This window comes from Lacipirellula sp. (assembly GCF_965279485.1).
Taxonomy (GTDB): domain Bacteria; phylum Planctomycetota; class Planctomycetia; order Pirellulales; family Lacipirellulaceae; genus Lacipirellula.
The window spans coordinates 57672-171876 of the sequence record NZ_CBDIIC010000001.1 but is presented as its reverse complement, the minus strand read 5'-3'; the positions used below and the strand labels follow the sequence as shown (position 1 = coordinate 171876).

Genomic DNA, 114205 nt, shown 5'->3' with positions numbered 1-114205 from the left:
CCGTCGCCAATTCCCCCTTAGGACTGGCGACGGTCTCCTGCGACGCGATTAAATATGCAGCTAGTGCAATGCTTCAATCGCATCAGCGATGGCGTCGAAGCCGTATTTCCGAGCAATCTTGCTAAGATGCTCAGGCGTTAGTTCCTCAAGCAGGTCGAGCTTTCCTGCCGTGGCGGCGTGTTCCGCGATCTTCAGGGCGATGGCGTCGGCAAGCGTTTCGCATTTAATCTTTCGGCCGTCGACCTTCGCGGTGTGAGCCTGGGGATTCCGCTCACCGGCTACTGACGAATCCATTCAACCTGCCCTGCAATTCTTGGTGGCAGAGTTCCGTTCTAATAAGCATCGCGCGAGCCGCAACCCGCGCGATGCCCTGAGCGCTCGCAGGAACCGCAGGCCGCGCAAGGCGGCTTCGGCAAGGACCACTGCGAGTGTGACCAGATTACCGCCGTTCAACTTTCGCGGAATGCGAAGAAGCGCTCGTGTAACACAATTTCTGTAAAACCTGACAACGGAAGAATAACACCTTTTAGGTCATCAAGCCGCGTCGGCGTACTGGCTACTTGGTCGCGCTCTTAGTGCTGCAATTCCCCGGTCGGCCTCGCCCATATCGAAGGCGGACTGCTACCTCTCGGAGCGAAACCGCTTTGAGGCTTATGACGCGATCTATTTCTGCATGCAATGCGATTTCCGCGTCATCGAATCGATCAAACTTTCGACGCGGCCGGTCGACTTTCCACTTGCACCCCACGAGACGTAGAACGCTGAATCGAAACGCGCCGTTTAGCGCTAAAAACACGCGGCCGGCGACTTGCCGATCTACCGTCGCATACCAAGCGCATCCTATCTCAAGCTCCCCACGGACGGCTTCAGCGGTAATTTCAGTAAAACGATCGTGGGTAATCGCCTATTTCCATGGCAAACACTCCGTTGGCCGTGAAGTACGAGAAGGCTCGACGCCATCGTCCGTACGGGTGCCACGCCGCTCCGGAATTAGCAGAAGCGGAGCGGCGCGGCTTCCAAAGCGGTCGCCCTGGGGCTATCTGGGCTCCGCCAGGCTGCCAACCTACCCAGATCGGATTCGGGTGCAACCGAGGCCTTCAGACTTAGTGCGCGGAACTCTGATAAACCTGACAGGAGTGATTGAGAACCCCTACATGCGGCCGAACGAAGCTAGCCGTATGTTGAGTGTGCCAAGCAATTGCGCCACTTCACGACTAATGTCATTTGAAACTAATTGGGACGTTATCAGGGAAATTGCTTAGCCCGGCATCACCCCGCGAACGATGGGTCACCAATTATCGCGCTGCTCAAGGATACGGATGCTCAACCACAGCTTTCTTGCATCTCCCCATTCGCACATCTCTCGACGTAAGTTCGCGGAGCTTCCGTTCTCGCAAACTTGGCTAGAAATGTTTAGTCGAATTGAGCAACTCGACGGCGCTCGCGTCACCAGATTCACCGGTGAGAAATGCGATACGTGGCTGATTTTCGACTACCGGGAGTTTGAATTCGGCATGCACGATCGGGGGGCCAGCATCCAATTCACGGTGAACGCGGACGACTGTCCCGAGGTGTTGCTAAATGACGTGCTGCACCATTTCTCAGAGTTCTTGTCGCCGGACATGAGCGACTGAGCGACAACGCCGGAAAAACACTCCAACCCATCCGCTACGTAAATCGGCGTATGCTGAACTCGTCCTCGTTGACACCGCTCGGCCCTTACAAGCCGTTTCTCACAGCACTGGCCGATTTGAGGCTTCATCGCCTACCAAGCTCAGCATACTCCTCACCGAAGGCACTTCTGATGGATTCTAAGCCTTGTGAAAGCTGCGCTGGTAGTGGACGCTGCTCCCGCTGTGCCGGGATCGGTTCCTTTCCTACTGAAGATTCCCAACAACCAGCAAACCGTCGCGTTTGTAAAGCGTGCTACGCCACCGGGCGATGTCAGAAATGCCAGGGAGCGACGGTGCCGAATAGCACGAGGTTGACTGGGGTAAAGCATGACCGCTGATGAAGAAACAAAAGTCCTTTGGAAGCTGACTGCGCAGACTGAAGACGCCGCTGATGCAATGCGTGCTGCCATGGGACGCGCCAAGGAATTGGCAGAGCAGAGCCGCGAGCAGATGTCGCCGGAAGTAGTCGCCGCTTTTCAACAAGCGGCGGACGAGTGGGACGCGGCTCAGCGAAGCTACCAGGAAGCTCAGGCCGAATTTTCGCGCATTCGTAAGATACGGACGTCCTGACCAACGGTGAGGCTCAGTGTGACCCCATACGACACGAAGTCAACTTTCCCTAAGTCTCGGATGTGAATGGAATCCGACGCATTATTAGTCTCCGTGACGAGAAATCTAACCTTGTGGAACTAATTGCCAAATATCGACTATGACGCGTCAATTGCCGATCCCACCCTCCAGCAGCACAGCCGCATAGGCTTGGTGCTGATCACCAGTGGCAAGCGAGTGTTGATCACCGAAGCCGGCATCGACTGGCTGGACGATAACGGGTGGTCGGATCGCTAGTCGGGCAGGGCGGCTCTGCGGTGTGGAGTCCGAATGAGTGGTTCTCAACACTCCATAAACACTCCATAACACCGCGATGGCCGCCTACACCGGCCTACAAAACGCAGAACGCCCGCACTACAAAAACCGTGGTTTTTGTAGGCGGGCGTCGTCTGATGTAGGGCCGGCAGGAAATTAGAAATCTGCTGCTCTATCCAGCTGAGCTACGGGCGCTTACTGTTGTGATGATAACCGCTTATGGCGGGCTTTTCTATCGCTCTGCAGCCCGTTTGAGACCGCCTGCTGCCTAAGCGCCACGCGCTGATTGGGCGCTGATCTTACTGGTTGGCTGCTGGCTCATGCGTCTCCGAGGATCGGCATGTGCCTGGCGACCATCTATGTGCCGCGTGGATCGACATCCTCGGCCTGCATGCCAACGCGCCCCGGACGAAGTCCTTGCCGTGTACCGCTTGTTGGGGATCGAAGCTTCCCCCGTTAGTTGCGGAACCATCGTGCAGTTCACGCAACTGCACGAGAACTTTGAATTAGCGATAGCGCACGCCGAGGGCCGGCTTACGCTCTCGGGCACCACGGCGCGATATGAGCGTGCTGGCTAAATCGCTTCAGGCCCGCGTTCGCCGGTGCGGATGCGGATACAGTCGTCGAGCGGCAAGATGAAAATCTTGCCGTCGCCGATTTGGCCGCTGTCGCCGGTGCGGCCTCCCTTGATGATGGCATTGATCGTCGGCTCGACGAAGACGTCGTTGACGGCAATCTGTAGCTGAACCTTGCGCAGCAAGTTGACGGAGATCTCGCGGCCGCGGTAAACCTCGGTTTGCCCCTTCTGTCGACCGAAGCCTTGGACGTCCATGATCGTCAGGCGGACGACTTCGACTTCCGAGAGCGCGGCTTTCACGTCTTCCAGCTTGCTGGGCTGGATTACTGCGATGATCAACTTCATGAGGGCGGGGAGCTATTCGTCAGGCGATGGATGATGAGCGTCGGCCCCAAGGCCGGTCCGTCTACTCTCTATGGTAAAGCACAGGCCCAGCGTCGAACATCCCAAGCTCAACTCAAGGCGTAAGCTGACGGAGACTGCATCGGACTGGTCGCTTAAGCGACCAGTCTAGAACTTTCGAGCGAAGTTGCCCCGTCACGGAGTCACTGAGGCGAGGCAAGCGGAAGCTTACTAGGATACCCCGGCTCGGGCGCACTTAGGCGGAAAAGCGCACCGCGAGCCATTGGGGTACCCTAATGGTCGAACATAGACGGGAAGCCGGGTTCCGACGGCTGTCGAGAATGGGTCGATTGCGACACGTGACAAGCGTCTCATCAGAAGTGGGACTCCAGGGAGTCCCGACCCCGGCTTGGGCGAGCGGAGGCGGCATTGCTCGCCCAAGCCATTGGGGTTGGACTATTTTGACTAACCATTGCGGGTCGAAGCCCCGCAGATCCGTGGTCTCAGCCCTCGTAATTGACGTCCCGGCTTGGCGGCGTGTAGGCGGCAAAACGCCGCCAAGCCTTGTGGGACATCAGTCCGACCCAGGCAAGAGTCGAATCCTTCAAAACTTGGGGGGCGATCGTAGTTAACGATCACCCGAGTGTATGGCCGAGCGACGTTTCGCGGTCCGTGCAAAACATGCTCAGTAGCGGCTTGCACCATTTCTTGGCACATCAGCACTGCATTCCTTGCAGGCTGACAGGCCAAACTTAGCTAGCCGGATGAAGGAAAAGCAACTAGCGTGCCATGTCGCGCGAATGGCTTGCAGGTTCTCGTAAGTCACTTGTATCAGGCACTTTACAGTAATTTCTGGCAGACCGATCGCTTTGGGATGCCTCGAAACGCGGCCTTCGTTTGCCTGGCTTCTGCACAAATCGTGATGCGCGGCTAGGCAGAGCGGCGCCTCGCCCCGAGGCATGGCATGCACGAGTCAGTAGCCGCGGGTCAACAACCCGCCGGAGCGGGGCACAAATGGGGAATAGGGGCGAAGTCGGTAGCGGGATAACTGCTACCCCCATTCCTCATTCAGCATTCCCCATTTGAACCCGCTCCGGCGGCTCGTTGAGCTGCGGCTACCGCTCCCACACAGCGCAAAAAACCGACGGCCGAACTTCGCGAGGAAGCTCGGCCGCCGGTCGAGGGGGTTTCAGGTTGTCGCTTGAGCTTGGCGAGGCGACGCTTGATCGGCGCCGCTCCGGCGGGTCGTTGCCCCGCGGCTACTAGCGAGGCTAGTAGGTCAGGATGGCGTCGATCGCGACCGCGGTTTGGTCGAGGTCGGTGCCGGGCGACCAGTCGTGACGAACTTCCGGACGGAAGACCAGGTTCGACAGAGCCTGGATGTTCACGCCGCCGGTGATTTCGTTGAACGACGTGCCGTCCTTCTTCCACCATTCAGCACGTCCACCGACCTTCAAGGTATCGGTGAGCGTGTAGAACATGTACTGGTTGAGGCCGATCGTGTCGATTTGGCTCACGCCGGGGTTGTCGGTGCGGAGCAAGTCGCTCTGGCCGACGTACTGGAGGTTGTCGGTCAGATCAGCAACGAGCACCATGCTGTGCGAGTAGCTGTTCTTCGAACCGCCGTCGATCCAGCCGAAGTTGCCGTACGTGTTGAGGTACGTGAAGGTCACGTTCTCGTTGAGCTCGGTGGCGAAACCGCCGATCCAGTTGCTGCCCGAGTTGTTGTTGGTGAAGCCGGTGTCCCAGCCCGCCGTCCAACCGCCGTACAGCGTCAGGCCTTCGAAGCCTGAGTAAGTCGACAGGGCGCCGGTGTGGGTAAACGGCTCGCTGTTGAACATCGTGTACGAGTGCGTATGGAAGAAGTTGCCGGTGGCCGGAATCACTTCGAACCCGAGCGGGGTGAAGAAGTGACCAACCTTGGTCGACAGGTCGCCGTTGGCCACTTCCATGTAGGCTTGGGGGATAGCCCAGCCGTAGTAGCCGTGGTCGAGCGAGGCGTCGTAGAAGCCGTTGTTGCGGATGCCGGCGCCGGGGTTACCGAACGCTTGCGACTTCTGCGCGTCCGTACCGTAGAGGACGTCGATGCGACCGCCGAAGTCGCGACCGGCCGAGCCGTCGGCGACCTTGCCGATGTAGAACCATTGCTGGGCAAGGTTCGCATGGTCGGGGATGTCGTCGAACGACAGCAAGTCGTCGAAGTTCTGCGACAGCGGGATGTTCTTGTTGTAGTAGGCGATGTTCGTCCAGCCGCCGATCTCGATCGACGAGCATTCGGGATCGATGCCCACTAGGTCCGCCAGCGAAAGCCCTTCAATCGGGCCGGCTAGCGCACAGCCGCTGAACAGACCGCCGGCTTCGCAGCCCGAGCCGCAGGCGACGTCGTCGCTGCAGCTGGGATCAGCACAAGGGTCGCTGCAAGCCGGATCGCCGCACGCGAGCGATGACGTTGAACTGGCCGTTTGCACCGGCGTCGACGTTAGGTACTGATCGCCTTGTTGGTAGTACGCGTCACTCTTAAACGCCACGGGCTCGACGTACCGCGCCGTTTCCGCGAGCGCAAAGGGGCTGTACGTGATCGACGCAACCGTGAACAACGCAAAGGTGCGTTTCCGCATGGCGGGACTCCAAGCTGGGAGTATCAGTCGGGCGGGGGGCGGCGAAGGTGGGGCGTGAGATGCCGCTGACTAAAACTATCGACCGTAAAAGTTGGCGTGGAGAAGCCGAAACGGTCGCGCCGTTCGAAAGTCCTTAAGCGTCCCGCGAAACCTTGCGGGATGTATCGAGCGTAGGTTGGCTGGCGGCGCCAGCATGATCACGCTGCCGGGGGGGAGACGTCGGCGAACAGGGCGTCGACGAATTCGTCCGGCTGAAAAAGAGCCAAATCCTCGGCCTTTTCGCCGACGCCGATGTACTTCACCGGCAGCCCCACTTGCTGACGGATCGCCACAACGACGCCGCCCTTGGCCGTGCCATCGAGCTTTGCGAGCACGATGCCGGTGCAGTCTACCGATTGGGTAAAGTTGGCGGCCTGACTGACGCCGTTCTGGCCGGTCGTTGCGTCGAGCACCAGCAGCACCTCGTGCGGCGCCGTGGGAACGAGCTTGCGGATCGACGCTTGGATCTTCGTCAGCTCCGCCATCAGGTTCTTCTGCGTCTGCAAACGGCCTGCTGTGTCGATGATGCAAACGTCGATGCCTTGCGCCACGCTTTGCTCAACCGCTCGATAAGCAACCGCCGCGGGATGCGAGCCCGGCTCCCCCTTCACGATCTCGGCGCCCAACCGCTGCGACCAAATCGTCAGTTGCTCGACCGCCGCCGCGCGGAACGTATCGCCGGCGCCGAGCATGACGCTCTTGCCTTGCGACTTGAACATCGCCGCGAGCTTCGCAATGGAAGTCGTCTTGCCGGCGCCATTCACGCCGCACACCATAATGATCGTCGGCCCGCTCTCAGCGAAGCGAATCGGCGAGGCATCCTGAGCGAGCAATTCCCGCAGCTTAACCTTCCAGGTCGCAACGATATCGACCAAATGGACGACGCGGCCGCGGAAGTTCTTCGCCACCTCGGCGACAATCTCCTCGGCCGACGCATAGCCCATGTCGGTGCGAATGAGGATCGCCCGCATCTCGTCGAGAAACTCCTCGTCGATCAGCCGGCCTTCGCTCTTGAACAGGTCGCGAACGTCGGTGAGGAGGATGCTCTTGGTCTTCGAGAGACCGCTTTTGAATTTATCGAACAGACCCATAGGGCGGCGAAGCGATTGTTGGCTGGTGATTGGTAGCCGCCGGTCAACGACCGGCCGGAGCGAGCTAACCGCCCGTTTGAGGCTGCGGGCCCTCCATTCTAGGGGGTGAACGATGGGTGCGGAATGCGGTCGGTTGTAAAGGCTTGTTTTCGGCGGGAAATGCGTGGAGTTGCCCGCGAATCGCGCGAATTGTCGCTGATGGCGAGAACTGGCGCGGTTAGGCTCTGATACTGCCCGCTGCCGACTGCTCCCTGCCCACCGCATTTTTGTTTTTCATTGATGCGGAGCTGGTTTGTTCGCCATGTCGCCTCGCTGTCGCTTCGTATCGCTTTTCGCATTTTCGGCGACACAAAGCGGAATGTGTTGTCAAGGTTGAAGTTGCGTTGTCGCCTCCAAGTGCCACTGATGTCGCGATCGAATTGTGTCGCATTTCGTGTTTTTGGCGACATTAATCGGAATTTGCTTTCGGGATTGGAGTTATGTTGTCGCATCGGGTATCGCTGGCGTGTCGCCAGTGAGGAGTGTGATAGGTTGTCATTGAGACCTGGGCCGCAAGTAGCGTTATTCTGCTGGATGCTTGCGAGCCGGTCTGATGGCATGCCGCAGCGGAGGTTCGCACTGGCGACACGCCACTGGCACCCAGTAAACGGCATTCGAGATCTGGCGGTGGCGCAGTTCGTAGGCATACGCACCACCCTAGCGGACCATGCGGCCGAATCCCAGCTGGCAGTTTCGGCCACCCCGCGTTCGTGAGAGAGGCTATGCGGCCGTGATGGCATCTGCGGCTGCTGGCGGCTGCGACAGATTCGGCATGCATATCTCTGTTGGGGTAAGCGCGTCTTATCCACCGCCTTATGGCCAATTAAGACTGGCTCGATATATTGATCTTCGATACACCAGCCCATTCCATGCAATTCGAGGTCGATATGGGATTCTCGACGATTTACTTGCAACCATTCCACTTCGATCGCCCCCTTTCGCAGGAGCAGGCTGAGGAGTTGGTCGAGTTCAGTGAAACGGAGCATGAGGACGACGACGGGCAACCGGGCGGAGACGGGAAGCCGCCGACCTACTATTGCCAGTGGATTCCCACGAAAGACCGAATGGGCTTAGAGTGGGACAAGAACGAGAAGTTCTATTTCGGCCACGAGTGGCTGGTGTACCTCATCGAGCGATTTTTCATTCCGTGGGGATACACGCTAAACGGCGAGAGCCCATGGTACATCGACGACTTTGAAGAAGCCGGCGTCCTGCGGGTAGCGGATAACCTTGTTACGGAAGAACGCCGTGACATCGCCGCCATCAAGTCAGAGTATGGCGAGTTTGACCTTTACGGGCTCTAAATGCGCTGATCTGTCAGCCTAGACGCCAGTCAGGCCATGCTTGCAGGCGTGAGCGTGCTGAACTCGTCGAGGCGCTCCCTCGTGGTTCCGCATGTCGGCGCTCCGCGACAACATGCCACACGCCGAGTATGCGGGCAGACGGCGCGAGAAATATGGAATGTTACTTCTCACTCGGGAGGCCATGGATTCGGCTTCTCCGATCGACACTCGGAGAAATGTTTAACTCTCCGAACAAGAGTCGTTTGCATAGCGACTAGTTGCTCGAGAAGTAAGGAGTAATTCGTAATGCAGGTTCCCTACAACTCGGAGGAAAGACCGCTCCCTGAGCGATTATGGAAGTATCGGCCATGGAACGCGTTTACTCGCTCGCTAGTAGTCGATGGTTCGCTCTACCACGCGACGGTCGAGGAACTGAATGACCCATTCGAATTCCGCTGGCGTGAGAGAATGCCGACTACTATCGAAGGTCAGCGAAAGTACGTCGACGCTGTGTGTGACGAAGTTATGCCGCGTCAAGACAGAAAGACGCGCAAGCGGCAGCGGGAGTTTTGGATGCGTCAACTTCGCGAACGCGTTAAACACTATGACTGCGGCATTGGGCTAGCGCCTTTGCAGTTTGCACTAGGAGTGCTGTGCCTTTCTAAAGTGCCTGACAACATCTCGATGTGGTCGCACTATGCTGCTCGACACAGCGGCGTTTGCGTTGGAATCTCCACCTCGAAAGTATCTAGACGACGCTTCTACCCAGTTCACTACACGGACGAACTTCCCACGCTTGAGGCGGATCAGTACTTAAATCGTGACGCGAAGACGTTCGTTCAACTCTCGCTCACGAAAGCACGCCTCTGGCAATACGAAAAGGAATGGCGTTCCATCAACCATCCCGGACCGCACGATTTTCCTGGTTGTGTCGAACAAGTGATCGTCGGATGCTGGGCTTCGACCGAAGTAGAACACGAGGTGCGAATGGCAGCGCGAGCTGCGGAACAGAGCATCGCACTCTTCAAAGCAGTTCTAGATGAGACTCAATTTGCTCTGAACATTGTCACCCTGTAGGGAAATGTCTCCGCCCCTCGGCTCGCATGTGATTTGTTGTCGCAACGCCAATGTCGACACTTCTCGCATGATTAGCTGCCGGTGGAGCAATACTCCGACATGCTGGAATGGATTCGACGCGAACTCGGAGGTCAGCATGCTCACGCCTGGGGGACAAGAGCTTGGTGCGCTGCCTTATGGTGCAAGCCTCTTACGGCTGCGCCGCCTGGGTAGGCTCACGCCAACCCGGACTAGCCATTTCATGGGGAGCTTCTACGACATCCGAACGATTCTATGAGTTTGGATGCGGACGCTCCTCCGTGATGACCACTCACGGGCCGTCTACCGACTCCAGCGCCTGGGCGAGGCGGTCTTCGCTCACCTCGGTGAGTTCGATCTCTTGCTGCTTCGCTAACGCCTGATATCGCAGGACAACCAGCTGATATTCTGCGCGGCGCTCGACGTTGCGTTGCATCTCCCCCACTTCGTAATCGCCTCTTTGCTGCAAAGCCTTCGTAGACTTCACGGCCTGATCGGCGGCCAATTGGGCCAGCTGAGCGCTTTCGTACGACTGCTGAAAATCTCCGTCGAGCCATGCCAGTCGCGATTCGGCTGAAAAGTACGGGCCGGCGCACTCCAGCACAGTCAGCTGCGTGACCCTGCCTTGCTGCTTGAGCGACAACGTTTTTTCTAGAATTGCCTTCTGTTCATCGCGGAGTTCAGTCAGCACGCGTATCGACGACGCAGCATCGACTTCGATCGATGCATCGACCCAAGGGTCTGTCGCTCTCGCGGCGACGCTAGTGGAGAGAACGCACAGCACGCAAATCGCTCGCAGCAACATATCACTGCTCCTTTGCCGCACACTCGCGGGCAGAGTCGACGTAACTCTGCGTCGGATTGCCTGACAAGCCGCATTCTATTCTTGGCGAGTCGAAACGCCAGCAGCGGCATTCACGTGCGACTCAAAAAGTTCTATCCTGTCGGAATTGACATCAACGGCGCATGGCCGGCGGCCGCAGAGCGTCAACTGGCTGGGATGGTAGTCGACGTTCATCGACGGCTCGCATGCCCATGCCCGGCGGCAAGTGCACACGGCCCGCGGCTACTGATTGAAGCCCGGCCTACAGGTCTTCCGCTGTGAGGGTGCCGGCAATATCGTCGTAGATGATCCGGTAGCGAGTTGGCCCTGGCTGTTTGAAGTCGATGGGAGCGGTGCGGATTTTGTCTCGCGCGCCAAGTGTGAAGCTGAATGTCTTTAGCGGCACGTCGCCGAACTCGGCGACGCCGTCGTTGTCGGTTTGCTTGGACTCAAGGACATTGCTTGCCGGATAAAGTTCTTCGCCCGTGATGGCGAGCTTGTAGTCCGCCAGCGGCTTGCCGGCGGCGTCGACGAGTTTGGCGCTCACTTGGGCCGCCGGCAGCATCACGAAGTCGAGTTGGTAGGGGTGACCGGGGTACACGATCGCTTTGAAGTTCGATTCGCTCTCCGCCGCGTCGCGCGAACGGTAATTGGCCATACCGAGGTTGCCGGCCGCACAGAGGTCGCGTTCATAGAACCCGGGCTTCTTCGCGTAAAACGTCGCCACCTGCAAGTTCGGCCCGCCGTCGAGGCTCCACATCCCTGGGCCAAAATGGAGTTCGTACTGCCCCGCGGCGTCGGTCGTCACGGGTTCGCCAACGCGCAATGTTCCCCAGCCGGTGGCGGAGCGAATCTCGACTCCTTCCAGCGGGCGACCTTCGCCGTCGGTAACGCGACCAACGACAGTGAATCGATCGGTGGGAAGGGTAGGCGTCGGCCCGAGCGCGCCGGCGGCGTCGAGATCGACGTCGATTCTGCCGAACTGCCCATCGTGCACCCACAGTAGCGTCCGGTCATCGGCCCAAGCCAGCTGTTCCGCTCCGTGATTCAGCACCTTGCGGGCTTCGGCGCCATTGGGTTGGACGATCCAAATTTCGTCGCGAACGCTACTCCCTCTCGCGGCGGTGCGCGACGATTCGTGACGGCGGTAGGCGAGTCGCTTGCCGTCCGGGGACCAGATGGCGCCATACGCCCCCTCGCTGATCCATGAATATGGTTCTTTCGTCGATACGTTGACTCCAGGCGGCGAAACGCGCGTGAGCTGGATCTGCCCGTAATCGATGAACTGGGCGACATCGAGAACTCCGATGGCGCCATCCATCGGCACCCCGCTAAGCCAGCTACCGCCTTGGACGATGTCGGTGACGAGCGCAAGCTGCCGCGAATCGGGCGACCAAGCTGATGCCGTGCCGTTCGCATCGGGCTCGCGGACCCTGCCCGTTTCGCGCTCGATAATTGCTAACGGGTAATTGCCGACGTACTGCCCGACGCCGCAGGCGAGATACTTCGAATCGGGCGACCAGGCGGGGAGGTTCGCGACTGTCTTGTCGAGCACCTGCCGCACGGACTGCGTCGCGAGGTCGACGAAGAATAGGCCGTGAGATTGCTTGGTTTCGGGGTGGTCGACGAAGTAGTCGAGGCGTTCCCTGTCACTGGCGAACTTTCTCTTGACCGTCGAATAGTTGCCGCAGAATGCGATTATCTTACCGTCGGGCGAGAGGCATTGCTGATGGAATGAATCGCAGCCGTCCGGCATCCGCAGTTCGCCGGCGGGTTGACCGGTCAGATCGATGAGCCAGTAGCCGTTCTCACCATGCTTGGTGACGTACGCGAGGCGATCGTTGCCGTACCACTGGACTTCGCCGACCGAATCGGCCTCGATGGGCAGGGCGCGCCGGTTCGAGCCATCGACGTCGCCCACGATGATGCGGACTTTTTGCTCGCCCTTTGGGCCGACGGCGATTTGGCCGTACGCGATGTGCTGGCGATCGGGCGAAATGAACTGGGTGACCGGCGTTGCTTCGTCGGCGGCTGCCAGCGACGGGGCCATGATCGCCAACACGCAGAGAAGCCTTTGAAGCCCCGAGCAGGCGTTTGCGGCGAGCATGCCAATCTCCTTGACTAGGCAATGAGCAGCGACCATGAGCTCATTGGACCGCGATCTCCCCAAGCTTCAAAGAGCGGCTTCGATGTGCCTGTTGTCAGCGATTCGCATGCAAAGGCCCCGCGAGCAAGAGCATGCACCGGGCGGGAACACGCGTTAGTTCGTCGCGTTCTGGCCATTTCGCTCGGCGACTTCCACGGGATCGACGGTGAAATCGAGCGTTCCGCAGTCCATACAGAGCCGCGACTCGACTTTGACGCTTCCCGCGCCCAGGAAGTTAAGCAGGCCGGGAACTTGCGGGAGGAAGTGCAATTGCCCAGCAGTTTGCAGCGAACCGGCCTGGAAGTCGTCGCCATGGCAGCGGAGGCAGGTAGTGTTGCTCATGCGTTGGATTTTAATGGCCGATTGGGCGGAATGCTACGCGGCTGGGTGGCATCTCGTTGCGAAGCATCGGCGTACGGTGACGGCGATTGACCTCGACCGAGGGTTCGCATGCTCCCGCCTGAGGGGCAAGAGCATGGCGCCCGGTGCGAGCCTCTTGCGGCTGCGCCGCCCGGGTAGGCTGGACGCCAACCCGGGCTACCCATTTGGTCGTGGGATGAGATGATTGAGGCTGCATGCCGAAAGATGTCGGCATGCGGTTACCCCGACTTATGCCTAGTGATTCTTGCTCCCATGGCATCGCCTGCTGAATCGCCGGATGGGGACGAGCGGCCGCGGGCGGCTACAGGGCCGAGCGAGCCCCAGATTCTGCATTTTGGGTTGCGGCAGTGGTTTTACTTTATCTCGGGCGTGGCGATTCTTTGCGCGCTGCTCGCTCGGTTGGAGACAGTCGGGGCGCTGCTCGTGCTGAGCATCGTTGGCCTCGTGGCGGCCCATATCGTGGGGACGTTTCTGGGGACGAAGCTGCGGGATACTTCTGCCGAGGTGGCTCATTGGAAAGCTCGGCCGGGGTCGCTTGATGCGGATACGCCCGTGGCTGTGCCGCAGCCGGTTTCGCTCAGCGAGTTGCGATTGCCGGAGACGACGACGCTGGCGGGGCAGGGGAGGGGCGTGTGGCGGACGCGATTGGCGGCCGTGATTGGGGCGCTCGTTGGCATGGTCTGCGGAGCGGCAGCCATTTCGCGGTTCGCGGGGCCTGATGTAACGGCGGCAGGCGTGGCGCTGGGGGCGGTGAGTTGCGGCGTTATTGGGGCGTGGGTGGCGCTGCTGGGTAGCAACTTCTGGGCCATTGCGCGCGAGGCGTGGCGGCATGCTCATCGGGATCAGTAGCAGAGCAAACGCCAAGCTTGTTCAGGCCTGAAAGGCCGCGCCCTGATAGCCCAGGGCGCAGCCCTGGGAGTCTGCGACAGTTCAATACAAAGCCCTGTAAGGGCGCGCTAGCGCGCCCTTACAGGGCTTGGGTTTTGCAATCGGGCATCTTCACCCAGGACTGCGCCCTGGGCTATCGCAGCGCGGCCCTACAGGCCGCATTGAGGATTGAGCGACGACTATCGCACTGCCAGGCTTGCATCGAGTGCCGCTGCTGGTCGGAATGGTGGCCGACCCCAGGGCGGAGCCCGGGGCTAGATGTGCGGCTAGCGGCCGCTGGCTTGCAGCAATCGTCGTAGTAGCACCGGTTCGACGCGGCCGCGGAAGCGAATCTTGCCGTCGATTTCTACGACGGGGACGCATGTGTTGAACTGCTCGCAGAGCGCTGCGTCAGCGTCGACGTCGACCATCTGTGGCGTTAATCCGTGCGCTTTCACAAGCGCTTCGGCGTCTTCGCACAGGTGACATCCATTACGAGTATAGATCACGACATTCATGCGGCGCGTCTCGCGTTTGAATTCATTGCATTGATGGCGTCGCGCGCATGAGCGCTGCGGCGATGATGCGGTGCTGTTTTAGTGGACGAATGTTCACAAATTACGTGCCGTTTCCGGGGGCCCCGAATCCCCGCCAGCCCCCTCCTCGGGGGGGTGTCCCGGCGCTCCCGAAGTCCCGGATTGGCAACGTCTTACAGCTTCTGTTTGCCGCCCCTTTTGCCCGCAGCCTACCATATAGGTGGCGACGGGAAGCTCGCCCCGACCGGTTTTTAGGCCTTTGGTCGGCTCGCCTTGAAGGGTGCTTTCAAGCCCCGCTCGCAGGATGCGTGACACGCAGCAAGTGTATGAATTCTTTAAGGTTAGGCTCGCTATGTCAACGCAACGACGCTCGCAACTCAACGGTCTCCGCCCGAAGAAGACGACCCGCGCACAGACTGCCGTTCGGTGGTCGCGTCGCGCACGTAGTCCGCAGTTCGGTTCGCAGAACGTGCGCGCGCCATTCGCGCCGCCGGAAGATTGGCACGAGCCTCGCAACGATGGCAAAGGGTACCGCATCGTTGTGCAAGATCCGGGCGAGGGTTATTCGCACGTGGTGACCCCTGAACAGATCCGCGCTCGGTTGGCTCAAGTGCCGCAAGAGTTCCTCAAAGGGCTCGAAGTGGTGCAGTTCAGCACGATGACCCGCAAGAAGCAGAGCTTCCCCTGCTATGGGATGCAATGGGGGAGCACGCTGTACCTCTATCCGCTCGAAACCTCGCTGGAGGAATGGTTTAACGTTCCTCCGCAGCCACAGGTGGTGACCGAATCGCGGATGTATGGCGGCCGCTGGGACGAGCCGGCCCACGGTTCGTGGCGGCTGACGTGGACGAAGGCCGCGATCACGGACTTTTACCTGAATAACATCCTGATCCACGAGCTGGGGCACCTGATCGACGACCGGAATACCGGGTACACCGATCGGGAGCGGTATGCGGAGTGGTTTGCCATTCACTACGGCTACCGGGCGACCGGCGGGGCGGATAGTCGCCGGCCGAACCCGAAGGTTCGCCGCCGGCACCATGTGAAGTAGGACTGGGAACGAGCAATAAAAACAAAAGCCGCGGGGCCTTTGCGGGCCCCGCGGCTTTTTTCGTGGTTACGAGCTGCTCGACCCGACCTACCAGAATCTGGCGTACAGGGCGCCGAGGATCGCGAGCGTGGTGAAGATCAGGAACGCCGTCAGCGGCGAAACCTTGAACATGCTGCTGTCGATGTCGATCGCCTTCGGGTTATCCTTCGGGCCGAACAGGCTGATGATCACCATCGCCAGGACCGTGAAGGCGAATGCCCAGCCCATGCAGATCAGATAGGGGATTTCGAAGATCTTCGCGCCGTCGTCGGTCAGCTTGCCGTTCGGGTAGGCCGTGTAGAGGAAATTGTTCTGCGACAGGCCCGGGGCGATGTCGTTGAAGAAAATCGACAAGAGGAAGCCGAGGATAACGCCCGCGATGGCGGCGGCGCCGGTGGTTCGCCTCCAGAACATGCCGAGCATGAACACTGCGAAAATACCGGGGCTCACGTAGCCGGTGTACTTCTGGATGAAGTCGAACCCGCCCTTTTCGATGTTGAACGAGTCCTTCCAGGTGCAGGCGATCGCGATCACCATCGAGAACAGGATGAACAGCCGGCCGATCCAGACCTGCTTCTTCTCCGAAGCGTCCTTATCGAGGTACTTCTTGTAGATGTCGAGCGTGAAGATCGTTGAAATGCTGTTCGCCTTGCCGGCAAGCGAGGCGACGATCGCGGCAGTGAGGGCCGCCACCGAGAGGCCGCGGAGGCCGGTCGGCAGGAAGCCGAGGATCGCCGAGTACGCTTGGTCGGCGACGACGACGCCATCCTTCTCCATTTCCCCGACGAGTTGCCCCTTCTGATAGAGCACGAACGCGGCGATGCCGGGAAGCATCACGATGATCGGCATCATCAGCTTCAGGAAGCCGGCGAAGAGCAGGCCTTTACGGGCCGTCTCCAAATCGGCGCCGAGGGCCCGTTGGGTGATGTATTGGTTACAGCCCCAGTAGTTGAGGTTCGCGACCCACTGGCCGCCGAAGTACATGGCGGCGGGCAGGGCGAGGTATTTGGTCACGTAGACAGGATCGGCGTCGGGCGCCGGTTTCCAGAGCATCATCCGGAAGTGGTCGGGGGCCTCTTTCAACAACGCGCCGAAGCCGGCGATTGCATCTTTGCCCAGGCCGAACTGCTCGCTGACCATCGTCAGGGCGATGTACGTCGTCGCCAGGCCGCCGAAAATCAGCACAACCACCTGAATGACGTCGGTGTAACCGATCACCTTCATGCCACCCAGCGTGATGAACGTCGCGAACAAGGCCAACGCGATGAGCACGTAGTGGAACGAGCCGTCGCCGCCGACGAGCTTGCTGATCGCCAGCGAGCCGAGGAACAGAATCGACGTCAGGTTGATGAAGATGTAGAGGAACAACCAAAAGATCGTCATGATCATGGCGACCGACTCGTTGTAGCGCTGCGTGAGGAACTGCGGCATCGTGTAGATGCGGTTCTTCAGGTAGATCGGCATGAAAAAGACGCCGACGACGATCAGCGAGATCGCGGCAATCCACTCGAACGCCGCCACGGCGATACCGACCTTGAAGCCAGACCCCGACATGCCGATGAACTGCTCGGCCGAGATGTTCGAGGCGATCAGCGAGGCGCCGATCGCCCACCAAGTGAGCGATCCTTCGGCCAAGAAAAAGTCGGTCGTGGAGGTTTCTTCCCGCTTCTTCTTGCTGTAAATCCAGTAGCCGTACGAGGCGACAACGACGAGATAGACGAGAAAGACCGTGTAGTCGATGGCGGTAAGACCGGTCGACAGCGCGAGCGTAAGTGAAGAATTCATAGCGTCTGCAAAAGATGGGGCGGCAACAGCCGGAAAAGTTTTTTTGCCGAGCGCGACAAGAATCCCGCGCTGCTTGCGAAAACTCTAACAGACTCGGCGGACTCCGCACAAGTCGTGACGGGGTCAAGAATTGCGTCGCGCGACGATACCAATTCCGAGTAGCGGGGTTATAAATTGACGGCGGCGTTTTCGCCTCCGCCCACTATAATCAGCGGCGGCTGAGAATGCTTGTCGATGGAGCTGTTCGCATGAAACGTCGCACAGGTTTTACCCTCATTGAACTGCTGGTGGTGATCGCCATCATCGGGCTGCTCGTCGCGCTGTTGCTGCCGGCCGTGCAGGCGGCGCGCGAAGCGGGGCGCCGCACCCAGTGCAAAAGCAATCTGCGGCAGATTGGGCTGGCTCTCACGCAGTATCTTGATCGCCACGGCGAGCGGGGGAAGTTTCCCGAAGTCGCGAAAACGCCCAGCTTGGAGAAGAACTCTCCCAAGCCAAAGCCGTCACTGTATGACGTGCTCGCACCGTACTGCGAAAGCAATCGGGAACTGTTCCGCTGCCCGAGCGATTCTTTGATCAACGCCGACAACCAACTCGACCCCAACAAAGACGACGCGCTCATCGATATCTCCGGCGAAGAATACGAAACCTACTTCGAGAAAGAAGGCTTGAGCTACGAGTATCCCTCGCTGGCGCTTGCCAACAGAACTCGCCCGGAGGTGTTGGACACGAAAGGGAGTTCTGAAATCTGGATCGTCTACGACTTCGGCGCGTTCCACGGTCCGCCTGGCCAAAACGGCGCTCGGAACTTCGCGTATCTCGACGGTCATGTCGACGCGGTCATTGTCGCCGAGTAACCTCGTCTCCTGTTAATCCAAGGTGCACGCCATGAAGAAATCGGAAGTCACCGGCCTCGTCGCCGTCGCGGCCCTTGCGCTTTTTGTCGCCTGGTTCTATGGTTGGTTTGACGGCAAGGCCTATAGCGACGATCCGCAGGTCGCCGCGCTTGAAAAGCTGCGCGATGAGAATGCCCCGAAAATGGAGAATATGCCCGCGGACCAGCGGCGCTCTCAGGGCGAAGCATTCCGCAAGCAGATGGAAGGTCTCTCGCCAGACCAACGAGCCGCGTTCTTCGAAAGCAGCATGGCGGTGTTCGTGCCGATAATGGCTGGGCAGTTCGAGAAGAACTACGACGAATTCATGGCCAAGTCGCCGGAAGAGCAGCGACGCGAACTCGACAAGCGAATTGACGAGATGGAAAAGCGGGGAGGGCAGGGTGGGCCCGGCGGTCCCGGCGGTTCCGGCGGCGGAGGTCCGGGGCGTGGCGGCCCGCCGAATATGGACTCGAAGAAGATGGACGAGTTCCGCAAGAAGATGCTCGACTACACGACGCCCGATCAGCGGGCGAAGTTTGAAGACGGGATCAATCGCTTCAACGAGCGCCGCAAAGAGCGCGGCTTGCCGCCAGTCGGCCCGGGACCGGGCGGACGGCCGTTCTGAGTGCGGCAGTCTACGCACGCGACGGTTGGCTGAAGCGGGTTAGCTCTTCCATCGGCACGAGCTGTTGGAAGCTGCCCGAACGAAAACCTTCAAGGTCGAGCGTCACATAGCGGAAGCCGATGCGGCGGAGTTCGGCGGCGACGTCGCTGCGCAGTTGCGCGTCGGCCATTCGCGCGAGGTCCGCGAGAGAGAGTTCCAAGCGAGCGAGATCGTTTTCGTGAAGCCTCACCCGCAGGTTGCCGAAGCCAAGCTTGCGCAGCGCTGTTTCCGCTTGATCGATCATCGCCAATCGCTCCGGCGACACGGCGACGCCGTAGGCTAAGCGGCTCGACAGGCACGGGGTCGCCGGTTTGTCCCAGATTTCAATCCCCCAATGCTTCGCGATCGCTCGCACGGCATTTTTGTCGAGTCCACAATCGGCCAGCGGGCTGCGAACGCGATGTTGCGACGCCGCCTTCATGCCGGGACGGAAGTCGCCAAGGTCGTCGACATTAGCGCCATTGAGGATGACCTCGATGCCGCGGCGCGTCCCTTCCTGCTCAAGCTTCGAGTAGAGCTCGGTCTTGCAGTGAAAGCAGCGGTCGGGGGCGTTCCGCAGGTACTGCGGATCAGCAAGTTCGTCGGTGGCGAGCGTTTCGTGCTGAATGCCAATCGCTCGCGCGATGCGAATGGCGCCGTCGAGCTCGCCGCTGGCCAAGCTCGCACTACTGCCGGTGATCGCCAGCGCGCCGTCGCCGAGGGCGGCGTGCGCGGCATACGCGACGACGGCGCTATCAACGCCGCCGGAATAGGCGACGATGCATCGGCCTAGCGGGCGGATCTCTGCGACAAGTCGCTCGGCACGCGTGGTAATCTGCGATGCGTCCATGCCGGCAGTATACAGCGGCAGTGTGATTCGTCGCAGGCGGGGCGGCGCAAGCTACTAGCCCCGGGCTCCGCCGGAGGGTCGGTTAGTAGGACGCGGGACGACGTCTACCGGTATGGAAACCCACCCCCGGGCGGAGCCCGGGGCTAGGGCAGAAGCGCTCCGCTTAGCTGTTGGCGTCGGCAAAGTCGCGCGTCAGCGGTTCCATTACCTTGGTGTTCCGCTCGACGGCGAGAATCGTGGTCCGCTGTTCGACGCCATCGTACGAACTGGCGACGATCGGAATCACCTGCCGGCGATCGGGCAGGCTCAGCCGGACGGCGAAGGTGCCGTCTTCGCGGAGTTGCACCGGTTCGCCTTGCAGCGTCACGTGGGCGTCGCGGTTCGCGGCGCCGTAAACGATGATCTCGGCGTCGACGGCGAAGTCAAGCTGCTCGCCGTCGCGGCCAGCGGCGCCGCTGCCGTAGCGGGTCTTCATCGGCGTGCCGAGCGGACGGCGTAGGCGTTCTTCGAGCAGTTCTTGCAACTCTCGGCTCGCGCCTTGGGCCGAATAGCCGCCGCTCATCGCAAAGATGCGATCGGCGTCTTCGGCGACAGCCTTCCAATTGTCGTCGACCGCGTCGCTGGTGCCGGCCGGCGGCGTTGAAACGTCGTTGCTGCGGGCTAGGCAATAGAACGAGTCGTCAATGGCGAGGTAGCCGATTTCGAGACGATAGTCGGACGGCGGATCTTGGACGTCGACATACCAATTTCGGACGCCGCCGTGGATCTGGATGTCGCGTTCGAGCAGCGCGGCCGAATCGGGCTGAATTTTGTAGACGCGGATGACCGGCTTGGCGCCGTGCCAACGCTGGCCCATCGCCGCCTGAGCGCGATCGACGCTGCGGGGCGAGAGTTCCCAGTAGGCATGCAGCCAGTAGGGGTCGCGGACCATCACCACCAAGCGATCTTGCCGCGCGGCGGCGTCGGGAGTCGCCGAAGAGAGATTGCGGCCTTGGGCGAGTTTGTCCTGGAGTTGGCTCAACTTCCGTTGGGCGAGACTATCACGTCGCGGTTGCAGGCCGACCGGTTCGGCGGCGTCGGCCCGGCGGCCTTCGCCGGCGCGGGCTAGTTTCGCCTCGGCGGAGGCGCGGCGTTTGGCGGCGCGCACAAGGGCGCCGATCAACTCCTCCTTCCGCATCGAATGCCAGCCGGCGACGCCGCGTTCGCGGGCCATTTGTGCCAGATCTTTAGCCGTCAGCGATCGGAGAGTGGCCGCCGTCATCGTTCGGAGATTCCTATGAGCGAGGCGAGTGTTCGTGGGGAGGGGGAGGACGGCGCGCAGCGCTCCTCTCCATGCGATCGTCCTTTCGCTCCCAGAATGGCCCTCTTGGCCGGAATCGGAGAAAGAATCAGCGGCGAGCAAGGGGAGGCGGGACGGTGGCTCGAACGGCGAAACTGATGTCCCGTCGCTGCGACGCGATGGCAAATCGGGCGCCGTCATGCGCTCCCTTCTCCCTCATAATAGATATTACCGTCCCTTTCCGCAACTAAATTCCCTTAGAATCGATACGTAACCACTTACCAAGAAACAGTTTACGTCCACCGAGGGAGGCCACCGCAGCGGCCCCAGGGGATGGCTTTTTTCGGATTGCGCCGCAGGGTGGCTAAATTATGTTCAGGGCAGCACGGCTACGTCGACGCAACGCTATATAAATCAAAGAGTTAGTGGGGCGTGGGCAGACTTTGTGAAAAAAATCACAAATTCTGTTTCTGGGTGGTTGACACACCTCTTCGCGCTAAATAAATTGTGCTGGCATAGGGCCTTACGATTTCTTAACCACCCCTTGTCCAACATCTGGCCAGGGAATGGAGAGCTCAGAAGGTGCTACTCAACGCATTTCCCTGCAATGACTTGCAGCTTGACACTCAGGTGCAGCGGCCACAACCGCTTCGTCGTGAGTCAAGCGTAATCACGTGTCTGAAGATGCGACGAGAACTGTAACCGGAGGCAATCGGCTCGCATGGCAGACGACCCCATTCACCCAATGGGGATTGCCATGCTGTGGGTGGGGCGAATTTTCGCAGCCGCCTTGATGATGGTTCTTCCCGGCGTGGCGGGCTTTTGGCTCGACAAGCGATTCGGGATGGGTTTCATCGGCCTGATTGGATTTGGTTTCGGGTTGGTGGGCGGCATGATTTACCTCATCTCCGCGACTCGCGCGACGGAAGTCGGGCGAAGTGAAGCGGCTCGGCCGAAGGCCGGGCAGGATCCGCCTCAGGCGCCGTGAACTCACGGCGCGTCGAGGCTACCAGGCAAGGACGCTGCAAAGGCGCCTCTCCCGCGCGGAGGGTTCGCCACGGAGCTGGCGCGAGCGATCGCGCTGGCGAACAACACAAGTGCTACGAGCGGCAAAATACATCGCGATTCTCGGACTCTTCCTGGCGGCGGTTGCTGCTGTCTCGGGAGCTGTCGCCGCACGGCAATACGGGACCGGCGCCTACCTCGCGAGCGCCGTCTCGGCCACGATGATCTGGGCAGTCGGCTCGCTGTCGCTGCTGATCGTCGCCCTCGCCCCCACGCCGGCCGCTCGCGTCAACGCCGCGTTGCTCGGCATGCTCATTCGCATGGGGCTGCCGATGCTTGCACTCATGTATTTCACGAAATCGAATCATCCCCTCGCTGCCGAGGGAATTGTGGGTCTGTTGGTCGTGCATTACCTACTGGGGCTGATCGTCGAGACGCTCCTGTCGGTCCGTCTGACCTCCGCTTCGGCGACGCCGGCAGTCAACACGACGCCCGCCGCCAGTTAGTTCGCACCGTATTGATTACCAGTCGCTCCGCCTTCACGAAGTAATTGGACATGTCCTCCCCGATCCTTCATATCAAAGACGCGTATTACTTCGAGGTGCCGCGCTTCTTGAAGAAGTCGGAGTTGAAGTCGCGCAGCGAGTTCCCGGAACACTACATCCGGCTCGATTCCGAATACCAAGACTGGGAAGCGAAGCGTCAGTACGAAGGGCTCGCAAAGCTGAAGAATCTGCAGGGCTTGCCCGCCGAAGGTTCGCTGATGAACCAGTACCACGCGTGGGTCCACGCCGACGGCAACTTTGCGAAGCCGTTCGACCGCTTCCTTGAAGAAGCGCCAAGCCAAGCTTGGTTCCAAAAGCAGCTCGGTCTGGGAGGCTTTGCTTTCTCCTCCGAGCCGAAGCAGATCCCGAACGAGTCGGACGACGCCTACGCGGCTCGCCTCACCGCCTGGAACGCCGCGAAGTCCCGCGCCGAAGCTCTGCAAAAGAGCTGGACTACGATCAAGACCAACGCCGAGAACGTCAAGGAATACCTCGACACGACTCCCGATTGGTCGCCGGCGAAGCTCGCCGAATACAACCATCAGCTCGACGGCAAGATTCTGATTCCGCAGCCGTTCGGCAAGTTGAAGAACAACTACGAACGCGAGTCGGGCTTCGCGATTTCTAAGTTCATGATCTTGGAAGCGGTGGTCGCCCTGATTCTGATTGCCGTGTTCACGATCCTGGCGGCGAAGATTCGCCACGGGAAGGTGGTCCGCGGCAAGCTGTGGAACATGTTCGAAGCGTTCCTGCTGTTCATTCGCGACGACATTGCTCGCCCCGCGATTGGGCATCACGACGCCGACCGCTTCGTGCCGCTGCTGTGGACGATCTTCATGTTCGTCCTCGGTTGCAACCTACTCGGCATGCTGCCGTGGGTGGGGGCGCCGACCGGTAGCTTCAGCGTGACGTTTGGCCTCGCGATGGTGACGTTCGCGACGGTAATTGTCGCCGGCTCGCTGCGATTCGGCATCGTCGGCTTCTGGAAGAATCAGGTTCCTCACATGGACCTGCCGTTGCCGCTGGCAATCGTCATTGTTCCAGGCTTGTTTGCCATCGAAGTCGTTGGCCTGCTCATCAAGCACTTGGTGCTGAGCATCCGGTTGCTCGCGAACATGGTGGCCGGCCACTTGGTGTTGCTGGCGATCATGGGCTTGGCCGTGGCCGCGGCCGCGAGCGCGAATTGGCATCTCACCGCGACGATCTCGGTGATCGGCTCGGCGTTGTTCAGTCTGTTGGAGTTGTTCGTCGCCTTCCTGCAGGCGTACGTGTTTACATTTTTGTCTGCCCTGTTCATCGGCGCTGCGGTGCATCACCACTAGCCGAGCGTTCGAGGCAGGGTTAACGCTGGAACTTTCAGAGTTCTTATTTTTCTAAGGAGCTTACTGTCGTGACCAAGGTAGCGAAGCTGTTTGCAATGTGTTTGGTGGCCTCGTTGGCGTTGGCCACTCCCGCTTGGGCCCAAGAAGAGGAAGGCGCTGACGTCGCGGCCGCTCCGGCCGTCGTCGCCGCCCCGGCTGCCGCTGGCAGCGCCGCGCTGATCACCTTCTCGGGTGCGTTCGGCGCCGCCCTCACCACGATTGGCGCCGCCTACGGCATCGGCAAGCTGGCCAGCGCCGCTCTTGAGAGCATGGCCCGTCAGCCCGAAGTCGCCGGCAACATCCAAACGGCGATGATCATCGCGGCCGCCCTTATCGAAGGTTTCACCTTCTTCGCGTTGTTCATCTGCATGCAGCAGAATCCGTGGGGCTAAGCGGTAGAGGCGGAGTCGCAAGGCGCCTGCCGTGGGCGGCGCCATGTTTCCTCGTGATGCGAGAGCTGAAATGCGCGGGATTGTTTGGGTACTGTTGAGCACGCTGGCCTTGTTGCTGGTCGGGTCGAACCACGCCTACGCCGAAGCGGCGCACGGTTCGCACGACCTAGGTCACGGCGACGCCGGGGCGTCGTTGGAAGATCCGTCGGAGATCCGCGGTGATCTGGCGATCTACACCTTCGCCGTGTTCATGCTGCTCTTAGCAATCCTGGGTACGCTGGCTTGGCCGAAGATCAGCGTCGCTCTCACCGAGCGTGAGAAGCGGATCGAGGACAACATTGCTTCCGCCGAAGCAAAGAGTGAAGAAGCGAAGCGGCTGCTGGCTCAGTACGAGGCCAAACTGGCCAGCGCCGCGGCGGAAGTGCGGGCGATGCTTGAAGAAGCTCGCAAGGACGCCGAAGCAACGAAGGAGCAGATCATCGCCGAAGCTCGGGCCGGCGCCCAAGCCGAGCGTGATCGGGCGGTTCGCGACATCGATCTCGCGGCCGACCACGCCATGAAGAACATTGCCGAAACCAGCGCCAACCTCGCGGTGGATCTGGCCGGCAAAGTGATTCGCGAGTCGATCAACCCTGCGAAGCAGCAGGAATTGGTTCGCGTGGCACTCCAGAAGCTGCAAGCTTCGAACGTGAGCAACAACTAGATTTTCGCCAGTACGCCAAAGCCCATTTAGACCTGCCGTTCGCGGCGGGCACGCCTGGGAAACCACATGTCTGAATTCATCCACGCCGATCGCGATCAGGAAAACGTCTTCGACGTCGACGCCGAGCGACTCGCTCGCGTTTACGCCGAGGCAGGTCTGAACGCGGCCGGCAGCATTGCCGAACAAGAGTCGGTGGTGGCGGAGTTGGAAGCAGTGGTGCGGGACGTGCTGTCGGTCGATCCGCGGGTCGGAGAGATTTTCAGCTCCGAGCTGATCGACTCGGACGAAAAGGTGGGGATGCTCGACCGGATCCTCGGCAAGCAAGCCTCGCCGAAGACGCTCAACTTGCTCAAAGTCATGGCTCGCCACGAGCGACTGGGCCTGCTCCGCGACGTCGCGAAGGCGGCTCGCAAGATGTGGCAGCAGCGTTCGGGCCGCATTCCGGTGGAACTCGAAACGGCCAACGAACTCGACGCGACGCTGGAGAAGGAAATTCTAACCGCGTTCGGCGGCGTGCTGGGGGCCGATCCGATCGTCACCCAGCGAGTGAATCCCGAGCTTATCGCCGGCTTCGTGATTCGCGTCGGCGATCGCGTCTACGACGGCTCGGTGCGAACCCGGCTGGAGAAGATGCGGCTCGCGATGATCGAGCGGGCCGTCGATGCGATTCAAAAGACGCCGCAACGGTTCGTCGACAAGACGACCGCCTAAACGACAACAACGGCGAGCCTCGTGCTCAGCCGCGAATTCATAACCGATTACACGGTCACCAACCAAAAATAAGATTTGCCATGAAGTTCAATAGCGACGAAATCGCATCGGTTATCCAGAAGGAAATCGAGAACTACGCCGCCCAAATCGACGTCCGCGAAGTCGGCCGCGTGCTGGAAGTCGGCGACGGCATCGCCCAGGTCTACGGCCTCTCTGGCGTCATGGCCGGCGAGATGGTCGAGTTCTCCAGCGGCCCGATCGGGCTGGCGTTCAACCTCGAAGAGAACTCGGTCGGTATCATCATCCTCGGCGACTACCTGTCGATTAACGAAGGTGACGAAGTCCGCTCGACCGGCAAGCTGCTCAGCGTCCCGGTGGGCGAAGCCCTCCTCGGACGCGTCGTCGATCCGCTCGGCAACCCGCTCGACGGCAAGGGCCCGATCGTCACCAGCAAGCGTCGCGACGTGGAAGTGATCGCCACGGGCGTCGCCGAACGCAAGCCGGTGACTGAACCGCTGCAAACGGGCATCAAGGCCGTCGACGCGATGACGCCGATCGGTCGCGGTCAACGCGAACTGATCATTGGCGACCGCAAGACTGGCAAGACCGCCGTCGCGCTCGATGCGATCATCAATCAACGCGGCTCGGGCGTGAAGTGCTTCTACGTCGCCGTCGGTCAGAAGGAATCGACCGTGGCCGCGGTGGTCGAGCGCCTTCGCGAAACGGGCGCCATGGACTACACGACGGTGATCGTCTCCGGCGCCAGCGCCCCGGCGCCGCTGCAGTACGTCGCTCCGTACGCCGGCACCGCGATGGCCGAAGAGTACATGTTCAACGGCGGCCACGCCCTGATCGTTTACGACGATCTGAGCAAGCAAGCCGTCGCCTACCGTCAGCTGTCGCTGCTCATGCGTCGTCCGCCAGGCCGCGAGGCGTTCCCCGGCGACGTGTTCTATTGCCACAGCCGGTTGCTGGAACGTTCGGCCAAGCTCAGCGACGCCCTCGGCGGCGGTTCGCTCACCTCGCTGCCGATCATCGAGACGCTCGAAGGCGAAGTGTCGGCCTACATTCCGACGAACGTCATTTCGATCACCGACGGACAGATTTACCTGCAGCCCGACTTGTTCTTCGCCGGCATCAAGCCCGCCATGAACGTCGGTATTTCGGTTTCGCGCGTCGGCGGCGCCGCCCAGATTAAGGCGATGAAGAAGGTTGCCGGCGGTTTGCGTCTCAACCTCGCCGCATTCCGTGAATTGGAAGCATTCGCTCAGCTCGGTACGGAACTCGACCCCGACACGCAGTCGCGTCTCGACCGCGGTTACCGTCTGGTCGAATTGCTCAAGCAGGGCGTCTTCAACCCGCTCAACATTGTTGACGAAGTGCTGGTCATTTACGCCGGCACCCGCGGTCACCTCGACAAGGTTCCGGTCAACCGCGTGCAAGAGTGGGAAAAGACCTTCCTCACGTTCATGGCCGATCAGAAGCCGGAGATTCGCCAAGCGATCTCCGACAGCAAGGACCTGTCGGACGAGACGGTCCAGCAGATCGAAGCCGCGCTGAAGGAATTTAACTCGCAGCACGACTTCATCCCGGTCGTCGACGATGCGATCATCGCCTAGCGCGATGCACCGCAACCGCAGTAGCAGTCACTAACGCCAACGTTCTTCAGCCTTACGCCACGCCATGGCCAATCCCAGAGCACTCGACAAGCGCCGCAAGTCGATCAAGAACATCCGCAAGATAACGCGGACGATGGAATTGATCGCCACCGCGCGGTTCAAGAAGGCGATGGATCGCGCTTCGGCGGCTACGTCGTACACGCAGCGAATCACGCAGCTGGTGAACGACCTGACGCGGACGGGCCTCCAAGTGAGCCACCCGCTGCTTGAGAAGCGCGACGAAGTGAAGAAGGCGACGCTGCTCGTGCTGACCGCTAACCGCGGCCTGTGCGGCGGCTTCAACGGCAACCTGCTTCGCGCGGGCCTGCTCCGTTGGAAGGAAATCAACGAAGAAGTGCCGGAAACGCGGCTCGAAATCGCCGGTAAGCGCGGCATCGCCGGCTTCAAATTCCGCGGCTACGAGGCGGAACACGCCTACACCCACTTCGAAGACAAGCCGAGCTTCGACGAAGTCGACGTCCTGGCGACCCGCTATCTCGACGAATACCAATCGGGCCAGCTCGACCGCCTCGACGTCGTCTACATGAAGTTCGACAGCATCGCTCGCCAACACGTGGCGATCGAGACGCTGCTGCCGCTCGGTTCGCTGGGCGCTGAAGCGAAGGAAGAAGAGACGACGGGACCGCAGATTCAATACGAATTCCTGCCATCGCCGGAGAGCATCTTGGAAGAAGTCGTGCCGACCAGCTTCAAGGTGCGGCTCTTCAAGTGCTTTCTTGACTCGGCCGTGAGCGAGCAGATCGCTCGCATGGTCGCGATGAAGAGCGCCACCGAAAACGCCGGCGACCTGATCAAGCAACTGAGCATGCAATACAACCGCGCCCGCCAAGGCCGCATCACCTCCGAGTTGATGGACCTCATTGGCGGCGTTGAAGCTTTGAAATAATACGAACTAAGAAAAAGTCTCTCGCAGAGGCGCGGAGACGCAGAGACGCAGAGACGCAGAGACGCAGAGAAATATGCAGAAAGGGAGAGAAGTAAAGCAACTGTAGAGAGGTGACTTTTGTCACTTCACCCAAGTTCATTGCCGACTTCTCTGCATTTCCTCTGCGCCTTTGCGCCTCTGCGAGAGAATTTAAAAACAGAAGACTTCGTTAGACTCCGTCCTACGAATTAGCCAAAGACGAATATGTCCACCGCAACTGCCAAAAACATCGGTCACATCACCCAGGTCATCGGTTCGACGTTCGACGTCGAGTTCGCCGAGGATCAGCTCCCCGCGATCTTCAACGCCGTGAAGATCAAGTCGGAGAACAAAGGGGTGAAGATCAATCTCACCGGCGAAGTGCAGCAGCACTTGGGCGGCGGCCGCGTCCGTTGCATCGCCCTCGGCGCCACCGACGGTTTGATCCGCGGTCAAGAATGCGTCGACACCGGCGCCCCGGTGTCGGTTCCGGTCGGCAAGGCGACGCTGGGTCGCGTCTTCAACGTCACCGGCGACGCGGTCGATGGTCGCGGCCCCGTGGCGGCTGAAGAGTATTGGCCGATCCACCGTCAAGCTCCGCCGCTGTCGGAACTATCGACGAAGACCGAGCTCTTCGAAACGGGCATCAAGGTGATCGACCTGCTCACCCCGTTCGTCCGCGGCGGTAAGGCCGGGTTGTTCGGCGGCGCCGGTCTCGGCAAGACGGTTATTCTCACCGAGCTCATCGCTCGTATCGCGTCGGCTCACGGCGGTTACTCGGTGTTCGCCGGCGTCGGCGAGCGGACTCGCGAAGGGACCGACCTCTGGCTCGAAATGCAAGAAGCGAAGATCGGCGACACCGGCCGCAGCGTTATCGACCAAACCTGCATGGTCTTCGGTCAGATGAACGAACCGCCGGGTTCGCGTCTCCGCGTCGCCCTGTCGGCCCTGACGATGGCCGAGTACTTCCGCGACAAGACGGGCGCCGACACGCTGCTGTTCGTCGACAACATCTTCCGCTTCTCGCAAGCGGGTAGCGAGGTGTCGGCTCTGCTTGGTCGTATGCCGTCCGCGGTCGGTTACCAACCGACGCTCGCCTCCGAAATGGGCGCCCTGCAAGAACGGATCGCCTCGACGAACAAGGGCGCCATCACCTCGGTGCAAGCCGTGTACGTGCCGGCCGACGATCCGACCGACCCGGCGCCTGCCACCGCGTTTGGCCAGCTCGACGCGTTCATCTACCTCGAGCGGTCGATTTCGGAAAAGGGCATTTACCCGGCGGTCGATCCGCTGGCCAGCTCCAGCCGGATTCTCGATCCGCAGTACGTCGGCGAGCGTCACTACAACGCCGCCCGCCGCGTTCAAATGACCCTGCAACGTTACCGCGAACTGCAAGACATCATCGCGATTCTCGGCGTCGACGAACTGAGCGAAGAAGACAAGCTCATCGTCCACCGTGCTCGCCGCATCGAGCGGTTCCTGTCGCAGCCGTTCCTCGTGGCCGAAGTCTTCACCGGCAAGCCGGGCGAAATCACCCCGCTGGCCGACACGATCCGCAGCTTCGAAGAACTGTGCGACGGCAAGTGGGATCACCTGCCCGAAAACGCCTTCATGTACGTCGGCCCGATTGAACAGGCCGAAGAGCAGTGGAAGAAGACCCGCAAGTAGTATTCGCTGTTTAGCGGTCCATTCGCGGCATGCGGGACAGCCCCGTCGCCGCCCGGCCGCCGACCACGCACCGAGCCCGTACCCCCGATAGACGACCATGGCCGCCCACGCCGAAACTTCGAGCCACTCGACGCCCCATGCAACTGGGATTTCCGGAGAGCTGCGCGTCGTCGTCGTGACGCCGGAGCAAACGGTGCTCGACGCGACGAGCGACTTCGTGGCGCTGCCGCTGTTTGATGGCGAACTTGGCGTCGCGCCGGGGCACGCGCCGATGATCGGCCGCCTCGGCTACGGCGAACTGCGGATCGGTCACGGCGAAGGCCAGCGGTACTACATCGACGGCGGCTTCGTGCAGGTCGTCGACAACGTCGTTTCGGTGCTCACCAACCGCGCGATCGCAGCGCCGAAGCTTGATGAGACGAAGATCGGGGAGACGATCTCGTATCTGCTGACGACTCCGGCGGCCGGCGACGACGAACTCAACCGCCGCGACCGAGCGCTCGCCCAGAGCCGGGCTCAACTCCGCGTTGCTCAGCACGCGAAGTAACACCGCATTCTTGCGATGCTTCTAACCCCGGGCTCCGCCCGGGGGGCGGTAACCATTTTGGTTGGCGTCGGCTCGCGATCTGCCACCCCCGGGCGGAGCCCGGGGCTAAGAATGCGGCGCCATCCGCGTTCAATCTTCCCAGATGTCGCGTAGCTTCTCAGACGCCTGATAGCGAATCCCCTCGTCGGTGAGAATCTCCTCCGTCGCCGCCTCGATCTCGCTGCGGCGGAAAACGAGCGATTCGTTGCGGTCGTCCATTTCGAACCGCAAGAACTCGTCGGTGCTATCTCGCAATAGTTCGCCGAGGTGGCGGAGGTTCTTCACGGCCACGCCGTTGACGCTCTTCACGACGCCGAGGCGATTGTCGTAGCCCTTGGCAATGGTGTGCGGAAAGAGTCGCGTCGCGATGACGACGAGCTCCTCGCCCGGCTCGGCAGGCGGGTCGTACAGCCGCTCAAGGATCGGGCTATTGAGCCACAACAGCATGCCGCTGCCGTTCGCCCCCAGCCCGCGCACGTATTCCTGCGATGCCGCCTCGAAGACCATCGGCCCGTAGATGAAGTACTCCGGATAGCGGTCCTTCAGGATTGGCACTAGATAGTCGCGATCGGGCGACACGGGGACCTGTACCACCTGCGATTTGCCGTCCCGAAACACCGTCAGCTCGACTTTGCCGTCGTTCGCCAACCGAGGGATGTAGTACTGAAATCGGAGCCGCAGCCCCTCGCGGACCTCGACGTACCCCTGGTTATCGATCGCATGCGGGCCGATGTGGGTGATGACGTCCCACGGCTCGAGCGGATAGTCGTCCGCGTCGCGGTAGGGCTCGGTAACGACGATGCCGGTCACTTCGCTCGGCATCTTGAGGAACGCCCGTAGCGCTTCGTTTTCAGCCGTTTGGTACTCGTCGTACATCTGCGGATTGCCGTCGTATTGGCCGTCCGCGGCGTCCTTCAGGAACGATTCAATCTCTTCGGGCGGAATGAGGTAGCCGATGTTGTCGGCCTCCTGAATCTTGCTGAAGACCAGCCCGGCGATCTTGCCGTCCTGGATTGCCGGCCCGCCGCTGTTGCCGGGGTTGAGAGCCGCATCGACCTGCACCCGCGTGCCCCAGGCGCCGTAGTTGTAGCTGGCGTACTCAATCCGCGAGACGATGCCGTCGGTCACCGACAGGTCGTCGCCCCCCTGGGGATAGCCGTAGACGCTAATGTGCGATTTGAGCTTCGGTAGATCGGTCGCCAGCGACAGCGGCGTGATGCCGTCGAGCCCCGCCGGATCGACTAGCTCGACGAGCGCCAAGTCGATGCCGGGGGCGATCGCGATCACCTTGCCGCGGAGCTGGTCGCCTCCTTGGCGGAGTTGCACGAGGACTTCGCTCGCGTGCAGCACGACGTGGGCATTGGTGAGAATCCGCGGCCCGGCGATGACGACGCCGGAGCCGGACGACTTCGCCGGGCTCGCCTTCGTCCAGGGGCGGAAGAAATCGGGCGCCCGCGAGGTGACATTCAGCTTCACCACCGTCGCCTCAATCGCCGCGTCGGCGTCGGGTTCCGCGGCGGGTTGCTCCGCCGCCGGCTTTTCTGCGGCCGGTTCGTCCGCGGGGTTGCTCGCCTTCTCGGCGACAGCCTCGACAGCCTCTTTCACCGCTTCGACCGCTTCCTGAACAGAGGCGGGAGCTTCGGGCGTCTCGCTCGCGGGCTCCAGCCCATACAGCAGGCTCGGCAACAAGGCGAGCGACAATGCCAACGGCCAACGACATCCACGGAGCAACTTCATCGGGGCGCTTTCCAAAGGACGAGCAGGTTGGAATCAACCAATCGCTCGCCATTGTGGCCAGAAAGCGGCGCGAAAAGCAAACAGTCGGGCAGGCTGCAGTTTGAGCTCGAACCTACGCGGCGCGACGGCGACGCACGGCCGTCACGGCGAGCCCCGCCGCTAAGGCCAAGCAGCAGGCCGCGGGCTCCGGCACGGCCGCGACCGGCGAGGCGCCGCTGCCGTACTGCGTCTGCCAGATGGCGAGATCGGCGGCGTCGACCAAGCCGTCGCCATTTGCATCGCCCGTGGCGAGCGACGCCGAGCCGCCAAAGCCGCGCTGCCACGAGAGGAAGTCAGCGCCATCGACGAAGCCGTCGCCGTTGAAGTCGGCGTTTTCCACTGGCGCCGCCGAAACGACGCCGCTGAGCGTGAGCGACATGCTCCCTAGCGACGTGGCGCCGGAGAGGTTCTCGTCGGAGAAGTTAAGCGAATAGGTCACCGAAAACGCCCCGGGGGCGAGCGTGTTCATCGACGCCGTGAAGCCGTAGCCTGCGCCCGCGGCAAGCGTCGCGGCGCCCTGGAACGGCGCCAGCGTCGTGCTAAACGCCGCGGTGTCGCCGCTGCCGAGGATCGCGTCGAGATCGAGCCCCGCCGTGTAACCGGCTGTCGCTTCCAGATTGAACAGTGAGAACGCGAACGTCGGCGCCGGACCGCCGAGGGAGATTGTGCCGAAATCATAGGTCAGCGAGTTCGCGTCGTTTCCCGCGGCGAACGAGGGGTTCGCGTGGCTGAGAACGCTGAGGTTCACGGTGGCAACGTCATTGGCGTCGTTCCCCCCGCGACCCGCGCCGCCGGCCGTGGTGACGTCGAGGTTATCGACCGTCACGGTTCCGGTCTTCAACCCCGCGGCAGCGGTCGAGGTCGTCAGGCCCACGTTGATTGAGCGGCTGCCGGTCACGCCCGTGTTAAACGCGTTGTAGCGTCCGGAGACGGTGCTCGTGGCAGCTCCAGCCGTCGTCACCGAGTAGTACGTCCCGTTCAGACCTGCTTTGTTGAGCGTGATGCTCTTCGCCGCAGGAACCGCTCCGCCCACGATCACGCGGCCCATGTCGACCGCCAACGCCGAACTACCGTCGGCGCCGTTGGTTCCGCCTTGGAACGACAGCGAACTGTCGTTCGTTTGGTTCATGAAAATCGACCAGACATATTCAGGGCGATCGGTGAATGGATTGCGGTTGTGCTGGTAGTCGTCGTAGATCACCTGATTGCGGCGACGCTCGAACGAGTCGGGCACAGCGGCGTAGTGCCACTCGATCATTCGCGTGAGATTGCCGAGTCGCGCAGCCGTCGACGTGTTGCCTGTCGAGACGAGCTCCAGATCCGACGTCCCGCTGTCCGCGCCGTCGTACCGCACTGCCATGTAAAACTCTTGGCGGGCGATCATCCCGGCGTCGGCGTCGCCCGGGTACCATACGGTCGTACCGCCGTCGCTTTTGACGCCAAACGTTTGGCCGAATGCCCCGCCGAAGTGAAGGTTCCCGCGATCGCTGTTCACTTGCGTGGTCGAAGCTCGCAGGTTGAACAGGTCGCTCACCGCGCGGCCGCCGCTGCCAAGCCGACTTTCAGGCCAGGTGTGCTCACGATTCCAAGTCGCCGCATTATCCCACGCGGCCGTGTTCGAGACGCGGTTGTAGACGAGCAAAATCCGATTGGCGTTGTTCGGATCGCGGTCGGTCACCTGCAGCGCAGTGCGGGCGCCGTCGTAAGAAATCACCGTATTGTTATCGATGACGTCATGTAGCTGCGACTTGAGCGTTGCCCCCGTGCCGGTGGCGGTCGCGTAATAGTTGGCGGGGGGGTCGTATGATTGCGCGGTCGCGAGGCGGGGGATGGAGACGAGCGCGCAAACAACGGCAAGCAGGAGGGGGGAAGATCGCATTCGCCCATCCTAGCTCAGCATTTCGCCTGAAGCCAATGTTGGGGGCCGCAGAATTCGAGCGGTTTGCTCAGCCGAGCTCCCCATTTCCCCGGCCCGTCCGGTACACTGGGCCTATTGCGGTGTTCCACCTTTCGCCCGCTGTATGTGTCGTCGATGTCGACAGCCGATTCGAAGCCTGAAGCCCCCGCCGCCCCCGAGCCGGCGCCGATCTATCCGCTCTTTTGCTACCGCCAGCGGCAGCGCGTCCTGGCGACGCAGCTCGATACGACGCTTGAAATCGGCCGTCAACGCGAAGAGGAACCGGCGCCCGTGGTTCGTATCGACAGTGCGCTGGGAGCGCGGGTGATTCTCGCCCCCATCGACGACGTCGCGATCTCCCGCTCGCATGTCGAGGTGGCCCCGACCGACTCGGCGCTTGTCCAGATCCGCAACCTGAGCGCGACGCAACTGGTGCGGATTTCGCCCAACCAGACATTGGAGCCAGGCGCTTCGACGCGAATGGCGCCGCCGGTGTTGCTGCAATTCGGCGACTACGCCGTCCGCGTCGACCCGCCGGAAGACGAGCAACTGCAGCTCGAAGGCTTGCCCGAACGGACGATTCCTCCCGGCCGAATCGCACCGCCGGCTTCGGCGGCGATGCTGGGGGCGACGTTCGACGAAGGACGGCTGCTGCGGTGGCTCGAAACAATTCTTGGCGTGTTTCAGAGCGCTGCCAATGCTCACGACTTCTCGGAGCAGGCTGCCCGCGCTGCCGTGAAGATTGTGGGCCTCGACGCCGCTGCCGTTCTCCGCTGTGAAGAAGGTCGCTGGAAAACCGAAGCGCTCTATGCCGCCGACCAACGTCCCGGAGAGAACCAGTCGGGCTGGGCGCCGAGCCAGACGCTGCTCGGCTGGGTGCGCCGCGATCGTCGCACGTTCCGCCACGTGCCGCCCACGGGTCCCGACACGCCGCGCAGCCTGCAAAACGTCTCCGCGCTTGTCGCCGCGCCAATCTTGAATGGGGCAGGGGAGGTGATCGGCGCGCTCTACGGCGATCGCCGTCGCGGCGAGCGAACAGGCGGCATGCCGATTATCACCGAGTTCGAAGCGAAGCTCGTCGAACTTCTCGCCAGCGGCATCGCCGCAGGTCTCGCGCGCCTGAAGGAAGAGCAGGCCGCCGTCGCTGCGCGGGTGCAGTTCGAGCAGTTCTTCACTCCGCAGCTCGCAACGCAACTGCAGCGCGACCCTGGCTTACTGGAAGGGCGCAACGCGGAGGTGACCATTTTGTTCGCCGATATCCGCGGCTTCAGTCGTATTGCCGAGCAGCTCGGCCCCGACCGCACGATGGCGTGGATCCAGGACACAATGGGCGCCCTCTCGGAATCGGTGCTTGCCTACGACGGCGTGCTCGTCGACTACATTGGCGACGAACTGATGGCGATGTGGGGCGCCCCGGCGCCGCAAGCCGATCACGCTCGCCTCGCCTGCCTCGCCGCGCAGCACATGCTGGAACAACTCGACGCGATCTCGGCAAGATGGCAGGATGAGTTAGGCGCCCCGGTGCGGCTCGGCATTGGCCTGAATTCCGGCGTCGCCCGCGTCGGCAACACTGGTTCCGCGCTGAAATTCAAATACGGGCCGCTCGGCGATGTCGTGAATGTCGCTAGCCGCGTCCAAGGGGCTACCAAGTACCTCGGCGCCGATTGCCTCATCACGGGCGAGACGCTCAAGCGGCTTCCCGCCGAGATCGCCAACCGCCGGCTCGCGCGTGTTCGCGCGGTGAACATCGCGCATCCGATCGATCTGTACGAAATCGTGCCAATTCCTGGAGACAATTGGGACCAGAAGCGGACCGCTTATGACGCCGCGCTCCGCGCGCTTGAGCAAGAGAACTGGCCGCAAGCCACCGACGCTGCCGACGCTCTCGCGATGGCATATCCCAACGACGCGGCGATTGCTGCCCTCGTGAAACGAGTCGCCTCGGCGGATCGCACCGAACTGCCGGGCGATACGTCCGTGTGGCAGTTGCCGGGGAAGTGATCACGCCCGCAGCCTAATCTCTACGCGTCTCTCCGCGCATAAAAATGCCCAGCTTCGAAGGCTGTTCGAAGCTGGGCCGATGCGCCAAGCACTGGGCGTGGGCCGCCCGTCGCACGGCTTGGCTCGATTACGTCAACAACTTAGCGGCTGCTGTACTTCCGCGGATCGGTCTTCGGCAACGCGTACTTGTCTACGTGAGCGCGATGGTAGTGACCGCTGGAGTACATCGGTTGTACCGTCGTCGCGCGCTCAACGCTCGGCACGGCGGTAGCTGGTTGGCTCAACGCCGTCGAATTCGGCGTCGGTGCATAGGAGAACCGACGACCTTCGACCGGCGCCTGTGCCACCGCAGCTGGAGCGGGAGCCGCAGGCGCGGCCGAGATCGCGGATTGGACGACAACTGGTTGCGAGCTTTGCCGCGCGACGCGGTAGCCGTGATTGACGTGATGGCGACCTTCGTGCAATTGCGTCCAACCGCCGCCGCCAAAATGGCCGCGGGCCTTTTCCGTGCCAATCACTTGGCCCGCCATCGCACTGCTGGCCAACATCGAACCAACCACTGCCGAAAGAATCAAACCTTTGTAAGTATTCATGGAACACCTCCGCCAAGACATTTGGGTTACGCTTGCCCCGCAGTCGCTCGACACGAGCAGCTGAACACCGGGGTCATATCCGTCGGCCGATCTCACATGAGCTTCTGGAGAGCGAACCGACCGTCAAAGGAAAGGGTGAGAATGCCTATGCGTTCACGCTGCCGATGCATGCGTCCAACGCTTCACACCCGCCAACAGACTCGGAAGGAATAGAGAGTTCGCGCCGGCGTCGTGAAGGACGCAGCGGTTGCTGAGGTACGCGAGGCATTAGCCGTCGCGTAGTAACTGCGATCGCGCGGAGAATCGTTCTCCGCAGCGAGTTGATTGCTTGACTCAATCTCAGAACGACTCGCCATCAGCCCGCCGCCGCAGCGTACCATTGGCCGCGACGCGGCTCGGTCGACGCGGAACGTGTTGGTCGCTAGTGCTGATCTCGACGCGCCGCAAGTCGCCGGCAGGTTGCCTTCTAGCGTCGCCGCCATGGCGGCTGGAGAACAGCACATGCCGACGCTCAATCCGCAGACGAGCGTAACGACAATCAGGCGACGGATGGTCGGGGCGATGAAGGACATCTCATTGAATACTACGACTGGAACTGCCTGATCGCCCGACCAATCAGGCTTACCTTACGCAGATGTAATTTCGATAACAGCGACCCGTTTGGACCGCTTTTGACGCTGCCTCCGCATCTGCCGCCGTCGCTCGGCGCCCGCCGCACAGGCAGCGATCGCCCCCCTCTTCAGCAGCCGGCGTTTCACCCATCGCGACCCGAGCGGGCGGCTTCGGCCGCAACTCGTCTCACCTCAGCGACTTGCGGCGTCTGCGAAAGTTTTTGCGGGCGAGGCACGGGCATTGCCTAAGGGAGCAGAACTGCCGTTTCCATCACCGCCCGCTCCCTCGGACGAATCGTTGTCTCCCCGCCGCCCCCACTCCTGCCGCTTAACTGCCGCGATCCTCGCGATTGGCCTGCTGCGTTGTGCGACCGTTAGCGCGAGCGAACCGTGTGAGGCGAAAGCCCCTAGCTGCGAAGCACCCTATGCGGCCGTGCCTGCTGTAAGCGTTCCAACGGCAGTTCAGCGTCGTGGCGCTTGGTATGTTGCGACCTCCGTGAACTTCCAAGTCTGCTCCCTGCAAAGCGCTGCCTTCGCCGTCCAGACAGCGGAGGCCTGCGAGAAGTTGCGCAACGAGTTGGCCACGAAGTGCGGATTCAATCAAGCCGCTTGGAACCCGCGATGCCACGTCGTGCTGCATGCCAGCAGCACGACGTACGAAGCAACCGTCGGCGCGGCCGGTCGCACGACCTTTGCGTCGGCACTCGTGAAGCGCACCCATGGCGGCATCGCGTCGCGCCAGATCGACGTGCGCAGCGACGTCGACGACTTCCTCACCGCAGCGCTGCCGCACGAACTCTGCCATGTGCTCCTCGCCGACTATTCGCCCGAGCTCCCCCTGTGGTGCGACGAAGGACTGGCACTACAGTTCGACTCGATCGAGAAGCAACAACTGCACGATCGCGATCTTCGTAGCAGTTTATTGAGCGGTCGCGCCCTGCCGCTGGAGTCGCTCCTGACGCTCCGCCAGTATCCCGCAGCTGAAGACTGGCCTGCGTTCTACGGTCAAAGCGCTTCGGTCGTCCGCTGTCTGCTGCAACTCGGCGGCCCCGAAAAGCTACTGCAGTTTGCGGAGCTGCAACAATCGCGCGGCGTCGATGCAGCGTTGCGCGAACTCTATGGCCTTCGCAACGCTGGCCATCTTGCCGAAAGCTGGCACGACTCGCTCCGCGGTTCTTCGGCGACGCCCCTGCAGCTGGCGTTCAGCCCTCCGATCTCGCCGCAAGCGGAGTTGGAACCCGGCAGCTTCTTCGACCTCGCCAAGGCGCGCTAGTCGGCCTCTGATAGTTGCGATCCGTCGGCCCATCTGCTTAGATGGCAATGGTCTCTTTTGCTTCGCTCGCACCGGCGGCCTGCTATTCCCCGAGCCGGCGAGCTGCACCTGCTGAATACCGACATGCCTGTTCGCGTGCTCGTCACTACCGCCATCGCGTTTGCTTTCTGCACCGCCACAACTGGTAGCTTGCATGCCGGCGAACCGATCGTCGCCGACGTCGTCGTTTACGGCGGCACATCGGGCGGCGTCGTGGCGGCTGTCCAAGCGGCGCGTCTCGGCAAGTCCGCCGTCATCGTCGAACCTGGCCGCCACCTCGGCGGCATGACCTCCGGCGGCCTCAGTTGGACCGACGTCGGCAACGCTCCCGATCGCATCAACGCGATCGGCGGACTCGCGCGGGAAGTCTACCGGCGAATTGGCGCCGAATACGGCGTTGCTCCCGGCGAAGAATTCGACCCGCCCGCGAGCGACGATGAGACTCGCATCGGCGTCGACTTCGCCAAGCCGGCTTCGCTCTCGTTCGAGCCGAAAGTTGCCGAGAAAGTTCTCAACGAACTCGTCGCTGCCGCCAAGATGAGTGTTTACTACTCCGCGCCTCTCGCATCCGTCGAGAAAGACGACAATCGCATCAAAGCGCTTGTCGCCGGCGATGGTCAACGGTTTTCCGGGCGCGTCTTTATTGATGCAACCTACGAAGGCGACCTGCTCGCAGCCGCGGGGGTTTCCTCAACTCTCGGGCGTGAGGCGAATGCCCAATACGGTGAAACCGCCAATGGCATCCAAGCCCCAGCGAAGAAACCTCCCGCTGGCCGGTTCGTCGTGCCGCTCGATCCCTACCGCACGCCGGGAGACGCCGCGAGCGGGCTGCTCCCTTACTTGCTGCAGTCTGGCGACCCCGGCCAACTCCGCGCGGCCGACCGCAGAATTCAGAGCTACAACTACCGCCTCTGTCTCACCGATCGGCCGGCCAACCGTCTCCCCATTGCACCGCCCGCCGACTACGATCCCGCGAATTACGAACTTCTCGCCCGCTGGATCGCCGCACGGCAAGCGGCCGGCGAGCAGCTGACGCTCCGCAGCTTTTTGAAATACGATCCGCTGCAGAACGGCAAATACGATTTCAACAACCGCTGGCCCATTTCCACCGATTTCATCGGCGGCGCCGACGAGTATCCGGAGGCCAGTCCGGCCCAGCGTGCTGAAATCGCGCGCCGCCACGAGGACTATCTCCGCGGGCTGTTCCACTTCTTGGCCACCGACGAGCGCTCGCCGCCCGCAGTTCGCGACGAGATGGCGCGCTTCGGCCTCTGCCGCGACGAGTTCCTCGATACCGGCGGCTGGCCCCATCAACTCTATGTTCGCGAAGCCCGCCGCATGGTGAGCGACTTCGTAATGACCGAGCATCACTGCACCGGCGCCGCGGTCGCCCCACACTCGATCGGCCTCGGGACTTACGGCATCGACATGCACGCCGTGCGGCGGATTGTCCATGCGGGCCAACCGGTCAACGAAGGGAGCAACAGCGTCTCCGTGCCGCGTCCGTACCCCATCGCTTACGACGCCATCGTGCCGAAGCAGGGCGAGTGCGACAACCTGCTCGCCACGTTCGCGCTCTCCGCCAGCCATGTCGCCTTCGGGTCGATTCGCATGGAGCCGGTCTTCATGACGCTCAGCCAATCGGCCGCCACCGCCGCCGCGCTCGCGATCGACAACGACTCTGCGATCCAGGAAGTCGACTACGAGGAACTCCGCGAGCAGCTCCTCGCCAACGGCCAGGTGCTGGAGTGGAGCCAGCCCGACCGTTAAAGGCGGTGCGGTCCCCCGTTGGATTGGTCGACTGTCGGGCACTTGTCGGGAAAATTTCTCCCTTGCATCGCTCCCTCCCGCAGGAAGATCACGGCAATTTCGGCCCAAAAATAAGGGCCGCGAGGCATTGAACCCGTAGCCGCTAATTCGCGTTCAAAAACAGCCGGTCGCTCGCCGCCACCCCGCTTGTCGATCCCCAGTTCGCGAGCTATATTTCTTGCTTCAGGGGTGCTTCGGCCCCCTGGCCAATGAGCCCCGCGGCGGGCTAGGCCGGTGTCGGAACTTCTGACTGCCGTGAACCTTACGCCCCGTCACGGCCTCTCTCGCTACACGGCGCTGTAGCTCAATTGGTTAGAGCACTGGACTGTCGATCCAGAGGTTGCGGGTTCGAGCCCCGTCAGCGTCGCTTCTGAAAACCCTGCGTTCCTCGACTTCAAATCGAGGGCGCAGGGTTTTTTCATGCGCTCGGCGGATTTGGCGCCTCGTCCACGCCGAGCTGACGCCTCCCGGTGGCAAGCGTGAACCATCCTACCGGACGACGAGATGTTCGCCGCCGCGGCGACCCGCTTTTCCACTTGCTGCCATTGGGCCTGCGGCGAGCAGCGGTGGAGCGTGCTCACGGCCCTATTCCGACCCGCTGGTGGGATATTACGCCGCGTGGACCTCAGTACCGCGGGAAACGTCGGCAAGAGCTGTGACGACGACACGGCCAGCCCACGGCCGCAGAATCTGCGCAGCCCGCCCAGCTCGTTGCCTTCTCGCAACGCCCCTTGGTTGCCTGTCCGCATCATTTCGCGCAGTAGGCTTCTATCAATTACATCTCTTCTCTAATACTTTTCGTAGGGTAATCACATGAAACCGATCGGTTTCGTCGCTGCGGGGAACCCCAGCGGACCACGAGCGGGCGCGGACGTGACAGCGGAGCGCGAAATCACCAGCCCCGCCACTTCAACCACGCCACATGGCGGGGACGCATTTATCTCCACCTTCGCGACTGCAGAGACTTCTGACTCGTCTCTAGCAACGGGCTGGAGCGCTGCCGCGGAGTTCGCGCGTACTAACCCAGACCGATCAGATGGCGGGAACCTCAGCTTCACGCTCATCGGCAACCCGAATAGACCTCAGGGGGGGCTCTGGGAGAGAATGGGGGGACAGTGGGACTCCATCCCCATCATTTCATTCCCATTCTCTGGCGCGGTTCCCTCCTCGTCCGATAGCTGGATCGCATTTAAAGTTTTGTCCGAAGCCCCAGCGATGCCGATGGCGAATCTGTTCGAACAAATAGCGAGAACACTTCTTCCCTACAACGGGCTCGCTCCGCAAGCATCGCCCAACGACGCCGTCACGATCAGCCCAGAGGCCCAAGCGGCCGCTGATGTGTTGAACTCTACCAGCTAATTGGCTGCTTGGAGCCTTCGCCATTGGACTCGGCGTCCAGCGGCGAAGGCTCGCCGCACAGGCGCTCAAAATCATTTGAGCGTCATCGCCTCGGTCCGGGCAATGAGCGTTGGCGCGGAGCGGCGTCGCTCGAATTGCTGGCGAGCTTCACGCCATTGGGTCTGTGGCGAGAAGCCGCGGAGCTTGCAGATTTCCATTTCCGACTCGCTGGTGTGATTATGGGGTCACCCAAACGGGCGCCCAATATACGCGCGTCGGAATAGAGTGGAATACCAAGTCTCGTAGATGGTTAGGCAAGGAGGCGGCGCCCATTGGGGTGGCGGGCGCCCGATGGGCAAGATGAGGGCGAAAATTGACCACCCCCGCTGGGTGCAATATCCTGTTACCTGCACAGCAGAACAGGAGAATCGGTTGATCAGAACCCTACTAGTCGCCGCGACGATCGCAACTGTCAGTCTCAGCCAAACGGAAGCTGGCGCTGCGATCATTGAATTGACTACTGGCGCAGGGAGTCCACATTTCTACGGCACAGTGTCGAGTAGCGGATCAAATACGCGAAACTCGCTCACTCTCGGCAAATCTCCAGGAAGAAATGACAGCGCATACTACCGTGCGTACTTGGTGTTCAACCTTGAGAGCATCAACGGACAAGTTACTGCAGCGGAATTGGTGATGCGAAATGGGTCGGTAGACAGTCCGGATGCTGCAGAGACTGTTGCGCTGTACGATTTCACAGCTACTATATTTGAAATTCAGACGCAGTTTCCGCTGTGGCGGTTTGGTGACCTCAATACGGTCACCATGTACGGATTGAATGCCGACTTTTGAAGTTCCGCATCGCCCTCATCGATTCGAAGCTTTCCGCTGAATGCGTCCGCAGTGGCCGCAATTAACTCGTCGGTCGGCACGTACTTTATGATGGGCGCTTCAATTGCCTCGCTCAATCAATCGCTAACGCGTGAACTCATAAAGCCCACCGACGAAACGCGAGAAATGACCTTACGTCTGACCGCCGTTCCTGAACCTGCAGCCGCATTTCTCGCCGTTACTGCGATGCTCGGCTTTGCATCGCTTCGCCGCCGGGCAGTCGCCTAATCGGTTATCTATCCGCCGCTCCAGCCCGATATAATGATCGTCTGCCTTAGACGCCCACAAGGGACGTAAGCCGCGGCGTGTGATGCCACGAATCGAACTCAGCGACGACGAATTCGCCATGCTGAATTGGCTGCGCGAGTTCAACAGCTTCGCGACCGTCGAAGCCGAGACGGCCCACAGCCTTCTAGCCCAATCGCTGTTGGTTCTCGAAAACTCAGCAGCCGTCATTTCGGAGGCTGTCATTGAGTGGCTGGATAGCGAACCGTTCTTTTGGTAGCGGTTTGCCCCCACTCTCCTCCGCCAGCTACAATCGCCCGCAGCCAAAACGCTCGCCGCCGGTTGCGATCCGCTACATCAAATAAGTTACGCCAAGTCGCACTGTAAATGAGCCAACAGCTCAAAGCACCGCCCACCAAGCCGCCTCGATCATTAAGTCGGGGTGAGAGAGTTGGCATCAGATTCTTCGATGTGCTGATGGGATGGATCGCCGTTTCCTCGTACGCGAATCTGGCGTTTGGCGTCTCTTCGTTCTTTCACGATACCAACATCGCGGGTATTACAACGCCGCAGCAGCGTTGGCAGTGGGTGGCGCTGCGACTCACGATGACGATCGTAGGGTTTGCTTACATGCTGTGGAGGCAAAAGTGGCGTTGCAGCCTTTCAGACATCTTACTGGCGATGACGTATTGGTGCATCCTCTTCGTACTCGCGCGCACATCTGGCGAGAATCCGAATACTGTGTGGGTCATAGCATTTGGTTGCCTCGCGGCGATGTCGTTCGCCTATGTTTTGCTGTGGGCCTTCACATTGGACGGTGTAAAGGGAGAGCAGCGAGTTGTGGGCGAGCAATAGAGCTTCACTCACTACAACGCCACCACCATCCCGAGCAACGCGGCGACGACGCTCATTCCCACCAATGCCGAACGCAGCGTGAACTGGCGAACGATGCGAATCGCCGCGACGGCGGCGAGTGCGAAGACGAGCGCGGGATACCAAAGAGGGAAATAAAATCCGCTACCAACAGGGCCAAACATTTTGCGTTTGTCCATGTAACGCTTAAGCGATTGAAGCCGGTCGTCGCTCCCTTCCGGCAGTCGCTCCCAGTGGTGATAGGGTAGCTTTGATCTTGCGTACGTTACGATGCAGCGACCGTCGAATGCTTCGAGCATTTGAGCCGGTGATGCAGTGAAGTAGCTGGGCCCAATAAATCGCACGTTCGCGGTGTAGCTCCGCCACCACAACCCCAAGCAGCCCACGCTCGCCGCAAGGCAAATCGCCGCCAAGGCGTAGCGGATGGATTTAAGCATTTAGGGGCCGTTGATCGCTGCGCAGGGGGTCGGTTAGCAACTTATGAGTTACTGCCAAGTTACCGGCACCGGCGGCACAACGATTGTCCCCATCCACGTAGATTGGTCGTCGGTTTTCTTGCCAGAGATGCTCACCCGAAGCAGTTGGCTTCCCAAGTCTTGCTCGTTTAAGTACCACGCGCCGCTATCGGTTGCGATCATCGCTGCGACTGCAACTTTCGGAACGCCGTAACTGGTACAGCGCATGGTAAAGCGCATGTAACTATCAATTGGCAGTGATACCGTACCGGGATCGCTGTACGCCCCGCTACGTTCGGTGGCTCGCTTGCACGATGAAGGTTTACCCTTTTTATCAAGCAACTCGAACGTTACGTTCTCGCTACCGCAACGGAGCTTGATTGGGTTAGCCAAATCAGACGCATTCCGCAGCTCCAAGTAGGGCACCAGCATTCGCGTGCCATTTACTCGATCAGTTTCAGCCAGCGAAAGTCTTGCCTGTATTCCCCCACTCACTTCAGACCACTTGCCTACCGAAGTCTCATTGCCGATCGGCTCAATCGGCTTGGTGACGGGAGTAACCCAAAGCATGTCACTGTGATCAGGCGTCTCTTTGTTCGGCGGTGTATACGCTTCCCCCACCGCTTCGCGGCTCCAATCGACGCCGGACGCGGCCCAACCAGCAACGACGCCAACGAGTAACAGCCAGAAGGGTTTCATGGGGAGACTCCGGGGATGAGAGGACTTGGCGGGAAGGAATTATAGCGGATTTAGTTGCTCGATTGGATGTTAGAAGGCGGTACACAAGCCCCACCGAGTTTATTCTCTTACTGAAATCACAGTCGCTGCGCTGACGCAATTAACAAACCTGTCGCCGGTCGATTCAAGACGCTAACGCAGAGTATGTGCTGGCGAACTCTCGCGCAGCGACGCCGACGTCTTAGCAACCACAGCTCTCACCCACGCCATTTCCGTCGGGCGTGCAAGCCGCGGGACCTCGTCTCGATCAGTCGGGCACTCCACCGGTCGCGCTGCGAACGTCATCTTTCCGAGCAGTTACGCATTTTCCTCGTCGAAGCTCGTCCATCAATCGACTTCGCAACTTGCGATTCCGCTGCTGCGGTTAACGCTCCTTCGCTGGGTAACGCGTCCGCCGTGCGCGGGCGTCTCGAATCGAGGCTCGCTTCCTGAGCGCGCCTTAATTTGCATTGCCCGCGACATATTGCGTTCACCCGCAAATACCGCCGCTTCGACCGCGGAAATACGCAGTATCTAATTCGAGACATTGGTCTATTCTTACTGCGTCACTCTTGCGAGCATCGCGTGCAGTCCCGCCACGCGATCGTCTCCGCCGGCTACCGGTCGACTCCCGCCGTAGGGCGTCTGTGAGCCTGGCCGGCAGAGCCTGGGTCGTCCACACTCTCCCCAATTTGCTTCGAAGCCTATGCCTTCGTATACGCGGTTGCCAAACGTCTTCGCTTGGGAAGACGGCGGGCAGTGGTACTACGTCCAAGATCGCACCGCCGCCCCGCCAGCTGCCGTAGAGGTTCGCTGTTTCAATGACGGAACCGCGAACGTGCTCGCCATTAACAAGGGCACCAGCGGCGCCTTCGTCCGCGATGCGTTGCCGTGGTCGGGCGCCAGTCGACAATGAGCGGTAAACCGCAATGAGATCGAGCTTGATCGCAATCGCTAGCCGCCTCGCCGCGGTTTATACTTCAGACGCAAGCTACATTCCTGCAACTATTGCGAGAGGCAGTCGCGATGGGTTCGTCTGTACTGAGCGAGAGAACATCCGGGCCGTACACAACTGAAGTGGACGGCCGGCTAATAAAATGCGAGTCGCTAGCCGACGCGCTAGCGCTGAAGGTCGCAGAGCTAACCGCCACGGCGGGAAACCTTGGGCCCTGCGAGAATCTGCGGCCTCAAGAATTGATCGCGGTCGCGCGAAAGTATGGCTACGACGCCATTGCGGACGAAATCGAGCGGCTGTAACGCCGCCGTTTCCAGCAACGCGGTTCCGCCCAATGATGGCGGAGGCGCTCACCATCTGGCGACCTAAAGAGCTGCTCCGATCGCGTACGCCCGCCACATCGTCAGTAGTCGACGCGGCACACAAAGTCTCCGGCGATGGCGAAGCCGTTGCCCAATCGCGAGCAGCGAATCGGACGCAGAATTACCGGCGGAATGTTTAGAAATCCGTCCGCGAACTCTACCGCGTAAAGCGCCGCCTCGGTCGCCTTCGGATAGAGCAGCGACATGCCGCCGGTGCTGATATCGATCGAGTAGGCGATTTGTGGAGGACTCGTGACGCAAAACTTTTCGTTGAGCGTCACGACGTTAAGCGGAACCGCCACTGCGTATCGCTGTGATTGGCGCAATTCGTGCGACGGCAGTTCGACGCTTTTCGTGCAGTTGCGCAACTGCTTAATGTCCTCATCGCTGAGATGCGACGGCGAAACGTCGGCGCGCGGTGCGACGGAATTGTAGATCGTGCGGAAGTCGGACCGGCGCACGCCGCCGTGAAATTCAGACCCGTCTCGCCGCTGCGGGCTCGCTAACAATACTGAGCCGCAGCGAAGGCATTGCCACGGCGCCGCCGCAAGATGACGCGTTGGCTTCACCAACGACACAGGCGCTCCGCATGAGCACCGCTCGATGGTCGAATTACGCGAATGTACTGGCTGGCCCGATAAGTGTGAATACGGCATCCCAAACCCCCACGTGAACACGCAACGGCAACGCAACATGTGCGAAACCATAGTTCATGGATGTGGTGGCTGAACCATCCGTTTTGCAGTTATCCGCAAGCGAGCTCAGAGATTTAAGTCCTCCAGCCCGCATATCCCATCCCCCTACGCAGGCGACCTCGTTAGGGCGACGCGCTCGCATGCCGACAGGCCGAATGCGAATCGCCGGCCCATCCGCGCGCGTCGAAATCATGACCGCCCATGAGCTTCGCCATCGGGAAATGAACGGCAGAGACGGCGTCCCCATCGCTTGTGCGCGGAGGACGCCGCCTCTAAAGGTCTAGCTCTGCGTGGGCACGATGCTTAGCGGCTGCGGCGCCGCAGAAGCCCGATCGCCATCAGGGCAGACCCGGCTAGCGTCGCACACGCTGGCTCCGGCACCGACGAGACTGCTCCGCCGATGCGTTCGATGTAACCATAGGCGCCGGTGAGGTCGAACCCGTGGCCATTGCCGCCGTCGCCGACGGCGAGATCGATCGTGCCGCCCGCGGCCAGGGGAATCGGGGAAGCGGGAACGAAGGTCGGGCCAGCGCCGAGCACCTCGCCCACGCGGATAGCGTTCACCGCTCCGCTGTAGCTATTGGCTCCGTTGACCAGCACGTGCACGTCGGTTGAAGGGGCCACAATGGAGTTATTACCCGTAAAGCTCACGTTGAACGTGTAGTTGCCGGCAGTAGGCGCCGTGAAACGCAGTACGCCATAGACGCCGCCCGCGCCGGGATGGATGGTCAACGAATCGGCCGGCCGACCTCCGCCATAGGCGTCTTCAGCGAAGTTGTCGCGAAGATTGAATTCGAGATTGGCGCCCGGGCCTTCATCGATCCACTGCACGAAGACCAGATCGTCGAACCGTCTAGTGAACACCGACTTACGCATGGGGACGAACGGAGCGCTGAGCGACGCCTTCGACCCGTAGGTCCAGGGCCCGGCGGTGCTCGGGTTCTTGATGCGGTCGACGCCGTCGACCCAGTTGTAAATGACAGCGTACGCCGACTGCGAACCGAGAGTCGCACAGGCAACGAGCGCGAGCAGGAAGCAGCGAATCATGGGAATCCCTCGAAGTCAGGAATTTTGATTGAATGGATGAGGCAACAAGGAACCTACCTCGACTCAAGCATTGACCGCCCGGCGGCGCGTCCGCACGGCGACTAGCGACGAGCACGCCATGACGGCCAGCACCGCACACCCCGGCTCAGGCACGGCTGCTGCGGCGGCGAGGGCGGGCGTCTGGCCAAACGTACGCTGCCAGAGCAAGAAGTCCTTACCGTCGATGACGCCGTCAGCGTTGCCATCGGCATTCGGCGCCGGCGGAATTGGCGTCGCATGATACTGCGACTTCCACACCGCCAGATCGTCTTTATCGACGTCGCCGTCGCCGTCATAGTCGCCTTTCGGTTGCGAGGCGCTGGCAATGAAGCCCGCGATGCCGGTGAGATCGGACGCATAGCCGTTGCCCCCCGCGCCCACCGCGATGTCAATCGTACCCCCGGCCGCGAGCTGAATCGGTGCGGGAGTGACGAAATGCTGCCCTACGCCTAGCGTCTCGCCGACGCGCGTGCTGTAGACCATACCGCTGAACTGAGTAACTCCGTTGACCAAAATGATGGCGTCGCTGGTCGTCCCAGCACTGCTATTGCCCGTAAAGTTAACGTCGAAAGTGTAAAAATCGGCGGCGGGCGCTGTGAACCGTAAAACGGCATACTCGGCGCTGCTGCCGGGGTGCAACGTCGCCGAGCGGGGAGCCCGCGCCCCGCCATACGGGTCGTAAACCCAGTTGTTTGTCATGTTGAATTCGAGATTGGCGGCCGACACGTCGTTGACCCATTGGACCTGGACGTATTGGCCGTCGTAAGTCGTTACCGTCGAGGTCTCGGCCGCCTCAAATGGCGAGCCGATCGCAAAGAAAGTGCCGTAGCTCCACGGACCGTTTTGGCTGGGATTGCTATCCCCGACTCCAGCGACCCAGTCGTAGACGGTCGCTTGAGCACTGCGACAGGAGGTCGCGATGAGCACGGCGACAACGAGACATGTGATGCGAGACATCTATGGCTCCCCGATAAGGATCTGTGAGGAGTGCGTCTGAGCACCGCGCCGCGAAATCCGCGGCGCGGTATTCAGCGTCAGACGCACGTACGATGAGATTAAACAGGCTGGTGCGAGAAGACCTTTTGGCGACGCGATCGTCTTTTCGACGCCATCGAGAGGTGCTACCCGCCACTACTTCTTGGTGAGGAAATAAAGTCCGGCGCTCCGCTTTTCAGCGAGCTTCAGGTTCAATCCTTGGTCCATCAATTTAGCGCCCGACTCGGTCCAGGCGTCGCCGCCGCTAAGCGGCTCGATCTGGTACTCGGCTGCCGGATCAAGACCTTGGAGCTTCAGCGATTTTTCAGGTTCCTCGTTGTCTTGACGACGGAAGGCCTGAACAACCGATTCGCCCTTCTCAGGGTTGTTAAATTGCCAAGCAATCCATTCGTTCGTAGCGAGGCTGTGCGGCGTCAAGGGATAAAAATCGCTCGAGTAGAGCGGGGAGATCTTCTTGAATTCGCCGACTAAACGACGCAGCGAATCGTAATCGAGAGTTTTGTCCCGCAGGTCCCAGCAGGCGGTGAAGCTCGGCGCGATGTGACTGCGGAAGTCGTAGCCGCTAACGCCATCGCCGGTATTTAGGCCAATGGCGCTCTTGCCGACTAGAGTTCCCGTACCGTGATAGGGAATCCACAGCGAAATTCCGTAGGTGTGACCTTGCTGACCAGTCGGTTCGAACAAGAAGTCGCTACGGAGCAACGGCACGCTGCGACGCATCGATTCGAGATCCATCCGTCGACCGCCGCTCGCGCAGTTGTCGATGCGGACGTTCGGATGGGCCGCAAGAATCCCGTCCCAGTAGGCGAGGTAGCCTTCAATATAGTGATTCTCGGCAATACCTTGCCGATCCTCGGCCTCGCCATTCCGCCAGAACATCAGCGGATCGACGTTGAAGTCTTGCCGATAGAGATCGATGCCTTGGCTATCGATCAAATCATTGACGTGAGCCGTGAGCCAATCGAGAGCTTCTTTGTTGCCCAAGTCCAGAAGGCGCCACCGCTCGTCGTAGGCTTGATTGCCCGGATTCGGCGGCGGAGTGAGCAGCCACTGCGGGCGTTCGTTGTAAAGCCACGAGTTCGGTGCAACGCGCTCCGGCTCGAACCAGACGATCGATTTCACGCCCTTCTCATGACCGTGATCAGTGATGGCGCGCAGGCCGTTCGGAAAGCGATTTTTGTCGACTTCCCAGGTGCCAGTCGTCACCCAGGTGCCGTCATTCGGGTACCAGCCGGCGTCCATCCACCAGTAGTCGAGCGGAAACTTCTCTTCGAGGTAACGGTCGATGAATTGCTTTTGATTCTCTTCATTGGCGTTGAGCATTTCGTTGAACTGGTGCGAGCTGCACGCGACCATCTGCGCGGGCGGAAGCTTGCCTTCCGGACGCGGCAGATTGTGCGCAACCACCCAGCGGCGCCAAATGTTCTGACCGCGAATCCAATCGCCATCGTAGGATTGGACGACGATCAGCGGCGTGCGGGCCGATTCGTTCGGGTGCAGCTTGAAGTGAGCCGCCTCTTGGCCGCCGCGGACGACGAGCTCTCCAGCTTCGTTCCGCTGCATATTCAGATTCCATTGGCCAGGCCAGCCCATGACCACGATGAGCCCTTGCTTGCCCCAATTGACGTTGAAGTAGGGCCAATCGCCGTTAGTACCCCGTCCGCCGGCGGAGGCAAACTTCTTGTCCGTGCCCACGCCGAGAGCCGTTTGATACGGCTCGAAGTCGTTGGGAACGGCCGTCGAACCCTTCTGATGATGCAGCATCGCCTTCGCATCAAGCGGAATCGCCTGAGTCAGATCGATTGCCTGAATTTCAGAGAGAATCGGGCTATCTTCCTTGCCGACGTTCGTGAAGCGAACGGTCCATTCGACGCTGGGATAGTCCTTATATTCAACGACGACGACTTGCGTCTCGAGCCCCGTCTGGGCGTCGTTCCATTTCAGCGTGCGGCGAACGGCATAGTCGCCAAGGTTCTCGCTGCTCACAGTCGGCTTCGAGCGAGCGAGCACGGTGGCCGAACTTTCATCGCCCAGCTTGAAACTGAACGGCAGCTTCGCAACGTCGCCGCCAAAATGATCGCCGGCCCAGCGAGTCGAAGCCGCGAGCTCCCCCTCGGCCAAAAAAGAAGCAGTGTCGGCGAGCGTGACGCTCGACATCCAGCCGATGGCCAGAAACATCACTAGAGCAAACGATTTCATGATTTCAGTTCTCTGGGCGAACAGGGAGCTATCTACAAATGAGTTGGCGCTAACGCGATCCCGCCTCCTAGATAAGCGACGTTTCGACGTTGACGCCTACTGGGAGACGCATTTCTCGAGGCATCAGTCGTGCACTGGAAGGCGCTTCGACTTTCGACGACGCGAGTCTGGGAAGAGGAGCGATTCGTTGAGGAAAAGAAAAAACGATTGAACCGCACGGGGGCGGCGACGAGTAAGCGAGCAACAGGAATTATATTACAATTAAATACGCAGCGGAAGAGGGCGAAATCTAGAAATTTAGAAGATGACGTCGCCCGAATAAATTCAACGCCGATTGACGCCGAGCGGCTTGATAATTATCTTACAATTCAGTTAATTGTAATACAATTACCAGCTCGGTTCGCTGTACAGGGAAAACCCGCAGCCCGGCCTCTACTCTCACTGATTACCGATGAGCCTAATCACCGCCGTTCGCGAAGCTTCGCCCATCAGCCGGAGCATCGCTCCAACGCTCCCACCAGTCTCCCGCGTTCACCTCGACCTGCTGCAATTCGACTTCCTGCGGGCTACGGAACTCGCGGCGCTCAGTTGCTCACGGTGGATTGGGCGTGGCGAAAAGAACGCCGCCGACGCGGCCGCCGTGGACGCGATTCGCGCGGTCTTCGACGGCATGGAGATGCGCGGCGAGATTATCATCGGCGAAGGAATTAAAGATGACGCTCCCGGATTGTTCCAAGGCGAGAAGGTTGGCAAGTGGGGCCACGGGACCCCTCGCGTCGACATCGCCATCGACCCGCTCGACGGAACAACGAATCTCAGCAAGGGGCTTCCCAACGCCATTAGTTGCATCGCCGCCGCGATTCGACACGACGAAAATATTCCGGCCCTGCAACTCGTCCCATCGTTCTACATGAGAAAGCTGGCTTACCCGGCCGCCATGGAAACCGCCTGCCGGAACGACCCTTCGTTGCGGCCTGACATCGATGCTCCTTTCAGCGAGGTGATCGCTCAGACGGCGCGAGCGCTCAAGAAAAAGCCGCACGAAGTCGTTGTGATGTGCTTGGATCGTCCCCGCAATCAAGCAATTATCGAAGGGGCGCGTGAGGCAGGGGCGACGCTGCGCCTGATCGCCGATGGCGACATTTTGGCGGCCCTGGCTCCTGCTGTCGCCTCTTCAGGAATCGACCTGTATGCAGGCATCGGCGGCGGTCCCGAAGCGGTGCTTGCCGCCGTCGGACTACGCTGCCTTGGCGGGGAAATGCTGGGCCGGATGTGGACGCGCGATCCCGCCGAGCTCGCCGAATTGCAGGCAGACGGCTGGGGTGAACGCCTTCACCGCGTCTATCACGCTGAAGATTTGGCGCGGGGGCACGATATGCTGTTCGTGGCCAGCGGGATCAGCGATTCGAGCTTGCTGCGGGGGATTTGCCGCGACGGCGCCAACGCAACGACGCACTCAGTTTTGATGCGTCCGCAAGCGCCCGCCGTCCGCTACGTGCAATCGGCTCATCATGAAACGCCGGCGACCACGACTGGAACTTCCGTCGCCGAGCAACGTCGCTTTGATCGACCGGCCGTGTGCGCAACCAACGGCAAAAGGTCGCCCCTCAGAGAGACCTCCGATGCTCGCGGCGCCGCCTTCACAGGAATCGTGCTCGTCGGCGCCCCAGGCTCCGGCAAAGGAACCATCGGCAAAATCCTCAATCGAATTGACGGGTTCGCCCACATTTCGAGCGGCGACGTCATCCGGCAATCGATGGCGGAGAAGCTGCTCGACGTCGACGGTCAAACGACGTTAGCGCAGGGAGGATTCATCTGCGATGCACAGCTGTGGCGATTATTCGACTCGCATCTGGCAAGCTTGCTGCAACACGATAAGACCTTCGGCTACTCGAAGCAGTTGGTGCTAGACGGCGTGCCGCGCACGCGAGCGCAAGTCGACGAACTGGCTAAGCGCGTCGATGTTCGAGCCATCCTCTACTTCGAATGCAACAATCTGGACGTTCTGCGCGAACGCCTCTCACACCGGTCGTTGGTGGAAGGACGCATCGATGACGGCGTTCAAGAAGTGATGCAAAACCGCTTCCGACTCTTCGAAGAAGAAACGGCTCCGTTGCTCGAAGCCTACCCGGCGAGCATGGTGCATCGCATCGACGCAACCCTGCGGCCGGCGCATGTGCTGGCCGACGTGCTCGCTCAGATCAATCGACTGGGCTAGCGAGAATCGAAGACGGTTGCCCTATCCCTAGCCCCGGGCTCCGCCCGGGGGTCGGTTAGCATCACGCGCGACAACGTCTACCGGAATGGAAAACCACCCCCGTGCAGAGCCCGGGGCTCGAGGTCCACTTACTTCGCGCCTGCCGTCTGGAGCTTGATCGCGAAGAGCGAGCTCGAAGCGCCGATGAACATCGTCTGCTTGTCCGACATACCGAACGAAAGATTCCCGACGGCTTCAGGCGTCAAAATCTTGCCCAGCATTTCGCCCGCCGGGTTGAAGATTTGGACGCCATCGCCGGCCCCAACGTACACGTTGCCGTCGACGTCGCAACGGAAACCGTCCGGCACCCAAGGATTGATATCGGCGAACAGTCGCGGATTCGAGAGCGTACGGCCGTCGGCCTGCACGTCGAACGCCATCAACCGGTGAGGGCGGAACGCGCCGTGCGTCATGCCGGTATCGCCGATATACAGGATTCTCTCGTCTGGCGAGAAGCAGATACCGTTCGGCTTGTCGAAGTCTTCGCTGGCGACAGTGACTTCCAGCGTATCGGGCGCTACGCGGTAGACGCGGTTGCGGTGCTGTTCCGGCGGTTGGCAGTGGCCGAATTCGGCGACCAGCCAACCGTAATCGGGGTCGGTGAACCAAATAGATCCGTCACCCTTCACCACAACGTCATTGGGCGACGTTAGCTTTTTGCCGTCGTAGGAATCGGCGAGCACTGTCTGCGAACCATCGTGCTCGAACCGCACGACCGAGCGTGCGCGGGTGAGGCAGGAGATGACTCGCCCCTCTGCATCCACCGCATTGCCGTTGGCCGTCTGCGCCGGTTGGCGATAGACGGTCAGGCCTTCGCGCTCCGTCCACTTCATCACGCGATCGTTCAAAAAATCGCTGACGACCAAAAACTGTCCCTGCTCGACCCAGCAGACGCCTTCAGAGAACTTGAAATCGTTCGAAAGCAACTCCAGCTGCGGGTTGGAGCCGAGAATGCGACGGAACTCGTCGCTGTAGATCTCGAACGGCGCTGAAGTCGCGGAGACGGCGAGAGTCGATGCAGACATAATCGGTGCTTCTTGCTGATTAGACTTGTGAAGGAGAGCGACGAGTAGCGGATCGCTGCCACTGAGTATGCCAGAACTGCGACTCTCACTCGTCGAGAGCGCACTGCCGGGTTCGCAGTAACCTCAGAAATCCCTGAAAAACCCGCCCGCGGTCCAGCCGCCGTCGACGGCCAATATCTGGCCGGTGATGTAGCCGCTTTCGGGAGCGCAGAAGAAGAGCACGGCGTGAGCCATCTCGTCGCAACTCCCTGGCCGACCAAGCGGAACATGGCTGAGCAGCCGGTCCGCCCGCTCGCGTTCGCTGGCGTTCTCGCCGTAGTAAAGTCCCTTCGTACCTTCAGTCAGCGTCGAACCGGGCGCCACGCAATTCACCAAGATATTTTGCGGGCCCAATTCGATCGCGGTTCCCTTGGTCATGTGCACCAGCCCGCCCTTGGCGGCGATGAACGCGCACTGGAGGCGAACCGGCACGATGCCCAGAGACGACGCGATGTTAACGATGCGCCCGCCAGTTCCCTGGCCGATCATCACGTTGCTCACCGCCTGCGTCACCAAGTAGGTGCCCGTCAGGTCGACGTCGACGATTCGCTGCCATTCCTCAAGCGGGAACTTGTCGATGTTGACGCGGTGCTTGGCCGTATTGACGCCGGCGTTATTGATGAGGATGTCGATGCCGCCAAGTTGTTTGACGACGTCGGCGACGCCGTGATCGATGGATTCCTTCTTCGTGATATCCATCGTCACGGCAATCGCGCCGTCAACTTTCGAAGCGGTTTGCTTGGCAAGTTCGCCGTTGACGTCAGTGAAAGCGACTCGCGCGCCGTTGGCCGCAAGAGTCTTCGCAATCGCTTCTCCGATACCTTGCGCGGCGCCCGTCACGAGGGCGCGTTTGCCTTCCAATGCCACTTTCATGTCGTCATGCTTTCCCGGATGAGATAATTGGCCTCCGCACACCGTGCGGAGGCCAGCGAACCTGACAAGTGATCCTCTTTCTAACCGCGATCGTCGGCCGCAAGCGCGGCGAGAATCTTGCGGGGCGGGGAGTACGGCTGCCGACCGTGCGAAACAAGCTTATTGTCGCAGATGAGCAAGTCGCCTGCCTTCCAATCGAACATGGTCATCGTCTTGTCGATCGTTTGGCGAATCGTTTCCAAGTCGCTCACCATGATCTCCGATCCATCGGCGTGCGTCGAGTGATAGAAGAACCGTTTTGACAACTCGGGACGCCGACGATTGGCCTCATCGACCTGCTCGGGAGTCGTGCCGAGGAAGTCGCCCTTCCACGGTGCGTATTCCTTATGCAACAGGTGAGCCTGGTTGAACCAGATCTTCTCGCCGGTCACGCGGTGCGACTTGGTTGTGGGCGAAGGCTTTTGATAGACGCGAACGCCGCCGTCGTCGGTCCATTCGATGCGCCAGCCCCGCTTCTCGGCGAAGGCCTCGGCTTCTTTCTTATCGGAAGTTCCGAACATCGTGGGCCAAGTCACTTCGTGGCCAGCTTCCTTCGTGAACGGCAGTTGGCGAGTAAGGATAAGCCCCTTGGCTTCGAAGCGCTCGACGAGATCTTTCGGCAGCCGCTCCAGGACGACCCGCATATCGCAGATCGGCGTTTGACCAGCGCCGCCTGGTTCGATTTCGCAGAAGAACGCAACCTTATCCGGAGTCGGATCGGGGAAGCTGGCGGAAGGCTCGAGATAGCTCATTTCCTGATGGAGACCAATCGTCATCTGGGCCGGGGCATCGGTCGACGAGACGATCTTGCCGCTGACGGCACTGCGAGGCGTGGTGCCGCCGGCGTAGTCAAGCAGCGTGTGCGAGACCGTCTTCATGACCGCTTCGAAGTCTTCAGCCCCAGTGAGCGACTTGAATCCACGGAACAGGATGGCTCCGTGCTTCTGGAGCTTCGTCTCAAACTCTTGCCGATTTGCAGCGATCCAATGCAGCAGTTCTTCGCGCGATACGTTCGCCTTCTCCGGCTTGGCTTCGATCACCAACGGAAGAGGGGTGCCGCTGAACGTCTTGAAGGTCGCCAGTTCGCTGACTGGCACTGGCTTCTCACTGATCATGATTGCCTCGGTTAATTGAAAATGTCGTCGCACAGAGTTGCGTCGGAATGCCGCGAGAGAAGATGTTTCCGCGCGTGACGCAGAGTGCGAATAGGCCGCCGAATCTAATTGTATTACAATTAAAAATGGGTGCAAGCGAAGAATTTGGGACTTTTTACAGAGTTTTCAATGAAATTGGTTTGAAAGCAGGCTGGCTGCCCGCGCTCCTCAGGTTCGCTCCCGCATGGCGAGTTTCTTGCGGAAACGCTCGCGCGCTTCATGTGAGAATTGGTCGATAGCGACGGCGCCGATTAGCGCGGCGCCTTTGACGACTTCGGCATATTCCGGGTTAATCCCCAGTGCGACGATCCCGCTGTTGATAACGCCTAGGAGTGCCACCGCCAACATGACGCCGGGAATATTTCCCTCGCCTCCCGTAAACGCGACGCCGCCGAGAATGACGGCCGTGATCACATCCAACTCCATTCCCTCGCCAAACGCGGGGCTAGCGGAGCCGAATCTGCTTGCGGCCAAGACGCCGGCGATGCCGACAATCAGCCCGTTCGCCAGAAAGACGCCAAGAGTCACGCGGCGAACGCGAATGCCAACCGCTTCACACGCGGCGCGGTTCCCGCCGAGCGCCAGCGTGTACCGGCCAATCGTCGTGCGCGACAGAACCAAGTGAGCCACAACGGCCAGCAGCAAGAGCAACCAAATGGGCGACGGCACGCCGAGCGGCCGAAGTTGCCCGAGCGTTGCAAACTCTTTCGGCACGGCGCGGACCGAGTAGCCGCCCGTTAGCAATAGGACGGCGCCCCGAATAATCGACATGCTCCCCAGGGTAATGATCAGCGGCGAGAGTTTAATGCGCCAGGTAAGCACGCCGTTGATCCAGCCGACGGCGCCGCCAAGCGCGACGCCGGCGATCATCGCCGGCACGGGGCCGATCGTTCGAGCGAGCATCGCGGAAGTGACGCCTACGAGCGCAAAGAGCGAACCAATCGATAGGTCGATGCCGCCGCTGATGACCAGGTAGGCCGTACCGATGGCCGCAATCCCGACGAACGACATCTGCATCGCGACGACAATCAGATTGTCGCGACTCAGGTACTGTGGCCGGAGCGAGCCGAGAACTCCCAGCGCAATGAGCAGCGCGGCCGCTAATCCGAGGTTGCGGACATGGGGACGCATCGCGTCGCGCCAGTTAAAGCGCGACGCGGCGTCCGACGCAAGCGAAGCGTCGACCGCAGGCGCGGCGTTCGAGTTGGCGCCGGGATTCGCGTTCATCAGTTGGCCGCTCCCGCCAGCAGTCCGGTCATGGCGGCCACGACGACGTCACGCCGCGCGTCGCGCGTCAACTCATTTAGAACGAGGCGCCCCTGGCGGAGTGCAACGATGCGGTCGGAAACGCTGAACACGTCGTCCAAGTTGTGGCTGATGAGCAGCGCCGCCACGCCGCGATCGGCGACGCCGCGAATTAACTTCAGCGTTGCGTCGGTCTGCCGCGCCCCGAGCGCCGCCGTCGGCTCGTCGAACATCACGAGCTTCGGCGAGGATGCCATCGCGCGGGCGATGGCAATCGCCTGGCGCTGACCGCCGGAAAGCTGCCGCACCGGCGCCGCCAGATCGGTGACTGTGGCGCCGACTTCGGCGAGCCGCGCGGCAGCGATTTGCCTGGCGCGTCGCTGGTCGATGAATTTCAGCGGCCCCCACCGGCGGACGAGCGGTTCCTGCCCGAGCGTAATATTCGCCGCGGCGCCGAGGTTATCGCACAGCAACAAATGTTGATGGACCGTTTCGACGCCTAGCGATCGCGCCCGGCGCGGCGTCAAGTCGTCGATGCACTGGTCGCCGAACCACAGCTCGCCTTGATCTGGCTGCTGAAAGCCGGCAAAGATCCTCACCAGTGTGCTCTTCCCGGCGCCGTTATCGCCCACGAGTGCCACGACCTCGCCAGCATGCAGGTCGAGCGTCACGCTATCCAATGCTTTCACGCCGCCGAAGAACTTGCTGACGGCCTGACAGCGAACGAGCGGAGTTGAGCGATTCGATTGCATGCGTTGAGATTAGGACGCCGCGCTGAGGATAACGGTTACGCCTGCGGAGATTCCAGCGGCACGTCGCTGTAGGTGAGGATCGTCGTGTCAGCAAAGTATTGCTGATTCTCGGCCGCCTGCGGATCTTCGCACATGCGACGGACGTCGGCGATGTTCGCGGAGGTTGCGAGCCGACCGATTTGGGTGCGCGTCGGTTTGATCGCCTCGCCGCGTAGAGCACTCAAGATGTCCCGCATCGCGGCCGTGGCGCTGTAGGGAAAGAGGTAGCTCCACGTCGCCTGGTAGATTCCGCCCTCGCCGATCTTCTCCAGCACCATGTCCGTGCCGTCGCAACTAGCCACGAGGAATTCATCAGGATTGCTTTTGCCCGCTTCCGACGCCGCGGTGTAGCAACCGAACCCGGGATCGTCGGCGTGCGCGAGAATCGCGCACAGATTGGGATGGGCCTGCAGCATGTTCGCCGCTCCGCTGGCGCCCAGTTCGATCGAGTGCCCGTGAACTTCGGCGACGATCTTGGCGGCGGGGCAACCTTCGATCAACCCGTCCTTCATCCCTTGCGCGCGGAGCTCAAGCAGCGGATCGGCCGAGTTTCCCAGCACGCCGACTTCGCCCTGACCGCCACGCTTTTCGTTGATCCACTTCGCGGCGAGCAACCCAACTTGCCGGCCGCTCTCGTGCTGATCGAGCACAATGTTCTGCGTCGCCCCGGTCGCGGGCGACGCCCCGTGGCTGACCATGACGATCCCCGCCGCCACGCCGCGGGCGACGATCTCGTCCAACCCGACGGAGGGCGGCGCCAAGAAGAAGATGGCGTCGTACCCTTGGCTGATGAACGACTCCATATCTTGGAGTTGCTTCATCGGGTCGTTCTCGCCGTCGACGACGACAAACTCGACGCCAGGGGCCGATCGCTCCGCTTCACGCCGCATTTCGGCGTACAAATCGTTGAGGATCTCAACGCGATGCGGGCTAGCCACGCCGATACGCTTACCGGCAAGCGAACCGCTCGCTGCGTTCTCGGCCGCCGGTTTCGAGCAGCCCTGCGCTGATCCGATGAGCAGCCCGCCGGAGGCGACGGCAGTCCATCTCAAGAATTCTCGCCGGGGCAGGGGGGCGTGCAACGGCCGCTGGTCAGTCGTGTGTTGCCTTGACTGGAATGCCATCGGCTGCCTCCTCCGCAGTTGCTACACAGCGAGCGCTTCCCGTTGATTGGCCGCGAAGCGCGCTAGCTTTTCTTGGAATCCCCGCCGCTCCAGGACATCGCGATTTACGACGTTCGCCGGAATCTTGCCTTGCGATGCGGCGAGAATGCCTTGCGACATCACTTCCATCGTCTGCCGCGCTGCTTGCCGCGTCGATGGCAGCCAATGCGGCGTGAGAATGACATTGTCGAGCGCGTTGAGCGGATGCTCAACCGGCAACGGTTCGTGCTCGAAGACGTCGAGTCCGGCCCCAGCGATCTTGCCCTCTTGCAGCAGCGACACCAGCTCCGGCTCGTCGACGAGCTCGCCGCGGGCCACATTCACAAAGTACGCTGTCGGCTTCATCGCACGGAGATGCTGCCGCTTGATCATCCCCCGCTTGTCGTCCGTCAGCCGCGCATGCAGGCTCACGAAGTCCGAAGTAGCGAAGAGCTCCTCCAGACTACTGACCAGCTTGACGCCGTACTGAGCAGCTTCAGCGGGGTCGGCGCTGGGCGAGTAGGCGATCGTGTGCATGCGGAACGGTTGCACCAAGTTCAGCAATTCGTAGGCGCTCTTGCCCAGCCCCACGATGCCGAGCGTCTTGCCCGGAAGATCGTCGCCCATCATCACCGGCTGCAGATCCCAGCGTCCGTCGCGGACCATCCGTTGGTGCTGCGGCAGTTTTTTCGCCAGCGCTAGCATCAGCAGAAACGCCGAAGACGCCGTGGCGTGGGTGAGCGTGTCGGGCGCGTTGAACACTGCCACGTCGGCGGCCGTGCAGGCTGCCATGCTGATTTTGTCGCACCCGGCGCCGGCGCGGCCGATGACGACCAAATTGTCGCTACCCTGCGCGAACGCCGATTCTTTCACCCACGGCCGAAAGATGACGATGCCGTTGGCCGCGCGCACATGCTCGGGCTTGATCGCCATCGAGTAAATGTTCGACCAATATTGGTCGTCTCCGCGCTGCTCCTGTTGATCGCGGAGAAAATCCTGCGAAATCCAAGGAGCAGATTCGTACAGATCGAGTGCGATATCGCCGCTGTTGACGGTGACTCCGCCATCGACGTCGAGGTAGTCGCCAGTGTAAAGAACGCGAAATTCGGGCATACCGCTGCTTACCACCGTTTGAGTGTGTCTATGGTCGTCGCTTCCCAGACCGCATCCGGTCGCGACATGAAATCGTCGCGGAGTTGCGTCCCCAGGCCCGGCTTGCCGTCGAGGAACAAGTGGCCTTCGACGACCTTGATTTTGTCAGTCACGACTTCGTTGTACCAACCATCGATGTAGCCGCGCACGGTTTCCATCGTCATTGCGTTGGGAATGTGCAGCATGAGGTGCGCGGCAGTCCAGAGCCCGACTGGGCCGATCGTGTCGTGCGACGTCACTGGCAGGAAATAGGTATCCGCCAAGCTGCAAATCTTCCGCCCCTCGGTGAATCCGCCGCACCACGAGAAGTCGGGCATGATGATGTCGGCGGCGTGCTTTTCGACCCACGGACGCATGTGGTAACGAGTGAAAACGCGCTCGCTCTGGCAGATCGGGATGCTCGTTTCCGTCTTCAGCCGGACGTAGGCGTCGACGTTGTCAGGCGGCATGATCTCTTCCAGCCACATGATATCGAGCGGTTCGAGCGCCTTCGCAATCCGCGTCGCGGCGGGCAGGTCCCAGCGGGCGTGACCTTCGATGGCGATCTCCATCCGGTCGCCGACGGCGCGGCGGATATCTTCGACAATCGCACAGCCGCGACGGATTTCTTCGTTGCTGATCGAATGACCGAGCGTGCCTGCGGCCGTCTTGCCGCCCCACATCACCACCGGTTCTTTCGGCCGCGTTGGGCCGGCGAGCGTCGGTCCGAACTGGTCGAACGGCCAGATCTTCATCGCCCGCACGCCCTGCGCGAGGAGCGACTCGGCGACCTCGCCCGCACGGCCTTCCATGATGTCGTCAAGGTCGCGGTTGTTGCCCGAGCTAACGCAGGTGTTGTAAACCTGAATTCGATCGCGGTTTCTGCCGCCGAGCAGATTGTAGATCGGCTGGCCGAGATGCTGGCCGGCAAGATCCCACAGCGCGAAGTCGATCGCGGAGAGGGCCCGCATTTCCGCGCCGGCGTAGCCGCAGAAATTGGCGAGCGAGAAGCAGTTGTTCCAGTGATTCTCGATGTCGAGCGCATCACGGCCCAACAACAGCGGCGCGTAGATATCGTGAATGATGGCCGACAGGGCGCGCGGCGTGTAATAGGTCTCGCCGAGGCCGACAAGCCCGTCGTCGGTGTGAATGCGAACCCAGAGGTTGTTGGGCATCGCCTGCCGGGCGACCTTGTTCTCCGCTTGCCAGGCGTCGGACGACTGCGCATCGAAACGAAGTGTTTCGATTTTTACGATCTTCATTACTACAAATTTCCAGACTTGCTGATTGGCTGTCGCAACGATGGCGAAAGAGGCCAACGTTGCCTACCGCCGGCGCCTTCAAAATGAAATACAGCGCTACTTCGAGGACAGCGAAAGCACCGGCGGATCGTTTGGGTTGAGGCTGGGACTGACTTCGAATCCGAGTTCAGTGTGTTCGTTGTACTTCGCTGGAATTTGCCTGCTGGGGTGCGTGATCTTAGCGCGATACAAGCCACAAAACATTCCGTAGGGGATTTTTCCAAGACGCTCCGGCAGCAGCGACGGGCCGCAGTCTCCAGCGGCTCCTACATCCGAGACGCCTTCCCCGAGATCCACGCCCAGAAATGGCTCAGGTTCGAAAACAACTTTCGCGCCCATGAGGGGGCGTCCATCCATCTTCACGAGACAACGAACCGGGAAGACCATGGGCGCCTTCGCGTACCACGACGCAATTTGCCCCTCGATTTCAGCGGCGTCGATGCGACCATCGGTATTGGCGTCGTATTTTTCGAAGACAGCCAACAGCGATGGAGTTGCGACCGCTTCCTCCTTCGAGATTGCTTCGTCGCCGTCTTTATCAGCCAGTTCGATAGCGCCTGCCGCCGCGGTCCCTGGATTGACGGTGGGAATCGAAATCTGCGTAGGGCCCGCCTGACACCCTAAGCAGAGTGCGAAAGCCGAAGTCCACGCCGGCAGTCCCAGCTTACCGAACACTCTCATTCCATCCTTCCTTCAATTCGCAGGGCCGCTCATCAATGACGCCGGCATCGCCTTAAGGCGTCACTCTGATCTACTGAATCGGTTACTGACATACGCTCCCGATTACGCCCGCAGAAGCGCCGCCGCCTCCCAACTCAGACAGCGAGACGGCCTGCCCGTCATCCCGATTACCCAGACAACGATGAACCTCCGGAGAAACATCAAAGCTGATGAACTGTACCGAGCTGTCGCACATCGCGAACATAGTTCCGCCGGCGTGCGCGCTGCCGAAGATTTCGTTGTAAGTAGCAGCCTGAGCATTATCTTGTAGCGGCGTGCTCACTAAGGGAGGGCTGATATTCGGTCTGTACATTGTCGTCCGAAGCGTATCGTCTTGACCGCCCGAGTAGAGCGACCAGTCGTTTCCGCCGTCAGTGTAGTCTTCGTAACTGAGAGGATTGATGTATTTCTCTCCGACGGCGTAGGTGTTTGAGGTACCATCTGGCATTTGGGCGATCGTCACTTCGCTCCGCATGAACACGACGCCGGTGATTTGATCAGTACGCGGCCATGGGAACGTTCTCCCAGCGACAATGTTTCCGGGAAGCGGAGGGTCGAACATGTAAACGATGGCTCCGCATTCAGGTTTGTTCTTGTCTTTGAAATTGTTGTCGCCGTAGTTCGCGGCATAATCCGATTTGGCCACCGCCATGTCGGTCGCGAAGTCAGCGTTAGACGGTCCGCAGCAAGCCGGGGCGATCACATTTCGGCCGCGCGTCGGGCACATAAACTCCGGCACCGGAGTTTGCATCATCCGCGCGTTAGACGTTTTCTTCGTGCCGTTCGTCGCGCCGTTGGTCACCTTCACACCCTTGCCGATGTCGTGGAGGCTCGCTAACTCCATGTAAGGAAGCACGCTATAAGCCCATCCACCTGGTTGGCCGGCGCCGAAGCCTTCATCAGGGTCGCCCACGAAGGAGAACCCCCACCCGCCGGAAGGAAAGAACTTCTGCGAATCGTGATGATTCTGAAACGCGATCCCAATTTGCTTCAAGCGATTCATGCATTGCGTCCGCCGAGCCGCTTCGCGGGCGGCCTGAACGGCCGGCAGGAGAAGCGCCACGAGCACGCCGATAATGGCAATGACGACCAACAATTCCACGAGGGTGAAACCCGCGCGCTTTCCTAGCTTCTTCATCTCTGCGCTCCGTAAAGAAGGCTTCGAACCGCCCGTTGAAGCCAACTGAAGACAACTGTTCTGACAAGAATTCCTACGAGACCGCCAAAGCAGCAAGCGGCAGGTTGCCAATCCGACAACCTGCCGCTGCTCCGTCGCTTATGCACGCCGCCGACGCTCCCAAGCCAGCATCGAAACAGCGCTGATCAACAGCAGAGCCGAAGCCGGTTCAGGTACCGCAGACGCCGCCGCTACCCCGGCTCCGCTGCCCATGGCTCGCTGCCAGAACAGGAAGTCGGCGCCATCGATCACGCCGTCGCCAGTGCCGTCGGCGTTAGGAGCCGCCGGCAAGGCTTGGCCGTACTGAGTCTTCCACACCGCCAGATCGTCGCCGTTGACGCTGCCGTCGCCGTTGTAGTCGCCGGCGACGTTGCTCACGCCAGGAGTGAAATACTTCTGGCTCAGGTAAGCGCTGACGTCGCTGTACTCCTGAGGGGTCAGCTTCTTCGCGAAGATGATGAGTTCAGCGATATTGCCGCCAAACGTTTCGCCTTCGCCGCAGCAGGCTTGCGAATGACCGCCGATGCCGAAGGCTTCTGGAGTCGAAGCGTTGCGGCCATTGATAATGTTATTCGGCACGCCATCCTGCCGCTGCGTTCCCATTTCCGTCAACGTTTGATTGGGAAGCTGCCCCTGGGCGTCGAAGAATTGCAAAGTATCAACGTCTGTCGCACCTGGATTGTCGGTGATGACCATCGAGCTCACGTGCCAGACCTGTTCGGTCGGCTTGGCGATGCTTTGGTACAAAACCGGTCCGTCGTAGCTGACGAACGTGTTGTAGCCGTTGTTCGGCGAGTTATTGATCCCGAACATGTACACCGAGCTCGACGTGCCGCGCTTCCCGTAGACCACCTGCGTGCCGAGGATCGGCCCGCCGCCAGCATTGAGCGACGTCGTGACGAACGGGTTGTAGACGATGAACGTCGTGAGGCTGCTGCCGTCGCCAATGTCGAGCGGATCGAAAGCGGTGGGATTCCCAGCGGTTTTCAGGTTGTTCGTCTGATAGAGACGATCGGTCGAACCGGTTCCGTCGACGGCCGGATTGCCCAGCTGACTCGGCGGTCCATCGCGATCGAAGCGGACCGTCGGCGTCATGTTGCCGGCAATGTTCACCAATTCGAAGTGGGGATGCTCTTCGACCGGGTCGCCGATGTTCGGCCCATTCGGATTAGTCGTGGCGCGAGGCGCCATGATGGTGCCGTAGCTCGACTTGTCAGTCCAGCTGGTAATAGGATCGCCCGTTTGATATCCCGCAGCGGCGAGCGTGCTCGCATCCAGCCAGAGGCGCAACGCCGGGTCCGTCGTGTTGAGCACGGCGGGGGGAGTCGGTTGAGCGAAGGCAGCGACCGTGAACAGCAGGGCCAACGATTGGCCGAGTAGGATGCTGCTTAAATACCTGCGACGAGTCATGAGTTGTCTTCCTTCCTCGTAAGAATAGAGCGATCGAAAGCGCTAGATCCGCTACGTTGACGCCGCGGGAAGCCTCCCCAAGACTTCCCGCCGGCGGCGAACGGAATCGCGAGTGTTCTGACTTACTGCCCTGGTCCAGCCGCCCTCGCGACGGCGCCGAATCAATCAATCGAAGAGTCAAAAATTTTCGTGAAAAGTCGTATCTTTCATCATCGTTAGGAAAGTCCCTCCGATCCACACTCCCGCGACTATTTGCCAGCCGCCAAACGGCGCCGGATGAGCGCCACGCCGCCCATACCAGTTAACACCGCCAGTGCCGAAGCGGGTTCCGGCACAGCCAGATATTTGTCAGACAAATAAGCGTAAACTTGCTCCGTCTCCGCCGGCGTCAGCACGCGAGCGTAGATGATGATCTCCGCGATGTTGCCCGCGAACGTTTCGCCTTCGCCGCAACAATTCTGTGCGTGGCCGCCGATGCCAAACGGTTCGAGCGAACCGGCCGGCTCTTCGTTGATGCCATCGTTCCGGTCAGCAATCACGCCGCCGTTCGTCGCCACTGGCAGGTTCGTCAGCGGGGCCGACGCATCTTCCGTGGAGTTCGAGCGGAACGTCACCGCGTCAAACGGAGACTGCTCGGTCAGGGCGTATTCCAGAACATTCCACTTGCCCGCCGGGATCGTCGCTTGAGTTTGGTAGCCCACGTACGCGTCGTAGCTAACGTGGTTGAGGCGCCCCACCGGATTGATGCCGACTTCCATCAGCGATGCATCGTTCCCGCGCAGAGCCCACACGGCTTGAGCTCCCAAGGCGCCGCTTGTCGTGATATTCGGTTTGAACACCGTGAAGCTTGTCATCGACGTGCCGTCAACGATTGCCAACGGATTGCTGCCAGGCGCCAGGTTGCTAGTCTGAAAGAGACGATCGGTATTGCCCGACCGGTCGACGCCCGGGTCGCCCGACGGCAGCGCGCCATTGCGTTCGAACTTCACCGTCGGGAAGGTCCGCCCGTTCACCGTGACTGTTTGCAGATGCGGCTGCTCTTCAACGGGAGTCGTACCGTCCCATCTCACTGTGCGAGGCGCGAACGTCGTGCCGTAGCTTGACGAATCAACCCACTGCGTGATCGGCGCGTCTTCGGCAACTTGCAGCGAATCTGCCTTGAGCCATAGACGCAAATCACCGGCTGGAAGCTGAGCGTGCGACTCGGCTGCCCCGAGAAGCGCCGCAACGGCGACTGCCGACAAAAATCTTTTCATGAGACGAACTCCAAGAAGCGTGACAAGAGATGAAAGAGATTGCCTGGGTGACCTACTCTGATCCGGCTGGTCGACAGGTCGGCCAGCGGCCCGTCCGCACTCACCCCGCTGCCCCCAGCAAGCGCACTACTGCTTTGGAGAGAAGCGGAAAATCAGGCCGCTAACCCGACCCGACGAACACGAAAACTGAAAAGGAACGAAGTTGAAGAGAGACGCAATCTGCAACCGTCTAATTATCTTACAAATCGCTGTTTTGTAATATAATTACTTACGCCATTTAGGTCAATGCGCCGCTCGTGTTTATTTATTCCGAAATCATCCGAACCACGCCGCCAGAAGCACTCCGCTTTTGCTGCGCAAATCAGCCACGAAAATGTCTGTTTGCGATTCACTTGTTGCGGCCTAAATGGTTGACGAACGCTACGATTTGACACGGTAATCAAGCTCGGCGAGCATCTTGCTGATTTCTTTCCGGTAGTTCTCCTGCAGCGGCAAAATCGGCGGCTGCGGGTCGCCCACCGGCGGTCCAATCATGTTGAGCACCGCCTTCATCACGCTGAACCAATGGGCGCCTTCGCCCTTGGACAGATAGCTGCTGAACTGAATCCGCATCAGCGGGCCTAGCTTCTTCCAGATCGCCCGCGCTGCCGGCAAATCGCCGTCGATCGCGATCGCCGTGTAAAGCTGCTGAGCCGCACGCGGGACCATGCTCGGGATGCCCGAAATCCAGCCGTGCGCCCCGTGGCACAGACCTTCGAACGCGACGGTGTCGAGACCCGCGTAGACGAACAGATCGCCGCCGGTCGCCTGCAGCAATTGGCAAATGCGATCGGGCTCTGGGTTCGACATCTTTACGCCGCCAATCGCCTTTTCCTCGAAGAGCTTGGCGAGGTGATCGGTCGTGAAGTCGACGCAAGTCAGCGGTACGTTGTGATACAGCACCACCGGAATGGACACTGCTTCGGCGATCCGCCGATAGTGCGTCATCGCCTGCGACGGCGTCGGCGCCATGTAGTAGGGCGGTACGATCAGCAGGGAATCGGCGCCTGCACGCTCGGCATGCTTCGACAGTTCGATCGTATGTTGAGTAGAGTAAGCATGCGTCCCGGCGACGACTGGCACGCGGCCATTGTTCGCCTCGAGCGCCGCCTCAAGGACGCGCTTGCGATCTTCGATTTCCATCACGGGAAACTCGCCCGAGCTTCCTAGCGGCGAGATTGCGTTCGCCCCTTCGCTGATAATCCAATCGACGTGAGCCGGCAGCAATGACAGGTCGAGTTCGCCGTGAGAATTGAACGGCGTAATCGTCGAAGCACAGACGCCGCGAAACAATGGCTTAGGCATATTCACGCACTTATCGTGTGAGGTGATTGATTCGCTCAGCGGCCAGACGCCGCGTGCGACTAGGTTGGAAAAGGAAGCGGAACAATCAGGTTCAAGACGAGAAACAAGGGCTTGCGACCCCCTTCTATTTGTATGACAATTATGAACGCCGGACAAGCGATTCGCAAGACAATGCGCATAAAATCTTTCTTCACGCGCATCGCTCGGAAGGGCGATGTCGCTTGTCGACGGCGTCTCATCTCTTTCTTCTCCGTAAGCATTAGCAATGTTTCAACTCCTTCACTTTCGCGCGGATCGCCTCCTTGCGATCGTCTTGTGTCTCGCATCCGCTTCGAGCGCCGCGGAGTGGCCCGAATTTCGCGGCCCGACCGGCCAGGGAGTTGCCAGCGACGCCAAGCCGCCCATCGAGTGGGCGCCTGACAAAAACGTCACGTGGCGCACGCCGATTCCCGGTAGCGGTTGGTCGTCGCCAATCGTTGCGGGAGACCGCATCTACGTGACGACTGCTGTTCAAGAGCAGGCGGGCGGCGGCGGGCCCGACGTCAACAACAACGAACCAGTCGGCAGCAACTCAACGGCGAGTGCGTTGAGCCTGCGACTACTCGCGCTCGATGCGCAGTCGGGGCAGATTCTGTGGGATCGCGAGATCTTTCACTACGACGCCGGCAGCTATCCGTCGGGGCATGCGAAGAACACCTTCGCGAGCCCGACCCCGCTCGCAGAAGGCGATCGCATTTATGCTCACTTCGGGCCGTTGGGAACCGCCGCCGTTGACGTCAACGGCAACATTCTGTGGGAGAACAAATCCATCACGTATGACGCGCGCCACGGCGGGGCAGGGTCGCCGGTCGTCGTTGGCGATACAATAGTCTTCAATTGCGATGGCGTGGAAAACCCGTTTATCGTCGGGCTCGACAAGACGACCGGCAAGGAACTCTGGCGGACGCCGCGTCAGCCGATGGAGCCCGAACGATTCGCCTTCTCGACGCCGCTAACTGTCCCTTCGTCAACCACCGCCAGCGGCGTCCAACTGGTCAGCCCAGCCAGCCACATGATTGGCAGCTACGATCCAGCGGATGGCCGCGAATTGTGGCACGTCTACTTCGATCGACGGTGGTCGACGGCGTCGCGTCCGGTTTACACCGCGGGCATGGTGCTCGCCTGCAATGGCGGCGAGTCACCGCCGGAACTGCTCGCCATCCGTCCAGACGGCGAAGGGAATGTCTCGGAAACGCACGTCGTCTGGCGTCACGATAATTTCGCCCCGCTGACGTCGTCCGTCGTTGTCGCGGATGGCCACATTTACATGGTCAGCGACGCGGGAATCGCAGCCTGCACCGATGCGGCGACGGGTAAAGTCGTGTGGAAGAAACGGCTTGGCGGAAATTTCTCCGCGTCGCCGATCTACGCCGCCGGACGCATCTACTTTCCAAGCGACAACGGGACCTGCTACGTGATCGCCGCCAAGCCGCGATACGAACTGCTGGCGAAGAATAGCCTAGAAGAACCGACACTGGCCTCGTTCGCCGTCACCGGCGACGCGCTCATCATTCGCACGAGCGATGCCGTCTACCGTATCGAAGCAGCCCGTTAGTCGCCGTTCGCGTTATCCGAGAATCTGTACTGTTGACCGCCCCCGTCGTAAGGTTCGTTTGCTATGCCCGAAACGATCGCACGAGATCTTCGCACCCTGGCCGCCGCCCCTCCCAAGCAGCAGTTGATCGAATCATTGGAACGCGCGAGCCGCCCTCCGCTCACGCTCACGGGGCCGTCCGGCGAGACAGTGCTCGTTCTGCCGCACGGCGGAAGAGTACTGGGACTTTACTCGAACGCTAGCTCGAAGAACTTCTTGTGGACGAGCGCCGCGATCTCCAGCCCGGAACTCGCACGCGAACACTTTGGCTCCGATCGCTGGTGCAACAGCGGCGGCGATCGCACCTGGCTGGGCCCTGAAATCGATTTCTTCTACCCGCATTATCCCGACACGAGCCGACAGTATTTTCAGCCGCGGCAGCTCGATCCGGGCCGGTGGGTCGCGTCGCGCACGCCGACGCGAATGATCGTGGAGAACTCGCTGGCGATTCACTCGTTCCGACGCGGCTGGACGCAGTCCATTCGCATCCGCAAAACGGTCAGCATGATCGCCAACCCGCTCGCCGACTGTGGAGTTGGATTGGCGGGCGAACTCGAGTTCGCGGGTTACCAACTGCATACGTCGCTCGAACTGTTGGACCCGCTCGCCGACAACGTTGAAATCGGAATTTGGAACTTGCTGCAGCTTCCCGGCGGCGGCGAAATGGTCGTCCCGACCTACGGGCCAACGACTCCCGTGGTTTACTTCGGCGACATCCCGCAGGGCGACGTGCGCACGGAACCCCGCTGCGTCCGCTACCGGATGTCGGCCCCCAACGAACAAAAGATCGGCCTTGACGCCATCGCCACTACCGGACGCGCCGGCTATGTGCGCGAGGATGACGAAGACAGCACCGTAGCATCGCTCGTCGTGCGCAACTTTCAGAACAACCTGATCGGCCCGTACGTCGATGTGCCGCTACACACCCCTGAGCGTGGCGGCCATGCCTTCCAGGCGTGCAATATCGACGCCGACTACCTCGGCCACTTCGCGGAGCTTGAATATCACGCCCCGGCGATCGGCGGCCCCACGGGGCAATCTCGCAGCGACGACGTGAGCCAAGTCTTCGCGTACCGCGGACCGCGGGAGATCATTGCGCAAGCTGCCCAAGCGCTGCTCGGCGTCACGATCTAGAACGCACCCTGCATTCGCCGGATCTCCCCTAGCCCCGGGCTCCGCCCGGGGGTGGGCTGCCATTCCGCTTGGCGACGTCGTGCGATGTAGTGGCCGACCCCCGGGCGGAGCCCGGGGCTAGAAGCGCTGCGACGATCTCGCGAGCTGAAGTCTAACCAAGCAGCCACGCCAGCGGATTCTCGATGACGTCGCACAGCGAAGTGAGGAATGCCGCCGCGGGCGCCCCGTCGACCACGCGGTGATCGAACGTCAGGCTGAGGTTGACTACGTCGGCGACCACGAGCTGCCGCTGCTTCGCAACCGGCTGCTCGGAGATTCTGCCGATGCCAAGGATCGCCGTTTGCGGCGGATTGAGAATCGGCGTGAACGCCTCCACTCGATAGCCGCCGAGGCTGCTGACGGTAAAGGCGCCGCCGCGCATCTGGTCGGCGACAAGCCGTTGCGTGCGAGCAAGTTCAATCAGATTAGCGAAGCTGGCAGACAGCTCTCGCAGCGACAACCGCGGAACATCGCGGATCACAGGGGTCATCAAGCCATTAGGCGTCGCCACCGCCACCGCGATGTTCACGCCCTCAGCTTTGACGAGGCGCTCGTTGACCCACTGGTCGAGCAGTGCCGGATGCTTTTCTAGTGCGGCGGCGCAGAGCTTCACGAACAGTTCCGTATAGCTCGGCGGATTGACGCCCCGCTCGACGCTCGTCCGCTTGCATTCGTCGCGGAAGCGAACGAGTTCCGAGGCGTCGGCGCGAGCAGTCAGCGTCACCGGCGCCGTCTCGTGCGACGCGGCCATCATCCGCTGCGCGATCACGCGGCGGATTTGAGTGATTGGCTCGCCGATCGCGCCTTGACCGGCCGGCACGGCCGAAACTTTCGCCGCTGGTTTGCTCGAAGCGTTGGCGGCAATCGCGCGCACGTCTTGTTCGCGAATGCGACCGTTCCGGCCGGAACCGACCGCGTCAGCAGGATCGACATTCAGTTCGTTAGCGACGCGCTTCGCTCGCGGCGTCACGGCGACATCGCCGCTAACCGCTGCTCTGGCTACCGACGCCGCCGCTGGCTTTGCCGACGGCTGAGCAGCAAGCCGCATCAGTTCGGAGGCTGACAGCGGCGACGGATCGTCGCGATCGCACTTTTGCAGATCGATTCCCAACTCTCTCGCCAGCCGCCGAACAGAAGGGCTAGCGACTGGGGCGGTCGAGGCGCTCGTCTTTTCGGGAACAGCCGCCTGTGGAGGCTGAACTGCCGGAGCCGCGGCGACGTGCGAACCATTGCCGTTTTGGGCGGGAGCGCCGTTTGTTTTCTTCTCGGCGGCTTTCGCGCCGTTGCCGTTCGTCGTAGCGGGAGCTGCCTGAACAGGTTGAGCCGCAGGGGCCTTGGGCGCCGCCGCCTTCCCGCCCCGCGGCTCCAGGTGTGCCAGCACTTGGCCAACCTTGACGATGTCTCCAGATTGCGGACCGTCCGGACCAATTCGTAACACGCCGGCGTCGAACGACTCGACCACTTGCGTCGCCTTGTCACCCTCTAACTCGTAGAGACCGTCCCCCTCGCGCACCATCTCGCCTTCCTCCTTCAGCCAACGGCAGAAGGAGCCCTCTTCCATCGACCAGCCAAGGCGTGGAACGGTGACTTCAATCGAACTAGCCATCTTGCGGTACGCTTTCACTCAGAGAAGAGACGCGATGCCGTGAGGCTTGCGCCCCTCGAACAATCATTACAACTTAGTAGGCGGCAGACGCTTGTTGCGTTTTACTCTGCCATCAACTCTTCAATCGCTGCAACGATGTCGTCCACCTGCGGAATATTATTGTTCTCAAGCACCGGCGAATACGGAGTCGGCGCTTGTTTGCCGTTCAGACGCTTGATCGGCGCGTCGAGGTCGTCGAAGCCGCGGTCGGAAACTTGAGCGGCGATCTCGGCGCCAAGGCCGTACGGGCCGAACGACTCGTCGACGACGAGCAACCGGCCGGTTTTCGCCACGGAAGCAAGAATCGTATCGACGTCGAGCGGCGCAATCGTGCGCGGATCGATCAGTTCCACCGAAACGCCCTTCGCGGCCAACTGCTCCGCCGCCACAGCAGCTTTGTGCACCATCTGAGCCAGCGAGACGACAGTCACGTCGGTCCCTTCGCGAACAATCGCGGCCTGGCCGAACGGGATGCGATAGTCTTGCTCGGGAACCGCACACTTGATCGTCAGCAACTCGCGATGCTCAAGGAATAGTACCGGATCGTCGCCGGCCAGCGCTTCCGCAAACAACCCCTTGGCGTCGTAAGCGTTCGACGGCACCACGACCTTCAAACCGGGAAAGTGCCCGTAGGTCGTGTAGTAGCTGCCGGAGTGATGCGTCGCGGCCGAGTGCCCGGCGCCGATGCAGCCGCGCAGAACGACCGGCATCTTGATGCGGCCGTTCGACATGTACTGCACTTTGGCAATCTGATTGATGATCTCGCCAGCGGCGTCGAGGATGAAGTCGGCGAACATGAAGTCAATTACCGGGCGACTGCCCGACATCGCGGCGCCGCAAGCGAGGCCGATGAATCCGCGTTCGGAAATCGGCGTGTCGCAAATCCGCTCGGCGCCGAAGAGCTTGTAGAGCCCGTCGGTGGTTTTGAAGCTGCCGCCACGTTCGCCCACCCCTTCACCCATCACGAACATGAGATCATGACGCTGCAGAGCGAAGCGAAGCGCATCGACCGTCGCTTCGACGAACGATTTTTCGCTCGTCGCGTCGGCAGGGGAGGGGAGGGGCAGCGAAGACTCGCGCGGCTCCGCAAACACGTGCGTCGCCGAGTCCTCGGCTTCGGGGTAGTCGGCCTCGATCGCATTCGCATGCGCTTGGGCGACTTCGTCAGCGATTTCGTCCTCGATTTCATCCAGCCAAGTACCGGTCACGCCCTCTTCGTCGCCGAACGCCTCGAGAATCGCCTCGCGGCATCGCACGATCGGGCATTTCGACTTCCAATCTTCGACCTCGTCGCGCGTCCGATAGGTAAAGTCGGTCATCCCCTCGGAGTGAGCGCGCGTCCGATACGTTTTGCATTCGATGAGCGTCGGCCCCTCGCCGCGGCGAGCCCGCGTCACCGCGATTTGCGCGGCGCTGTAAACCGCGAGCAAATCGTTGCCGTCGACCTCGATCGCCGGAATCCCGTACGCTGCGCCGCGATTGGCGACATGCGGGTTGCCGGCCGAGTAGCTGAAGGGAACTTCGGTGGCGTACTGGTTGTTCTCGCATACGAACAACACGGGCAACTTGTAGATGCTGGCGAGATTCAGGCCTTCGTGAAACGCACCGTTGTTGACGGCGCCGTCGCCGAAGAACGCGGCGGAGACCGAGCTCTCTTTGGTGAGCTTGAAGGTATACCCGGCGCCGGCCGCCTGCAGGATGCACGGCGCGACGATGCCGCTCGTCCCCATCATGCCGATCTCTGGCGAGAACAAATGCATGCTCCCGCCTCGGCCGCGCGAACAGCCGGTCACGCGGCCGTACAGTTCGGCAATGAGATCTTCCGCCGGCATCCCCTTGGCCATCGCATGGCCATGGCCGCGATGCGTGCTGAACACCATGTCGCGGGAACTAAAGTGCGCCAGCACACCCACCGCGACGGCCTCTTGCCCCACATAGGTGTGGCAGGCGCCGTGAACGTCGCCGCGTTGATGCGATTTAGCCAACTGCAATTCGGTCTTACGAATCAGCAGCATGCGTCGATAGAGGTCGATCCAAGTCGCTTTATCGACGTTTGGCGCGGTAACCGTTGCCATGGGGTCTTCTCGCAAATGCTCGGCGCAGGCAATGCGCCGTTGTTCCGTAAGTTCAAATTGTATTCTGTTCACTCGCGCAGTCGTCGGCGTTTGCAACGACTCCGCGAGTCTCAAATTCAATCACTTCAACGGCTCGTCGATGACGGGATTCGTCAGCTTGCCAATGCCGTCGATCTCAATCGTGATCGAGTCGCCGGCCTTCAGGAAAATCGGCGGCTTCCGGGCGGCGCCGATGCCGTGCGGCGTCCCCGTCAGAATCACCGTACCCGGCAACAGCGTGGTGCTGCCGCTCAGGAACTCGATCAAGCGGCGAACATTGAAAATCATGTCTTCCGTGTTCCAGTCCTGAAGCGTTTCGCCGTTAAGCACGGTGCGAATGCCCAGACTGTTCGGGTTCTTGACTTCGTCCGTCGTCACCAGGCAAGGGCCGAGCGGAGCAAACGTATCGAACGTCTTGCCGCGGCACCACTGGCTTCCGCCCCACTTGCCTTGCCAATCGCGTGCGCTGACGTCGTTGGCGCAGGTGTAGCCCAGCACAAAGTCGAGCGCGTTCTGCTGCGTGGCGTTCTTGCACTTCTTGCCGATGACGACCGCGAGTTCGCACTCGTAGTCGACCTCGTCCGAACGGAGCTGACGGGGCAGCTCGATCGGATCGCCCGGATTCTGCACGGTCGCCGGCGACTTCATGAAGACGACCGGAAATTCCGGCGGCTTCAGGCCGCCTTCTTCGGCGTGCCGAACGTAGTTCAGCCCGATGCAGTAAACGACCGGCGGCTCGATCGGCGCGAGCAGCTTCTTAACCGTCGCGTCGCGACCAGTGTCGCGCAGGCCGGAAAGTAGTTCGCCTTCCAGCAACGTGACGCGATCGTTGTCGCCCAGCCGGCCATATTGAACCGACCCGGCGGAATCTTGGAAACGAATGATTTTCATATATTGATAAGCGTCGCCAACGGAGCGTTAACTATTGGCCGACGTGAGATAAATGTGAATGAAAAGCAGACTAGAACACGAACGGTTGACCGCTCTCCGAAGCAGCCTCTTGCAGGCTATCGATCACGTCGGCCGGCAGCGCGATCCCCTTCGACTCGGCTTGGCGACGATTGCGCCACTCCATCTCGCCCGGCAGCATCAGCGAAGCGACGCCCTCGGCAGTCGGCTCGGCGTGAATCTCGCTAATCAACGCGGCGATTCGCTCGTAGAACGTCGAAGGCGTCATGATGGCGCTCACGTCGATCGCGAGGAATGCGGCGCCATGGTTTGTCGGCGCCGACATATCGCCGAACAACCAACTGCCGACTTGCTTGGTAACCGCGGCCCCCGACAACACGCCGGCGAGAATCTCGATCAGCAACCCAATCCCGTAGCCCTTGTGGCCGCCCACCGGAGACAGCGAAGCGCGATCAGGATAGAGCGTGCCATCCTGCGTCGGCTGGCCGGCGTCGTCCACAAGCCAACCGGGGGGGATCGGCTCGCCCCGTTTGCAGCGTGCAAAGACTTTTCCGCCGGCGACGGTGGCGATCGACATGTCGAGCAAGATCGGGTCGCCCGCGGCCGTGGGGCACGAGAAGGCGATCGGATTGCTCCCCAGCACGGGCCCGCGCGAGCCGGGCGCCGCGACGCTGGGAACGTCGTTCGCCATCGCCAGGCCAATCATGCCGGACTTCGCTGCCAGCCAGGCATAGTAGCCCGCGGCGCCAAAATGGCAGCTATTCGTGACCGTAACAAATCCCACGCCAGCTTGCCGCGCTTTGCGAACCGCCACGTCCGTCGCGAACGTGGAGGTCACCTGCCCCAGGGTCGACTGCCCGTCGACGAGCGCCCAGGCGGCGCCTTCGTCGGCAATCTTCGGGGAAAGGTTGTTGCGCAAACCGCCGCCGCGAAGCCGCCGCGCATAACCGCGAAGGAGTTTGGTCCCGTGCGTGTAGACGCCCCATGTGTCGGTGGTCACGAGCGCCTTCGCGGTTGTCCGGGCGTCGTCTTGTCCGACGCCCAGGCTCGTCAACACGCGAATGCAGAAATCCTCTAATTCGCCGATCGAAATAGTCTGATCGGCAACTGCGCTTGCCATAAGAATTCGACTTGCTTATGCGGCGGCGCAGGAAGTCGCCGCCTAGGGGAGAAAAGCGGAGGCTAGCTGACGGCCATCGCAGCGAATCGCGCCGGGCCGGTGACCCCGTTAACGATATTCGGCAGCGGTTGGCCTTCGTTGCAGAGAGCCACGATCGCGGCGGCGTCGCTTCTCAGCTTCAACACGGCTTCGTCGCTGGCCGAGGCGATATGGCTGTGCAGGATAACGTTCTTCAGCGCCAGCGCCGGGTGATCAGGGGCCGGCGGCTCCGGATCAAAGACGTCGAGCGCTGCGAAGCCAAGTTTGCCGCTCTTCAGGGCCTCGTACATCGCCGACGTATCAACGATGTTGCCGCGAGCAACATTCACGAGAATGGCGCCCGGCTTCATCGCGTCGAGCGTGTCGAAATTGATCAGATGACGGGTTGCAGGAATCGCGGGGCAGTGCAGCGTCACCAGGTCGCTGTTCACCAGCAGATTTTCCAGGCTCGTCAGTTCGCAGCCGGCCTCTTCGACGTCGGCAGCCTTCGCGGCCGGGTCGCTCACCAGCAAACGGCACTTGAAGTTCGAAAGCCGTGAAGCGACTTCGCGACCAATCCGACCGAAGCCGACGACGCCCACGGTCATCGCTTTCAGGCACCGCATGTCGGTGACGGGAACGGGGAGCCCCCACTTGCCGCCGCTGACAAAGTTGGCGTTTTCGACAACGCGCCGCGTGGCCGACAGGACGAGCGCCAGCGTGTGGTCTGCAACCTCGTCGATGCAATAGTCCGGCACGTTGCAAACCGGGATGCCGCGCCGCCGGGCCGCTTCCAAGTCGACATTATCGACGCCGATACCGTATCGGACGATAACGCGGGCCTTCTCCATGCAGTCGATCGCTTCCGCGTCGAGCTTGGCGAATTGGGTGAGAACGAAGTCGGCCGTCGGCAATTTAGCGAGCAATTCGGCACGCTCGCCCGCCTTCACTCCCTCGACGGCGATGCCAAGTGGGGTTAGCCGGCGTTGCTCGACTTCCAAAGTCGGGAATGTATAATCCGTGACAATCAAGCGAGACATAAGGTAACCGCTGCGTCAGTATATAAGGTATTGTAGAAGAGTCATGGCACCCCCGCGGACGCCAATTGTAAGATAATTATAATCGCGTCGCCGCGTTCGTACATAGCTTCTGCAAACAATTTCTACATCTCTTTGCCGCGATGCTTGCGGCGCTGATGCCAGGTTCATTCGAGGCGAGGAAGACGCGCGTGGCCAAACTGAGCAAAAGTGAAATCGTCGCCGCGAAGCTTCGCAACTACATCATCAATAAGGGCTTGAAGCCTGGTGATCGCCTGCCCACCGAAGGCGAGCTGGCGGAACAGTTCGCCGTCAGCCGCGTCAGCGTTCGCGAAGCGACCAAGGCCCTCGGCTTCTTGGGCATCGTCGACGCCGCCCCCCGCCGCGGCCTCTCCGTCGGCAAGGTGAGCATGAAGCGCCTCAGCCGCTATCTCAGCTTTCACTTCGCCTTGGCGGACTACCCCCTCGAAGAACTCATCGACACCCGCATCGTCGTCGAGACCGGCGGCCTCCGGCAGGTTGCCGAACGCATGGCCAAGGACCCGTCGATTTACGAAGAACTCAATGCGATTAACGAGAAGCTCCGCCGCGCCACCAAGAAAACCGAGTGGCTGCAGGGCGAGGTTCAATTTCACTGCTTGCTCGTTGCCTCCAGCGGCGTGCGGGCGCTAGCCGCCTTCAACGACCTAGTCCAAGTCTTCTTCCAGAAGTTTCGGGCCGACTTCTCGAAGTCCCGCTGGAAGAACGGCATCCGCGGCCATCAGGAAATCATCGACACGCTCCGTGAAGGCGATTACCAAACGGCCAGTTCGATGCTGTCTGCCCACATCAACGTCCATCGCGACCGCGATCGGATTCTCAAGGCCAAAGCCAAGGAAGAAGACGACGTCGCGAACAGCGGCGCCGCTGATCGCTAGTCGCCGATCGTGCCGGCCACTCTCCAATCCGCTTCGATCCATTTCACAACCTACTGCCTCGCCGGCCGAAGCCGGCGAGGCAGTTTGCGTTGCGTCCTCAAGTTGCCGCTGCCCCCGTTAGTGCCCAGCCGGCGGATGCTCCCAAGAACTGCCGATTTCTTCGAGTGATCTGCCCTTGGTTTCTGGCATGATCCACAAGCCGAACATGAACGACAGCACGCAAATCACGCTGAACAGATAAAACGCCGCGGATACGGACCCGACCTGCACCGTCGTTTTCGCGGTCCCCGCTTCGCTCTTCAAATTGGCGGTGCCGTCGAGCAACAGGCGGCCGCTCTCGACTTCCGACACGACGAACGTCCCGTCATTTTGCGGGGAGGTCGCGCCGAAGATCGTGATCTGATCTTTGGCTTGGAAGCCAGCGTCAATGAAGCGACCCTCGGAATCGACAATCGCGTCGGGAGTTCCATCGACGAACGAGAGTTGCGCCCCTTCGACTTGGGCCTTCCGCGCGGTGAGAAACTCCCGTTGCGAGAAGCCCGTAATCATGGGGAACAACGTCGCTCCGGCGAAAATGAAAATCCAGAGCACCGTCGTCGTCAGGGCGACGGCTTTCGCGCGGAGGCGCGTCGGAAACAATTCCGACATCATCAACCACGGAATGCCGCCGAGCGCCAAACCGTGCGGAATCGTCACCAAGCCGAGGATGATGAGGACCGGCCAACCCGTCACATCCATGTAGAACATGTATCCAGTAGCAGCAGTGATTACCGCCATCATCAGCGATGCAATCATCCAGAGCGGCCGGCGACCGACGCGATCCATGAGCATGATCGAGGCGACCGTCATGATGGCCATCGCGCCGTAAACGGCAACGAAGTTGCCGATCGCACTCTCGCGATCGAAGCCTGCCAACTGCAGCAGCCGCGGAATGTACCCGCCGATGACGCTCCAACCCGTCCAGTTGTTGAAGAACGTGAGCAGAATGCCGATTATCACCGCCGTGCGAATGCCCGGCTTGAGGAGTTCGCTCCACGAACCGACTTCCTCGTTGATCGAGGCGCGAATTTGCTCGATTTCCCGCTTCGCGAATTCAGGGCCGTCGATCGAAGCCAGGGCTCGTTCCGCTTCTTCGAAGCGGCCTCTGCCGGCCAGCCAGCGCGGGCTGTAGGGCAACCCGGCCAAGAAACCGACATAGAACACGACGAACACCATCTCCGAGAAGAACATCCAACGCCATGGCTGATGCCAAACATTCTCCGCCACCGCCGCTTCGGTAACGCCGTAGTTCACCCGCAAGAAGTAGACGATGCCGAACGCCACCAGCGGCGCGACGGCGTGCCCGATGACAATCGCAAGTTGATACATCAACCCCATGGCGCCGCGGCGGGCTGGCGGGGCGATTTCCGCGATGTACATCGGCGAGGCGACGGAACAAAGCCCGACGCCGATGCCGCCCACAAAGCGGAAAAAGTTGAAATACGCCATCGTCGACGCGTCAGACCCGTCGCCAAACGCATCCGGCACGGCAGTAAACACGGCGCCAACCGCCAGGAGTATGCAAGCCACGAACATCGTCCGTTTGCGGCTGATCGCGTCGCACAGCCACGCCCCCAAGCCCGGGCCGAGGATGCAACCCAGCACAGCGCTGGCAGTCGCGAAGCCGAATTGCGCATCGGACAGATGGAACTGATCGCGCAGATAGACGTTCGCGGCGCCGATCATGCCGAGGTCGGTGCCGAACAAAAAGCCGCCGATCGACGCCACGAATGCGAGTCGATAGGGGGAGATGAGACGAGGGGGAGCGTCGTTTGCCATTGTCAGTGGGTCCGTTACTGCGTCGTCCGACGCGAATCCTAAGGAAAGAGTCAACTAGGGCAACGTTGTCGCGGGTCGTTCGCCGCTTCCGGCGTCGGCATCCGCGCGCAAGTACGAAAAAAGGTCAGCCATATCATCTGGCGAGAGCGTATCGAGCAGGTTGGCAGGCATCGCGGAGGTCGTCGAAACAGATTCCGATTCGATGGCGCCCCGTTCCAACTTCACCGCGCTCGCCGGGTCGCGCATGTCGGTCGTCACCGAAATCGTGGTCGCCGTCATGTTCGTCGGCCGGCCGGTGATCGTCCGACCGTCGACGACGAACGTCGTCTGGCGGTAGAGATCGGGAATTTCGTCGTCGGGTTGCGTGATCGCCCGGGCCAAATCGCGCACCGAGTAGCGCCGTCCGACGTTGGTTAAATCGGGCCCAACCGACGCCCCTTCGCCGCGCATGGCGTGGCAATCGGCGCAACCGACAGCTACGAACAGTTGCCGGCCGCGAATACGCGCAGCCTCAGTATCTTGCCCAGCTTTGTCTGGGGCTTCGACAGCGGCGACGACTTCATCGGTCGTCCAATGCTTCGCGAATTTCCGCTCTTGCCGCTCGCTCGCCGCCTCTTCAGCAACTTTCGGCTGAGCCAATCTCTCGGCAAAATCCTTGCGATCTTCGCTGCCAAACCCGCCGACAAATCGGCTTCTGGCGGCCGCCAAGTAGGGGTAGAACGCACGCTTCCCGAAGAAATTCGCGGCGGCGTCGAACCAGTCGAGCAGCTTCGTCCGCCCTTCTGGAGTCCACCCAGCGCTCGCCGCGCTGAGCTGCACCGCGGCCTGGATTGCCTGCACCGAATTCGGCTCGTCCGCCAACTCCTTGAGCAACGGTTCGATCGCCGCGGGTGATTCGAGGCGAACGAGCAGTTTGGCCAACTCGCCATTTACCTGAGCCCGCGGCGACGGAAACCAACCGGCGATTGCGGCGGCAATACGCGTCCGCTGCGCGTCGTCGAGGTTAGTGAACCGCGTGACGCCGAGCGAAATGGTTCGCAGCACTTCCAACTGTTCTTCGGCGGTAAGCGTCGCGAATGGCAGTTCCAACAGCGAATCGGCCCACTTGGCGGGATACGCCGGCTGGCTGCGGCGGGCGAGGGCGGTGAGCGCCGCGCATCGCGCGCGCGTGTTCGGCTCGCTGTACGCGCGAGTCTGCCAGCCCTTCGTATCGGTGCGTTCCAACGCCGTCATCGCGGCGTAGCGAACGAACCGGTCGAGGCTCGCGAGTGCGGGCCAAATCGACTCGATGGCGGTCTCGGCGAGATCGCCGTGTAACTCTTCCAGTTTTTGCCGCTGCGATCGCTGCTCGGCTGCCGTGGCAGCGTCAACGGGCGTCGGGGCGCGTTCTGCGCTCGCCGGCTGTTGCTTTTCGGCGCCGTCGCCATCCCACACCAGCCGATAGAGCCCCGACTGAATCTGCCGCCCGCCGACGGTGAAATAGAGCGAGCCATCCTGCGGCCGGACGACGAGATCGGTGACGCCGCCGACGTCCCACGCGATCGGTTCGCAATCGCTGCGGTAACTCGAACCGTTCGGCTCCAGCGGAGCGGCGTAAATGGCGCCGCGGCTCCAATCGGCGATGAAGATGGCATCGCGATACGGCTCGGGGAAATTGGCCCCCGTTCCCGCGACGATGCCTGCCGGCGAGCCCGGCGGCATCACGGCAACGGGCGGCAGCGTATCTTGATAGTAAGTCGGCCAAATGCCGTCGCCGCCGCGCCAGCCGTAGTCGGCCCCGCTCGTCACATGCAACAGCGAAGGGGGGCGATACCACGGCGTGCCGACATCGACGTCGAGATCGGAGTCGCTGGTAAACAGCTCGCCATCGGCATTGAAGGCCAAATCATAAATGTTGCGATAGCCGACGCTGATCAACTCGCAATTCTCGCCGTCGAGATCACATTTCACGATCCAGCCGCCGGGAGCCGGGATGCCGTTCGCCTGAGCGGCCGGGTCGTCCAGGCGGGGTAGCAGTTGATCCTCGCCCCAGCCCGCGGGGACGCGCGACCCCTTAAACCGCGGCGAGCGCGTATAATTGCCCGCCGACAAATAGAGCGATTTGCCGTCGGGCGACGCCACCACGGCATGCGGCCCGTGCTCGCCCGAACCCTCGATGCGAAGCAACAGCTTAGCATCGTCATACTGGTCGTCGCCGTTGCTGTCGCTAACGCGATACAACCCGCTCGGCAGCGCCGCCGCCTGCGAGTTCACCATCACGTATAAGTCATCGCCAACGACGGCCAGCCCCTGCGCCGCACCGGCGCCGACGCGGATCGGTTCGACCGCGGTTTGCTCAGGTTTGCCGCCGAGCGGAGAGGGAGTGATGCGATAAAGCAGCCCGTACTGGTCGCTCGCAATCAGCCGACCTTTCGAGTCAACCGCCAGACTGACCCAGGAACCTTCCTTCGCTAGGGAAGGGGAGTAAACCAGTTCCACGCGAAACCCGGCAATCGCCTGCGGTCCCTCAGCACGATCGCTCTTCGACGTGGGCGTCGCTCTTAGCGCGAACAGCACCGCGGCGCCGACGGCAGCGAGCAGAGTCGCAATTAACACTCGTGCGAGCATTGCTGGTCGGGCTTGAGGAGAGGGGAGACTCGAACGAGACGGCGGTTCTTTGCACCAACGATAGGCGATGCGTCACGAAAATCGTGCCGAGGGTGTCAATAAAATAATTCGTACCGTTGCAGACGATATAGTTGGCCCGAACTCTCAGATATATTCCTTGCCGAATTGCACGCCCGCGGCTCGCACCGGGGCCCGGAACTGCTCGCCGAAGGGCATCCAAGAAGTCGTTCCGCCGTCGACGACCAGCGTTTGCCCGACGATGAATCTGGCGTCGTCGGACGCCAAAAACGCGGCTACGGCGGCGATGTCGTCCGGGGTTCCGACGAAGCCTGACGGAATGCCGCGTCCCACGACCTCTAAATCAGCCTTGCCGCAAGCCCGCTCGTGGCTTGGCACGGGAACGCAGCCTGGCGCGATGGCGTTGACGCGGACGCCCAGCGGAGCCAATTCGATCGACATCCCGCGCGTCATCGCAACGATCGCCCCCTTGGTGCCGGCGTAAATCGAGTGTTCCTGAAAGCCCTCGAAGGCGTGGATCGACGACAGGTTGATGACCGCTCCGCGATTCTGCTTCAGCGAGTCGAGCAACGATTGAGTGAGGAAATACCCGCCGCGGACGTTGACGTCGTACATCCGATCCCACTGCTCGGGCGTCGCCTCGGCAACGGGAGAATTGAACGTGATGCCGGCGTTGTTGATCAGCACGTCGACTCCCCCGAGGTAGCCGAGCGCCCAGTTAGCGCATTCCCGAATCTGGCTGATTTCGCCCAAGTCCGCCTTGGCGAAGTCGGCTTCGCCCCCGAGATCGCGGATGGCGGCCACCGTCTGCCGAGCGCCTTCGTCTGACGCGTCGTAGTAGTGGACGGCGATCCGGGCGCCTTCGCGCGCACAACGAATGGCGATCCCTTGCCCGATGCCGGTCCCGGCGCCGGTGACGAGGATTCGCTTGCCCGCAAGTCTGTTCGAACTGCTCATGCCAAACGTGTTCCTGGCACGCCTTGAGCGTGCAATTCAATCAATCGATCGACAAGCCAAGCGGCGTGAGGGCTTTGGCGCCCCGCGCTCACCAGTCGCTTACTAGTACGGCAATCCTGCCAACGAATGAGTCACAGTGAAGAGTCGAATTCGATGCGGCGAAACAAACTGCCAAGCGGAAAATTACCCGGCACTGTTCCACCCGCGATCTAATCATCATATAATTGCGCGCAGGCTAGCCCTTGGCAAGAGCCTAGATTTTCCGACGCCATTTTCGTCTCATCGCCTATTGGCGACGCATTCTTCTGATGCGTCTCGGCGGTGTTACGAGCACATCGAGCGACGTCCTTCGCTCGCCTTTTCCGTTCCCTACTCTCTATTCTCTAACCGCAGATCCACGGCGGCCGCGCCGTCGATTCCGCGACCTTCAGGCTAATTCCTCCGTGAGCGCAGTTCCAACCATCTCCGGCGTCGCGGGCGAGTCGTGCGCCCGAATTGCGTCCGAGGATGCGAATTGGCAGCCGCCGGAGACTTGTCTCCCCTCCTGGGGAAACGCCGACTTGCCCGAGCCGACTCCGCTCGCCTGGTCCCAGTGGCGCAGCCTCATCGGCCCTGGAATCGTCATGATGGGCGTCCAGATCGGCGGCGGTGAGTGGCTCTTCGGCCCCGAGATCACCGCCCGCTACGGCGGCGCTCTCATGTGGCTCGCCACAATCGCGATCGTGCTGCAGGTCTTCTACAACCTCGAAGTCGGCCGCTACGCACTCTACTGCGGCGAGCCAATCTTCACCGGATTCCTCCGTACGAAGCCGGGCCCACGGTTTTGGATCGCCTTCTTCCTGCTGCTGAGCATGGGCGCGATGGTGCCGGGCCTCGCGTTCCACGCCGCGTCGGTGCTCACGGCGCTCTGGCTGAACACTTCGCCGACCGAGGCCCACCGCGCGCACGTTGTGGGAGTCGCGTTCGCCTGCACCGCGCTGGCGTTCGTCCCGGTGCTGTTCGGCAAGAAGATCTACAACACGCTCCAGGCGATCATGACGCTCAAGGTCGTCTGCGTCCTCTCGTTCTGCGGGATCGTGAGCCTACTGTTCGTCGATTGGCAGGCGTGGATTGCCATTTTCTCGGGATTTTTGCGGTTCGGAACGATCCCGTCGACGGACGCCGCCACGGGCGAATCGACGGTCAACGTCGCTCAGTATCTGATATCGAACGGCCGTTTCCCCGCGATCGGGCTGGGCGAAATGGCCGCGATCGGTGCGTTCATTGGCTACGCCGGCGGCGGCGGGCTGGGGAATTCGCTGTACGGAAACTTCGTCCGCGACAAAGGCTGGGGAAATGGCGCCAACGTCGGCGCCATCCCGAGTGCATTTGGCGGAAAGAACATCTCGCTCGGGCACTTCGGCAAAGTGTTCACCGTCACGGCCGAAAACCTTCGCCGCTGGCGCGGGTGGTGGAAGGTGATCCTCGTCGACCAGGCGGCGATCTGGGCGCCTGGCTGCTTCGTCGGCATGGCGCTCCCCGCGCTGCTCTCGCTGCAATTCGCCTCGCCGCAGCCCGCGGCGGAAGCGGCCGCTAAACCGGTTCCTGCAGCCACCGCCGCTCTTCAGGCAGAGCCTGCGGCCGCCAGCAGCGTCACCGCGGCAACTCCTGCTCAAAACTTCCAATGGGCGGCGGCGATGACGACGGCCGAAGGGATGCGCCGCGATGTGCGGTTGAGTGCCGGAGCGGGCCAATTCCTCTGGACGGCGACGTTGCTCGCGGGGCTGCTCGTGCTGCTCCCGAGCCAGATGTCCGTGGTCGATGAAGTTTGCCGACGTTGGACCGACGTTATCTGGTCGGCCAGCCCCCGCGTCCGTGAGCAAATGCACGGTGGCGAGGTCAAACGCATCTACTACACCCTCGCCGCTTGCTATTTCGTCTGGTGCCTGGGAACGCTTTACCTGTTCGGCGCCTACGGCACGCCCCGCCTGATGACGCTGGTCATCGGCAACCTCGGTAATCTGGCGCTCGCTGTCACGTCGTTCCACATGCTGTGGATCAACACGCGATGGTTGCCTCCGGCCATCCGCCCCGGCATGGTCGCGAGGATCGGGCTGTTCTGCTGCGGATGTTTTTACTTGGCAGTCGCCGCACTCGTTTTTTACCAGACGGTGTTGGCGAAATGACGTGAACCACTCGTTACTCAGGGCTAGGCAGGCCCGCACCATGTTCGGAATCGATATGAGCGAAAAGTCGCCTAAAGTCGCCTTATTTGGCGAGCTGCTGATGCGGCTGGAAACAGAGCGGCAACTGCGGTTCGTGCAGGCGAATTCCTTCGAAGTCGGCTACACCGGCGGCGAAGCGAACGCCGGCGTCGTCCTGTCGCGGTTTGGGGTTGAAGCCCACTTGGTGAGCGCCGTGCCCGACAACGAGCTTGGCCTCGCCTGCACGAACCACATGAGCCGTTACGGGCTCGACGTGAGCGCCGTCCAAAAGCGGGGCTCTCGGCTCGGGCTGTTCTTCCTGGAAACCGGCGCCGGCCATCGCTCCACGCAGGTGGTTTACGACCGCGCGGGCAGTTCGTTCGCGACGCTCAAGCCGGGGGATATCCCGTGGCGGGAGGTGCTCGCCGGCAAAGACTGGTTTCACTTCACCGGCACCGCTCCCGCGCTTTCCGCGGACTTGGCGGCGCTAACGCTCGAAGGCTGCCGCGTCGCGAATGAGCTGGGCGTCACCGTCAGTTGCGACATCAACTACCGCAGCGCGCTGTGGTCGATTGAAAGAGCTCGCGAAGTGATGAGCCAGATCGTCAAGCATGTCGACGTGCTGGTGGCCAACGAAGAACACGCCCGCCTGATTCTGGGCGCCCCCGACGCGGCTACGGAATTCACTGACGTCTTCGACGCTCGGCGGTACGATCCGATCGTGCGTTACCTCCGCTCCGAGTACCAGCTCAAGGCGACGGCCCTGACCATTCGCGCGGGCGATACCGCCGACGAAACAACGATTGCCGCCGTCCTCGACGACGGACAACGGGCCGTAGGTTCCAGAAAATACACGATCCGTCCGCTCGACCGTATCGGCGGCGGCGATGCCTTCACGGGCGCTCTCATTTACGGCCTGCTGCAGTCGCGCTCGGCGCAAGAAGTCGTCGACCTGGCCGTCGCCGCCAGCAACCTGAAGCACACCGTCCGCGGCGATTTTGGCCACTTTTCGTTATCAGAAGCCGAATCGCTGGCCCGCAGCGGCCCCGACGGTCGCGTCCGCCGCTAAGCAAACGCCGCCTCTTCCAGAGTCTTCCACTTGTCAGTCCCAAGAGAAGAAGCCATGAAATTTCTAACGCTAATGGCCTGCTTCATGCAGGCTTGCCTCGCGGCCGTCGCGATCGGCGACGATGCTCCGTTCGTCCGCGAAGGCGAACGAGGAACAGCCCGCACTTGGTTTGAAGAACGGTTCGGCGCCGACGTTTCGAAGCTGCCGTTCAGCTTCACCGTCGGCGGCGAGAAGTCGACCGACGTGCTGCAACGCTCCAAGGTCGACTCGCAAACCGAACAGGTTGGCGGCACCCAGACGAAGCGCACCATCACCTGGACCGACGAAAAGACGCATCTGGAAACGAAGGTCGTCGCCGTTCAGTACGCCGACTTCCCGAATGTGGAGTGGACCGTTCATTTCAAGAACACCGGCGAGGGCGATTCGCCCATCATCGCCGACGTAGAAGCGGTCGACGTCAACCAGGCCGTCCCGGCCGAAGCGTCGACGATCCTGCACCACTTAAAGGGTTCACGAGCGGCGCCGAACGATTTTGAGCCCTACGAAATGGGCCTAACGATGCGAACGGCCGCAACTTTCCGCTCCGCCGGCGGCCGCGGCACCAACGGCAGCTGGCCCTTCTTCAACGTCAATTGGGGCGACCAAGGCCTCATCGTCGTCCTCGGGTGGCCCGGGCAGTGGAACCTCTCCCTCGAACGCGACGGGGCAGGGGGGTTGGCCATTCGCGGCGGGCAAGAGAACACCCACTTCAAACTCCACCCCGGCGAAACGGCCCGCACGCCGCTCGTGGTGTTGCAGTGGTACGAGGGCGACTGGGTCCGCGGCCAAAACGTTTGGCGCCGCTGGATGGTCGCCCACAACGTTCCCCAGGTCGACGGCAAGCCGCCTAAGCCGCAGCTTGTCGCCTGCAGCTCGCATCAGTTTGGCGAAATGATCAACGCCAACGAAGAGAATCAGAAGCAATTCATCGACCGCTACTTGGAAGAGAAATTCCCGCTCGCCTATTGGTGGATGGACGCCGGTTGGTACGAAAACGACGGCGTCTGGACCACGACCGGCACCTGGGAAGTCGACAAGAAGCGATTCCCCAACGGCCTCCGCGCCGTCACGGACCACGCGCACGAGAAGGGCGTGAAGGCGATCGTCTGGTTCGAACCCGAGCGCGTCGCTCCCAACTCGTGGCTCTACAAAGAACGCCCGCAGTGGCTCCTGGCTCCGCCGAAGAATCCGGGCGATCAACTTTACGACGAGAATTGGCGGCTCCTCAACCTCGGCAACGACGAGGCCCGCGAGTGGCTCATCAACCACGTCAACGGGCTGATCAAGTCGGAAGGCATCGACCTCTATCGCCAAGATTTCAACATGGACCCGGTCCTCTACTGGCAAAACGGCGAACCGGAAGATCGCCAGGGCATGGCAGAGAACCATTATGTTTCGGGCTACTTGGCGTATTGGGACGCGATTTTGGCCGCCAATCCTGGCATTCGGATCGACACCTGTGCGAGCGGCGGCCGGCGGCTTGATCTCGAAACACTCCGTCGCAGCGTCCCGTTGGTGCGCAGCGACTGCTTGTTCGAGCCGACTTCGCAGCAGGCCCACACCTACGGCCTGTCGCTCTGGCTGCCGTACCACGGCACCGGCACGCTCGTCGGCAAAAGCGCCATCGGTCAGAACACCACCGAGGGCGTCAACGACTACGATTTCCGCAGCCATATGGCCTCCAGCGTCACCGCTTGCTGGGACATGCGCGACAAGTCGCTGAACTACGACGAGTTGCGGAAACTCACCAGCGAGCTCGCCACGGTCGCGCCGTTCTACCAAGCCGACTACTACCCCATCACGCCCCATACCCTCGCGACGTCGGCTTGGATTGCCTGGCAATTCAACCGTCCCGAAACGGGCGAAGCTGTCGTGCAGGCCTTCCGTCGGCAAGATAGCGTAGAGCCTGAACAACAGCTCAAGCTGCAAGGTTTGGATCCGAACGCCGAGTACCGCATTCAGGCCCTCGGAACTGACAAAACGTGGACCGCCAAAGGCAGCGAGCTGATGGACCACGGTCTGCAGGCGAAACTGCCGGAGAAGCGAAGCGCCGCGGTGTACCTGCTGACGAAGGAAGCGTCGGCAGCCGTCACCCAGAACTAGCGCCAGGCGGGGAAGAACTGATTGTCGCCAGTCGCCGGTCATCGAAGATGCCGGCGACTGGCGACGTTCTAATATTTTTGCTTTTGACCGAGTGGAAGCGTCGACCTCGGCAGCTCTTAGAATTCGACGCGTAGCGAGTGCAGCACGCGCGAGTTTCGCTTCGTGACGTCCCAATCGGCCTCGGCGTCGACCAGGCGAATCTCCGGCATGCGACGGAGGAGCGTTTCAAACACGATCGCCCCTTCCGCCCGCGACAGCGGCGCCCCGATGCAAAAGTGCACGCCGTAGCCAAACGCGATGTGCCGATTCTTCGTCCGGCGGATATCGAACACGTCCGGATCGGTGAAGTGCTCCGCATCGCGATTCGCCGAATTCAGCATCTGAAACAGCATCTGCCCGCCCGAAAGCTCCTGGCCGCCAAGCACAGTATCGTGCTTAATGACGCGAGGTTGGCGGGCCACAGGGCTTTCATATCGCAGAATTTCTTCAATTGCCGCGGGCAGCAATGCGCGGTCCTGCTGGATCATCTGCCACTGGCTCCGATCTTGGAGCAGCAAATACAGGCCGTTGCCGATCAGCGAAGTCGTTGTTTCGTGGCCTGCCACCAGCAGCGTGATGCAGGTGTTGATCAGTTCGTCTTGGGTCAGCCGCTCACCCTCCGATTCTACGGCGACGAGCTGGCTTACGAGGTCCTGCCCCGGCTCAACGCGGCGGCGGGCGATCAGCCGCGTCAGGTATTCCCGCGCTTCCACGAGCGCGTCCTGGGCTTGTGTCAGCACCTCGAACGCCGGCTTGTTGACCCCTTGGAAAGCGAGCAGCAGGTTGGACCACTTCTGGAAGTAATGGCGATCGCTCTGCGGAGCTCCCATGATCTCAGCGAGCACCGTCACCGGCACTGCAAATGCCAGCTGCTGAATCGCTTCCATGCCCCCCTCGTCGGCAACCTTATCCAGTAAATCATCGACGATTTGCTGAATTCGCGGCCGCATCAAATCGATCATCCGCGGCGTAAACGCCTTCTGAATGAGCGAGCGCAAGCGGGTATGGTCAGGCGGATCGGAATGCAGCAGCCCCTTCGTGCGGTAGTGATTCTGAAACCCGGTGAGCTGAGCCTTCGCTTCAGGCGGCAAGTAATCGACCGCCCGCCCCAGCCGGCCTTCGTTCGAGTAGGTGCCCGTTTCCTTCATGGTGACGACGATGTCGTCATACTTGGTGATCACCCAGCCGCCGATCGCGTCGTTGTAGTGGACCGGGGCATTCTCGCGGAGCCACTTAAGTTCCGGGTACGGGTCGCGCAGGAACTCGGCGCTAACCAGGGCTTCAGGGCTAAGAGTTGCACTATCTCGGTGCATACGAGGACTCCTGAGAATGCAGAATAGACGGATGAGGCAGCCCAGAAAAAACGGCGCCGGGCGCTTGGCAGCGACGCCTTAATTGTCATACAATTAACAGAGCCGTCAAGTCAGAATTGCGGCCACTGGCTTTCGAGAAGTTAACGGACCGCCCCAATCTCGAAGCCCGCTCATCGCGCCAATTGTTGGCGAAGTCTTGCGATCGATATTATATTACAAATCTAGAGTCATCGGACTCTGCTTTTCCGGAACATTGACGATCGATCTTCTCATGCCCACTGCGACACCGCTGACCGAACGGCCGTGCGCGAACAACGCGCGACCGAGGCACACGCTACTTTCCAACGCTTGGCATCTCGCGACGGCGTGGCTGCTGATCGTTGCCGTCGGCCACGCGCCTCAAGCGTGTGCCGAGATTGCGCCGACTCCCGTCGAGTTGGAAATGACGTCGCTGTGGGTGCGCGAGAATCTGTTATCGGCAACCCGCCTGCCTCCCTTCTCGTTCAAGTACGGCACGGCGCACTCTTCGACCTTCTTGCGCAGTTGGGCCCGCACCGTCCAAACGACCGTCGGCGTAGCGTCGACCGAACATGTCGTCACCTGGACCGACCCCGCACAGCTGTTGCGCATTCGCTGCGAAATCGTGGAGTACCACGACCATCCCGCCGTGGAGTGGACCGTCTACTTCAAAAACATCGGCGCCGCCGACACCGCCATCTGCCAAGACATCCTCGGCTTTGATTTCCAGATGGCGCGAACCAACCGGTTCGAGTACCTGCTGCATGGCATCTACGGCGACTTCATGACGGCGGATAGCTATCGCCCCTACGCCCTCACGATGGACCCCGGGTTTACGAAGACGTTCGCCCCGTACGCTTTCTCGGGCAAGTCTTCCGACGGACCGGACGGGTGGCCCTACTTCAATCTTCAGATGCCCGGCGGCGGCATGATGATGGCCATCGGCTGGCCGGGGCAGTGGGCCTGTTCCTTCACGCGCAATGGAACCAACGGGCTCAGCATCAAGGCCGGGCAGCAACTGACCCGTATGTATCTCAAGCCGGGCGAGGAGATTCGCACCCCGCTCACCGCCTTGCTGTTTTGGCGAGGCGAAGACGTCGTCCGCTCTCAAAACCTTTGGCGCCATTGGTACGTCGATTACGTCCTACCGCACTTCGATGGCCAGCCGCAGCAAGCGGTCCAGCAGATCCAATGCAGCGGCTATCACCCCAGCAACCTCTACGCCTTCCTCGCCAAAGGCATCGTCCCCGACATTTGCTGGCGCGACGCCGGCTGGTACCCAGTGAGCCAGGGCCCCTACACGGGCGATTTGCAGTGGCTCAACACGGGGACGTGGGAAATTAACAGGACGCTTTATCCGCGCGGCTTCCGCGCGTTCTCCGACTACGCCCGCTCCAGTGGTTCTTCATTCTTACTCTGGTTCGAGCCCGAGCGCGTCGGATCCCCCAACTCCTTTCTCGGTCAGCGCCCCCAATGGCTGCTGCCTGCCACGTCGACGACCGTCGGCGACATTCTCAACCTCGGCAACCCCGAGGCGCTCGACTGGTTGATCAATCACATCGACGACATGATCAACACCGAAGGACTCGATTGGTACCGCGAAGATATGAACGGCAACGGCCCGTTGCCGGCGTGGCGCAATGCAGATAGCTCGACTCGCCAGGGCATTACCGAGAATTTCTACGTCCAGGGCCATTTGGCTTTCTGGGATGAATTGAAAGCCCGGCATCCGGCGCTGCGCATCGATTCGTGCGCCTCGGGCGGTCGGCGAAACGATCTGGAAACCATGCGACGCGCCGTCCCGCTGGTGCGCAGCGACTTCCAGTTTCCGGATATGGCGGGGGTCGTCGAAGGCAATCAGTGCCACATCTACGGCCTCTCGCGGTGGCTCCCCTTCCACGGGACCGGCGCCTACCTGTACGACCCGTACTCGTTTCGGAGCTTTTACGGAACTTGCTTCGGAATGGGCGGCTTGACCGAAGAGAACACTGCCGCCCAGCAGCAAGCGTACGCCGAGCAGAAGCAAATCGGCAAGTACATGCTGTTTGGCGACTACTACCCCCTGACGCCTTATTCGTTGGATAACAACGTCTGGATTGCTTGGCAGTTCAACGCCCCGTCCTCGCGGCAAGGGTGCGTGCAGGTCTTTAGGCGGCAGAACGCAACGACTACGTCGATCACCCTGCAGCTAAACGACCTCGATCCAGATCAGATCTATCAGGTGAAGAACTTCGACTCGCCGACGCTGCTTTCCAAAAGCGGCGCGGAACTGATGAACCCAGGATTGACCGTGACGTTGCCCGCGAAAGGCTCGGCGGTCTTCCAGTATCAACCGCAGCCCCCGGCGGCGATCGTGGCGGAAGAAGAACCTGTGCCGCCGTCCGCGATCAAGCGATCCGCGCCGAGCAAACGCTTCGTTGGGCCGATTCTCCGGCCCTCGCCCACGCCGCCTGTTGCCATCGCTCCGACGCCGCCGACGACGATCAAGCGCCGCGCGCTGCCAGTGCGTCCTGAGGTCGAAGAGCGAATCAAAGGCGCGAAAATGCTCAAGCGAGCGCCGTTAGCCGATAAGCAAGTCAAGTAGACGGATGAAGCGCGACCACACAACTGCTGCTGCGACACCAACAAGCGACTCTGATTGGCGGAATGTGATGAAGTACCTAGCCTCCTTGGCGTTCGCGTTCGCAATCAGCGGCTCGCTCGCGCACGCGCAACTCCCATCCGGAGATCTGCGGCTCTGGCTGAAAGCCGATTCGCTCAGCCTTCCTGAGGATGGCAAAGTCACCCAGTGGGTCGATTCGTCGTCGTACGGAACAGTTTTCGCACCGCGCACCGTCTCCGAACCAAACGGCCCCTTCGCGGGCGGCCCCATCGAAGAGTACCCGCATCTACAGACAGTCACGGTGAACGGCAAGTCGTTTCCGACGGTCAAGTTTGAGCGCAGCGGCAGTGCCGTCGGCAACCCCAGCGTCGATCGTTCCGGCAGCACCGACCGGCTCTTTCAGGTTACCAACCGTACCCCAGGTTCCGATCCGTTGGCGATCGGCGACGGCACCAGCGTCACCTCGTTCACCGTGTTGAAGCCAAACGTCACCACCGCGGGCACGTTGGGCGTACAGGCCGTCTGGGCGAAGCGCGGAAATGACGCCTCGTTGCTCGAACTCGGAATCAGCAGTAACGGCCGTTACAACTACGTCACCTACGATTCGGTCACCGAATACCGGGCGACCAACGCCGCGACTGCGAACAAGTGGCAGATTGTCGGCCAGAACATCGTCGAAGCGGGCGCCAACGATCCGGTGAAGTTCTTCGTCAACGACACTGAAAATCCCACTTCTCCGTTCACGCTCAATCCGGTCTCGTCCAACGGCGGCGTCATCTCCGATCGCAACGACGGCATCAACAACGATCCAGTCGGCGTCGTCGAGCCCTTCGGCATCGGCGGACACGGCCAAGACTGCTGCGGCGAAGGGGAAACGTTCTCCGGCAATATCGCCGAGATCATCATCTACGGACGCACGCTGTCGGTGGCCGAGACAAATCAGGTTTACTCGTACCTCACCGCCAAATACCTGGGCGGCGTGACGCCCCTGGCCGGCGACTACAATGGAGACGGCATCGTCGACGCCGGCGACTACGTCGTGTGGCGCGACAATCTCGGTCAGTTCATGGGGCTCACCAACGAAAACCCATTCGCCGCCACCGAGGGCTTCGTCGACGAAGAAGACTACGACTATTGGGTCGCCAACTATGGCATGACCGCTGCGGGTCTCGCCAACAGCCTCAGCGTTCCCGAACCGGCCACTGGCGGGCTCGCTGCGTTGCTGTTCGTTGCCGTCGTCGGCGGACACCGAACGGGCGCACGGTCTCGCCGCGAATCAGCAAGCCATCAACAGCACAGCCGCTAACTCAGCGTTGAGTTCTCCTCCATCGCGACGCCCTTGAACAGCACCTGATCTGAATCGACCTGCGCATGCGACTACTTCTGACGATCACCCTCGGCTTCGTACTTACCGCCGCCTCGGCGGCCGACGCAGCCCAATTCTCGCTGCGATACATCGGCCTGAGCAGTCCGGGGCAACACGCGTGGCAAGTGCTGCTGCAGCCCGACCAAGCGAGCGCGGCAGCCGTTGAAATCGGCATGCAGTTCACCGGCGGATCGATCCTCGGCCTGCAACCGAACCTCGACGTCTTCGACGACGCCAACCCCGGCCAGAACCCGTTCACTGGCACGGTGACCATTGGCGCCTCCGTGCAGAACAGCGGCGCCGCGGCGTTTGCCGCACTCGGCGGCGTCATTCCCGCGATCCAGCAGACGCTCGTGATGACCGTCATGACGAACGGCCCCGGAACGCTCACCTTGGGCGGCCAAAATCACAACGGCTTCTTCACCGGCGCCCGCGTCTGGCAGGGGGCGACTCCCGTCAACGGCCTCACGGCGTCCCTGCAAGTCACGGGAACCGAAGCCGACTTCAATCAGAATGGCGTCGTCGATGGGGCCGACTTCCTCATTTGGCAGCGCGGCTCCGGCCTCGCGAGCGGGGCCACCCGCGCCCTCGGCGACGCCAATGCCGACGGTGCCGTGAACCAATTCGATCTCAACATCTGGCGCGGCCAATACGGGGCCACGACGAGCCCGCCCGTCGCCGCCGTACCCGAACCGGCAACGTTCGGCGCCGCACTGCTGGGAGCCTCGCTCCTGCCGTTCGCCAGAAAGCGCCGCCGCATTACTTCCGCCGCACGCTAGCCACGTGCGTCATGAACTGCTTCGTCCGCTCGGCAATCGCGTCGAAGTTTCCTTCACGCATGAGTTTCTTGTCGACGAGCAAGCTGCCAACGGCGACCGCAAAGGCGCCAGCGCTGAAAAAGTCGCCCACCGTTTCGAACGAAACGCTCCCTGACGGCAACAGCGGCACGTTCGGCAACGGTCCGGCCAAATCGCGCAGGTACGTTGCCCCGCCAATCGACGCGGGAAACACCTTCACGATATCGGCCCCGGCTTTTACAGCCGTGCGAATTTCGGTCGGCGTGTAGGCGCCCGGAATGGCGGCAATGTCTTGCTTGCGGCAGACGTTGATGACGTCGATTTCGATCGAAGGCGAGATCAAAAACTCCGCCCCGGCGGCAATCGCCGCTTCCGCCTCGTCGCCTTCAAGAACCGTTCCCGCGCCCAGCAAAATCTCCTCACGGCTGTATCGGCCAGCCAATTCTTGAATGAGTTCAATCGCTCCCGGCGTCGTTAGCGTAATCTCGATGGTACGCAAACCGCCGGCGATGAGCGCGCCGACGGTATCGAGAACCGTTTCGGCTTCATTCGCGCGCACAACGGCGACGACGCCCTCCTTGTGCAATTCGTCGATAACTTGCTGCTTCGGCCGGTGGGCGAGTGATTGGCGTTTCATGGAACCTGATGAGCGGGCGAAAGTGGCTAGTGGTGGGGCGTGATCAAACTTCCGACAAGCATTATCAACCGCGGTTAATTATAATACAATATGCCGATCGACGTGACGCTGAGTTCCTGACTCCCCAGCGACTTTTCACCGCGGATGCCACACTCCCTCATACTCGTCGCCGGATACGCAGGCAGCGGAAAGACGCGCGTCGGCAACGACATTGCGCGACAATTGCCCGCCTGCTACCTCGATAAAGATACCCTCGGCACCCCATTCGTGGAGCGCCTGCTGGTGGCGCTGCAGCAGCCGCCTGGCGACCGCGACAGCCCGATTTACCGCGCCGAAATTCGGCCGCTGGAATATGAGGCGCTAACCGCGACCGGACTCGAAGCGGCCGCCCTCGGCTCCGATGTCGTGCTGTCGGCCCCATTTCTCGTCCAACTCGTCAACCCGCAATGGGTCGCCGACCTGCAGCAGCAAGCCCGCGACTCTAGGGTCAAGCTGCAGGTCGTGTGGGTCGCCAGCGACCATGCCACGCTGCGGCGCCGCATGTCGCAGCGCGGGTCGGTTCGCGATCATGCAAAACTCGCTGACTGGGAAGCCTACGTCGCCAACGTCGACGTGTCGCTGGATCATCAGTTCGCCGTCGAGAGCTGGCGGTTCGACAACGCCGAGCAGGCCGACTACTCCGCAGAACTAACGCGACTGCTCGCGCACTTGCGCAGCCGTTAAACGATTTTTCTTTTCACCGATCACTCGTCACTGTTCTTGTTTGGGAGAAACAATGAGTTACTCGCGATGTGAACTTTTACAGGCGCTTTGTCGCCGAGCGCTCCTGCTGCTTGCGGGCACGCTGCTCGCCTGTCAGGCGACGACGACTCTAGCCGTCGCACCGACGGCGGAAGAACTCGCCGCCGAATCGTCTTGGGTTAAAGAGCAACTACTACAAACGACGAAGGCTCCGCCGTTCTCATTCAAGTACGGCTCCGACAAGCCTGCGGCATTCTACAAATCGTGGGACCGCCAAGCCAGCGAAAAGAAACTCGACGACAATCGCACCGAGCACGTCATCACTTGGACTCATAAGGCGAGTGAACTGCAAGTCCGCTGCGTCGCCGTGACCTACAGCGACTTTCCCGTCGTCGAATGGACGGTCTACTTCAAGAATCTCGGGAAGAAGGCGACGCCGCTGCTGCAAGACATTCAGGGCCTCGACCTCACGCTGCGAGACTCGGCCAAGTACGTCCTGCACGGCATCAAGGGCGACTTCTGCACGGCCGATAGCTTCGAGCCGTTCCGTCTGGAACTCACCGAAGATTTCACCAAGAAATTCGCGCCGTACCCCTTCTCCGGCAAATCGTCGGACGGTCCCGACGGCTGGCCGTATCACAACCTGCAAACCGAAGACGGCGGGATGATCATCGCCGTCGGCTGGCCCGGCCAGTGGGAAAGCAGTTTTACGCGCTTGGGTAAGAAGGGGCTGAAAGTCACCGCTGGCCAGCAGCTGACGCACCTCGTGCTGGAACCAGGCGAAGAAATTCGCACGCCTCTGATCGCGCTGCTGTTCTACCAAGGCGATGACGTCGTCCGTGCCCAGAACCTATGGCGCCGCTGGTACCTCGCTCACGTCATCCCGCAGGTAGATGGCAAGCCGCAAGGTCCGCTCAAGCAGATTCAGGTTGGCGGCAACGATTCGAGCTATGCCCAGAGCTTCCTCGATGCGGGCGTGCATATCGATCTCTGCTGGCGTGACGCCGGCGGCACGAACACCTGGTATCCCAGCGACAAGGGTCCGTACGCCCCCAAGGAAGGCGAGCCGAACAACCAGTGGCTCAACACCGGCACGTGGGACATCGATCGCAACAAGTATCCCGATGGCTTCAAGCCGTTTAGCGATTGGTGCCACGAACACGGCATCCAATTCTTGCTCTGGTTCGAACCGGAACGCGTTGGCTCGCGTGAAACCTTCCTCGGGCAACACCCCGAATGGCTGCTCCCCGCCACCCACATGACCGTCGGCGATATCTTTAATCTTGGCAACCCCGAAGCCTTGGCTTGGCTCATCGATCACATCGACGGGATGATCAAGTCCGAAGGGCTCGATTGGTACCGTGAGGACATGAACGGCAACGGTCCGCTCACGGCGTGGCGCGCGGCCGACGCCGAGAATCGGCAGGGGATCACCGAGAACTTTTACGTTCAAGGTCACCTGAAGTTCTGGGACGAGATCGTGCGTAAAAATCCAGGTCTCTCGATCGATTCCTGCGCCTCGGGCGGTCGCCGCAATGACCTCGAAACGATGCGTCGTTCGGTCCCGCTCCTCCGCAGCGACTTCCAGTTCCCCGGCTCGCAGCAGAACGTGTTCGACGGCAACCAATGCCAAACCTACGGCCTGTCGAGCTGGTTGCCCTTCCAAGGCACCGGCTGCTACCTGTACGAGCCGTACGAGCTGCGCAGCTTCTACCTGCCGCTATTCGGCATGGGCGGGCTTGCCCCGGAGAACCATGAAGCGCAAGTGACGGCGTACAAGGAATGCGAGCAAGTCGCTCCGTCGATGCTGCTCGGCGACTACTACCCGCTGACGCCGTACAGCCTTGCCCCCGACGTCTGGATCGGCTGGCAGTTTAATCGTCCGGAAGTGGGACAAGGCGCCGTCCAGGTCTTCCGCCGCCAAGACGCGAAAGAGTCGTCCACTCGCCTCAAGCTGCAGGGCCTCGATCCCAAGGCTGAGTACGAAGTGACCGATCTCGACAAAGGGACGAGCGTCCACTCCGGCAAGTCGCTCATGGACGAAGGCCTGCAAGTGGAACTCGAACCGCGCAGTGCGGCGATCTTCCTGTACAAGCCGAAGGCAGAGCAGGGGGGCTAACAACCTAGCCCCGGGCATCGCCCTTATACGAATGCTGTGGCTCCCTCCCCCTTGAGGGGAGGGTTGGGGAGGGGGTGGAACGTTGGTACACGCTTCACTCACCCCTCCCTAGCCCTCCCCATCAAGGGGAGGGGACCACATGATTTCGTGCTCTACGAGGCGCCCCGCCGCTTGTAATCGAATACGCTTCAGAGCAGGAGCTGGATCCGTCGCTAGACGAATTCTGCGAAGCTCCCAACCGCTATCCACAGTCCGTCTCCACGCCGCGATCAGACTTCGTCTAGCGGCGTGGAGGCGTCTCCAAACTTCTCGGGACGCCCGCCCATCTTGTCCATCATCGACAGGTACAGGCGGCACATCTGTCGTTGCTCGGCGCCCCGGTAGTCGAGCACGCGGCCCGTGTTGATCTTGCCGCCGCCACGGCCCACCAGAATGACGGGAAGCTCGTCGTTGTTGTGGTTGCCCGTCATCATGCTCGAACAAAACATGAGCATCGAGTTGTCGAGCGCCGTTCGTTCGCCTTCCTGAATTCCGTCGAGCTTGCCAGCGATGTAGGCGACCTGCTCCAAGAAAAACTGGTTCACCTTGAGCCAATCGGGCGTGTCGGTGTGCGACAGCAAATGATGGATCATGTAGTCGACGCTCAAATGCGGGAACCGTAGCGACGAGTGATCGTTGTTTAGCTTGAGCGTGCAAACCCGCGTCGTGTCGGTCTGGAAGCCGAGCACCATGATGTCGCACATCAGCCGCATGTGGTCGGCGAGGTTCTGTGGAATCCCCTCCGCCGGCCGCGGGATATTGGGCGTCTGCAACGTGGGACGCCAGCCTTGCAGTTCGCCCTGTTTGCCGGCCCGCTCGATCCGCATTTCGACGTCGCGCACCGAGTCGAAATACTCGTCCAGCTTCTGCCGGTCGCTGGAGCTAACGACCCGCCGCACGTCGTGCGCATCTTCCATCACGGCGTCGAGAACGCTGACGTCGCCGCGACTGACGTCGTCCTTAAACAGCCGATCGAACGCCAACGAAGGGTAGAGCTCCAACGGCGTCGGCGTGGTTGGCGAAGACCACGAAATGTGCGAACTGTAGAGCATCGAGTAGTTTTGATGCACCGAAGGATTCGGCGGCTCGCAGCCCAGCACTAGGCTCGAAACCTTCGTCGACCGCCCGTAGGATTGGGCGAGGTATTGATCGACGCTGATGCCCGATCGCACCTCGCCGCCCGAAGCGAGCGGCGCCCCCGACAGCAAGTTCCCCGTCTGCGAACTGTGGATGTTCCCCTTGCGAGCTTCCTCGTTGTAAAGCCCCTGGATGAACAGCAGCTTCTCGCGATGGGGGTGCAGCGGCGACAGCACGCCGCCCAATTCCATCTCCGCGCCGGCTCCCTTCGCCCACCACTCCTTCGAGTGAAAACCGTTGCCCGAGAACATCACGCCCAGCCGCACGGGCGGCTCACCCGCCGCGGCGCCAGCGCCTTCTTGCGCCCACGCAGAGACCGATTCCAGCCACGGCAAGGCCATGCTCACGCCGATGCCGCGCAACATCGTGCGACGAGAAATGGGTCGACTACGCATTGTCCGCCTCCGCTATTTATTGGAGTTTCAATGTGCTGTTAGAACGTGCCGGGCTCAAAATGTCGTTGGCTCAGCCACGTTCGCGCCGCTTCTAATCTCACGAAATTGCTTGCTGTCGACGATCAGCTCGATCGCCACGCCGACTTTGAAATCGTTCGCCCTCAACTCTTCCGTCATCCGCGTCAGCAGCGGATCGTCCGACAGCTGAACCTCGCGCCCCAGGGCGTAGCCGAGCAACTTGCGGCAGAAGTGCCGCACGAACTCGTCACGCCGATTGGTGCTCAAATAGGCCCGCAAGCTGTCGGCCCCGTTCACCGGCGTTCCGTCAGGCAGCGTCGCCGCGGCGTCGATCGGATGCCCGGCGGCGTCCGCATCGCGACGCCGGCCGATCGCGTCGTACTGCTCGAGCGCAAAGCCAAACGGATCGATCCGGGCGTGGCAGTTCATGCAGGCCGGATCGCGGGCATGACGCTCAGTGAGTTGCCGTTCGGTCATCCCCTCGGGAATCTCATCATCGAGCGGCGGGACGTCCTTCGGGGGCGGCGGCAGGGCCTCGTCCAGCACGACGCTCGTGAGCCAATTACCCCGCAGCACGGGGCTCGTCCGCGACGCTCCCGATTGCTTGGCGAGCACAGCGCCCAGCCCCAACACGCCGCCGCGGCCGTGAGCCCGCACGCCATCGACCCGCCGCCAAGCCTCGCCTTCGACGCCCGGAATGCCGTAGTGCGCCGCCAGTTCGGCGTTGAGGAACGTGTGATCGCTGTCGAGCAATTCCACGATCGACCGATTGTTCTGGAATAGGTCGGTGAAGAGCTGAATGGCTTCCTCGTACATCGGCTCCCGCACCTCAGCGAACGTCGGGAAGAGCCGCTCGTTCTTCTCATCCAACTTGTCGAACCCGTGAATGTTCAGCCACTGGCAGCCGAACTCCGTCGCCAGCTGCCGCACGCGGCCATCGGCGAGCATGCGTTTCGTTTGCCCCAGCAGTTGCTCCCGCTGGTTCAGGCTGTTCGTGCGAGCCGCCTCGTGCAATTGGGCGTCGGGCGGACCGGACCAGAGGAAATAGCTCAGCCGGTTAGCCAACTGCGCGTCGCTGACTGTCCCCGACAAACCCTCCGCCGGCGCCGCTTCGACGCGGTACAGGAAGTTCGGCGAAATCAACACCCGCGCGATCAGCAGCCGCAGCGCTTCGTCGTGAGCCAGCTCCTCGGCCCGCAGATCGGCATACAGCGTCCGCAGTTGCGCGATTTCGGCGTCGTTCAACGGCCGCCGATAGGCCGAAGACGCCCAGTCGACGATGGCGTCGAGTTGCAACGGCTCGCCTCCCCGTTGCTGCGCATGAAAATCCTCGATCCGCTGGTTCAACGTCCCGCGCATCGACTCAATATGCTTCACGCGCTCCGGTTCCACTTGCGTGGCGTACTCCAGCATTTGCTCGAAGGCGATCATCGTTTCTTCTGGTTCGTGGCTGACGAACGCCAGCTCCTCCCACAAGCGATTCAGCTCTTCCTTCTCCGCGTCGCTCAGCATCAGCCTCACGAGCGGCGAGTCCTCCCGATAGTGCAAGACCATCGAGATCACTTCGTCGACCGGGACGACTTGCAGATAGCAAAGCGCCACCGGGAACAGCTCTCTGAATTCTCCGCACATCGCCTCGAGCTCTTGCCGCGATTGGCTCTCGGGGAGCGTGACGAACGGAATCTCCGGAAACGCCGCGGTTTCCGGCGGGCGAGTCGTCGTCGCCTGAAACTGCACTGTGGAGTTCGCACTCGCCTCGGCCAACTCCGCGTCGACCGCGAATTCCGAGCCCGCGGCGACCGTCTTCGGCAAGCGGATCTCGATAATTTGCCCCGTCTTGCCGCCGAGGCTTTCTTGCTCGATCGCGCCGCCCTCGGGCGTCTTGCCGAACAACGACACATCAACGCCGAGCGCCGCATCGTAGGCCGCATCTTGCCCGCCCGGCGTTGCGGCGGCCTGCGACAGCAGCCCTGTCAGCAGCGACTCCTCTTCGTTGTTCAACACGGCCCGCAGCCGCTCGTTGGGGCTATCGCCAGCCGCTGGCGTCGAAGCCGCGAGCAGTTGTTGCAGTTCCGCCGCCAGCTGCTTTCTCTCCGCCGCATCGGCGGAGAGTTCCCAACGGGCCAGCGCCGAGTCGGCCGGAATCGGCGACAACGAGCGATCGGCGGTCGACTCAAACGCAAATTGCCACACGTTCGCGTTGCCGTAGAGATCCGCCCGCGGATTCTCCTTGAGCACGTCGGCCTGAATCTCGTCGGTGAGATTCCAGCGCTGCCCGCCGCTTTCGATGGTGAAGTGGACCTCGGTCGAATCGCACGTGAACTCGCCGTCGCGCGGTCCCACGGCCAGCACGATCGCGTCCCCCTTCCGCAGCTGCAAACCAGCTAGGTAGCTCAAATCGGCAAGCTGGTCTCCGTTGGAAATCCCGGAACTCAGAATCTGCTTCGTCTTGCCGCGGCGAAGCTCCAGCGTCCAGTCGATGCCGTTGCCGCAGCCGGGATGCGTGTCTTGCACCGACGCCGAAACCTTCGCCTCGCCGTCGACAGGACTTCGCCAAACGACGAGCACGCGCTTCGTCGGCGCGGGATGCACGACGACGCTGTGCGGCGGGTAGGTCGCCGGCGTGTGAGCCGTTTCATCAGACGAGTTCGCCAGCACGGAGGCGCCGTCGGGGGTCACCCACCCTTTGACGAAGCCGTACGTGCTGATCATCTCAATCCGCGTCGGAATTACTTCGCCCAAGTAAGGCGTCGAGCCCGGCGTTTCGCCCAGGAACTGCCGCCACGCAACGAGCGACACCGGCGAAATGCCATGCTTCCCGGCGACTTCCGCAACCGCAGCGGCATCCTCCGTCCCGCCCAGCTCATCGACCGCCTCCAGGCACGCCGCCGTTTGCGAGAAGATCGACTCCCGCTCGCGGCGATACAACTCGTCCATCCGCCACGCATCCCGCAGTAAAATCTCCGGCCGGCCCGCGCGCACGAGCCGCGGCCGCCGCCACACGACCGACGCCGGTTTGCCGTCCGCGCTCGTCGCCGCCAAGTAGATTTTGCGGTCCTCGGCAGTCGCTTCGGCGCCAAGCGGCGTCCGCAATTCATGCCGAGCGAGAATCGGCGTCACTGGCTCTTGCCACATCGTCGGGGCGTTCGTTTGGCCAATCCGGCCGATCGGGTTGAACTTCCACAGCGCCCGCTGCCAGGCCCGCACCCTATCGGCCACCCGCTGCGCGTCGCCCACGGCGGCCGCGTTCCAGTGCTGCCGCACGTCGGTGAGGATGACGTTCTGCTCGTCGGCCGGCGCGTTAAGTTCCGTCCATAAGGCTTGCAAATACTTCGCATTGAGTTGGTTGGCCGCCGCCACTTCCTCCAGCGTCTTCGTTCCCGATCGCAACGCGTCGCGTTCGGCCAGCGTTGCGGCAAAGTACCGCTCCAACGGCAAGATCCCCGCCCGCGTCTTGTGCACCGCCTGGGGACTGAAGGTCACGCCGTTCACGTCTTCGTCGGCGAAGCGCTGGTAAAACTCGCGAATCTTGCGAATGTACTCGTCGGTGTGGTCGAGGCTCGATTCGCCCGGTGAGAATCGCATCCCGGTCGGCGTGAAGACCGCGTGATTGGCAATTCCCTTCGCCGCGTCGTAGTACTTGCTCGCCAGCGCCGGCGACATGCCGAGCGCGTTTCCGACGTTCATGAACCCCTCGCCGGCGGCCCCGTCGGGCGGAAACTCCCGCACCGGATCAAGCGACGCGACCCCCGTGATCGCCCGCACCGTATTCGCGTATTCAACGTTGTTCAGCCGCCGCACGACGACCGGACCCGGGTCTCCCGCATTGCTCTCGGCACTCTTGGCAAGGAACCGTTCGATCGTTTGAATCAACGCCTTCCGCTCTTCGACGGTCGGCTGCTCGGCCTCGGGCGGCGGCATCAGCCCGCTCCGCAGGGCCTCCAGCGGCTTCACCCACGCCGTCGGTTCGCCCACGATCCCCGCGGGCGTCGCCAGCGTCGTGAAATCGATGCCCGCTTCCGCCCCCTCGCCGACATGGCAGTCGTAGCAGTAGGTTTCGAGCACATGCTGAATCGCCAGGCCGCCAACCGCTTCCGCCGGCGCAGCCTGCGGAGCCGTTTCCTCGGCGCACACCATCCGTTCGCCGCGCGTTCCCGCAAACGCTGCGAGGCACAGCGCAACTACCTGCCAGGGTTGGCGAGTCAATAAAATGATTCTCGGAGCGGATCGTGTCACTGAAGGTCTCCGTAAGCGCTGCGTCGAACCTATTCCGCGATGAGGCCGTTCTCAAATCTGCTCAATGCCGCGTTGAAAAGCCCCGCAGGCGACCCGCGGGCGATGGCATCAGCTTCTTTATACTGCAGTACTCCGCGGGGGGGACAGCGTGCGGGAACGACGCAGGGCTGCGGCCGTTGCATCCCGTTGCTGAGATCGACGCTGCTCGTTGAGCTCGAGCCGTACTGAAAGGAGGGGTAGGAAAAGCAGGAATGATCGAGGCGAGTAAAAACAGGCTATCCGCGCCCGTACATTTGTATGATAATTATGCATCGTCGGCCCCTCCTTTTCAAGCCGCCCTCATCGCGGACGTGACTCGACGCTCATCCATGGCAGCTTGCGCAGTTTTCCATCGCATTCACGATTTCCTGGATTCTTCTATGCCATCGAAGTGCTTGCTGGCGATCGCGCTCGGTCTGTTCTGCTTGGCTCCCCGCGCTGGCGCCGACGACGCGATCCCGTCCAACAGCCCTTCGCCACTGCGCGATTACGTCGAAGCCGCCGACCCGGCATTCAAATGGGAAGTCGCCAAGCAAGTCGACAGCGGCGCGACCCAAACCACCGTCATCAAGCTCACGTCGCAAACCTGGCGCACTCCTGCCGAAGTCAACCGCACGGTGTGGGAGCACTACCTCGTCGTCGTGAAGCCCACCAAAACTACGAGCGACAAAGCGCTGTTGATCGTCGCGGGCGGCGGCAACGATCGGCCGGTTCCCGAAGATGCCAATCCGCTGATGAAAACGATCGCCCAATCGACCGGCAGCGTCGTCGCCGAACTTCGCATGGTCCCCAATCAGCCGCTCATCTTCCACGGCGACGGGGTACCCCGCATCGAAGACAACCTCATTGGCTACGGCTGGGCACAGTTCCTCGAAACGGGCGACGCCACCTGGCTACCGCGGCTCCCAATGGTGAAAAGCGTCGCCGCCGCGATGGACTGCCTGCAGCAGTGGTCCGCAGGGGAAGGCGACAAGCTGGAAAAGTTCGTCGTCGCCGGCGCCTCGAAGCGGGGCTGGACCACCTGGATGATCGCCGCCGTCGATCCCCGCGTCGAGGCGATCGTGCCGATCGTGATCGACGTGCTCAACCTGCGGAAGTCGATGCAGCACCACGCCGCCGCCTATGGGTTCTGGGCGACCGCCGTCGGCAACTACTTCAAACACAACATCTTCCAGCGTTCGGCCCACCCGCGGATGACACAGCTCTACGAAATTGAAGACCCCTACAACTACATCGATCGCGTCACCATTCCGAAGTACATCGTCAACGCGAGCGGCGACCAGTTCTTTTGCCCCGATTCGTCGCAGTTTTATTACGACGACCTCCGCGGCGAGAAACTGCTGCGTTACGTGCCGAACTCCGATCACTCGGTCGACGCCAGCCTCGACGCCGTCACGAGTATGATGGCGTACTACCAGATGATCGTCGCCAACCATCCGCGTCCCACCATGAACTGGACGTTTGAGGACGACGGCTCGATCCGCGTCGAAAGCGACCAGCCGCCGCGCGCCGCCCGCCTGTGGCAAGCAATCAATCCCGAGGCTCGCGACTTCCGCGTGGTGAGCATCGGCAAGGCATACAAAAGCACCGAGCTCACCCCCGAGGCCGACGGCTCGTACGTCGCTCGACTAGAAGCGCCGGAAAAGGGTTGGTCGGCCTCGTTCGTGGAGTTCGAGTTCGACTCAGGCGGCAGTTTTCCTTTGAAGGCCTCAACCGCGGTCAGGATCTTGCCAGATCGCCTGCCGTTCGAGGGAATCGATATGGCCACCGTGCCGTACGAGCCAGACCTGTTGAAACAAAAGACAGAAGACGCCGCCGCGTCTTCTAAGTAGCGCCGCGTTGCCTACACGGGCGCGGCGCTTAGCATTTCGCAATCAAGTTAGTTTGACCAATCGAGACAGGGCAGGGCGGCAATGATTCGTGACATTCTCGTAGACGGCGCCTGGGGCCCTTCGTCGGGCGTTGAAACTTTTCAAGCGGTCAACCCGCTCACCGGCGACACGCTGCCGGCGCAATTCCCCATCAGCGCATGGGACGATTGCGATCGCGCGCTAACCTCCGCCGCGAAAGCCTTCGAGTTCTTGCGGGAAACGCCTAGCGATCGTATCGCCGCTTTCTTCGATCGCTACGCCGAGTCGCTGCAAGAGCATGCCGACGAACTCGTCGCGCAAGCCCACCTGGAATCGGGTCTCCCGGCGACGCCGCGGTTGCGCGACGTCGAATTGCCGCGGACCATCAATCAGCTGCGTCTGGCTGCGGAAGCGGTGCGCGACGGCGGCTGGCGGCTCCCCACGATCGACGCTGCCGCCAACATTCGCTCGTACTTGGCGCCGATCGGGCCGGTGTGCGTCTTCGGCCCCAGCAACTTTCCGTTTGCGTTCGGCGCCGTCGCGGGGGGAGATTTCGCTGCCGCCATCGCCGCCGGCAACCCCGTGATCGCCAAGGCGCACCCCCTCCACCCCGAAACGGCCCGCATGCTCGCGGTCCTCGCGGTTGAAGCGCTCCGCGACGCCGGCCTACCGAGCTCCACGGTTCAACTGCTGTATCACTTGAAGCTAGAAGATGGCGAGCGCCTCGTTTCCGACCACCGCATCGCCGCCTCGGCCTTCACCGGCAGCAAGCCATCGGGGCTGCGGCTCAAGCGTGCTGCCGACGGCGCCGGCAAGCTCATCTTCTTGGAACTCTCCAGCACGAACCCCGTCGTGATTCTGCCAGGCGTCCTCGCGGAGCGCGGCACGCAACTCGCCACCGAGTTCTGCGACAGCGCGCTCATGGGCGGCGGCCAATTCTGCACGAACCCCGGCATCGTCCTGCTGCTCGCGAGCGAACCGACCGAAGCGTTCATCCGCGACGTGTCGCAGCAGTACCAAGCTCGCCCCGCCGGCCGACTGATGTCCGCGGGCGTTGTCGCCGCGCTCAATGCCAGCGTCGCCACACTTCGCACCGCGGGAGCCGCGCTCATCGCCGAGGGCTGTGCCGCCGATACCGCCGCGTTCACCCACGCCAACACCTTGCTGCGCGTCTCCGCCAGCGACTGGCTCGGACAACCGCAAACCTTCCAAACCGAAGCCTTCGGCAACGCCTCGCTCTTCGTCGTCGCCGCGTCGGTCGCCGAGGCGAGCGAAGTTCTGCGCGCACTCGAGGGCAATCTCACCGGCTGCATCTACTCGGCGAAAGATGGTTCGGAAGACGCCGACTACGACGCCCTCGCGCATGTTCTGCGGCCCCGCGTCGGGCGACTGCTCAACGACAAAATGCCGACCGGCGTCGCCGTCTCGCCCGCCATGAATCACGGCGGCCCCTACCCAGCCACCGGGAATCCCCACTTCACGGCCGTCGGCATCCCGGCCTCCATCCGGCGGTTCACCGCGCTCCACTGCTTCGACAACGTCCGGCCGCACCGCCTCCCGGCGTGCCTCCGGGACTAAATCCGCTGCGTAAGCGGCGACGTTCGCGTCATAGATGTCGATGAAATAGCAGCCGCTGTCGCAATAGTGGCCGCCAATCGCGTTGGAGCCTTTCGCCAAGTCGCGGTAAAATTGGGGTTCGCCTCCCCGTCCCCGCGTTTGATGATCCTCGCTCCGCATGGCCCTGCGTCAGCACAACAGTCTGAGCCTCCATAGCACGCCGCGTCCTCGCCGGCGTGCATTCACGCTGGTCGAGTTGCTGGTCGTCATCGCCATCATCGGCGTCCTCGTCGCGCTGCTGCTGCCCGCCGTGCAAGCCGCCCGCGAAGCGAGCCGCCGCAGCCAGTGCGCCAGTAACCTGCGGCAAGTCGGCCTCGCCGTGCAGTCGCACCTCGCCGCGCACGGCCACTTCCCGTGCAGTTGGCCCAACGGCGACAACGAAATCACCTGGGGCCGCAGCTTGCTTCCCTACCTGGAGCAAGGTTCGCTTGAGAAATCGTGGAACCCCGCGATCGGCATGCTCGAGGGCTCGAACCAGCAAGTGATCGCCAACCCAATCGCGATCTTGAAGTGCCCCTCGGCGCCCAGCCAACCGACCTACGAAGGAACCGACAAAGGCGTCACGCGCACCTTCGGCACAACCGACTACAAGGGGGTCGAGGGAGTCCTCGCCGACGATCCCGTGTTCGTCAGTTGGCAACGCAAAGATTGGCTCCCCGGCGTCATCGGCCGCGCGCCGGTCGAGTTGCGCCAAGTCACCGACGGCACGTCCCACACCGCGACCGTCGTCGAATCAACGGGCGACCGGATCCTTTACGGCCCGCAGTTCACGCAGACGGCTGAAATTTGGTGGCACACCGACGGCGCGTGGGCAGGCCGCGCGCTCGCCGGCTTGGCGCCGACGAAGTATGGCCCAATCTTCGGCGTCGACCTTTGCTCGATCAACTGCTCGAACCAGTACGACGCTCCCCCTTACAGCTTCCACCCGGGCGGCGCCCAAGTGATGATCGCCGACGGCAGCATCCGCTTCCTGCAGCAGAACATGGACGTCTTCACCCTCGGCTGCCTCTTCGCCTACGACGACGAAGCCGTCGCGAGCACGCCGTAATTCCAGCCCCGGGCGCCATGCTCTCCGCAGAGGCAGATCGGGATGCGCCATGCTAAACCATGCGGCATCGCGAGTCTGAACTCGCCCGACTCAACCCGTCTGACAATGTCGGTTTGCTCCACCCGCACTGTGCACCGTCTCACGAGGTCTTAAATGTACCGCCGTTTCGACGATTCTCGCGCTCAGGCATCCAACGCGTTCTGGCAATTTTCCGCACCATTCCATCTCATTTTCGCCGCCGCACTCTTTGGGGGAGTCATCGCCGCGACCGCCTCAGCCACGGCCGCCCATCCCGCAGACCCTACCGCGCCGTATCTTGGCGTGTACACCGGAGGCGACGGGCCCGAGCACGATAAATATATTAGTACGATTTTCCGAACATACGGTCATCCCTATCTCATCGATTCAACCAACGAGGTGGTCGCTCCGCGCGGCGCGTCGCTAAGTTTCGCTAGTGCAGCTGAAATATTCTCCCCCCGCTTCCACTTGAACCCCACCCTGCATGCCAGTGTGAGTGGGGGAGCCAATAGCAGCGGCAACCTGACCGGAGGCGCTGACGCGTCGGCGAATGCCTCCTTCAGAGACATTCTCACCATCAAAAACCTACCGCTGGGAACAAGCCGTGGTTATCCCTTCATGATTAATTTCACCTACGACGGCACCCTCGCTGGGGTCGGCGACCAGCATTCGGCTTCGCAGGGGTGGGCGAACGTTGCCCTTAACGTGGGGCTCTACGATTTGGACCAACCGAACGTTTACTCCATCAGCGGCAAGGGGCTCAGCACTTTGCCGGTAGATGAGGCGCCTGTTGGGTCTATCGGTGGAGTTAATGGCGCCACTGACGGGGAGCTAAAAGCGAGTCTTAACGTCAAAACGGGCATGCGATTGATGCTCGAAGGCAGTATCGACATGTACGGCAACGCGAGAGGCGGCGACCCTGCCGGGGCCTACTTCAACGCCGACTTCGGTAACTCTTTCAGGTTCGACGGCATCAAGATCTATGCCGACGAAACGCTGACAACGGAGTTGACCGGTTACACCATTGAATCCGCTTTAGGGTTCGACTACCTCGTCAACGTCGTCCCTGAACCCGCCAGCCTCAACCTGCTGGCCAGCGTCGGCGTCCTGTTCGGCGCGGCGCTCCGTCGGCGGCTCTACTTATACTCATCGAACTCAATCGCCACCCCTGGCAGCGCCTTCACGAAAGGTTTCATCACGTCGCGTGAGGCGTAGTCGATAAACCGGACTCGCTGAAGGTTTGGGAAACTCTCCAGAATATCGGCCGTGGTTTGAGACTCGTCACATTGCTGAAACGAAACTTCTTCATTTCAGGCTCCGTTTCAAGCATTGCCGCGCCTTTGCCTACGACGACGAAGCCGTCAGAAGCTCCCGTCCCCCTAGCCCCGGGCTCCGCCCGGGGGTCGCCATCCATTCCGGTCGATGTCATCCCGTGTAACGTCACCCCCGGGCGGAGCCCGGGGCTAGAACGCAATTAATCCGCTGCAGGAGCCTGCGGCTGCGGCACGCTTGGTTCGCGATACGACGGTGGCGTGGTGCGCGGCATGAGCGCCGGTTCTGGATGCGCGTCCTGCGGGTAACGAATCGGCGCTCCAGGTTCAACGCGCTCGGCAGATTCCTGCGGCGTGATCGGCGCCGCTACTGGCCCGTAGGAACTCAGCGGATACCCAACCGCCATCGGCGGTTGCGCATTCGCCGAGTGAAACACCTGCCCCGTAGCCGTGTCGACGATGTAGCAGCCGTGCCCGCCGGTCGCTCCGTAGGCCGTTACCTGGTACCGCCCCGCGCTGCCAGCCCCCTGGCACTGCGGGCAACCCGGCGGCACAAGCCGCTCTTCCCGCACAATTTGCTTCCGCCCGTCGGCGTCGGCGACGATCCGCTCCTCGATGAAGCGCGTCCGGATCGCGCCGATCGGCGCCGTCGGCTCGTCCGCCAACAGCGACTTGTCCGATTTCGGCAGCGACGCCTCCGGCACGAGCGGATCGTGCGGCAGCGGGGGAACGACCTCTTTCGTTTCCTCGTCCGCGAAGGCGTGATCAGTCCAATCGACGCCTGCGGAGGCCCAACCGACCACGGCGCCCAGCAGCAACAAACCGAACGTTCGCATCGCGTATCTCCCACAAAGCGAGCAAGCAATATTGATGACGAGAAAGCGAACGCGAGTATAGCAGACTCACATATTCAGTTCACGGCGATTGCCGTGTAAGATCGGCGTTTCGCTCCTACTCGACCGGCAATGCCATGGACGCCATTTGGGCTTTTCTGATCACCGTCATTTGCGTGGGCGTGGCCGTTCTGCCGATGCGGTACCTGCGGCCGAAAGGAAGGCGCGTCTACTTTATTATCTTCGTGTACGCCCTTGCGCTCTTACTGGCGGCCATGGTGGCAACGTCCTTCGTTGACTTTCCCGCAGCGCCGTTGCTCATGGCATTCAGCACCTTGATGGCGTTTGCGAACGCCACATTCTTTCTCACGCAAACGCGCGTCTGCCAGACTTGCGGCGATTTCATTGGCCTGCGTCGCGGTGCCAAGGAATACCATGCCTGCAATCCCAACGATCTGCTAGTCAACGCAGACTCCGCGGAGCTGGCACAGGTGGCGGCCGCCGGTCCGCCCGCTGGATTCAACGTGACAACCGCGGCGAACGGTGACTTGCGGGCAATCTATCATACGACCGGCATGGGTGTAGTAGCATTTTTGATGTGCGCAGCGATCGTCATTCTCACCTGTGGCTTAGCGTATGCAACGTACGATCGAGTAGCCCTGCAGCAATAACGTTTCTCGGGTGAACATGCAGCAGGATGGCTCTGCATTCCGATCGTCGCATGTTTCATCGCGTGGCACTTTCTCGCCGATTCAACGTTCACGCTCGCGCGAGAGACGTTCACGGCCGAGCGCCGGCTCGGACCGATCCATCGGCGGCGCGTGTTCGCGAAGGACGAACTGAAGCTCATTAAGATCGTGAAAGATGGCGGCGAAGATGACAACTCGTTCGACACGTGGGCGCTTATCGTCACCGGACCACTTGAAATCTGCATCCTTGCGCAGCAGCGGCGCGACAAGATATTGTGGCTCGGCGACTTGCTCGCCAAGTGGAGCGGGTTAACGCTCCAAGACGGCGCCGGGCGAGTCTATCCGCTGTTCCGTCCGCTCTAACGCAAGTCACAGCGCCGCATTCGCAAACCGCCGCCCCAACTCGGTCGCCCGAAATCGCAGCACGTCAATCCGCGCCGCATTCCCCGCCGACGGCGGTTCGATTTCAACCAACCCGAGCGATTGCAACTCGCTCGCCGACGCGCTGACCGCCGTCATGTCGTCGGGCCGATCGTCGCTATCGACGATGTCGGTAATCGGCACCCACGTATCGTCCGGTTCCGCCCCCGGCGCAATCTCTTTGAGCGTCACCAGCGCATGCCGGCTGAGACTCTCAACCGCTTGCTGCAGCAGGCTTAGCTCGCGCTCATTGAACTCTTGCTTCGCACGCTCCAACGCAGCAGCAATCGCCGCGCGATCCTTGTAAGTCGTCGCACCCATCTTGCCCCCAATCTCCTGAACCCTGAACCCCGACTGCTAAACCCCTCGCTCAACAGTCTCGCTGATCAAGTGGTCAACGAGCAAGATTCACGCCAATTTCCGCACCGCCAGCGCCGCGGCCGTCGGCCTTTCCTCACCCGGCGGCCCCTCGTAGATCCGTGGCGCCTCCGCCGCCGGCCCCTCGCCGGCCCACTCGCGAATCCCTTGCAAAGTCGGCGGAATGCTGCGACCTGTGAGGCCGACATACTCCGCCTTCACGAGGATCGTCGAATCATCGGCGATGACCCGCAACCTGATCCGGTACTGGTGCAGCGGCAGCTGCCGGCCAAACTGCCTCACGGACTGCAGCTCGGCGGGGTGGTAGATGTCGAAACTAGCCCCTTCGCGTCCGTGACGCGTGACGCGGAAAACGTAGCGAGGCAGATCGAGCCAAACATTCGACGACGGCCGCTCGTCGGCGGCCGCCATCACCGAGCCGTCAAGCGGCCCGCCGGTGAAAGCGATGCGCAGAGCCATGATACTATCGGTGGGAGTAGGGGTGAGGAGCAGACAGGGGAAGGGAGCAGCGAACAGGCAAGCCACGCACTACTCAATCATACGACTTACGAGTGCGTGAGAGTTTATTTTCGTGCGGCTGATCGTGAAGTTTCTCGCAAAGCCGCGAAGACGTAAAGGATCGCTCAGAAACACAAAAGACTGAAGAGTGGGAATAAATTGAACCAAGAAATCAATTAATGAATTTTTCGTAACTCTCTAGTTTCTGCCTCTCTTTCTTCTTTGCGTTTTCTTTGCGCCTTAGCGCCTTTGCGAGAGACATCTAACGTGACCACCAACTAAGTCAGCAGCCAGTGAAACCAGTCTAGTCGTTTCAATCGTTTCTTCCTCGTTGATGGCCGTCGTATCACTCAGACGACTCACTGTCGTCCAGCTGATCGCCAACCGCGCTCAACTGCATCCAACGAAACCAACTCAGTCCCATCGAGCGTTCACCGCTCAGGTGACGAGACCGCTCGCTTCCAACCCTTTCCAGCAGTTTTCTCGAATGAAGCAAGATCGATCGCTGCCGAACAGCACCAGCCAACAGACGAGATCGCAACCTCGGTGCGACTTCCGTGCCAAAGCCGGCGTCGAGCGATGAGGCGA

The 114205-nt window shown here is 61.4% G+C and carries 96 protein-coding genes, 1 tRNA gene and 1 pseudogene; 47 read left to right on the top strand and 51 right to left on the bottom strand.

What is annotated here, in order from left to right:
* Window positions 1-60: 60 nt before the first annotated feature.
* Window positions 61-294 carry a hypothetical protein gene (locus ACQY7R_RS00730; protein WP_428303685.1) on the bottom strand — a complete coding sequence of 78 codons (234 nt, stop codon included), beginning with the start codon at window positions 292-294 and terminating at the stop codon, window positions 61-63.
* A 1115-nt stretch (window positions 295-1409) separates the two neighbouring features.
* Here ACQY7R_RS00730 and ACQY7R_RS00725 point away from each other — a divergent pair.
* From ACQY7R_RS00725 to ACQY7R_RS00715, 3 genes are all read left to right on the top strand, one after another.
* Entirely contained in the window at window positions 1410-1634 is a 225-nt protein-coding gene (locus tag ACQY7R_RS00725; protein WP_428303684.1) for a hypothetical protein, read from the top strand.
* Window positions 1635-2000: 366 nt separating this feature from the next.
* A complete protein-coding gene (locus tag ACQY7R_RS00720) occupies window positions 2001-2243 on the top strand; it encodes a hypothetical protein (RefSeq protein ID WP_428303683.1) in 243 nt (80 codons plus the stop codon).
* Window positions 2244-2366: 123 nt separating this feature from the next.
* Entirely contained in the window at window positions 2367-2519 is a 153-nt protein-coding gene (locus ACQY7R_RS00715; RefSeq protein WP_428303682.1) for a hypothetical protein, read from the top strand.
* A gap of 592 nt (window positions 2520-3111) precedes the next feature.
* Here the strand turns inward: ACQY7R_RS00715 and ACQY7R_RS00710 are convergent.
* From ACQY7R_RS00710 to ACQY7R_RS00695, 4 genes are all read right to left on the bottom strand, one after another.
* The gene (locus tag ACQY7R_RS00710; protein WP_152099381.1) at window positions 3112-3459 is read right to left on the bottom strand and encodes a P-II family nitrogen regulator; all 348 of its coding nucleotides are present in this window, start codon (window positions 3457-3459) and stop codon (window positions 3112-3114) included.
* Between the two features lie 1268 nt (window positions 3460-4727).
* Window positions 4728-6074, bottom strand: coding sequence for an outer membrane beta-barrel protein (locus ACQY7R_RS00705; RefSeq protein ID WP_428303681.1), 1347 nt, complete (start codon window positions 6072-6074; stop codon window positions 4728-4730).
* A 197-nt stretch (window positions 6075-6271) separates the two neighbouring features.
* Window positions 6272-7204 (bottom strand): signal recognition particle-docking protein FtsY, encoded by a 933-nt coding sequence (ftsY, locus tag ACQY7R_RS00700; RefSeq protein ID WP_428303680.1) that lies wholly within the window; start codon window positions 7202-7204, stop codon window positions 6272-6274.
* A gap of 98 nt (window positions 7205-7302) precedes the next feature.
* Window positions 7303-7695 carry a hypothetical protein gene (locus ACQY7R_RS00695; RefSeq protein WP_428303679.1) on the bottom strand — a complete coding sequence of 131 codons (393 nt, stop codon included), beginning with the start codon at window positions 7693-7695 and terminating at the stop codon, window positions 7303-7305.
* A 417-nt stretch (window positions 7696-8112) separates the two neighbouring features.
* Between ACQY7R_RS00695 and ACQY7R_RS00690 the strand changes: the two genes are divergently transcribed.
* The gene (locus tag ACQY7R_RS00690; RefSeq protein WP_428303678.1) at window positions 8113-8547 is read left to right on the top strand and encodes a hypothetical protein; all 435 of its coding nucleotides are present in this window, start codon (window positions 8113-8115) and stop codon (window positions 8545-8547) included.
* A gap of 285 nt (window positions 8548-8832) precedes the next feature.
* Entirely contained in the window at window positions 8833-9603 is a 771-nt protein-coding gene (locus ACQY7R_RS00685; protein ID WP_428303677.1) for a DUF2971 domain-containing protein, read from the top strand.
* Between the two features lie 310 nt (window positions 9604-9913).
* Here the strand turns inward: ACQY7R_RS00685 and ACQY7R_RS00680 are convergent, their stop codons facing one another.
* The 3 genes from ACQY7R_RS00680 to ACQY7R_RS00670 all read right to left on the bottom strand — a co-directional run bounded on the left by ACQY7R_RS00680 (window position 9914) and on the right by ACQY7R_RS00670 (window position 12932).
* Window positions 9914-10426, bottom strand: coding sequence for a hypothetical protein (locus tag ACQY7R_RS00680; protein WP_428303676.1), 513 nt, complete (start codon window positions 10424-10426; stop codon window positions 9914-9916).
* 280 nt (window positions 10427-10706) lie between these two features.
* A complete protein-coding gene (locus tag ACQY7R_RS00675; protein WP_428303675.1) occupies window positions 10707-12551 on the bottom strand; it encodes a hypothetical protein in 1845 nt (614 codons plus the stop codon).
* A 153-nt stretch (window positions 12552-12704) separates the two neighbouring features.
* A complete protein-coding gene (locus ACQY7R_RS00670) occupies window positions 12705-12932 on the bottom strand; it encodes a hypothetical protein (RefSeq protein ID WP_428303674.1) in 228 nt (75 codons plus the stop codon).
* A 291-nt stretch (window positions 12933-13223) separates the two neighbouring features.
* On the opposite strand from ACQY7R_RS00670, the gene ACQY7R_RS00665 reads away from it, so the two are divergent.
* The gene (locus ACQY7R_RS00665; RefSeq protein WP_428303673.1) at window positions 13224-13820 is read left to right on the top strand and encodes a hypothetical protein; all 597 of its coding nucleotides are present in this window, start codon (window positions 13224-13226) and stop codon (window positions 13818-13820) included.
* Between the two features lie 305 nt (window positions 13821-14125).
* On the opposite strand, the gene ACQY7R_RS00660 is transcribed toward ACQY7R_RS00665, so the two are convergent.
* The gene (locus ACQY7R_RS00660) at window positions 14126-14356 is read right to left on the bottom strand and encodes a glutaredoxin family protein (RefSeq protein ID WP_428303672.1); all 231 of its coding nucleotides are present in this window, start codon (window positions 14354-14356) and stop codon (window positions 14126-14128) included.
* Between the two features lie 370 nt (window positions 14357-14726).
* Between ACQY7R_RS00660 and ACQY7R_RS00655 the strand changes: the two genes are divergently transcribed.
* Entirely contained in the window at window positions 14727-15425 is a 699-nt protein-coding gene (locus tag ACQY7R_RS00655) for a hypothetical protein (protein ID WP_428303671.1), read from the top strand.
* Between the two features lie 87 nt (window positions 15426-15512).
* Here the strand turns inward: ACQY7R_RS00655 and ACQY7R_RS00650 are convergent, their stop codons facing one another.
* A complete protein-coding gene (locus tag ACQY7R_RS00650) occupies window positions 15513-17249 on the bottom strand; it encodes a sodium:solute symporter family transporter (RefSeq protein ID WP_428303670.1) in 1737 nt (578 codons plus the stop codon).
* A 248-nt stretch (window positions 17250-17497) separates the two neighbouring features.
* Between ACQY7R_RS00650 and ACQY7R_RS00645 the strand changes: the two are divergent.
* Together ACQY7R_RS00645 and ACQY7R_RS00640 are read left to right on the top strand one after the other, a co-directional pair.
* Window positions 17498-17680 (top strand): annotated as a pseudogene (locus ACQY7R_RS00645) (type II secretion system protein); the annotation flags it as partial.
* A 454-nt stretch (window positions 17681-18134) separates the two neighbouring features.
* On the top strand, window positions 18135-18746 hold the full coding sequence (locus ACQY7R_RS00640; protein WP_428303669.1) for a hypothetical protein: 612 nt from the start codon (window positions 18135-18137) through the stop codon (window positions 18744-18746).
* A 10-nt stretch (window positions 18747-18756) separates the two neighbouring features.
* Here the strand turns inward: ACQY7R_RS00640 and larE are convergent, their stop codons facing one another.
* On the bottom strand, window positions 18757-19614 hold the full coding sequence (larE, locus tag ACQY7R_RS00635) for an ATP-dependent sacrificial sulfur transferase LarE (protein ID WP_428303668.1): 858 nt from the start codon (window positions 19612-19614) through the stop codon (window positions 18757-18759).
* Between the two features lie 163 nt (window positions 19615-19777).
* Complete coding sequence (locus ACQY7R_RS00630; RefSeq protein ID WP_428303667.1) at window positions 19778-20875, bottom strand: DUF4912 domain-containing protein; 1098 nt, start codon at window positions 20873-20875, stop codon at window positions 19778-19780.
* Window positions 20876-21614: 739 nt separating this feature from the next.
* Between ACQY7R_RS00630 and ACQY7R_RS00625 the strand changes: the two genes are divergently transcribed.
* The 10 genes from ACQY7R_RS00625 to atpC all read left to right on the top strand — a co-directional run bounded on the left by ACQY7R_RS00625 (window position 21615) and on the right by atpC (window position 30408).
* Window positions 21615-21881, top strand: coding sequence for a hypothetical protein (locus ACQY7R_RS00625; RefSeq protein WP_428303666.1), 267 nt, complete (start codon window positions 21615-21617; stop codon window positions 21879-21881).
* Between the two features lie 109 nt (window positions 21882-21990).
* Window positions 21991-22404 (top strand): hypothetical protein, encoded by a 414-nt coding sequence (locus ACQY7R_RS00620; protein WP_428303665.1) that lies wholly within the window; start codon window positions 21991-21993, stop codon window positions 22402-22404.
* A gap of 50 nt (window positions 22405-22454) precedes the next feature.
* Window positions 22455-23765: a F0F1 ATP synthase subunit A gene (gene atpB / locus ACQY7R_RS00615; RefSeq protein ID WP_428303664.1), complete on the top strand. Its 1311-nt coding sequence runs from the start codon at window positions 22455-22457 to the stop codon at window positions 23763-23765.
* 68 nt (window positions 23766-23833) lie between these two features.
* Complete coding sequence (gene atpE / locus ACQY7R_RS00610) at window positions 23834-24196, top strand: ATP synthase F0 subunit C (protein ID WP_428303663.1); 363 nt, start codon at window positions 23834-23836, stop codon at window positions 24194-24196.
* Window positions 24197-24266: 70 nt separating this feature from the next.
* Window positions 24267-24899, top strand: a complete 633-nt coding sequence (atpF, locus tag ACQY7R_RS00605; RefSeq protein ID WP_428303662.1) for a F0F1 ATP synthase subunit B — start codon at window positions 24267-24269, stop codon at window positions 24897-24899.
* A 66-nt stretch (window positions 24900-24965) separates the two neighbouring features.
* Window positions 24966-25610 (top strand): ATP synthase F1 subunit delta, encoded by a 645-nt coding sequence (atpH, locus tag ACQY7R_RS00600; protein WP_428303661.1) that lies wholly within the window; start codon window positions 24966-24968, stop codon window positions 25608-25610.
* 80 nt (window positions 25611-25690) lie between these two features.
* Window positions 25691-27229 carry a F0F1 ATP synthase subunit alpha gene (atpA, locus tag ACQY7R_RS00595; protein WP_428303660.1) on the top strand — a complete coding sequence of 513 codons (1539 nt, stop codon included), beginning with the start codon at window positions 25691-25693 and terminating at the stop codon, window positions 27227-27229.
* 64 nt (window positions 27230-27293) lie between these two features.
* The gene (gene atpG / locus ACQY7R_RS00590; RefSeq protein ID WP_428303659.1) at window positions 27294-28175 is read left to right on the top strand and encodes an ATP synthase F1 subunit gamma; all 882 of its coding nucleotides are present in this window, start codon (window positions 27294-27296) and stop codon (window positions 28173-28175) included.
* Between the two features lie 243 nt (window positions 28176-28418).
* On the top strand, window positions 28419-29861 hold the full coding sequence (atpD, locus tag ACQY7R_RS00585; RefSeq protein ID WP_428303658.1) for a F0F1 ATP synthase subunit beta: 1443 nt from the start codon (window positions 28419-28421) through the stop codon (window positions 29859-29861).
* 97 nt (window positions 29862-29958) lie between these two features.
* On the top strand, window positions 29959-30408 hold the full coding sequence (gene atpC / locus ACQY7R_RS00580; protein WP_428303657.1) for an ATP synthase F1 subunit epsilon: 450 nt from the start codon (window positions 29959-29961) through the stop codon (window positions 30406-30408).
* A 129-nt stretch (window positions 30409-30537) separates the two neighbouring features.
* Here atpC and ACQY7R_RS00575 read toward each other — a convergent pair whose 3' ends face one another.
* Both ACQY7R_RS00575 and ACQY7R_RS00570 read right to left on the bottom strand, forming a co-directional pair.
* A complete protein-coding gene (locus tag ACQY7R_RS00575) occupies window positions 30538-32184 on the bottom strand; it encodes a trypsin-like peptidase domain-containing protein (protein ID WP_428303656.1) in 1647 nt (548 codons plus the stop codon).
* Window positions 32185-32296: 112 nt separating this feature from the next.
* On the bottom strand, window positions 32297-34102 hold the full coding sequence (locus ACQY7R_RS00570) for an endonuclease (protein ID WP_428303655.1): 1806 nt from the start codon (window positions 34100-34102) through the stop codon (window positions 32297-32299).
* Between the two features lie 153 nt (window positions 34103-34255).
* Here ACQY7R_RS00570 and ACQY7R_RS00565 point away from each other — a divergent pair, with 153 nt between their 5' ends.
* Window positions 34256-36121, top strand: coding sequence for an adenylate/guanylate cyclase domain-containing protein (locus ACQY7R_RS00565; protein ID WP_428303654.1), 1866 nt, complete (start codon window positions 34256-34258; stop codon window positions 36119-36121).
* A gap of 140 nt (window positions 36122-36261) precedes the next feature.
* On the opposite strand, the gene ACQY7R_RS00560 is transcribed toward ACQY7R_RS00565, so the two are convergent.
* Both ACQY7R_RS00560 and ACQY7R_RS00555 read right to left on the bottom strand, forming a co-directional pair.
* Entirely contained in the window at window positions 36262-36714 is a 453-nt protein-coding gene (locus ACQY7R_RS00560) for a hypothetical protein (RefSeq protein WP_428303653.1), read from the bottom strand.
* A 182-nt stretch (window positions 36715-36896) separates the two neighbouring features.
* Window positions 36897-37286 carry a hypothetical protein gene (locus ACQY7R_RS00555; protein WP_428303652.1) on the bottom strand — a complete coding sequence of 130 codons (390 nt, stop codon included), beginning with the start codon at window positions 37284-37286 and terminating at the stop codon, window positions 36897-36899.
* Between the two features lie 616 nt (window positions 37287-37902).
* On the opposite strand from ACQY7R_RS00555, the gene ACQY7R_RS00550 reads away from it, so the two are divergent.
* The 4 genes from ACQY7R_RS00550 to ACQY7R_RS00535 all read left to right on the top strand — a co-directional run bounded on the left by ACQY7R_RS00550 (window position 37903) and on the right by ACQY7R_RS00535 (window position 41805).
* Complete coding sequence (locus tag ACQY7R_RS00550) at window positions 37903-38598, top strand: hypothetical protein (RefSeq protein WP_428303651.1); 696 nt, start codon at window positions 37903-37905, stop codon at window positions 38596-38598.
* Between the two features lie 123 nt (window positions 38599-38721).
* The gene (locus tag ACQY7R_RS00545; RefSeq protein ID WP_428303650.1) at window positions 38722-40407 is read left to right on the top strand and encodes an FAD-dependent oxidoreductase; all 1686 of its coding nucleotides are present in this window, start codon (window positions 38722-38724) and stop codon (window positions 40405-40407) included.
* Window positions 40408-40739: 332 nt separating this feature from the next.
* Window positions 40740-40813, top strand: a tRNA-Asp gene (locus tag ACQY7R_RS00540).
* A gap of 446 nt (window positions 40814-41259) precedes the next feature.
* A complete protein-coding gene (locus tag ACQY7R_RS00535) occupies window positions 41260-41805 on the top strand; it encodes a PE-PPE domain-containing protein (RefSeq protein WP_428303649.1) in 546 nt (181 codons plus the stop codon).
* 71 nt (window positions 41806-41876) lie between these two features.
* On the opposite strand, the gene ACQY7R_RS00530 is transcribed toward ACQY7R_RS00535, so the two are convergent.
* A complete protein-coding gene (locus tag ACQY7R_RS00530) occupies window positions 41877-42002 on the bottom strand; it encodes a hypothetical protein (protein WP_428303648.1) in 126 nt (41 codons plus the stop codon).
* Window positions 42003-42135: 133 nt separating this feature from the next.
* On the opposite strand from ACQY7R_RS00530, the gene ACQY7R_RS00525 reads away from it, so the two are divergent.
* The 3 genes from ACQY7R_RS00525 to ACQY7R_RS00515 all read left to right on the top strand — a co-directional run bounded on the left by ACQY7R_RS00525 (window position 42136) and on the right by ACQY7R_RS00515 (window position 43752).
* Window positions 42136-42633, top strand: a complete 498-nt coding sequence (locus ACQY7R_RS00525) for a hypothetical protein (protein ID WP_428303647.1) — start codon at window positions 42136-42138, stop codon at window positions 42631-42633.
* Between the two features lie 349 nt (window positions 42634-42982).
* A complete protein-coding gene (locus tag ACQY7R_RS00520; RefSeq protein ID WP_428303646.1) occupies window positions 42983-43177 on the top strand; it encodes a hypothetical protein in 195 nt (64 codons plus the stop codon).
* 107 nt (window positions 43178-43284) lie between these two features.
* The gene (locus ACQY7R_RS00515; RefSeq protein ID WP_428303645.1) at window positions 43285-43752 is read left to right on the top strand and encodes a hypothetical protein; all 468 of its coding nucleotides are present in this window, start codon (window positions 43285-43287) and stop codon (window positions 43750-43752) included.
* Window positions 43753-43763: 11 nt separating this feature from the next.
* Here the strand turns inward: ACQY7R_RS00515 and ACQY7R_RS00510 are convergent, their stop codons facing one another.
* Both ACQY7R_RS00510 and ACQY7R_RS00505 read right to left on the bottom strand, forming a co-directional pair.
* Window positions 43764-44207 carry a hypothetical protein gene (locus tag ACQY7R_RS00510; RefSeq protein WP_428303644.1) on the bottom strand — a complete coding sequence of 148 codons (444 nt, stop codon included), beginning with the start codon at window positions 44205-44207 and terminating at the stop codon, window positions 43764-43766.
* A gap of 48 nt (window positions 44208-44255) precedes the next feature.
* Window positions 44256-44924, bottom strand: a complete 669-nt coding sequence (locus tag ACQY7R_RS00505; protein WP_428303643.1) for a hypothetical protein — start codon at window positions 44922-44924, stop codon at window positions 44256-44258.
* Window positions 44925-45648: 724 nt separating this feature from the next.
* Here ACQY7R_RS00505 and ACQY7R_RS00500 point away from each other — a divergent pair.
* Window positions 45649-45858: a hypothetical protein gene (locus tag ACQY7R_RS00500; RefSeq protein ID WP_428303642.1), complete on the top strand. Its 210-nt coding sequence runs from the start codon at window positions 45649-45651 to the stop codon at window positions 45856-45858.
* A 110-nt stretch (window positions 45859-45968) separates the two neighbouring features.
* The gene (locus ACQY7R_RS00495; RefSeq protein WP_428303641.1) at window positions 45969-46199 is read left to right on the top strand and encodes a hypothetical protein; all 231 of its coding nucleotides are present in this window, start codon (window positions 45969-45971) and stop codon (window positions 46197-46199) included.
* Window positions 46200-46300: 101 nt separating this feature from the next.
* Here the strand turns inward: ACQY7R_RS00495 and ACQY7R_RS00490 are convergent, their stop codons facing one another.
* The 4 genes from ACQY7R_RS00490 to ACQY7R_RS00475 all read right to left on the bottom strand — a co-directional run bounded on the left by ACQY7R_RS00490 (window position 46301) and on the right by ACQY7R_RS00475 (window position 51235).
* Window positions 46301-46720 carry a hypothetical protein gene (locus tag ACQY7R_RS00490; protein WP_428303640.1) on the bottom strand — a complete coding sequence of 140 codons (420 nt, stop codon included), beginning with the start codon at window positions 46718-46720 and terminating at the stop codon, window positions 46301-46303.
* A 537-nt stretch (window positions 46721-47257) separates the two neighbouring features.
* Entirely contained in the window at window positions 47258-48001 is a 744-nt protein-coding gene (locus ACQY7R_RS00485; RefSeq protein ID WP_428303639.1) for a hypothetical protein, read from the bottom strand.
* A 63-nt stretch (window positions 48002-48064) separates the two neighbouring features.
* Window positions 48065-48997 (bottom strand): hypothetical protein, encoded by a 933-nt coding sequence (locus ACQY7R_RS00480; RefSeq protein ID WP_428303638.1) that lies wholly within the window; start codon window positions 48995-48997, stop codon window positions 48065-48067.
* Window positions 48998-49171: 174 nt separating this feature from the next.
* Window positions 49172-51235 (bottom strand): alpha-galactosidase, encoded by a 2064-nt coding sequence (locus tag ACQY7R_RS00475; RefSeq protein WP_428303637.1) that lies wholly within the window; start codon window positions 51233-51235, stop codon window positions 49172-49174.
* Between the two features lie 451 nt (window positions 51236-51686).
* Here ACQY7R_RS00475 and ACQY7R_RS00470 point away from each other — a divergent pair, with 451 nt between their 5' ends.
* Window positions 51687-53453 (top strand): nucleoside monophosphate kinase, encoded by a 1767-nt coding sequence (locus ACQY7R_RS00470; RefSeq protein ID WP_428303636.1) that lies wholly within the window; start codon window positions 51687-51689, stop codon window positions 53451-53453.
* Between the two features lie 128 nt (window positions 53454-53581).
* On the opposite strand, the gene ACQY7R_RS00465 is transcribed toward ACQY7R_RS00470, so the two are convergent.
* The 13 genes from ACQY7R_RS00465 to ACQY7R_RS00405 all read right to left on the bottom strand — a co-directional run bounded on the left by ACQY7R_RS00465 (window position 53582) and on the right by ACQY7R_RS00405 (window position 68139).
* Entirely contained in the window at window positions 53582-54517 is a 936-nt protein-coding gene (locus ACQY7R_RS00465) for an SMP-30/gluconolactonase/LRE family protein (protein ID WP_428303635.1), read from the bottom strand.
* A gap of 123 nt (window positions 54518-54640) precedes the next feature.
* Complete coding sequence (locus tag ACQY7R_RS00460; RefSeq protein WP_428303634.1) at window positions 54641-55429, bottom strand: SDR family NAD(P)-dependent oxidoreductase; 789 nt, start codon at window positions 55427-55429, stop codon at window positions 54641-54643.
* A gap of 80 nt (window positions 55430-55509) precedes the next feature.
* Entirely contained in the window at window positions 55510-56583 is a 1074-nt protein-coding gene (locus tag ACQY7R_RS00455; protein WP_428303633.1) for a TauD/TfdA family dioxygenase, read from the bottom strand.
* 207 nt (window positions 56584-56790) lie between these two features.
* Window positions 56791-57849, bottom strand: coding sequence for an ABC transporter permease (locus ACQY7R_RS00450; protein ID WP_428303632.1), 1059 nt, complete (start codon window positions 57847-57849; stop codon window positions 56791-56793).
* Complete coding sequence (locus ACQY7R_RS00445) at window positions 57849-58619, bottom strand: ATP-binding cassette domain-containing protein (protein ID WP_428303631.1); 771 nt, start codon at window positions 58617-58619, stop codon at window positions 57849-57851. Before ACQY7R_RS00445 ends, ACQY7R_RS00450 begins: the two co-directional genes overlap by 1 nt.
* 35 nt (window positions 58620-58654) lie before the next feature.
* Window positions 58655-59710 (bottom strand): sugar ABC transporter substrate-binding protein, encoded by a 1056-nt coding sequence (locus ACQY7R_RS00440; protein ID WP_428303630.1) that lies wholly within the window; start codon window positions 59708-59710, stop codon window positions 58655-58657.
* Window positions 59711-59803: 93 nt separating this feature from the next.
* Window positions 59804-60913 (bottom strand): NAD(P)-dependent oxidoreductase, encoded by a 1110-nt coding sequence (locus ACQY7R_RS00435; protein WP_428303629.1) that lies wholly within the window; start codon window positions 60911-60913, stop codon window positions 59804-59806.
* 8 nt (window positions 60914-60921) lie between these two features.
* Entirely contained in the window at window positions 60922-62193 is a 1272-nt protein-coding gene (locus tag ACQY7R_RS00430) for a mandelate racemase/muconate lactonizing enzyme family protein (protein WP_428303628.1), read from the bottom strand.
* 96 nt (window positions 62194-62289) lie between these two features.
* Window positions 62290-62913 (bottom strand): hypothetical protein, encoded by a 624-nt coding sequence (locus tag ACQY7R_RS00425; protein WP_428303627.1) that lies wholly within the window; start codon window positions 62911-62913, stop codon window positions 62290-62292.
* Window positions 62914-62995: 82 nt separating this feature from the next.
* The gene (locus ACQY7R_RS00420; protein ID WP_428303626.1) at window positions 62996-64090 is read right to left on the bottom strand and encodes a DUF1559 domain-containing protein; all 1095 of its coding nucleotides are present in this window, start codon (window positions 64088-64090) and stop codon (window positions 62996-62998) included.
* A gap of 138 nt (window positions 64091-64228) precedes the next feature.
* Window positions 64229-65539, bottom strand: a complete 1311-nt coding sequence (locus ACQY7R_RS00415; RefSeq protein ID WP_428303625.1) for a hypothetical protein — start codon at window positions 65537-65539, stop codon at window positions 64229-64231.
* A 248-nt stretch (window positions 65540-65787) separates the two neighbouring features.
* Window positions 65788-66795, bottom strand: a complete 1008-nt coding sequence (locus tag ACQY7R_RS00410) for a PEP-CTERM sorting domain-containing protein (RefSeq protein ID WP_428303624.1) — start codon at window positions 66793-66795, stop codon at window positions 65788-65790.
* Between the two features lie 420 nt (window positions 66796-67215).
* The gene (locus tag ACQY7R_RS00405) at window positions 67216-68139 is read right to left on the bottom strand and encodes a dihydrodipicolinate synthase family protein (RefSeq protein WP_428303623.1); all 924 of its coding nucleotides are present in this window, start codon (window positions 68137-68139) and stop codon (window positions 67216-67218) included.
* A 265-nt stretch (window positions 68140-68404) separates the two neighbouring features.
* On the opposite strand from ACQY7R_RS00405, the gene ACQY7R_RS00400 reads away from it, so the two are divergent.
* Together ACQY7R_RS00400 and ACQY7R_RS00395 are read left to right on the top strand one after the other, a co-directional pair.
* Window positions 68405-69733, top strand: a complete 1329-nt coding sequence (locus ACQY7R_RS00400) for a PQQ-binding-like beta-propeller repeat protein (protein ID WP_428303622.1) — start codon at window positions 68405-68407, stop codon at window positions 69731-69733.
* Window positions 69734-69796: 63 nt separating this feature from the next.
* On the top strand, window positions 69797-70906 hold the full coding sequence (locus tag ACQY7R_RS00395; RefSeq protein WP_428303621.1) for a DUF6786 family protein: 1110 nt from the start codon (window positions 69797-69799) through the stop codon (window positions 70904-70906).
* Between the two features lie 151 nt (window positions 70907-71057).
* Here the strand turns inward: ACQY7R_RS00395 and ACQY7R_RS00390 are convergent, their stop codons facing one another.
* The 5 genes from ACQY7R_RS00390 to ACQY7R_RS00370 all read right to left on the bottom strand — a co-directional run bounded on the left by ACQY7R_RS00390 (window position 71058) and on the right by ACQY7R_RS00370 (window position 77791).
* Window positions 71058-72551, bottom strand: coding sequence for a dihydrolipoamide acetyltransferase family protein (locus tag ACQY7R_RS00390; protein WP_428303620.1), 1494 nt, complete (start codon window positions 72549-72551; stop codon window positions 71058-71060).
* 101 nt (window positions 72552-72652) lie between these two features.
* Window positions 72653-74665, bottom strand: a complete 2013-nt coding sequence (locus tag ACQY7R_RS00385; protein ID WP_428303619.1) for an alpha-ketoacid dehydrogenase subunit alpha/beta — start codon at window positions 74663-74665, stop codon at window positions 72653-72655.
* A 120-nt stretch (window positions 74666-74785) separates the two neighbouring features.
* A complete protein-coding gene (locus ACQY7R_RS00380; RefSeq protein WP_428303618.1) occupies window positions 74786-75595 on the bottom strand; it encodes a fumarylacetoacetate hydrolase family protein in 810 nt (269 codons plus the stop codon).
* A 70-nt stretch (window positions 75596-75665) separates the two neighbouring features.
* Window positions 75666-76733 (bottom strand): Ldh family oxidoreductase, encoded by a 1068-nt coding sequence (locus ACQY7R_RS00375; RefSeq protein ID WP_428303617.1) that lies wholly within the window; start codon window positions 76731-76733, stop codon window positions 75666-75668.
* Window positions 76734-76795: 62 nt separating this feature from the next.
* Entirely contained in the window at window positions 76796-77791 is a 996-nt protein-coding gene (locus ACQY7R_RS00370) for a C-terminal binding protein (protein WP_428303616.1), read from the bottom strand.
* A gap of 188 nt (window positions 77792-77979) precedes the next feature.
* On the opposite strand from ACQY7R_RS00370, the gene ACQY7R_RS00365 reads away from it, so the two are divergent.
* Entirely contained in the window at window positions 77980-78705 is a 726-nt protein-coding gene (locus ACQY7R_RS00365; protein ID WP_198421732.1) for a FadR/GntR family transcriptional regulator, read from the top strand.
* Between the two features lie 117 nt (window positions 78706-78822).
* Here ACQY7R_RS00365 and ACQY7R_RS00360 read toward each other — a convergent pair whose 3' ends face one another.
* The 3 genes from ACQY7R_RS00360 to ACQY7R_RS00350 form a co-directional block, all read right to left on the bottom strand.
* Window positions 78823-80523 carry an MFS transporter gene (locus ACQY7R_RS00360; protein WP_428303615.1) on the bottom strand — a complete coding sequence of 567 codons (1701 nt, stop codon included), beginning with the start codon at window positions 80521-80523 and terminating at the stop codon, window positions 78823-78825.
* A gap of 54 nt (window positions 80524-80577) precedes the next feature.
* Entirely contained in the window at window positions 80578-83118 is a 2541-nt protein-coding gene (locus ACQY7R_RS00355; RefSeq protein ID WP_428303614.1) for a c-type cytochrome, read from the bottom strand.
* 156 nt (window positions 83119-83274) lie between these two features.
* On the bottom strand, window positions 83275-84105 hold the full coding sequence (locus ACQY7R_RS00350; protein ID WP_428303613.1) for an SDR family NAD(P)-dependent oxidoreductase: 831 nt from the start codon (window positions 84103-84105) through the stop codon (window positions 83275-83277).
* 443 nt (window positions 84106-84548) lie between these two features.
* Here ACQY7R_RS00350 and ACQY7R_RS00345 point away from each other — a divergent pair, with 443 nt between their 5' ends.
* Genes ACQY7R_RS00345 through ACQY7R_RS00335 form a run of 3 tightly spaced genes read left to right on the top strand, consistent with a single transcriptional unit; the run spans window position 84549 to window position 89499 of the window.
* On the top strand, window positions 84549-86270 hold the full coding sequence (locus ACQY7R_RS00345) for an Nramp family divalent metal transporter (protein WP_428303612.1): 1722 nt from the start codon (window positions 84549-84551) through the stop codon (window positions 86268-86270).
* A 40-nt stretch (window positions 86271-86310) separates the two neighbouring features.
* Complete coding sequence (locus ACQY7R_RS00340; protein ID WP_428303611.1) at window positions 86311-87357, top strand: PfkB family carbohydrate kinase; 1047 nt, start codon at window positions 86311-86313, stop codon at window positions 87355-87357.
* 54 nt (window positions 87358-87411) lie between these two features.
* Window positions 87412-89499, top strand: a complete 2088-nt coding sequence (locus tag ACQY7R_RS00335; protein ID WP_428303610.1) for an alpha-galactosidase — start codon at window positions 87412-87414, stop codon at window positions 89497-89499.
* Between the two features lie 116 nt (window positions 89500-89615).
* On the opposite strand, the gene ACQY7R_RS00330 is transcribed toward ACQY7R_RS00335, so the two are convergent.
* Window positions 89616-90851 (bottom strand): cytochrome P450, encoded by a 1236-nt coding sequence (locus ACQY7R_RS00330; RefSeq protein WP_428303609.1) that lies wholly within the window; start codon window positions 90849-90851, stop codon window positions 89616-89618.
* A 271-nt stretch (window positions 90852-91122) separates the two neighbouring features.
* Between ACQY7R_RS00330 and ACQY7R_RS00325 the strand changes: the two genes are divergently transcribed.
* The 3 genes from ACQY7R_RS00325 to ACQY7R_RS00315 all read left to right on the top strand — a co-directional run bounded on the left by ACQY7R_RS00325 (window position 91123) and on the right by ACQY7R_RS00315 (window position 95616).
* Complete coding sequence (locus tag ACQY7R_RS00325; protein WP_428303608.1) at window positions 91123-93453, top strand: alpha-galactosidase; 2331 nt, start codon at window positions 91123-91125, stop codon at window positions 93451-93453.
* Between the two features lie 67 nt (window positions 93454-93520).
* Window positions 93521-94777: a hypothetical protein gene (locus tag ACQY7R_RS00320; protein ID WP_428303607.1), complete on the top strand. Its 1257-nt coding sequence runs from the start codon at window positions 93521-93523 to the stop codon at window positions 94775-94777.
* A 65-nt stretch (window positions 94778-94842) separates the two neighbouring features.
* Window positions 94843-95616: a dockerin type I domain-containing protein gene (locus tag ACQY7R_RS00315; protein ID WP_428303606.1), complete on the top strand. Its 774-nt coding sequence runs from the start codon at window positions 94843-94845 to the stop codon at window positions 95614-95616.
* On the opposite strand, the gene ACQY7R_RS00310 is transcribed toward ACQY7R_RS00315, so the two are convergent.
* Complete coding sequence (locus ACQY7R_RS00310) at window positions 95597-96271, bottom strand: bifunctional 4-hydroxy-2-oxoglutarate aldolase/2-dehydro-3-deoxy-phosphogluconate aldolase (protein WP_428303605.1); 675 nt, start codon at window positions 96269-96271, stop codon at window positions 95597-95599. The genes ACQY7R_RS00315 and ACQY7R_RS00310 overlap by 20 nt on opposite strands.
* A gap of 144 nt (window positions 96272-96415) precedes the next feature.
* Here ACQY7R_RS00310 and ACQY7R_RS00305 point away from each other — a divergent pair, with 144 nt between their 5' ends.
* Window positions 96416-96994, top strand: coding sequence for an AAA family ATPase (locus ACQY7R_RS00305; RefSeq protein ID WP_428303604.1), 579 nt, complete (start codon window positions 96416-96418; stop codon window positions 96992-96994).
* Window positions 96995-97046: 52 nt separating this feature from the next.
* Complete coding sequence (locus ACQY7R_RS00300; protein WP_428303603.1) at window positions 97047-99131, top strand: alpha-galactosidase; 2085 nt, start codon at window positions 97047-97049, stop codon at window positions 99129-99131.
* 269 nt (window positions 99132-99400) lie between these two features.
* On the opposite strand, the gene ACQY7R_RS00295 is transcribed toward ACQY7R_RS00300, so the two are convergent.
* Both ACQY7R_RS00295 and ACQY7R_RS00290 read right to left on the bottom strand, forming a co-directional pair.
* Window positions 99401-100702, bottom strand: coding sequence for a DUF1552 domain-containing protein (locus tag ACQY7R_RS00295; protein WP_428303602.1), 1302 nt, complete (start codon window positions 100700-100702; stop codon window positions 99401-99403).
* 54 nt (window positions 100703-100756) lie between these two features.
* Window positions 100757-104926 (bottom strand): DUF1592 domain-containing protein, encoded by a 4170-nt coding sequence (locus ACQY7R_RS00290; protein WP_428303601.1) that lies wholly within the window; start codon window positions 104924-104926, stop codon window positions 100757-100759.
* Window positions 104927-105375: 449 nt separating this feature from the next.
* Here ACQY7R_RS00290 and ACQY7R_RS00285 point away from each other — a divergent pair, with 449 nt between their 5' ends.
* From ACQY7R_RS00285 to ACQY7R_RS00270, 4 genes are all read left to right on the top strand, one after another.
* Entirely contained in the window at window positions 105376-106827 is a 1452-nt protein-coding gene (locus ACQY7R_RS00285; RefSeq protein ID WP_428303600.1) for a PhoPQ-activated pathogenicity-related family protein, read from the top strand.
* 81 nt (window positions 106828-106908) lie between these two features.
* A complete protein-coding gene (locus tag ACQY7R_RS00280) occupies window positions 106909-108423 on the top strand; it encodes an aldehyde dehydrogenase (NADP(+)) (RefSeq protein WP_428303599.1) in 1515 nt (504 codons plus the stop codon).
* 157 nt (window positions 108424-108580) lie between these two features.
* Window positions 108581-109510, top strand: coding sequence for a DUF1559 domain-containing protein (locus ACQY7R_RS00275; protein WP_428303598.1), 930 nt, complete (start codon window positions 108581-108583; stop codon window positions 109508-109510).
* A 153-nt stretch (window positions 109511-109663) separates the two neighbouring features.
* Window positions 109664-110743, top strand: a complete 1080-nt coding sequence (locus tag ACQY7R_RS00270) for a hypothetical protein (RefSeq protein ID WP_428303597.1) — start codon at window positions 109664-109666, stop codon at window positions 110741-110743.
* Between the two features lie 259 nt (window positions 110744-111002).
* Here ACQY7R_RS00270 and ACQY7R_RS00265 read toward each other — a convergent pair whose 3' ends face one another.
* Window positions 111003-111635 (bottom strand): hypothetical protein, encoded by a 633-nt coding sequence (locus tag ACQY7R_RS00265; protein WP_428303596.1) that lies wholly within the window; start codon window positions 111633-111635, stop codon window positions 111003-111005.
* A gap of 134 nt (window positions 111636-111769) precedes the next feature.
* Here ACQY7R_RS00265 and ACQY7R_RS00260 point away from each other — a divergent pair, with 134 nt between their 5' ends.
* Together ACQY7R_RS00260 and ACQY7R_RS00255 are read left to right on the top strand one after the other, a co-directional pair.
* Window positions 111770-112303: a hypothetical protein gene (locus ACQY7R_RS00260; RefSeq protein WP_428303595.1), complete on the top strand. Its 534-nt coding sequence runs from the start codon at window positions 111770-111772 to the stop codon at window positions 112301-112303.
* Between the two features lie 150 nt (window positions 112304-112453).
* Window positions 112454-112684 (top strand): hypothetical protein, encoded by a 231-nt coding sequence (locus tag ACQY7R_RS00255; RefSeq protein ID WP_428303594.1) that lies wholly within the window; start codon window positions 112454-112456, stop codon window positions 112682-112684.
* A gap of 6 nt (window positions 112685-112690) precedes the next feature.
* Here ACQY7R_RS00255 and ACQY7R_RS00250 read toward each other — a convergent pair whose 3' ends face one another.
* Window positions 112691-113062 carry a hypothetical protein gene (locus tag ACQY7R_RS00250; RefSeq protein ID WP_428303593.1) on the bottom strand — a complete coding sequence of 124 codons (372 nt, stop codon included), beginning with the start codon at window positions 113060-113062 and terminating at the stop codon, window positions 112691-112693.
* A gap of 87 nt (window positions 113063-113149) precedes the next feature.
* Window positions 113150-113578, bottom strand: a complete 429-nt coding sequence (locus tag ACQY7R_RS00245) for a hypothetical protein (protein WP_428303592.1) — start codon at window positions 113576-113578, stop codon at window positions 113150-113152.
* Window positions 113579-114205: the final 627 nt, after the last annotated feature.

Excerpts from the sequence above, each read along its gene's own strand:
- ACQY7R_RS00625 (WP_428303666.1), top strand. The coding sequence starts at position 21,615 with ATGGCAGACGACCCCATTCACCCAATGGGGATTGCCATGCTGTGGGTG.
- ACQY7R_RS00430 (WP_428303628.1), bottom strand. The coding sequence starts at position 62,193 with ATGAAGATCGTAAAAATCGAAACACTTCGTTTCGATGCGCAGTCGTCC.
- ACQY7R_RS00270 (WP_428303597.1), top strand. The coding sequence starts at position 109,664 with ATGTACCGCCGTTTCGACGATTCTCGCGCTCAGGCATCCAACGCGTTC.
- ACQY7R_RS00390 (WP_428303620.1), bottom strand. The coding sequence starts at position 72,551 with ATGGCTAGTTCGATTGAAGTCACCGTTCCACGCCTTGGCTGGTCGATG.
- ACQY7R_RS00670 (WP_428303674.1), bottom strand. The coding sequence starts at position 12,932 with ATGAGCAACACTACCTGCCTCCGCTGCCATGGCGACGACTTCCAGGCC.
- ACQY7R_RS00395 (WP_428303621.1), top strand. The coding sequence starts at position 69,797 with ATGCCCGAAACGATCGCACGAGATCTTCGCACCCTGGCCGCCGCCCCT.
- ACQY7R_RS00565 (WP_428303654.1), top strand. The coding sequence starts at position 34,256 with ATGTCGACAGCCGATTCGAAGCCTGAAGCCCCCGCCGCCCCCGAGCCG.
- ACQY7R_RS00495 (WP_428303641.1), top strand. The coding sequence starts at position 45,969 with ATGGGTTCGTCTGTACTGAGCGAGAGAACATCCGGGCCGTACACAACT.
- ACQY7R_RS00535 (WP_428303649.1), top strand. The coding sequence starts at position 41,260 with ATGAAACCGATCGGTTTCGTCGCTGCGGGGAACCCCAGCGGACCACGA.
- ACQY7R_RS00690 (WP_428303678.1), top strand. The coding sequence starts at position 8,113 with ATGCAATTCGAGGTCGATATGGGATTCTCGACGATTTACTTGCAACCA.
- ACQY7R_RS00500 (WP_428303642.1), top strand. The coding sequence starts at position 45,649 with ATGCCTTCGTATACGCGGTTGCCAAACGTCTTCGCTTGGGAAGACGGC.
- ACQY7R_RS00285 (WP_428303600.1), top strand. The coding sequence starts at position 105,376 with ATGCCATCGAAGTGCTTGCTGGCGATCGCGCTCGGTCTGTTCTGCTTG.
- ACQY7R_RS00325 (WP_428303608.1), top strand. The coding sequence starts at position 91,123 with ATGCCCACTGCGACACCGCTGACCGAACGGCCGTGCGCGAACAACGCG.
- ACQY7R_RS00630 (WP_428303667.1), bottom strand. The coding sequence starts at position 20,875 with ATGACGGCGGCCACTCTCCGATCGCTGACGGCTAAAGATCTGGCACAA.
- ACQY7R_RS00730 (WP_428303685.1), bottom strand. The coding sequence starts at position 294 with ATGGATTCGTCAGTAGCCGGTGAGCGGAATCCCCAGGCTCACACCGCG.
- ACQY7R_RS00385 (WP_428303619.1), bottom strand. The coding sequence starts at position 74,665 with ATGGCAACGGTTACCGCGCCAAACGTCGATAAAGCGACTTGGATCGAC.
- ACQY7R_RS00460 (WP_428303634.1), bottom strand. The coding sequence starts at position 55,429 with ATGAAAGTGGCATTGGAAGGCAAACGCGCCCTCGTGACGGGCGCCGCG.
- ACQY7R_RS00340 (WP_428303611.1), top strand. The coding sequence starts at position 86,311 with ATGTTCGGAATCGATATGAGCGAAAAGTCGCCTAAAGTCGCCTTATTT.
- ftsY (WP_428303680.1), bottom strand. The coding sequence starts at position 7,204 with ATGGGTCTGTTCGATAAATTCAAAAGCGGTCTCTCGAAGACCAAGAGC.
- ACQY7R_RS00420 (WP_428303626.1), bottom strand. The coding sequence starts at position 64,090 with ATGAAGAAGCTAGGAAAGCGCGCGGGTTTCACCCTCGTGGAATTGTTG.
- ACQY7R_RS00695 (WP_428303679.1), bottom strand. The coding sequence starts at position 7,695 with ATGCGACAACATAACTCCAATCCCGAAAGCAAATTCCGATTAATGTCG.
- ACQY7R_RS00560 (WP_428303653.1), bottom strand. The coding sequence starts at position 36,714 with ATGAATACTTACAAAGGTTTGATTCTTTCGGCAGTGGTTGGTTCGATG.
- ACQY7R_RS00360 (WP_428303615.1), bottom strand. The coding sequence starts at position 80,523 with ATGGCAAACGACGCTCCCCCTCGTCTCATCTCCCCCTATCGACTCGCA.
- atpB (WP_428303664.1), top strand. The coding sequence starts at position 22,455 with ATGTCCTCCCCGATCCTTCATATCAAAGACGCGTATTACTTCGAGGTG.
- ACQY7R_RS00480 (WP_428303638.1), bottom strand. The coding sequence starts at position 48,997 with ATGTCTCGCATCACATGTCTCGTTGTCGCCGTGCTCATCGCGACCTCC.
- ACQY7R_RS00370 (WP_428303616.1), bottom strand. The coding sequence starts at position 77,791 with ATGTCTCGCTTGATTGTCACGGATTATACATTCCCGACTTTGGAAGTC.
- ACQY7R_RS00660 (WP_428303672.1), bottom strand. The coding sequence starts at position 14,356 with ATGAATGTCGTGATCTATACTCGTAATGGATGTCACCTGTGCGAAGAC.
- ACQY7R_RS00720 (WP_428303683.1), top strand. The coding sequence starts at position 2,001 with ATGACCGCTGATGAAGAAACAAAAGTCCTTTGGAAGCTGACTGCGCAG.
- ACQY7R_RS00575 (WP_428303656.1), bottom strand. The coding sequence starts at position 32,184 with ATGAAGTTGCTCCGTGGATGTCGTTGGCCGTTGGCATTGTCGCTCGCC.
- ACQY7R_RS00260 (WP_428303595.1), top strand. The coding sequence starts at position 111,770 with ATGGACGCCATTTGGGCTTTTCTGATCACCGTCATTTGCGTGGGCGTG.
- ACQY7R_RS00465 (WP_428303635.1), bottom strand. The coding sequence starts at position 54,517 with ATGTCTGCATCGACTCTCGCCGTCTCCGCGACTTCAGCGCCGTTCGAG.
- ACQY7R_RS00305 (WP_428303604.1), top strand. The coding sequence starts at position 96,416 with ATGCCACACTCCCTCATACTCGTCGCCGGATACGCAGGCAGCGGAAAG.
- atpA (WP_428303660.1), top strand. The coding sequence starts at position 25,691 with ATGAAGTTCAATAGCGACGAAATCGCATCGGTTATCCAGAAGGAAATC.
- ACQY7R_RS00310 (WP_428303605.1), bottom strand. The coding sequence starts at position 96,271 with ATGAAACGCCAATCACTCGCCCACCGGCCGAAGCAGCAAGTTATCGAC.
- larE (WP_428303668.1), bottom strand. The coding sequence starts at position 19,614 with ATGGACGCATCGCAGATTACCACGCGTGCCGAGCGACTTGTCGCAGAG.
- ACQY7R_RS00280 (WP_428303599.1), top strand. The coding sequence starts at position 106,909 with ATGATTCGTGACATTCTCGTAGACGGCGCCTGGGGCCCTTCGTCGGGC.
- ACQY7R_RS00515 (WP_428303645.1), top strand. The coding sequence starts at position 43,285 with ATGAGCCAACAGCTCAAAGCACCGCCCACCAAGCCGCCTCGATCATTA.
- ACQY7R_RS00570 (WP_428303655.1), bottom strand. The coding sequence starts at position 34,102 with ATGCGATCTTCCCCCCTCCTGCTTGCCGTTGTTTGCGCGCTCGTCTCC.
- ACQY7R_RS00330 (WP_428303609.1), bottom strand. The coding sequence starts at position 90,851 with ATGCACCGAGATAGTGCAACTCTTAGCCCTGAAGCCCTGGTTAGCGCC.
- ACQY7R_RS00415 (WP_428303625.1), bottom strand. The coding sequence starts at position 65,539 with ATGACTCGTCGCAGGTATTTAAGCAGCATCCTACTCGGCCAATCGTTG.
- ACQY7R_RS00450 (WP_428303632.1), bottom strand. The coding sequence starts at position 57,849 with ATGAACGCGAATCCCGGCGCCAACTCGAACGCCGCGCCTGCGGTCGAC.
- ACQY7R_RS00275 (WP_428303598.1), top strand. The coding sequence starts at position 108,581 with ATGGCCCTGCGTCAGCACAACAGTCTGAGCCTCCATAGCACGCCGCGT.
- ACQY7R_RS00505 (WP_428303643.1), bottom strand. The coding sequence starts at position 44,924 with ATGAAACCCTTCTGGCTGTTACTCGTTGGCGTCGTTGCTGGTTGGGCC.
- ACQY7R_RS00265 (WP_428303596.1), bottom strand. The coding sequence starts at position 111,635 with ATGCGAACGTTCGGTTTGTTGCTGCTGGGCGCCGTGGTCGGTTGGGCC.
- ACQY7R_RS00425 (WP_428303627.1), bottom strand. The coding sequence starts at position 62,913 with ATGAGAGTGTTCGGTAAGCTGGGACTGCCGGCGTGGACTTCGGCTTTC.
- ACQY7R_RS00320 (WP_428303607.1), top strand. The coding sequence starts at position 93,521 with ATGAAGTACCTAGCCTCCTTGGCGTTCGCGTTCGCAATCAGCGGCTCG.
- ACQY7R_RS00680 (WP_428303676.1), bottom strand. The coding sequence starts at position 10,426 with ATGTTGCTGCGAGCGATTTGCGTGCTGTGCGTTCTCTCCACTAGCGTC.
- ACQY7R_RS00685 (WP_428303677.1), top strand. The coding sequence starts at position 8,833 with ATGCAGGTTCCCTACAACTCGGAGGAAAGACCGCTCCCTGAGCGATTA.
- ACQY7R_RS00665 (WP_428303673.1), top strand. The coding sequence starts at position 13,224 with ATGGCATCGCCTGCTGAATCGCCGGATGGGGACGAGCGGCCGCGGGCG.
- ACQY7R_RS00530 (WP_428303648.1), bottom strand. The coding sequence starts at position 42,002 with ATGGAAATCTGCAAGCTCCGCGGCTTCTCGCCACAGACCCAATGGCGT.
- ACQY7R_RS00725 (WP_428303684.1), top strand. The coding sequence starts at position 1,410 with ATGTTTAGTCGAATTGAGCAACTCGACGGCGCTCGCGTCACCAGATTC.
- ACQY7R_RS00640 (WP_428303669.1), top strand. The coding sequence starts at position 18,135 with ATGAAGAAATCGGAAGTCACCGGCCTCGTCGCCGTCGCGGCCCTTGCG.
- ACQY7R_RS00520 (WP_428303646.1), top strand. The coding sequence starts at position 42,983 with ATGCCACGAATCGAACTCAGCGACGACGAATTCGCCATGCTGAATTGG.
- ACQY7R_RS00455 (WP_428303633.1), bottom strand. The coding sequence starts at position 56,583 with ATGATCAGTGAGAAGCCAGTGCCAGTCAGCGAACTGGCGACCTTCAAG.
- ACQY7R_RS00475 (WP_428303637.1), bottom strand. The coding sequence starts at position 51,235 with ATGAAATCGTTTGCTCTAGTGATGTTTCTGGCCATCGGCTGGATGTCG.
- ACQY7R_RS00485 (WP_428303639.1), bottom strand. The coding sequence starts at position 48,001 with ATGATTCGCTGCTTCCTGCTCGCGCTCGTTGCCTGTGCGACTCTCGGT.
- atpD (WP_428303658.1), top strand. The coding sequence starts at position 28,419 with ATGTCCACCGCAACTGCCAAAAACATCGGTCACATCACCCAGGTCATC.
- ACQY7R_RS00445 (WP_428303631.1), bottom strand. The coding sequence starts at position 58,619 with ATGCAATCGAATCGCTCAACTCCGCTCGTTCGCTGTCAGGCCGTCAGC.
- ACQY7R_RS00545 (WP_428303650.1), top strand. The coding sequence starts at position 38,722 with ATGCCTGTTCGCGTGCTCGTCACTACCGCCATCGCGTTTGCTTTCTGC.
- atpC (WP_428303657.1), top strand. The coding sequence starts at position 29,959 with ATGGCCGCCCACGCCGAAACTTCGAGCCACTCGACGCCCCATGCAACT.
- ACQY7R_RS00710 (WP_152099381.1), bottom strand. The coding sequence starts at position 3,459 with ATGAAGTTGATCATCGCAGTAATCCAGCCCAGCAAGCTGGAAGACGTG.
- ACQY7R_RS00350 (WP_428303613.1), bottom strand. The coding sequence starts at position 84,105 with ATGAGCAGTTCGAACAGACTTGCGGGCAAGCGAATCCTCGTCACCGGC.
- ACQY7R_RS00510 (WP_428303644.1), bottom strand. The coding sequence starts at position 44,207 with ATGCTTAAATCCATCCGCTACGCCTTGGCGGCGATTTGCCTTGCGGCG.
- ACQY7R_RS00655 (WP_428303671.1), top strand. The coding sequence starts at position 14,727 with ATGTCAACGCAACGACGCTCGCAACTCAACGGTCTCCGCCCGAAGAAG.
- ACQY7R_RS00525 (WP_428303647.1), top strand. The coding sequence starts at position 42,136 with ATGGGCAAGATGAGGGCGAAAATTGACCACCCCCGCTGGGTGCAATAT.
- ACQY7R_RS00400 (WP_428303622.1), top strand. The coding sequence starts at position 68,405 with ATGTTTCAACTCCTTCACTTTCGCGCGGATCGCCTCCTTGCGATCGTC.
- ACQY7R_RS00555 (WP_428303652.1), bottom strand. The coding sequence starts at position 37,286 with ATGTCCTTCATCGCCCCGACCATCCGTCGCCTGATTGTCGTTACGCTC.
- ACQY7R_RS00410 (WP_428303624.1), bottom strand. The coding sequence starts at position 66,795 with ATGAAAAGATTTTTGTCGGCAGTCGCCGTTGCGGCGCTTCTCGGGGCA.
- ACQY7R_RS00435 (WP_428303629.1), bottom strand. The coding sequence starts at position 60,913 with ATGCCCGAATTTCGCGTTCTTTACACTGGCGACTACCTCGACGTCGAT.
- ACQY7R_RS00380 (WP_428303618.1), bottom strand. The coding sequence starts at position 75,595 with ATGAAAATCATTCGTTTCCAAGATTCCGCCGGGTCGGTTCAATATGGC.
- ACQY7R_RS00300 (WP_428303603.1), top strand. The coding sequence starts at position 97,047 with ATGAGTTACTCGCGATGTGAACTTTTACAGGCGCTTTGTCGCCGAGCG.
- ACQY7R_RS00245 (WP_428303592.1), bottom strand. The coding sequence starts at position 113,578 with ATGGCTCTGCGCATCGCTTTCACCGGCGGGCCGCTTGACGGCTCGGTG.
- ACQY7R_RS00675 (WP_428303675.1), bottom strand. The coding sequence starts at position 12,551 with ATGCTCGCCGCAAACGCCTGCTCGGGGCTTCAAAGGCTTCTCTGCGTG.
- ACQY7R_RS00250 (WP_428303593.1), bottom strand. The coding sequence starts at position 113,062 with ATGGGTGCGACGACTTACAAGGATCGCGCGGCGATTGCTGCTGCGTTG.
- ACQY7R_RS00650 (WP_428303670.1), bottom strand. The coding sequence starts at position 17,249 with ATGAATTCTTCACTTACGCTCGCGCTGTCGACCGGTCTTACCGCCATC.
- ACQY7R_RS00295 (WP_428303602.1), bottom strand. The coding sequence starts at position 100,702 with ATGCGTAGTCGACCCATTTCTCGTCGCACGATGTTGCGCGGCATCGGC.
- ACQY7R_RS00375 (WP_428303617.1), bottom strand. The coding sequence starts at position 76,733 with ATGGCAAGCGCAGTTGCCGATCAGACTATTTCGATCGGCGAATTAGAG.
- ACQY7R_RS00335 (WP_428303610.1), top strand. The coding sequence starts at position 87,412 with ATGAAATTTCTAACGCTAATGGCCTGCTTCATGCAGGCTTGCCTCGCG.
- atpG (WP_428303659.1), top strand. The coding sequence starts at position 27,294 with ATGGCCAATCCCAGAGCACTCGACAAGCGCCGCAAGTCGATCAAGAAC.
- atpH (WP_428303661.1), top strand. The coding sequence starts at position 24,966 with ATGTCTGAATTCATCCACGCCGATCGCGATCAGGAAAACGTCTTCGAC.
- ACQY7R_RS00315 (WP_428303606.1), top strand. The coding sequence starts at position 94,843 with ATGCGACTACTTCTGACGATCACCCTCGGCTTCGTACTTACCGCCGCC.
- ACQY7R_RS00470 (WP_428303636.1), top strand. The coding sequence starts at position 51,687 with ATGAGCCTAATCACCGCCGTTCGCGAAGCTTCGCCCATCAGCCGGAGC.
- atpF (WP_428303662.1), top strand. The coding sequence starts at position 24,267 with ATGCGCGGGATTGTTTGGGTACTGTTGAGCACGCTGGCCTTGTTGCTG.
- ACQY7R_RS00405 (WP_428303623.1), bottom strand. The coding sequence starts at position 68,139 with ATGCCTAAGCCATTGTTTCGCGGCGTCTGTGCTTCGACGATTACGCCG.
- ACQY7R_RS00705 (WP_428303681.1), bottom strand. The coding sequence starts at position 6,074 with ATGCGGAAACGCACCTTTGCGTTGTTCACGGTTGCGTCGATCACGTAC.